The following is an 88,325-nucleotide window of genomic DNA, read 5'->3' as shown; positions in this document are numbered from 1 at the left end:
TTAATTTTATCAGAAGTGGTCCTTATTTTTTATTTAAAATAATCAAAGCCGGTGAAATTTTACTTATCGTAAAATTTCACCGGCTTTTCATTTCAGAGGTGGGTTTTGTCCCAGCCTCTTTCCCCATTGCTATATAGTGAATAAATAATAAATACCTACAATGACAAATAATATACAGACTACGATTAATATTTTTGCTAATTTTTCCATTGATTCGCTCCTACCAAATACTTGCCCCAATAACATAGGAAAGCCCTAACGAAATTGTAAATGAAATAAAACCTACAGAACGATTATCACGGGCAATTTCATCATCTACTTTAAAACTAGGTGTTAAAAATTCAAACAAAATATACGCAAAAATTAAAAGAACAAATCCGAACAATCCCCATCCAACCATTTCGAATAAAGTCGAATGTCGTTCGATGGAATATCTAAAAATATTACATACACCTAATATTTTGCCACCCGTAGCTAATGCAACTGCAATGTTGCCCTTTTTGATTTCTTCCCAATTTTTATACTTAGTAATAATTTCGAATAACACCATGGAAACGATTAAACAAAGGCCAACAACACTGAAGTATCCTGCCGTCTCTACTAAAGGGTGTTGCCAAAAATCTGAACCAAACAAATCGAGTCACCCCTTCTTCTTCTTCTGCACAAATACATACAATGAGATATGCTCACTGCATGTATTTGCCCTATATTATTTTAATTCTACAACGGTTACACCGAATCCACCTTCACCTGCTTCACCATAACGGAACGATTTGACCCGCTTATGACCCTTTAAGTAATTTTGGATTCCTTGTCTTAATGCACCTGTACCTTTCCCATGAATAATCGATACGCGTGGATAGTTTGCTAAAAGGGCATCGTCAATATATTTCTCCGTTTTCAATATTGCTTCTTCATAACGTTCACCGCGCAAATCTAATTCCAACTTCACATGGCTATTGCGATTTTTTACATTCGTCATAACAACCGTTTGTTTTTCTTTCTCAGGTTTTACATATTGTAAATCCGATTCATCTAATTTCATCTTCAAAATACCAATTTGAACGACCCATTCATGGTCCGATACTTTTTCAATGATTGTTCCTTTTTGACCATAGCTTAAAACTTTCACTTCGTCGCCGACTTTTAAATTTTGAGCCCGTTCACGAATTTGTGCTTGCTTTTTCAATACTGGATTTTCTTGCGGAGCGGCATTTTCAAGTTTCTTTTTCGCTTCAATCAGCTCGTGTTCCTTTACAACTTTACTTGCATTCGCTCGCATTTCACGGAGTTCAGCGATAATTTTTTCGGATTCTTTCTTCGCTTCATCCACAATTTTCCGTGCCTTTTCTTTTGCTTTCTTTTCTAAATTCTCTTTTTTCTCATCATACGTTCGTAAGCGTTCTTGCAGTTCTTCCCTTAATCTTTGAGCCTCTTCTAATAAAGCATGGGCTTCTTCTGCTTCCCGTTCTGATTGACGTCTGCTTTGTTCTAATGAAGCAATCATTGATTCCACTTCGTGGCGATCAGAACCGGTAAAGGATTTTGCTTGTTGAATAATCGATTCTTTTAAGCCAAGACGTTTAGAAATTTCAAAGGCATTGGAACGACCTGGTACGCCAATAAGTAATCGATAAGTAGGACTTAATGTTTCCACATCAAATTCCACACTCGCATTGACGACCCCTTTTCGATTATAACCATAAGCTTTTAACTCTGGATAATGGGTTGTCGCCATTACGCGGGCACCGGAACCAACTACTTCGTCTAATATGGAAATCGCAAGCGCAGCCCCTTCTTGTGGATCCGTTCCTGCTCCTAATTCATCGAATAATACAAGGGAACGGGAATCAAACTTCGCTAAAATATCCACTATATTTACCATGTGGGATGAAAAAGTCGACAACGATTGTTCAATAGACTGTTCATCACCAATATCAGCGAACAATTGATCAAATACGGCAAGTTCTGAACCATCTAAGGCAGGAACAGGTAAACCAGCCTGCGCCATTAACGTACAAAGACCAACCGTTTTCAATGTAACCGTTTTACCACCTGTGTTCGGCCCAGTAATAACAATCGCTGTAATATCTCGACCAAATTCAATTGTATTTGGCACAGCATCGTCAATTGAAATAAGCGGGTGTCTTGCCCGTACTAAGCGAATATACCCCTCTTTGTTCATCGTCGGTTTCGTACATTTATTCGCTTGACCGTATTTACCTTTTGCTAATATGACATCGATATCCCCTAAAATTTGAACAAGGACAAATAAATCATGGCTTACTTCTTGTACTTTAGCAGACAGTTCCAATAAAATCCGTTCAATTTCAGCCTTTTCCTTTACTTTTAATCGTTGAATTTCATTGTTTGCCTGTACAACCGATTCCGGTTCAATAAATAACGTCTGCCCAGAGGAAGATTGGTCATGGACAATCCCACCATAATGTCCGCGATACTCCTGTTTAACAGGGATAACGAAACGGTCATTCCGAATTGTGACAATAGCATCTGACAGCATTTTCGCAGCATTGGAGCCCCGCGTTAAACTTTCTAATTTTTGTCTTACCCTTGACTCTTCTGCCCTTAAAGATTGGCGAATGGAACGAAGGGTCGTACTAGCAGAATCTAACACGGCACCATTATCATCGATACAATCATTAATTTCATGTTGAAGTGCCGTTAAAATCGGCATTTGTTCTTTTCTTTCAACAAAATGTGGAATGGTAATCGTTTCTTCTTGTTCAATATCTTCTATGAAGTTTCGTAGTATACGACTTGCACGAATCGTACTAGCGATTTCCATTAATTCCATTGGACTTAACATACCGCCAATTTGCGCCCGCTTTGCATGGGGACGAACATCAAATATACCGCCCATTGGAACGTTTCCTTTTACCCGCAAAATGGATAAACCTTCATCCATTTCATCTAACAGTTCCACCACTTTATCAAAATCAGTTTCGGGAATTAGTTGCTCTATAGCATTTTTTCCTACTGATGAAGTACAAAAGCTCGCCACTTGTTCACGTACTTTATCATATTCTAATGTTTTCAATGCGCGCTCTGCGATCACTCCCGAACACCTCCTGTTTTTGTAACATATCTATATACTTACTTGTTTTTCCTAATAAAAGTTTCAAATTGTTCTAAAGACCACGTATTGACAACTAACTCTTTTTTCAACCAAGCCTTTTGAGCATATTTCGCGCCAATTTCCATCACATCCAGTTGTTCAATGGCGTGGGCATCTGTATTAATGGCAATCGGTACGTTGTATTCCATCGCCATCATTAAATGCTCAATACATAAATCTAATCTATAAGGGCTTGCATTTAATTCTAAAATTTTCCCATACTCCGCTGCCCACTGAATTAATTGCGGCACATCCGGATTATACCCTTCCCGCTGACCAATAATTCGTCCTGTTGGATGGGCAATCATATGGACGTATGGATTTTGTATTGCTGTAAATAGCCGCTCCATAATTTTTTCTTGGGGCTGTGAAAAACTCGAATGGATGGATGCGATAACAAAATCCAATTCTTTTAGTACGTCATCGTCAAAATCTAATGTAGCATTTGGTAAAATGTCCATCTCTGTCCCAGCAAATAAACGAAAATCTGGGTTCGCTTCATTGAAATCATAAATTTCCAATCGTTGTTTTTTAAGTCGTTCTGGCGTCAAACCATTTGCCACTTTTAAATATTGGGAATGGTCTGTAATAACACCGTGGGTATATCCTCGCTCAATTAAAGCTTGTCCCATTTCTTTTACGGTATGGGCACCATCAGACCAAGTCGTGTGCATGTGTAAATCCGATACAATATGTTCAAGGGATACAAGTCCTTCGAGTTCATCTACTCGTTCCAACTCTTTCCCTGATTCCCGAACCATCGGAGGAATAAATGGCAAACCAAAATGGGCGAAGAAATCTTCTTCAGTATCGAAGGTCATAATTGTACCATCCGGCTGTTCTACTCCGTATTCGCTAATTTTCTTTCCTTGTTCCTTAGCTAGTTGACGCATGCGTACATTGTGATCTTTCGAGCCTGTAAAATGATGAAGGGCTGTTGCATATTCTTTCATTGTAACGAGGCGAAAATCAACATTGACAACATCTTCTGCATCTAATACGACCGATACCTTCGTATCACCAGCCGCAACAACCTCTTTAATTGTCAATTGTTTCAGTAATTGATCCTTTACTTGTTCAGGTTTCTCTGTAGCAACGATAAAATCGATATCCTTACTCATTTCACTTACTCGACGGAAGCTTCCCGCTACAGAAAACTTTTGAATTTCTGTAATAGAACGTAACACTTCATTAATTTCATTAACAATTTGTTGTAAATACCAAATCGGTAATCGTTCACTGCGCTCTCCTAATTGGTCAAGTTCCTTTAATATTTTCTCTTCTGATTTCGGTCCAAAACCAGCTAACTGACGAATTTGTTGAGCAACACATGCAGCTCTCAAACTTTCAGCGCTATCAATTCCTAGTTCACTATAAAGTTTTGCTAGTTTTTTCCCACCTAAACCTGGAAGTTTTAATAATGGGATTAACCCTTTTGGTACAACTTCTTCCAGCTCCTTCAGCTGAGTAGATTGCCCTGTTTCTATCAATTCATGAATAACGGTTGCTGTTCCCTTTCCAATTCCTTTTAAAGCCGTAATATCCTCAATTTCATTTAAACTACGCTCATCTAATTCAAGGGCATTAGCTGCCTTTCGAAAGGCAGATACTTTAAAGGGATTTTCCCCTTGTAACTCTAATAAAAGGGCAATTTTTTCTAACGTTTTAATGACCATTTTTTTATTCATTTATGTTGCCTCCTCTTTAAGAAAGAATATAGGGACATACTTTGCCGCAACTCTTTCATATGTGGATAACCGTCTAATTTCTATACTATTCCGCTGAAAAAGGAAATGCCCCAAAAGTCGCTTTGGGACATTTCCTTTAAGTCGATTGTCAAACGACAGACGAATAACAAATATACTTATTGTTTGTAAATATACCACCAATCCCGAACCATATCGGTAAAAATTGGTGTGTGCTCAAGCATAAGATTGGCAATGAATGAACCATCCATCATATTTTGAATCGGTCCCATCGGAATTAATGCTAACACATACATTAATATAAACAAAATGAAATAGAACTCGATAAAGCAAAGGATAGCCCCTAAAATACGGTTAACAGAATTTAATATTGGTAAATATGTAATAAAATCAAATACTGAACCAAGAATTTGTAAGGCAATTTTTACTGCAAAGAAAATGACCGCAAAGGCGATAATTCGATAAAATGTTTCATCTACATTTAAAGAATCTAAAACTAGTACCATGGATGAACTATCTGTCACCCCTGGATAAGGAATCCATAGTACAAATTTTTCTGCTAGCGGTTTGTAATAAATATAAGCGACAATCAGTGCAACAAAGAAGCTGGCAAGATGAATAGCTTGCACGATGAAGCCTCTTTTTAAGCCTACTAGTAGGCTAGCAGCAAATATAATCAGTAATATAATATCTAACATTCAATTCAACCCTTTAATTTTTTCACTTCTTCTTCAAGTTTTTCAACTTGTTCTTTTAATTTTAATAATTCATGAACGGTATTGACAGCTGTTAGAACGGCTATCTTAGAACTATCTAATGATGGATTATGTACATGCATTTCTCGCATTTTATCATCTACTATAGAAGCAACTAATCGCATATGTCCAGTAGATTCGGAGCCAACTATTTTATACGAATGCCCGAAAATTTCTACTGATATTCGATTTTTTTCTTGTTCAGCCAATGCAATACCCCCTAAACCGTAAGCAAAACCCAATGATTCATTTACAATCTTTTTTTCTTTGCAAAGTATGAATAAAACAACCAAACAAATTAACTGTTTGGTCAATTCTACTACGTTTGAATCTATTACGAAATTTATAATACATATCATACCATCTTTAGTTTGCATAGTACAACTACAATAAGGTTACAAAACCAATACTAGCAGGACTTTTAGCTCATTCCATTCGCAAAATTAAATTTAGAATTGGTTATTGTAAATGGTGAGATGAAATATGTCAATGAAGGCAATTTGTAATCATAGCCTCACATTATTTTTCAAACTATCTTTGCTATGTTTTCTGTACTAGATAATTGATGGATTTTTGTTAGGCTATAAATAAACTTAGAAGTATTTTTCCATTCTTATTTAAATATATATAATGTAAGCATCTTATAAAAATCAATTACCTACAGATACACAAAACAATGTACTATTTTTTCATCATGATTTATGTCATCCTTAATATTTATAGTACATGGAACAAAGAAGGGAACGAATTTATGGCAAATATTGTGCTACAACTTTCAACCGATATACAAAATCAGGTGAAAAGTTTTTATGCTTCATCAAGCGTTGAACGAAATGCACCTGGAGTTATTTTTGCTGCAAAACTACCAGATACAGCCATTACGATCTATAAATCTGGTAAAGTGATGTTTCAAGGGGTTGGGGCAAAAAGAGAGGCAAGTCGTTGGGGGGAATTAAAAACGAAAACAGCTACTTCCAAAGAAATTAAAACAAAGGGCGATACCCTTCCCGAACAGTTTTCAACAATGTCGGTCATTGGGTCAGACGAAACAGGTACCGGTGACTATTTTGGTCCGATAACGGTTGCTGCTGTTTATGTTCCGAAAGATAAAATTGAATTAATTACAGAGCTTGGTGTAAAAGATTCAAAAATGTTAAACGATCGCATTATGCGAAAAATAGCACCAGACATTATGTCAGTGTGCACCTATAGCATCTTAACATTGCGCAATGAAAAATATAATATACTTCAAGGGAAAGGCTATTCCCAAGGGAAAATAAAAGCATTGCTTCATAACCAAGCGATTAAACATGTATTGTCTAAAATGGACCCTGCAAAGCCGGATTATATTTTAATTGACCAGTTTGCAGAACGCTCCATTTACTATAACCATATAAAAAATGAAAAAGAAATTGTTCGAGAAAATGTTTTGTTTTCTACAAAGGCCGAACAACTTCATGTCGCAGTTGCTGCTGCTTCTATCTTAGCCCGCTACGCCTTTTTGAAAGAAATGGATCGGCTTGCAGAAATGGTCGGCTTCGAATTACAAAAGGGTGCTAGTGGTAAAGTCGATGAAATGGCTGCTCGCATTTGGTTAGAACAAGGTCAAGATACATTAAAGTCGATTACAAAATGGCATTTTGCTAATACAGAAAAAGCAAAAAAACTCGTGGAGAAAAAGAGATAAATTGGAAAGAGGCGCTAGGTAAAACTATGCGCTTTTTTTATTGAATAACATGTTTAAAAAACACGCCATACTTTTATTTTGCAATAAACCTTTCCACTTTTAAAAGTTGATCCATCTTTATTTTTGGCTTAACACCTTGTTACCAATCATTTTGTATATCGCCAGCCCATTCCATTATTCTTTAACATAATTATCCATTTAATAGACTGTTTATCAGCAATACATCGGATTAGGGAGGATTGTTATTCAACTAAAGTAACTGCTCAAAAATTAACTTTTATTTATAAATTCGTACACTTCTTTAAGCGAATGCCCTTCAATGTATTTTTAAGTAAATTAACAACTCGACCACAAACTAAAAAGCCATACCCCAAAATTGGAGTATGGCTACATATGAACCCTTTTATTTTACAAGTTTACTAATCGCTTTAAATTGGTCTCCTTTAGCGACTTGAAGCATTTCAAAGAGGGCCATTTCTACACTCGTTACCTTCGCACCTAGTTGCATCATTTTTTGAAGCCCAATTTCATTATTTTTAGCCGTTCTTGATGAAACGCAATCAGCTAATACTTCCACTTCATAACCATTTTGAAGTAAATGAACAGCTGTTTGATACACACAAATATGGGTTTCAATACCGGCAAGCAATACTTTTTTACGTCCCGTTTTTTCTAATTGCTCTACAAATTTTGGTGTATCGTAAGCGCTAAATGTAATTTTTTCAATTGGTTTTTGATTTTGTAGTTTTTGGGCAACTTTTTCCGTAGTCGGCCCAAGTCCTTTTGGATATTGTTCTAACCAAAGAACAGGTATATCTAAAATTTGAACACCTTCTGTCATTTTCGCAATATTATGAATCGCAAATTCACTATTATCTACGATTTCAGCTAGCTTTCCTTGTACATCAATTAATACAAGAACTGTTTCTTCTTTTTGTAACATAAACATCCCCCTTAAATTTATATCATTGCGCTATCCCCATTCATTATAATAAAAATTTGAATAGCGAAACAGCTAGAAGGTCTCCCTATTTTAAAAGTAAACAAAACAAGAAGAGCGCCCGAGTATTACGAGCAACTCTTCTCTTATATTAGCGAAGTTCAGCGCCTGCTTCTGTTAATGCTTTTAATACTTTGTTATGGGCATTTACCACTTCGTCATCTGTTAACGTACGTTCTGGATCGAAGTAAGTTAATGAGAAAGCAACTGATTTTTTGCCAGCTTCCATTTTTTCTCCTTCGTAAACGTCGAACACTTTTACTTCTTTTAATAATTTTGTACCAGCTTGACGAATGATTTCTACGATCTCGCCAGCAGGTTTTGAGCGATCTAGCTCCAATGCAATATCTCGTGTCATTGCAGGGAAACGTGGTACTGGAGCATAAACTAAATCTTCCACAGTTGCAGCTAAAATAGCTTTTAAATTTAATTCGGCCACATACGTTTCTTTCAAATCGTATTGTTTACGCTCAGTTGGATGTAAACCACCGATTAAACCGATTTTTTCTCCATCTAAGTAGATGGCAGCAGTTTGACCTGGGTGTAAACCATCCATTGTTGTTCTTGAGAAGGATAAACGATCTGTTAAGCCTAATTTTTCAAATAAGCTTTCGATAATGCCTTTTGCGACGAAGAAATCCACATTTAACTTTTCACCTTGCCATGTATGGTCAACCCATTTACCTGTTAACACAAAGGCAATATGTTCTTCTTCATATGGTAACTGCTCTTCCGTTTGACCAAGGAATACAGAACCAATTTCATATAGGGCAACGGAATCTGCTTTACGAGCCACATTATAGCTTGCCGCTTCCACCAAATGAGGAATCAGACTTTGACGTAAAGTGGAACGTTCTTCACTCATCGGCATTAATAATTTCGTCGTATCTTCTGTTTTTAAAGCAAATTTTTGGGCCAGTTCATCAGAAGTTAACGAATACGTAATCGCTTGGTATAGACCAGCACCTTCTAACACATTTCGTACAATACGGCGTTTAGCTTGGTAAGGTGTTAATCCGCCTACTTGTTCATTTCCTTCTGGTAATGTCATTGGAATTTCATCGTATCCATATAGACGGGCAATTTCTTCAATAATATCTTCTTCAATTTTAATATCTTGGCGTCGTGTCGGAACATCAATAATTAATAAACCGTTTGCCGCTTCCACATCAAATTGTAGACGATTTAAAATAGATAGCATTTCTTCTAAAGAAATTTTCATACCTAGGCGGGAGTTAATGTAGTCAGGTGATACAACTACTCGCGCGGGTGTTTTATCTAAATCATCGACTAATACTGTACCATCTAATACTTCTCCGCCTGCAATGTCAGCTAACATTTGGGCAGCTCGTTCACCAGCTAAAAGCACTCGGTTAGGATCGACGCCTTTTTCAAAACGTGCTGATGAATCAGAACGTAAGCCTAATTCCTTCGAAGTACGACGAACAGATAAGCCTTCAAAATAAGCTGCTTCAATGACAACAGTTGTTGTTTTATTCGTCACTTCAGAATTAGCACCACCCATTACGCCGGCAACAGCTACAGGTTCTACACCATTTGTAATGACAAGATTATGGGCATTTAATGTACGTTCTTGTTCATCTAAAGTGACAATCTTTTCTCCTTCGTGAGCTAAACGAACTACAATCTCTTTCGAATTTAATGAATCATAATCAAAGGCGTGTAACGGTTGACCATATTCCATTAAAATATAATTCGTAATATCGACAACATTGTTATGAGGACGAACACCAGCTGCCATTAAGTAATGTTGCAACCAAAGAGGTGATTCTGCGATTTTTACATTTTTCACTACTTTTGCTGCATATAATGGGTTTTCCTTCGCTTCAACACGTACGTTAATGTAGTCCCCTGCTTTTTCAGAAATCGTTTCATATTGAATTTCTGGTAATTTAACTTCCTTCGATAAAATAGCAGCTACTTCATAAGCAACCCCTAACATAGACAATGCATCTGAACGGTTTGGCGTTAAGCCTAATTCTAAAACAATATCCCGTAGCCCCACTAATTCCAATGCATCACTACCAGGAACAGCATCCTCTGGTAAAACGTAAATTCCATCAGCATAAGCTTTCGGAACAACGCGACCTTCCACACCTAGTTCCTGTAGGGAACAAATCATCCCGTTGGATTCTTGACCGCGCATTTTTGCCTTTTTAATTTTAATACCACCAGGAAGGCGAGCACCAGGTAATGCGACGATTACTTTTTGACCTGCTGCAACGTTTGGTGCACCACAAATAATTTGTCGTACATCCCCTTCTCCTACTTCTACTTGGCAAATATTTAATTTATCTGCGTCCGGATGTTTTTCTTTTGATACAATATAACCTACGACAATGTTTGTCATCCCTTGAGAACGATCAATCACTGCATCTACTTCAATCCCTGAACGGGTAATTTTTTCAGCCAATTCTTCAGGCGCAATTCCTTCTATATCAACATATTGTTTTAACCAATTTAATGAAACTAACATATTCGTACCCCCTTACCCTTCTGTTCGATGGAATTGTGATAAGAAACGACTGTCATTCGTATAGAAATGACGGATATCATCTACTCCATATTTCAACATTGCGATACGTTCCGCGCCGATACCGAAAGCAAAACCTGAAACTTTTTTCGAATCATAGCCTGCCATTTCAAGTACATTTGGATGTACCATACCAGCACCTAAAATTTCAATCCAACCTGTTTGTTTACATACGTTACAACCTGAGCCACCACATTTAAAGCAAGAAATGTCCATTTCTACTGAAGGCTCTGTAAAAGGGAAGAAGCTTGGACGTAAGCGAATTTCCCGATCTTCGCCGAACATTTTTTTCGCTAATTTATCCAGCGTTCCTTTTAAATCACTCATTCGAATATTTTCGCCAACGACTAGCCCTTCAATTTGCATAAATTGGTGGGAGTGTGTCGCATCATCATTATCTCGGCGGAATACTTTACCCGGACTGATAATTCGGATTGGTTCCCCTTTTTTTGCTTCCATCGTACGCGCTTGCACTGGTGACGTATGGGTACGTAATAGCGTTTCCTCTGTAATATAAAATGTATCTTGCATATCACGGGCCGGGTGACCTTTTGGTAAGTTTAAAGCTTCGAAATTGTAGTAGTCTCTTTCTACTTCCGTTCCTTCTGCAATTGTATATCCCATTGAAACGAATAAATCTTCAATTTCTTCCACAACACGAGTTAAAGGATGGCGATTTCCTGATCGTACTTGACGTCCTGGTAACGTAACATCAATCGATTCTTTTTCTAGTTGTTCTTGAATCGCTTGTTCCTCTAACACAGTCGCCCTTTGTTCTAGTTGGGCTGTAACGTTCTCACGCACCGCGTTCACAAGGGCCCCCATTTTCGGACGTTCTTCTGGAGATAATTTCCCCATTCCCTTTAATAGATCCGTAATCGGACCTTTTTTCCCTAAATACGCCACGCGAACGTCATTTAGTTCTTTTAAATTGGCAGCAGCTTGTATTTTCGTTAATGCTTCTTGTTCCAATTGCTTTAACTGTTGTTCCACGTATAAAAACCTCCTTATGAATAGTTCATATTTTGTTTTTTCGTCTGTAAGTGAAAATCCGCCTTTGTATCCGTTCCTTCGTTAAGAAAAAACAAAAAACCCCGCCCCTAAAAAAGGGACGAGGACTAAGTTCGCGGTACCACCCTAGTTATTACAAAAAATTGCAATCACTTCATTGACATAACGACTCATCGGCCGGCTTTCCTTTCTCATTTAACATGATCCCGGAAGCTGCTTACGGGGTGAACTTCAATATGTATGACATTACATAAGCTTCCAGTCTTCGGCTTACGCTCCCTAAAATGTCTTATCCATATTTACTCTTCCCGCTCCAAGCGCATTTTCTTTTATTCATATATGTTCTAAATCTTAAATTATTTTACGTTAAATCGGAAAAGGTTTCAAGTATTGTCTCTATGTTGCAATTTAAATTATTCTTCTATTGTATTAAAGTACATTTCAAGCGCTTGTTGTATTTAACCAAGTTCTATAAAAAATACTTCCTCCCCTATTAAATAACAAAAAAGACAAAGTTTTAAACTGACTTTGTCTTTTCATTTGAAGCAATTTATTTTACAAATTGATACAATAAAATGCCTGTAGCCACTGCTACATTTAATGATTCAGCTTGTCCGAAAATCGGGATGATGACATTTTGATCAGTTTTATCTAAAAGTTGCGGATGTATGCCACTTCCTTCATTCCCTACGATAAGGGCAAAGCTTCCTGAATGTTCTACTTCTGTATATTCAATAGCATCTTGTAATGCTGTTCCATACACTTTCACACCGCTATCTTGTAAATCTTCAATCCATTCTGCTAGCTCGCCGCGAATGACAGGAATATGAAAATGGGAACCTTGGGCTGATCGTAATGTTTTTGGATTATAAGCATCCGCACACCCTTTTCCTAATACGACCCCATCGATGCCAGCAGCATCCGCTGTACGAATCATCGTTCCGATATTCCCCGGATCTTGCACCGCATCAACGAGCAATACTTTTCTCCAATTTTGTTTTGCTTCTAACTTGACTTCTAGCTGTTTACAATGGGCAAATACCCCTTGAGAAGTTTCCGTTTCAGCCAGTTCTTTTGCAATAGTTTCTGTCACTTCTACGATCATGACATTATCCGTTTCCCAAAGTAAAGGAAGGTCTACCCCTTCACGGACAATCATTTGTACAATTTGGTCTTTATTTTTTAACGCTTCCTCTACTAGATGGAAACCTTCTACGATAAACTCCCCTGTTTTTTCTCGCTCTTTTCGGGTCGTGACAAGTTTTTTCCAATGTTTTACGAGGGCATTTTGTGTTGATTCAATACGTTTCATAATTTGACAGTTACCGCCTTTTTCTTCTGTTTCTAATGCCTAATTTTACATGAAAAGTAGGACTGTGTAAAAAATGTTTTCATCGTGAATTAAGTTCTTGCTATCTATTATAGAGGATACTTGGTTAAAGCAACTTCTTTAAACATATTTACAATTTTAAATTGTTCACCTGTTGGTCTCGTAATAAGCTCTTCATTTAAAATTTGATACCCTATGGATTCATAAAGTTGAATGTTTCTTCGTACACTCATCCGAACTTTACATTGAATTTTATTATAACCATGTTGAACTGTAATTTCTTCTATCTTATGTAACAATTTTTTTGCGTAACCCTTTCCTTGACACATAGGGCTTACGGATAGACGATAAAAATAAACATAATCCTCTACATATTGAAAGCGAACGGCTGCAACTGGTACATTGTTTTCATATCCAACTAACGCAAAGGCGCCGTTTTGCAACTCTTCTGAAATAGATTGCTCCGTTTCCTTTAACGCACTAGAAGGTGCTGGGTCATTACGATACTCCTCAAAGGCTTGGAGCATCACTTCACGTATTTCTTGAACATTTGTTGAAAATTTAATTTCCATAAAAATTACTCCTTTTATTTATTTTTGTTTAATTTAAGCAATTCTAAATGAATTTACTATGTATAGTTTCAGCGAGACGAAGCAGACTAGTCATTGAGGAGGCGAATGCAATGAATTTTCAAATTAGAGATGCCATTACATCGAATGTAAAAGGTGATAGTGCAAATGAATTCCGTGATACAGTAGAAGATGCAATTTCACGTGGTGATGAGCATTTATTACCTGGTCTTGGTGTATTTTTAGAAAAATGGTGGAAATCATCTAGCGCAGCAGAGCAAGAAGCATTTACAGAAAAACTTTCAAAAGCTTTTCAGAACTAAAACAATAAGGCTGACAAAGCATTTCTTTGATACTTTGTCAGCCCTCTATTAATTTCCCCACTCACTTTGCAAAATTTCTTTTATAATCGTAAATTTCTCATTACCAATTTTTTCTCGAATGTTCATTTCTAAATCTTTTTTTAATACGATATATTTCTCTACACATAATTCCCCAATATTTGTTAATTGAATACATTTATCCCGATTATTATTTCCCGGCAGCGTTTCAACTAACCCTTTTGACTCTAGCTTTTTAATAAATTTATGGGTTGCTTGTCGCGAAATGCGAACATTTTTTGTAACAGAAGAAATCGTCGGCTGCTTTTTATATATTTTCATCATAATATACCATTCAGAATTTGAAATGGTAATATCGCTTATCTCACTCCATCTTTCTTCTATTTTTTTTCGAATCGAATTATAACATTCACTAATTAACTCCAATAAATCCAATTGTTCATGATCCACTATTCTCACCCCGTACATCTATTCGAAAATAAATATACTGAATGGCTACTCAATTGTCAACTAAGTTGACATTTCTCTTGAAATAGCGTACAATAAAATTAGTCAACCAAGTTGACGATGAAAAGGGGGCAAAACATATGTTTAAGGTTGGAGATACCATCATCTACTCTGCTCACGGATTATGCCATATTGATGACATCAGTGAAAAAACGTTTTCCGGTGTTACGAAAACTTACTACGTCCTACATCCACTCAATAACAATAAGTTAGAAATTTGCACTCCCGTAGATAATAAATCCATTTCCATGCTTGAAATTATGAATAAAGAAGAAGCAAATGCAATTTTAAATGTATTTACACAACCTGGTATTGAATGGATTGAAAAAACGAACCATCGTACTCAAACGTATTCAAATCTTTCAAGAAAAGGGAATCGTGAAGATATTGCAAAAATCATTAAAACTTTAATGATAAAAAAATATGAACTTGAATGTAACGACAAGAAATTCCCTGAATACGATCGAAAGCTATTAATGTCTATTCAAAATATTTTATTTGCAGAATTGGCCCTCTCTTTAGAGATGTCAATTGAACAAATCCATACAAAAATCCTAGAAATATTAAATATTCCGATTGATGAATTAGAAATGATTGTCAATCAATAATTGTGCATTCCAGTGATAAGAAAATTGCCTAATTTTCTTTTCGCTGTTTTTTTTGGAAAAAAATAAAGGCAACTCAGCGTCTCCCAAGTTGCCATTCCTATGTAGCGATACTTTTTTCCACCTTGAAATCAGCATCGTAATTGTAGTAAGTGGGGACAATTCCCACCTACTACAATGTAAAAAAATAAATGTTACTCGTTTAAGTCCATAAAATGGGGAAGCTCCCCATTTTTAAGCTAAAATGGATGCTAATACGGCTTTTTGTGCATGTAATCGATTTTCCGCTTGCTCATAAATATAAGAATTTGGACCATCAATAACGGATGCGGTCACTTCTTCGTCACGATGGGCTGGCAAACAATGTAAAAACATATAATTTGGTTTTGCATTGGCAACTAACTCGTCGTTAATTTGATAACCTTTAAAATCTATTAAACGTTTAGCAGATTCCTCTTCTTGCCCCATACTAGTCCACACATCCGCATAAACTACATCAGCATTTTTTACAGCTGCTACTGGATCATTCGTTACGGTAATAAGACTGCCATTTTCTTTTGCAATGCGTTTTGCCTTTTTGATAATTTCTTCATTAGGTTCGTAACCGACAGGAGTTGCAACAACGATATCCATGCCAACATGGGCTGCAGCAACGACTAAAGAATGGGCAACGTTATTACCATCCCCGACATAGGCAATTTTCAATCCTTTAAAATGACCTTTATTCTCAATAATTGTTTCTAAGTCTGCTAACGCTTGGCAAGGATGATATAAATCTGTTAAACCATTAATGATTGGAATAGAGGCATGGTCTGCTAATTCCTTCACCATTTCGTGAGAATTCGCGCGAATCATCACCCCATCAAGATAACCGGATAATACATGCCCTGTATCAGAAATCGGTTCCCCACGTCCGATTTGTAAATCTCGGGAATGCATAAACATCGCTTTTCCTCCAAGTTGATTCATCCCGACTTCAAAGGAAATACGCGTACGCGTGGAATGCTTCTCGAAGATCATGCCTAATGTTTTACCTTCTAATAACTTTGGACATTTGCCCGCCTTTGTAATCTTTTTAAGTTGGCTTGCTAATGTAATTAGATCATGGACTTCCTCGCTCGTATAATCTAACAACGTTAATAAATCTTTCCCTTTTAAACTGGAAACTAATTTCAATTGAACCTCTTCTAATAATTTCATTGTTTTCTCCGCCCCTTATACAATGGATGATGTAATTCATTATACATATGCATATTTATTAAATCAAGTGTATTTTTATAATAAATTTCATCTATACCAACAATAATAAATATACATTTTGATAGTATAAAAATAATATATTGTTAATAATTTTTATTTATCACGCCATATTTTCTATAAATATTCATTTATACGATGAATCAAAAAATAGTATACTCCACCATATATATGCATGATTTTTATTTATAGACATGAAAAAAGGAAGAGCATTTTCGCCCTTCCCTTTCATTATTTATTAATCAAATATAATTTTATTAACTGTATCACGATCTAATTTTCGAATGATTTCTACAAGTAATTTAACTGTATTATGATAATCATCACGATGGATGACCGCTGCATGGGAGTGGATATAACGGGAAGCTATTCCGATTGCCATAGCTGGAACGCCATTTGCTGTTAAATGGATAGAACCAGCATCAGTACCACCACCTGGCGTGGAATCAAATTGATAAGGAATGTTGTTTTCCTCTGCCACATCAACTACAAAATCACGAAGTCCTTTATGTCCTACCATTGATGCATCGAAAATAATGATTTGAGGACCATCACCTAATTTCGATGTAGATTCCTTCGGTGTAATACCTGGCGTATCTCCAGCTACACCGACATCAACAGCAAACCCAATATCCGGTTTAATTTTAAAGGTAGAAGTTTTTGCTCCGCGAAGCCCAACTTCCTCTTGAACATTTCCTACACCGTAAACAACATTAGGATGTTTAATATCTTTTAGTTGTTTTAACACATCGATGGCAATGGCACAACCGATACGATTATCCCATGCTTTTGCCAATAACATTTTTTCGTTTTTCATTACGTTGAATTCAAAGTAAGGCGTAATCATATCGCCAGGTCGAATTCCCCATCCTTGGGCCTCTTCCTTAGAAGTTGCACCGATATCGATAAATAACTCTTTCATATCCACTACTTTTTTACGTTGGTCAGCAGGTAAAATATGAGGCGGCTTTGAACCGATAACCCCAATAATTTCTTCCCCTTTTCGAGTTGTAATTGTTACTCGTTGAGAAAGCATCACATGGCTCCACCAGCCACCAACTGTTTGAAATTTCACAAAGCCCTTGTCATCGATTTGAGTAACCATGAAACCTATTTCATCTAAATGGCCGGCAACCATAATTTTTGGTCCATTGGCATCCCCAACTTTTTTTGCAATTAAACTTCCAAGATTGTCTGTTTCAATCTCATCTGCATATGGTTCAATATATTTTCGCATTACTTCGCGAGGGGCACGTTCATTCCCTGGTATTCCATTTGCATCTGTTAATTCTTTCAACATAGTTAATGTTTGATCTAATTCGGACATGTTGCAGCCTCCTAAATAGGTGTTTTTCCTTATTATACCTCTAATATTTCGAATGTTGAAATATTAATTCCCAAACAATTATAAGTTTTTCAAAAATAACGGTCATTAATACCCGTTTTTCTGACGTTCATAATTTTTTTCGTTTTTTGCTATATAGGCTTGAATAATATCATCAAGGGTAAAACCTAAATTATATGCTAAGACACCATAACATTGCCATACACTTCGATAATGATCAATGTTTGGTTGGTGAATAAAGGTTAATATTTGATCTTGTGTGCGTAAAAACCAATCTGTTAAATCTTGTTTCATTGAAATTTCCGGCCAAGCATCTAATGATAATTCCTTTTCAATTCCTAAAGATAGTAAAAAGTGAATAGAATCGACAAATTCCTCTAATATAACATCTCTTTCAGAAGGACCTTTTGTACTCCAAAATTTAAAACATCTTGTTTCATTCGCTAATTCCGCTAATTCAATCATTAAAGCGAGCCCTTTTTCCTTAAAAACATCTCGATCAATCTTTTGCGTTTTTTCGATGAATGCATCTAACTCTCGTTGCATTTCAAATAGTTCTTTAAATTCCATAAAAAAATCCCTCTTTTTCTTTAAAAAATGAAACTTATTGTTCTCTTTAATCGTAAAGGAAGTAACTATGTCTTTACAAGGGGGACTTTTACGTGGCTCTTCTATTATTCCGTCTGCTCATTATCATTCTAATCATTTACATATTTTATAAAGCCGTACGTTTCTTAACCGATCCAAAACGTAAATTAGATGAAGCCTATGAAAAAGGGCAATATTACTTCTATGATGATGTTAAAAATGTCCGAAAAAACTTTTTCATTTCCTATAAAGGTGCCCTTTTTGAGGGAGAGAAATATTTAGGAACGACTGAAGATGCCTTTGAGGTTGTGTCCATATTTGTTTGGGTACATGATATAACGAAGCTTCAAGGTTTAACTAAGGACGACTTTCACTTTTTAGAAAAAGAAATTTTAATGAGCTACCCGAAAGCCAAAATAAACTGGAAAAATCCTATTGAACAGTTAATGAAAGATCAAAATGTTTAACAACAGTAAAATAAGGATTGTCTAACATGGGATGAACTATGTATGAAAGGCAATCCTATATTTTCTGTTAAAAGTGTTTGGAACGAGCATATAGTTTTTCTAATTCCTCATCAATTCGTTTTTTATCGATTCGTTCAAAAAGAGGTTGCACATCCGTTATTTTTATTGATAACTTCTTATAAAATAAAAACAGGTAGAGTTAAACAAAATTTGTTTTCCACCTGCTCATTCTATAATGTGATTAAATAACCCCATCATACCTATATCTACTGATTAATAAATCGTAAAAATCCTTACAACAATATAAATATGTATAGCTGCTATTAACGGAAATCCAAAGGCAAAGGAATTATGTTTTGTTTTATGGCGGAATAAATACATTCCTAATACGCCCCCACACGCTCCCCCTAGAATAGCTAACGTAAATAATGATTTTTCAGAAATGCGCCATTCATGTTTTTTTGCCTTGGACTTATCGACATACATGAAAATACATAGGATGATTGACATTACGGCAATATATGATATTAATGCTAATTCCATAGGATTAACCCACCTTCCTTTTACATATATAAAAAGGCTGATAGGATGTCCTACCAGCCATTTATTGAATAATTATTTCGCAACTGCTTTTTTAGCTTCTTCAGCTAATTGAGCGAATGCTTGAGCGTCAGTTACTGCTAAGTCAGCTAACATTTTACGGTTAACTTCGATACCAGCTACTTTTAAACCGTGCATTAAACGGCTATAAGAAAGACCGTTTAAACGAGCAGCAGCGTTAATACGAGTAATCCATAATTTACGGAAATCACGTTTCTTTTGACGACGGTCACGATATGCATATTGACCTGATTTCATTACTGCTTGGTTAGCTACTTTGTATAATGTATGTTTTGAACCAAAATAACCTTTGGCTAATTTTAAAACTTTTTTACGACGCTTGCGCGTTACTGTTCCGCCTTTTACGCGTGGCATACTAATTACCTCCTGCTAATTCTTCCGAATATTTAATTTAAATACGTACATTTATTACATAAACGAAATTATTTCATGTAAGTTAATAAAGATTTAATACGTTTGAAATCACCAGATGACGCAACTTTTGCTTTACGTAGGTGACGTTTTTGTTTTGTAGATTTGTTAGCGAATAAGTGGCTACCATAAGCACGGTCAAATTTTAATTTTCCTTTGCCCGTTTTTTTGAAACGCTTCGCAGCGCCACGGTGAGTTTTCATTTTTGGCATTTCGAATTTCCTCCTAAACTATTCGTCAATATTACTTTTTCTCGTTCTTTGGTTGAAGAACTAAGAACATGCTTCGGCCTTCCATCTTCGGTTTTTGTTCAACCGTCGATACTTCGGCACAAGCTTCAGCAAAACGATCTAAAACACGTTGCCCAATTTCCTTATGAGTAATAGCACGACCTTTAAAACGTAAAGAACATTTTACTTTGTCGCCCTTTTCTAGGAATTTAATTGCATTACGTAATTTCGTTTGGAAATCATGCTCATCAATTGTTGGACTTAAACGAACTTCCTTCATATTGATGACTTTTTGATTTTTACGAATTTCACGATCTTTCTTTTGCTGTTCAAACTTAAACTTACCATAGTCCATGATACGTGCGACTGGTGGCTTAGCTTGAGGGGCCACAAGGACAAGATCCAAGTTTGCACGAGCGGCAATTTCTAACGCTTCATTACGAGTTTTAACTCCAAGCTGATCACCATTATGGTCGATTACACGAAGTTCACGTGAGCGAATGCCTTCGTTTACATACATGTCTTTGCTAATACGAATCCACCTCCAAGGTTGTGTCGCGAATACATGAGATTAAGAGCAAAAACGCCCGGTTGAACGGTACACTTCCTAAGTATGTCCATAAAAAAAGGACGGACATTTCAGAAGATGTCCGCCCGCTATATATACATACGCTCTAAGACAGCGTAATTAATTCAACGTGTTAATACCTGTTAACTGCAATTGCGTCATTCAGGTGAGAAGCGGGCAGCCTCTACTTCAACCACAAACTGTATTCATAACCTAAATAATCATATCATTGTTGATTTACGATGTCAACAAAATTTCATCTATGATTTATTTGCCTTTATGATTTTACAACACGATGAACTTTTTGTCGATAATCTTTTTGCATTTCCCGATCGAAAGATGATAAAAAAGAATGGTCCAAAAAGTTGAACCATTCTCGTACAAGATATTTATTTTACTGCTTCTGCTTTAATGCTTTCTAAGAAACTTTCGAAGGAAACAGTTTCCGAATCTTTTGAGCCGTAACGGCGAATGTTAACGTCTCCTGCTTCCATTTCTTTGTCCCCTAATACGAGCATGTAAGGGATTTTCTTCATTTGAGCTTCGCGGATTTTATACCCTAGTTTTTCTTCACGGTAATCCATTTCTACTCGAATGCCAGCTTGCATTAGTTTTTCTTCGATTTGTTTTGCATAGTCAAAGTGAACTTCATTGGATACTGGAATAATTTCCACTTGAACAGGTGCTAACCAAGTTGGGAAAGCTCCCTTATATTCTTCGATTAAGAAGGCAACGAAACGTTCCATTGTTGATACAACACCACGGTGAATAACGACTGGACGATGTTGTTTTCCATCTTCTCCTACATAAGTTAAATCAAAGCGTTCTGGTTGTAAGAAATCCAGTTGAACAGTTGATAATGTTTCATCTTTACCGATTGCAGTTTTCACTTGAACGTCTAATTTTGGACCATAGAAAGCCGCTTCGCCTTCAGCTTCATAATATTCCAGCCCCATATCATCCATCGCTTCTCTTAACATACTTTGCGCTTTTTCCCACATCTCATCGTCATCATAATATTTTTCAGTATCAGCAGGATCACGGTAGGATAAACGGAATTTATAATTTGTTAAATTGAAATCTTTATAGACATCTAAAATTAATTCCACAACTTTTTTAAACTCTTCTTTAATTTGGTCTGGACGAACGAAAATATGAGAATCGTTTAAAGTCATTCCACGCACACGTTGCAGCCCAGATAATCCACCTGATGATTCATAACGATGCATTGTACCAAGCTCCGCAATACGGATTGGCAACTCACGGTATGAATGCATAGAAGATTTGTATACCATCATATGATGCGGACAGTTCATTGGACGTAAAACTAATGTTTCGTTATCCATTTCCATCGGTGGGAACATATCTTCTTGATAATGACCCCAGTGGCCAGAAGTTTCATATAGTTTTTTAGACCCTAATACTGGTGTATAAACATGTTTGTAACCCAGTTTTACTTCTTTATCAACAATATAGCGTTCCACAATTCGACGAATCGTTGCCCCATTTGGTAACCATAAAGGTAAACCTTGACCTACTGTTTGAGATAGTGTAAATAATTCTAATTCTTTCCCAATTTTACGGTGATCACGCTCTTTCGCTTCTTCTAACATTTGAAGATGTTGTTTTAAATCTTCTTTGTTGAAGAAAGCAGTACCGTAAATTCGTTGAAGCATTTTGTTATCAGAGTTTCCTCTCCAATAAGCACCTGCTATCGATAATAATTTGAATTCTTTTAGTTTTCCTGTAGACGGTACATGAATTCCTCGGCAAAGGTCAAAAAAGTCACCTTGGTAGTAAATAGACACTTGTTCATCCGCTGGAATAGCTTCTAACAATTCTAATTTATATTCGTCGCCAACTTCTTCATAAATTTTTTGCGCTTCATCACGAGAAACATTTTTTCGTTCAATTTCGATGTTTTCAGAAATGATTTTTTTCATTTCCTTTTCAATTTTAGGGAAATCCTCTGTAGAAATTGGCTCTGGCGAATCTACATCATAGTAAAAACCACCTTCAATGACTGGACCAATTCCTAATTTAATACCAGGATATAAACGTTTCAATGCTTGTGCTGTTAAGTGAGCAGTGGAGTGACGCAAAATTTCCAATGCTTCCTCGGATTTTGGTGTAATAATTTCAATTGCACCATCTTCTTCAATTGGTGTTTTTAAATCAATCAGTGTGCCGTTTAATTTACCAGCTAAAGCTTGTTTTTTAAGTCCTGGACTAATCGAACCAGCTACATCCGCTGTCGAAGTACCGCGCGAAAATTCCTTTACGGCGCCATCAGGGAAAGTTAATTGAATTACTTCTGACATGTTGTTTCTCTCCTTTAAGATTTATATGGTAAATTTGCAGCTTTTTGAAAGGGAAACAATTAGAACTTACAAAGCCTTTTTCAATAAAAAAAGCGCCATCCCTCGTAAAGGGACGACGCGTATGCTCGTGGTTCCACCCTTCTTCCTTCCGAAACAAACGTTTCAGACGAAGCTCTAGGTCGGTTAACGTACCGATTGACGTTAGCAGATTATCCCTGCTAAAGCTCCAAGGTAGTAAAGAATGTGTCGTACTAGGAAGCTCCCAGCCAAGGCTTCCCTCTCTAAAAGTCGTCTCACAAACTTGTTGTCCTTTTCAAAGCTTGCATATTTAGATTAATTATTAAGAAAGTATACGCCCGAAGTCGCAAAAATGCAACTACGAAAGATGAATATTTTAATTTTCGTGGCGACGATTTTTTCCGCCCATTTCAATAGGTACTGTAATAGCACGAATACGTTCCATTATGCGGGCAGCTTTAATCACTTCAACGTCACCACGGGAATTTTGTGCTAAATGGTGTTCTAAGCCTTTATAGTCAAAGTTAGAAGTAATGAAAGTTGGGAGCTGTTCACTCATACGATAATGTAAAATGGTACCGAGTATTTCATCTCTAGCCCAACTGGATAATGTTTCTGCACCTATATCATCCAGCATGAGCACTTGGGCCCGTTTCACATAATCCACTTTTTCATTTAACGATTGATCATGAATGGAATTTTTCATTTCCCGTAAAAATTCAGGAACGAAAACGACGACGGATTGAATTTTTAAAGTTGCTAATTCGTTAGCAATCGCACCTAGTACAAAGGATTTTCCAACACCAAACTGACCATATAAGTAAAAACCTTTTGTAGGCAGTTCATTCGTGCTTTTATATTGAGCAATAAAATCTGCCGCTTTATTGGCAATATTGACACGGGACGTATGATCAATTTGTAAATCTTTCAATGTTGCACTTAATACATCCTTTGGCATATGCATACTAGAAATCATCTGTTCAACTTCCCGGCGTTCATCTTCAAGTATTTTTTGCTGACATCTTTCATAACGAACATCTATCGTATTTTGCGAAATATATAATTTTGGTACAAAGCCTTTTAAATAGTTTGTACAATTTTCCGTATTGCCACAATGACAACAATCAATCGATTGACTAATATATTCCTGTAATTTAGGTAAACTTCTATCGACCATATCTGTCGTTACGATTTGATCATTTTCTGCTAGAAATTGTTGAATCTCACGGTTTTCCAATATTTCACGACGAATTTGGTTGTATCGTTCTTCAAAGGACGGTACTTTAATTGTTCTTTTTAATGATTGATTAATCGGTTCGATGTTAGTTCACCTGCCCATCTTGTACACCAAGTTTTTTTAATATTTTCAAACGCTCTTGCTCAAAATCAATAGCTTTCTGTTCTTGTTGCTCGTTTTCACTATTTTCTTCATTCCTTTTGTAAAACCATTCCGGAATGATTTCTTTACTTGCCCTCGCTTGCTTTTTATAGCCGGAAGTAGCCACTTGAGTTTTATTGTCGTTTTCATTTTTCCACTTCGTATATTTATCCCGTTCCGTACGAGCTAATTCCATCGCTTCTTTTGCAGTCTTTAAATTTTTCCTCATCCAATGATCTGCAATTCTTTCAACATATTTTCGAGGAAGCTTCATATCCGTTGTTAGCATAACATACTCCAACAATACATTGACTACACCAACGGGCATCCCATGTTTCACAATTAAATCTTCCGCCAATTGAACCGAAGATGGTAAAGGTTCCTTCCCATTATTAATATCCTTTAACACTTGAAGGGGTGGAGTCGTTTCCAAATACAATTGTAACTCTTGTTCCTTTGATATTTTTTCGGGCATTGGATGTTCCCTTTGAACAAAGGTTTTCTCTAGCTTTGGCGCTTCCTTCGATAAAGTTAATTTATAATAATCTGCTGCCGCCTTTTTTAATCGGTCATGAGAAACTTGCATATTATCATCCAATGCTAAAATCACAACCTTTTGCATATCCAACGGGGATAAATGATATAAAAATGCCAGTTTTGCTATCACTTCCTTCACATCCGTAGTAATACTACTGGAAGGAATCAGATTTTCTGAAAGACCAGACATTAACAAATTAAAATCAAATTGCTCATAGTAAAAAGGATAATTTTGATTTGGATTATTACTATTTGCCTCTATTACATCCTTTGGTATATTCGTATGGACAGGCTTGTACACATCCATAAACGAACGGGATACTTCCTTAAAGGATTGTTTATTCATCGGTTTAATAAAACGTCTTCGCAATTTCCGATATGCCTGTTCCCCAATTTTTGAAAATAAAAACATCGATAACAATGGGTCTTGGAAAAAGGAATGGGCATCAAGGGGTCGGATTAATTCGTATATAAAATGGCGACTATCTTCCTCATCCTTTCGCCATGTACGAAGTAATCCGATCGCCTCTAAAGCAATACGTGCTTCAAACACTTTTCCAATAGACATATTTAAAACGTTCATTAAATAATAATGGGTCATAGGCGTAGTATGTAAATCTTCCCCTTCTGCCCATAAAGTTAAATAGAGACTAATTGGTTCAGGACCTGTCAACGGTTGATAAAATAATGTTAACAGTTGGCGTTCATTTGTTGAAAGAAATTGAGGGAGACTAATTTCAAAATGATCTGTAGGCTGCACTTCTTTATACAAATGAACCATTTAATTCCCTCCACACATTCATTTTTTTATATCCGTTTGGCGATGTAGCAATTCTTTCAACTCAGAAATAAAGACGTTGATATCTTTAAATTGACGATAAACAGAGGCAAATCGAACATAAGCGACTTCATCCTCATGTGCCAATAAATCCATGACCTTTTCTCCTACATCTTCCGAACGGACTTCCGAATTGCCTATTCTTCTTAAATCCTTTTCAATAGTTAGGACAATCCCCTCTAACGTTTCTAAAGCGACCGGCCGTTTTTCACATGCTCGAATTAAACCACGCAATACTTTTTCCCGACTAAATTCTTCCCTGGAACCATCCTTTTTAACGACAATTAAAGGTGTTTCCTCGATTTTTTCAAAGGTTGTAAAACGAAAGCCACAAGACTCACACTCACGTCTTCGGCGAATTTCTTTATTGTCATCTACTGGCCTTGAATCCACTACCCTTGTTCCATTATATTGACAATCTGGACATCTCATAAAAATTTTTCTCCCGTCTCACTTTTAATTAGTAATCTTATTATAACAAATCTAGTTGTTCTAGAAAAATAGCTCTTCTTTGTGTATGCAAAACTACATTTTAATATATTTTGACAAATAAAAAAAGGGATAGGAGCATTTACTCCTATCCTATCTCAACTAATTGGTTTAATTAAGCTACTACTACTTCTAAAGCTTTTGCAATTTTCTTTGTTAAATCAACAACACGTGCTGAGTAACCCCACTCATTATCGTACCAAGCAAGTACTTTCACTTTGCGACTACCCATTACCATTGTTAATGGACCATCAACTGTTGAAGAATAAGTCGTTGTATTATAATCAGTTGAAACTAAAGGTTCCATCGTGAAATTTAAAATTCCTTTTAATGGGCCTTCAGCTGCAGCTTTGAATGCGTTGTTTACATCTTCAATTGTGACATCCTTTTTCAAATCAACAACAAGGTCTACAAGAGAAACGTTTGATGTCGGTACACGTAACGCCATACCATGTAATTTCCCTTTTAACTCTGGTAACACTAAAGATAGAGCTTTTGCAGCACCTGTTGAAGTTGGAATGATCGATTCAGCACATGCGCGGGCACGGCGTAAATCTTTATGTGGATTGTCGATATTTTTTTGATCATTTGTATAAGCGTGAACAGTCGTCATTAACCCGCTTTCAATACCAAATGTATCGTTTAACACTTTCGCTACAGGAGCTAAACAGTTTGTTGTACAAGATGCGTTAGAAATAACATCATGTTGATCCATATCTAACAAGTCATCATTTACACCCATTACAACTGTAATATCTTCATTTTTACCTGGAGCAGTTAAAATGACTTTTTTTGCACCTGCTTCTAAATGCATCGCAGCTTTATCACGGTCGTTAAACTTCCCTGTCGCTTCAATAACGATATCAACACCGAGTTGTTTCCAAGGTAATTTAATAGGATCGCGCTCACTAATAAGTTGAACTCGTTTGCCATTAACAATTAAAGCGTTTTCTTCAGTTTCAACAGTACCTTCAAATTTGCCATGATTTGTGTCATACTTAATTAAATGTGCTAACGTTTCAGATGGGTAGCTCGCATTGATCGCTACAACATTAAATTCATCTTGTACAATTGCTTGGCGGAAAACCATGCGTCCAATACGGCCAAAGCCATTAATAGCAATAGAAACTGTCATTATATATATATCCCCCTGTATTTACGTTTTAATAAGGTTATCTTTTTCTCATAATTAGTATAGCACATTTAATAAAAAGGTGAACATATTTCTTGTAGATTTAAAAAATTTCTATTTTCTGAAAATAATAAATAAAAAAGACTTGGGTATAAAACCAAGTCTTTTAAAGTTCTTTTATTCAATGACTTCCCAATTGCGTAAAATACGTTGTAATTGTTCCGCCGTTTCTTCGATTGTGCCATTATTATTAATCACCGCATCAGCACCTTGTTCTTTTACCGATAAAGGTAATTGGCTCGAAATGCGTGCGGTTGCTTCCTGTTCACTTAACTGATTTCGCTCCATTAATCGTTTTAGCTGTGTGTCTTCCGTAACTGAGACAACTAAAATTTTATCTACAAAATGTTGAAGTTTACTTTCGAATAACAATGGAATATCCATAATAACCGTTTGGGCACCCTTTGCGATATGTTCATCTCTCTGACGCAACATTTCTTGACGTATTGCAGGATGAATTATACGATTCAATCGTTTACGTTGTTCTTCATCATTGAAAATCATTTCTCCGATTTTTTGACGATTCATCGCCCCATCTTCCGTTAACGCGACCTCACCAAAGGCTTCCACTATTTTTTGTAATGTCGGTGTTCCCGGTTCAACAACTACTCTTGCTACTAAATCGGCATCGACAATTGGAAGACCATAATCTTTCAACATCTTTGCAACCGTACTTTTTCCACTAGCAATACTTCCAGTTAATCCAATAATCATTTCTCAACACACCTTTTAATGTTGGCATTTTGGACAAAAGACCGAAGTACGACCCCCAATGACCAACGATTTTGTTAACGTGCCACAGGTAGGACAATTTTTCTTCCCATACATTTTTAAGCGATGTTGCATACTACCTGCTTCCCCATTTATATTACGATAATCTGAAATCGTTGAACCGCCCCTTTCGATACTTTCTAGTAAAATGGCGCGGATCACTTCAAATAATTCTATTTTTCTTTTTCTACTAATGCGATTCGTCTTCCTAGCCGGATGGATCCCCATTTTAAATAATGATTCCGTTGCATAAATATTGCCACACCCTGAAATCACTTGGCCATCCATGATTACTTCTTTGATCGGCTTATTTTGATACTTTGGAAGCTCACATTTATTTAGAAAGTAATCACAAGCATCATCTTCAAATGGTTCCGGTGCCATTTGAAGAAGGGGGGGATGCTCCTCAATTTTTGTCATAAATCGCATTTCACCAAATCGGCGTATATCTGAATAGACAAGAAGTTCTCCTGTCGTCAAATAAAAAATGGCATGCACATGTTTACGAAATTTTTCCTCCCCAATTTCGGCCAACGATTTGACTACAAACCAAGCACCCGTCATTCCTAGATGATTGACGAAAAGATATCGTTCTTCCCCTTTTTCAATATGAAAATAAATATATTTCGATCTTCTAGTAATTGTATTAATTTTCATTCCTTGCATTACTTCTTCAAATAGATGGGGATCCATGTTTTTAACAATACATTGCTTCCCTGCTCCCCAAGAAGTGAAGATCGTATCGGATAGTTTGACGCGTTCGATTGTTTTTCCTTCTACTGTAGGCACTAGTTCTCGAACAACACCTTCTACCTCTGGTAATTCAGGCATAATCCCACTTCCTTATTTCGCGTCGTACCATGTATGCCCGTATGAGAAATCAACTTTTAATGGGACAGCTAGCTCGATGGCATGTTCCATTACTTCTGGTACAATTCGCTCTAAAATTTCAATTTCCTCTTTCGGTGCTTCAAAAATTAATTCATCGTGCACTTGTAATAACATTTTTGTTTGTAAACCTTCTTGTTTTAAACGGGCATCCATATCAATCATTGCTTTTTTAATAATATCAGCTGCACTACCTTGGATCGGTGTATTCATAGCTGTTCGTTCAGCAAAACTGCGCAAGTTAAAGTTTCTAGATGTTATATCTGGTAAATATCGGCGACGATTTAAAATCGTTGTAACAAAGCCATTTAATTTCGCTTCTTGCACAATTCTGTCCATATATTCTTTTACACCAGGGAAACTTTGCAAATATTTATCTATAAATTCGCCAGCTTCTTTTCGTGTTATATCAAGGTTTTGAGATAAACCGTAATCACTAATTCCGTACACAATACCGAAGTTAACCGCTTTAGCTGCACGACGCATATTAGCTGTTACATCTTCCTCTGACACATGGAATACATCCATCGCTGTACGCGTATGGATATCCATACCTTGAATAAAGGCATCTACTAAATTTTCATCCTTTGACATATGGGCTAACACACGCAATTCGATTTGAGAATAGTCGGCTGCAAATAAAACCCAGCCTTCCTTTGATGGCACAAAGGCTTGTCTAATTTTTCTCCCTTCTTCTAAACGAATCGGGATATTTTGAAGGTTTGGATCCGTTGAACTTAGCCTTCCAGTAGCTGTTAGGGCTTGTTGGAATCTTGTATGAACTTTACTATCATCGCTGTGTACTTCTTTTATTAACCCTTCAATATAAGTGGATTGTAATTTAGCTAATTGACGATAATCTAATATATATTTAACGATTTTGTGTTCCGATTGGAGCTTTTCTAATACATCGGCAGCAGTGGAATAGCCTGTTTTTGTTTTCTTCACAACAGGAAGGCCTAATTTTTCAAATAAAATAACGCCTAATTGCTTCGGTGAATTAATGTTAAACTTCTCTCCTGCAAGTTCATATATTTCCTTCTCTAAAGCAGAAATTTTTTGTTCTAATTCTCCGCCCATTTTTTCCAATGTAGAAATATTCACTTTAACCCCTTCGCTTTCCATAATTCCAAGGATGGAAGCTAAAGGAAGCTCTAAATTATGATATAAGTCAAACTGTTCATTTTCTTTTAGCTTTTCTTCTACGACCGGTTGTAATGACCAAATGGCAAAGGCTTTACGACAAACATGTTCCGCCAACACTTCCATTGCTGGTACAGTCCATTTTGCTCCTTTCCCATAAATCGTTTCATTCGCTTGTACATCCGAATAGCCATATTCTTTTGCTAATGTAGCAAGATCATCGCCCGATACTGCTGGATTTACAATGTATGTCGCTAAAACTAAATCGAAGTCGACACCGCGCAATTCAATATTAATACGGTTTAAAATCGCTTGGGCCGCTTTACTATCAGACATATATTTAATCTTTGATTCATCTTCGAGCCAATTTTTAATCGTTTCATTATTTTTCATATCTTCAAAGGAGATATAAAAGTTTTTCGTTCCATCAGTGAAACCTAATCCTAAAATACGGCATGTATGATAATGTTCATTTTCCAACTCAACATGAACAGCCATAACATCCTTTAACATGTCTGGTGTCACGTCTGTTACGATGTCAAAGACTAATTCAGCCGTTTCCTTTTCTTCCATTTGGAAATCACTTTTCTCAATTAACGATTTAAAGGATAGTTCTTGCCAAACATTTAAAACTTCTTCTTCATTTGGTCCCGGATAATTTAAATCTTCCAATGAAATATCGATCGGTGCCTCAGTAAAAATAGTCGCCAGTTTCTTTGACATTTTCGCTTGTTCTTCGTTTTCCACAAGCTTTTCTTTCATTTTCGATTTTTTCATGTCATCAATTTGTTCATATAGCGCTTCTACTGAGCCATATTCCTTTAATAATTTTATGGCTGTCTTTTCGCCGACACCGGGAACACCTGGAATATTATCTGATGTATCCCCCATTAACCCTTTCATATCGATAATTTGAAGGGGAGAAAGTCCATATTTTTCTTCAATATGGCTTGGCGTATATTTTTCGATATCTGTCATCCCTTTACGGGTAATGTAGACAGTTACTTTATCTGTAGCTAATTGAGTTAAGTCTTTATCTCCGGAGACGATTATTACGTCCATATTTTCAGATTCTGCTTGTTTCGCAAGGGTGCCGATAATATCGTCTGCCTCATAAAGTTCCTTTTCGTATCGTTTAATTTGATACGCATCGATTAATTTTCGTAAATACGGGAATTGCTCAGAAAGTTCTGGTGGCGTTTTTTGACGTCCACCTTTGTATTCTCCGTACGATTCGTGACGGAAAGTCGTTTTCCCAGCATCAAAGGCAACGAGCATTTTCGTCGGTTTTTCTTCTTCCAAAATTTTTTGAAGCATCGTTGTAAAACCATAAACAGCATTCGTATGAACCCCGCTATCATTCGTTAATAACGGCAAGGCGAAAAATGCTCGATAGGCCAAACTATTTCCATCTAATAATAATAACTTTTCTTTTGTCATGTATGGGTCTCCTTCACACTTATCTCAAGAATCTCTTTATATTCATAACTTCTCTATTTTACTTTATCCTTAATAGAGCCTTTTTTCCATTATAAAACACGTATTGATACGATGACGATCAATACGTGTTATTTATGAAAAATATTAACCTTGTATTTTCGATTGTTTTGGATAAAAGAGTTCTTCGTAAATAACCGTTAGTAAAAAGGCATTCATGAAGGCAAAAACGAAGTAAAGCGGCATTCCACCTAATTCATACCCCATTAAATGGCGTCCAAACACTTCAACAAATCCAACTTGGGAAAAGAAAAAGATCATCCCTACCCCTACTTCCCATATCGGACGTTTATCTTTCCTCTTTTCAAATTTAAACACTTTTTTAAAGCTGTTTCGAACATCCTCCGCAATTCCAATCGTTAAACAAAAAACCACGATAAATACAATCGGTATATGAAAAATATTTAGTTTCATCCAAAAGTATGGAGTTGAACTAAATAAAGCGGTCATCGAACAAGACATTATAAAGGCCAGCAATACATTTTGAATCCATTTATTCATACTACTCAACGTCCATACCTCACTTTCTAGTAATTATAACTTTATTATAACAACAATAATATTATTATAAAGTAGTAAAATATGACACTATAAAAGAAAAACATCTATAAATATGGTTTCCCATACTTATAGATGTCAGTAGTTTACTCTAAATATCCCGATAACAATTTCGCATAAGGAGAATCCGATGGTAAAATAATCATTGTATCTTCACCAATCGTCTGTTTATACGACTCTAGCGTTCTATATAAAGAATAGAACTCAGGATCGACCGAAAAGGCTTTATTATAAATTTGAGCAGCTTGAGACTCCCCTTCCGCTCTAATTAAAGCGGCTTCCTTTTCAGCAGCTGCAAGTAATTCTTTCACTTGTCGGTCCGTTTGAGCTTCGATACGATTTTTATCAGCATCCCCTTCTGACAAGTATTTTTGTGCAATCGATTCCCGTTCAGAAATCATCCGTGTATAAACAGACTGTTCGTTTTCCTCAGGTAAATCGGTACGACGAATCCGTACGTCTACTACTTCAATTCCGAAATTCCCACTTACTAAAAGTTCATTTACTTTTTTCGTTACTTGTTCATTAATACTACCTCGAGATGAATTTTCATCATTAATAATTTCGTCATAATTTAATTGACCAAGCTCATTTCGAAGGACCGAATAAATGAACTCCTCCATACGAGATTCCGCATTAATTAACGTACCAGAATTGGAAATAAGCGCTTTCGGATCTGTCACTCTCCACACCGCATAGTTATCAATAATAATTCGCTTTTTGTCTAGCGTGTTAATTTCTTCTTCCGTCATATCATACGTCATTAAATTTTTCGGTAAAGTTGTAACACTTTGAATAAATGGTATTTTAAAGTTTAAACCAGGATCTTCTTCATATTTCACCACTTCACCAAATTGGCGAACGACGCGGTATTCATTTTCCTTTACAACATAAATATTGGCAATGAGTATAATGAATACAGCAAAAATGGCTGTGAATAAAATGGCTGATTTGGCAAATTGACGACCATTAATAGGTTGTTTGTTGTTTTTTTCCTTTATCACCTTTGCCGCTTCTATATCAACGACATTTTTTTTCTTTTTATTGCCAAATAAAGCTTTAATAAACTTTTCTAAATCCCCATCATATTTGTTGTTGCTCATTGTTTATCACTCCCTTCAGACGCTTCTGCTGTCGGTTCCGGTGTTTCTTCCGTTTCCTTTACAGGAGAAGTTGTTGTCGGTTGTAACGGTAAATATTTCAACGTTTCACCATCATCATTCATAATGTAAAGTTGAGTATTTGGCAGCACATTTTCCAACGTCTCGATAATTAATCGTTGACGTGTTATTTCTTGATTCCCTTTATATTCGGCATATAACTTCTTGAAAATTTCTACTTCCCCTTCAGCTTCCTGGATTCGGGCAACTTTTTCCCCCTCTGCACGGGAAATAATCGCATCCTTTTCCCCTTCTGCTTCACTTAACTTTTGGTTTTTATATTTTTCCGCTTCATTCGTTTTCGTATTTTTCGTTTCTCGGGCATCCGTTACCGCTGTAAATGCAGCACGAACTTCATCATTTGGTAATTCCACGTCTTGTAATTTAACACCTAAAATACTTACGCCTATATCATATTTTTCAATGAGGCTAACTAGCAAATTTCGCGTATCGGCTTCAACATCTGCCTTCCCATCTGTTAAAGCATCATCAATTGTAGAACTACCTATAATAGAACGAATAGCACTGGACGTTGCATTATGTAATATTTGTTTTGGATTTTCTGCATTAAATAAATATTTTTCTGGATCTGTAATTTTCCACTGAACGACTAAGTCTGTTAAGACGATGTTTTCATCACCTGTTATCATTTTCGTTTCATCATCGTATGCCTCAATTTCGCCATCTTCATTTTGTTCATAGCCGAATTGTAAACTGTATGTTTCCTTTGATAGAACTTCAACCTTTTGTATTGGCCACGGCATTTTAAAATGAAGACCTGAATCTGTTATTGTTTCATCTGCATTACCAAATGTAATAACAACCGCTTGTTCCGATTCGTCCACTGTATACCAAGAAGTGAACACAACGACTAAAGCGACTGCGGATAGCAGAATTAGACCTGTTAATAATAACGTTCGCTTTACACTCATTTATAATCCCCCTTATTTTCTAAAGGTGTATCATGAACCTTTAGTTAATTTACGGACGATTATGTAAAAAGTTTCAATAAAAGTACTTGTTTTCCCCTTTAAAACAACGTATGAAAACAAAAAAATGCCCCAACAAATTGGGACACTTCCTTCAGGGACTTCTTATGAACTTAAGCTAATTACTAAATTTGAAATAGGGGGGTTTCTGTTAATCATCATATCGTTCGAATATGAATTTACAATAACAGTTTTGTAAATAAATTGTTAATTACTCTTTTTAAGAGGAATATACACTTTCATACACGTACCTTTCCCTACTTCACTTTCCACATTTATTTTCCCGAAATGGGCTTCAATTAAATGCTTAACGATGGCAAGGCCTAACCCAGTGCCGCCCGAATTACGACTACGAGCTTTATCCACTCGGTAAAACCGTTCAAAAATACGGGCTATTTCATTTTTTTCAATACCCATTCCTTGGTCTTCTACTTCCACAATACCATACTCTTCATTTTCCTTTATTCGAAGGGTAACGGTAGTATTTTCAGGAGAATAAGTGATGGAATTAGCAATTAGATTTGTAAATATTTGAATTAGGCGATTGAAATCACCCATAACTGTAACATCTCGAACAATATCTACGTCAAATTGCATATTTTTTTCATCTAAACGCGGACTAGTCAATTCAACAGAACGTATTAAAACCTCTTGTAAACTCGTCGGCATAAGATTAACAGAAAATCCATGCTGTTCAATTTTCGATAACTCTAATAAGTCTTGAATTAACATTTGTAGACGATTACTTTCTTGATGAATAATGTCTAAAAAGGAAAGAAGCATTTTTTCATCTTTAAAAGCACCATCTAAAAGGGTTTCAGAAAAGCCTTTAATCGATGTAATTGGTGTTCTTAATTCGTGGGAAACGTTCGCAACAAAGTCTTTTCGAATTTGTTCCAGTCGAATTAGCTCCGATATATCATGCATTACGATGACAACACCTAACCATCGGCCATGTTCACCTACTACCGGTGCACCGTAAACTTGTTTATATTGGATCTCTTGATGAACGACTACTTCCACTTGTTTTCTGTAAGGCAACTCAGTTAAAAAAACATGGTCTATAAACTTTTCTAATTCTTCCGGCAAACCTAACGTTAAAAAGTTTCGACCTTTTACTTCTTCAATGTTTAAATCAAAACCATTTAAAAATTGACGGTTAACAATTGATACGGTCGCCTCCCGATCAATCATAATGAGAGCACTACCCATATTTTCAATCAATGTGTTTAACCGCTCTTCTTCAATTTCCCGAGTTTTTTCAATTTCTTGAAGGTTCCTTGCTAAACTATTGATAGAATTTCTTAGTTCTACAATGCTCTTTGGACCTACTGCATAAGCGCGCGCACGGTAATTTCCTTTTGTTAACTCACGAGCAGTTTGCGTAATATTTTCAACTGGATCTAACAAATTTCGAATTAAATAACTAGCAACGCAGCCTATTAATACTAATGAAACGAGCAATAAGAAAGTAATAATATAATTAAAATGCCTACTAATGTAGGCTATTTCCTCTTTATTTAAATCGATATTCGTTTCCGTTGAAAAGTTTTGAATAAAAAAAGGGAATAGCTGACCTAAAACGAAGCCAAGGACAGCTAAAATTGAACCGGTTAATATAATAAAAATCACAAATAATCGGTTACGATAGGAATTCATAGATTTTTTGGCTCCTCGAATTTATATCCAATCCCTCTAATCGTTTTAATAAACTTCGGTTTTCGGCTATTTTCCTCGATTTTGTCTCGTAAATGACTAATATGTACGTCGACAATTCGAGTATCTCCAGCAAAATCATAGTTCCAAACAGCACTCAACAGCTGATCTCTCGTTAACACACGGTTTTTGTTTTCTAATAAATATACGAGTAATTCGAATTCTTTTGGTGTGAATTCTAAAGGCTCGTCGTCTAAAAGTGCTTCAAAACGGTTTGGATAAACTTGTAATTTACCATATTGATAAACGGTATTTTCAGGTTCATCTTGATCTTGATGTTGCATAGGTGTAAAACGACGTAAAACCGCCTTTACTCGTGCAACAACTTCACGTGGACTAAATGGCTTCGTCATATAATCGTCAGCACCTAGCTCCAATCCTAACACTTTATCGAATTCATCATCACGAGCAGTTAACATAATGATCGGAATATTTCGCTTTTGACTGCGTAATTCTTTACATACTTCCATACCATCCATCGTCGGTAACATTAAATCTAATAATATTAAATCTGGTGAATGTTCGATTGCCATATCTAGTCCTACTTTTCCATCATGGGCAAGTAGCACTTCATATCCTACCCGTTCTAAATTGTACTTTAATAAAGTTGCAATTGATACTTCATCTTCTACCACTAAAATTGTTTTTGACATAAAGAACCTCCAACGTCGATTTGAAACCCCCATTTCAAATCAGTAAGCCACACTTCACTAATGGGGAGGCAATACTTTTATAACTCCTTCTAATACCTGTACATTTTTATCTTTAGAAGCATTTACATAAATATCTACTACATTTTGGGTAATATCAATATGATGAACTTCTAATAAGATTTCTATCGTTTCGTTATGATAGACCGGTTCCAAATAAATTAAATTTTGTTCACGAACATGGGAACCAGGACCAGGCATATGTTTCGATATAGCAGAAGTAATGATTCCATTTAACATGATTGTCGGTACAATCGGCTTTTTAAATGGTGTTTCAAGAGCATAATCATGTTGAATATAGAGTGGATTACTGTCATTTGTTAAGCCTAAATATAAAAGTAAATCTTTATCCTCGATTTTTTCAGTTATTTGTAACTTTTCGCCAACAGTAATTTCATCAATTTTCTTTCCAAGTTTTATACCCTTCCGTAGCAGCAATTAAGCAACCCCTTTATAGTGAGATTAATTTCATAGTATCAATTATTTCAGAAAATAACAATATTATATGGAAAGTTGAAGTTGATCAGAACATTTCAAAAATATGCCTTTTCGACAAACATGCTACTTTAGAATGAGAAGAGAAAATGTAATAAATCGGATGTGATAAAATAGGAGACTTATTAAATCCTTATTATATAGGAGTTTACCCCCTTATTGACAAAATTCTGAACTAAAATAAATAAGGGTAGCTATTCGTGCATAAAGTAAATGAATACTACTTTATACACAAAAGCTACCCAATTATTCATATTGTTAGAAATCGCTTATGGAGAATTAAAGGTTTTTAATTAATTCATTAGCGAATTCAGAACATTTCACTTCTGTTGCACCGTCCATTAAACGAGCAAAGTCATAAGTTACAACTTTAGAAGCGATTGTTTTTTCAACAGATGCAGTCACTAAGTCTGCAGCTTCTTGCCATCCTAAGTGTTCAAGCATTAGTACACCTGAAAGTAATACTGAAGATGGGTTTACTTTATCTAATCCAGCATATTTAGGAGCTGTACCGTGTGTTGCTTCGAAGATTGCATGTCCAGTTACATAGTTAATGTTAGCTCCTGGTGCAATACCGATACCACCAACTTGCGCAGCTAATGCATCAGAAATATAGTCACCATTTAAGTTCATTGTAGCAACTACGTCGAACTCTTTTGGACGAGTTAAAATTTGTTGTAAGAAGATATCAGCGATAGAATCTTTAATGATTACTTTACCAGCAGCTACAGCTTCGTCTTGAGCTTTGTTAGCAGCTTCTACACCTTCAGCTTCTTTAATTCTGTCATATTGATCCCAAGTGAATACTTTATCGCCATATTCACGTTCAGCTAAAGCGTAACCCCATTGTTTGAATCCACCTTCAGTGAATTTCATGATGTTACCTTTGTGAACTAATGTTACAGATGGACGGTTATGTTTAATAGCGTACTCAATTGCAGCACGTACTAAACGTTCAGTACCTTCAACTGAAACTGGTTTAATACCGATACCAGAAGTTTCTGGGAAGCGGATTTTGTTAACACCCATTTCTTCTTTTAAGAAGTTAATTACTTTTTTCACTTCTTCTGAACCTTGAGCATATTCAATACCAGCGTAAATATCTTCTGTATTTTCACGGAAGATAACCATATCTACATCTTCTGGATGTTTTACTGGAGAAGGAACACCTTCGAAGTGACGTACAGGACGTAAACATACATATAAATCAAGTTGTTGACGTAATGCTACGTTTAGAGAACGAATACCGCCACCAATTGGAGTTGTAAGAGGTCCTTTAATAGCGATTAAGTATTCATTGATTTTATCTAAAGTTTCTTGTGGTAACCATTCACCAGTTTGGTTGAATGCTTTTTCACCAGCAAGTACTTCTAACCATTCAATTTTCTTTTCACCGTTGTATGCTTTTTCAACAGCTGCATCGATTACACGAGATGCTGCAGCCCAAATATCAGGACCAATTCCGTCACCTTCGATGAAAGGGATTGTTGGGTTATTTGGTACTTTAAGTACACCGTTTTCTACTACAATTTTACCGTTAGTCATGAATGTTGCCTCCTAAATTCATAAGTCTAGAACCGTATTTGATCAATTACACCTTAGGTAACTAATTCAGATTTCATATCTTAAATCGATAAAAAATCTGTAACACCCACAGGAGCCAATTGCCATAAATTAGTCGGTAACATACCGACTAATTTATGAAAAATACAGTCCTAGACAATTTTAGCATATTTTTATAAAATTATCGCTCATCAATTGGGACATATTTTTGCATTCCAGGTCCAATATATTCTGCACGAGGACGAATTAAACGATTGTTCGCATATTGTTCTAAAATATGTGCAATCCATCCAGATGTACGAGAAACTGCAAAAATTGGTGTGAATAAATCATGTTCAATTCCTAATGAATCATATACAGATGCAGAGAAGAAGTCTACGTTTGCAGGAAGACCTTTTTGTCCAACAATCATGTCATGAATTTTCACGGACATTTCATATAATTCTGGTTTACCAGTTAATTTTGTTAATTTTTCGCTCATTACACGTAAATGTTTCGCACGTGGATCACCTTTACGATATACGCGGTGACCGAAGCCCATAATTTTTTCTTTGTTATCTAATTTATTTTGAATATAAGATTCAACGTTTTCGATAGAACCGATTTCAGATAACATTTTCATTACTTGCTCGTTAGCACCACCGTGTAAAGGACCTTTTAATGCGCCGATTGCAGATGTAATACCAGAATAAATATCTGATAAAGTAGCTACACAAACACGAGCAGTGAATGTTGAAGCGTTTAATTCATGGTCAGCATGTAAAACTAACGCTTTGTTGAATGCTTCTACTTCAATCGGTGCTGGTTCTTTACCGTGTAACATATATAAGAAGTTAGCAGCATATCCTAATTCAGGTTTTGGTGCAATTGGTTCTAATCCTTTACGGATACGAGAGAAACCAGTTACTACAGTTGCAATTTTAGCTTGTAGGCGAATTGCTTTACGGTAGTTCGCTTCTGGAGACATGTCGTCCGCTTCTTCGTCATATACACCTAATAAAGATACGGCTGAACGAAGAGCTGCCATTGGGTGTACTGTTTGTAATGGATAAGATTTGAATTGATCGAAGATTGCTTGAGGTACTTCAGCATTTTCAGCTAGAGCCTTTGTTAACTCGGCAAGTTCATCTGCTTTTGGTAGACGAGTGTGCCAAAGTAAGTAAACAACCTCTTCAAATGTAGCATTTTCAGTTAAATCATCAATGTCGTATCCAACATATGTAAGTGTGTCGTCGATAATTGAACTGATTTTTGACTCTGCAGCTACAATACCTTCTAAACCACGTGTTGCTGTCATAAAAAATCGCTCCTTCTTAATATTATTAGTTTGTAAGTGCTTTCTTTCTTTTCTATATAGCACCTAAATGTTCTGCTCATATGAACCTATAAGTAAATCGCTTACACGACTATTATAATAAATTTTGACGGCTTTGTGAATGAAATTAGATGAAATTAAGAAAAAATTGATTAGGGAAAGGAAAAAAGGATTAAAAGAGAAAAAATTGAGTTGAACGAGATTAGATATTACATAAATTGAGGTGGATTACTTTGCAAACGAACAAAATCAATACTTTTCCGTTTAAAAATAACATAAAATATTTAGTTTTAATTGTTTATTTTATCCTTTTATGGTTAATATTACCTGTTTCTTTAGCAATCTTTTTCGGATATTTTTTATATCCCGTCATCAACTTTTGTCATAAGCGATTAAAAATACCATACATATTAAGTGCTATCCTTATATCTATATTAATCTTCATGGCAACATATTCATTTTTTTATATTACCGTTCAAAGCATCATCTCTATTTATCCTGAATTAAAGGTACAAGTCGAAAACTTAGATATTTTAAATTCGGGAAATCATATTATGTTAGAGACGATTTTTAATAAGTCCCTATCCTATATTGACACTGCTATAATGGGACTAGCTAATATTTTACAAGATATTTTATCTTATATTATTGAGTTATTTATTTTCTTAGTAGCCTTTTTCTTTTCTATATTTGAATCGAAGAAAAATCGATTATGGTTTTTTATATATGTTCCGAAACAATACCGGGAAGAATGGAAGAATTATTTTAAAAAAGCAACAAGTCTTTTTGGCTATTTCATTTACGTAGAATTTCAGTTATTTGTTATTACATTCATTTTATTAAGTTGTGGACTGGCTTTGTTACAATTTGAAAATCCGATTAATAAATCCTTTTTAATTTCATTAGCTGATGCTCTACCATTCTTTGGGATAGGACTATTTCTTATTCCGATCGCTATTTATTTCTTTTCAATCGGCGAAAAATATTTATGCTTTGCTCTGATCATTTTATATATTTTCATTCAAATAACACGACAAATTGCAGAATCTTTATTGTGGGCATCTACCTTCCACTTGCGAACGGTCCACACTTTCTTTATAAGCGCAGCCTCCATTCTCCTATTTGGCTTTTACGGAATATTACTTAGCCCGTTTCTACTATTAATTGCTGTTAAATATAAGCAAAAATCTATCTACGAATAATGAAGACTTGTCCATTTCTCATTCTTTTCCGCAACCATAAATAAATAGCCGGTTTAAACCACTTTCTTGTAAATGGAATGACCAATAAAAAGCCTAAAAGGTCTGTTAGAAATCCTGGTAATACTAATAAAATTCCACCTATAAAGATTAAAAAGGTATCAATCATCGCATGTCCAGGTGGTTCACCTACAGATAAACTATTTTGTATATTTTGCACGGACTGAAGACCTTGTTTTTTTGCAACAGTAATACCGATGATACTTGTTAAAATGATCAACAATAATGTGTTAAAGACACCTATTCCTTTTCCAACTAATATAAAAATAGCAATTTCCAATAAACCGATTGCTATAATAAAACCTAATATCTTTCTCAAAATAATAACCCTCCATTTTAAAGAGTATTCTTCTTTCTTATACGATTCATTCTATTAAAAGTTTCATCTCCCCCCATTCTTTATCATTTTAAAAAGGAGAACATCTCTCCGTTTGAGATGCTCTCCTTTCATTTAATCGATTCATTAATCTTTAAAGAACACTAGCATGCCCTTTATAAATAACACCTGTTTCTGCATCCATTGTAATCTCTTGACCGTGTTTAATAATCGTTGTTGCCTCTTTAACCCCTACGATAACAGGAATGCCTAGACTTAAACCGACAACTGCTGCATGGCTTGTTAGGCCACCTTCCTCCGTAATAATTCCTGCACATTTTTCAATATTTGGCATCATTTCGCGATCCGTACCAACAGTGACTAATATTTTCCCTTCCGTATTGTAGCTTTTTGCCTCATCTGCGTTTTTCACAACAACCGCATTTCCTACAACGGATAATTTACCAACACCTTGGCCTCTCGCTAACAAGTCACCAATTACATGGACTTTCATTAAGTTCGTTGTACCTGCTTCACCCACTGGAACACCAGCTGTAATAATTACTACATCCCCATGATCAACAAACTGATGCTTCAATGATGCGTCAACAGCTAACTCTAACACTTCATCTGTTGTGGACACTTTTGGTGTCACAATTGGTGTTACACCCCAAACTAGAGTTAATTTTTGAGCTGTTGATTTAATATTTGTAATGGCAATAATCGAAACACCAGGACGGTATTTTGCAATCATTCTAGCAGTAGTTCCGCTAGCTGTTGGTGCAAGAACCGCTTTTACTCCTAAATTAATGGACGTATAAGCAACCGCTTGTGAAAGGGCTTCTGTCATTGTAGAGCCTTTTTCTTTGCTACGAGTTGTAACAATGTTGCGATAATCTAATGAGTTTTCTGTATACTCGGCAATGTTATTCATAGTACGGACAGATTCTACAGGATATAGACCTGCTGCTGTCTCGCCAGAAAGCATTATCGCATCTGTACCATCAATAATCGCGTTGGCAACATCGCTTGCCTCTGCCCGTGTTGGACGTGGATTACGTTGCATAGAATCTAACATTTGTGTTGCAGTAATAACCGGTTTACCAACTAAGTTACATTTTTTAATTAACGATTTTTGTACTAGTGGTACGACTTCTGCAGGAATTTCTACACCTAAGTCACCGCGGGCAACCATTAAACCATCGGATACTTCGATAATTTCATCAATATTATCGACCCCTTCTTGGTTTTCAATTTTAGGGATAATTTGAATATGGCTACCACCGTTTTGTTCAAGTAATTCTCGAATTTCAAGAACATCTTTTGGCGTACGAACGAAGGAAGCAGCAATAAAGTCGACTCCTTGTTCAATACCAAATAAAATATCTTGCGCATCCTTTTCTGTAATACCAGGTAGTTTTACAGAAACACCAGGAACGTTTACACCTTTTTTATTTTTTAGCACACCCGCATTTTCAACAATCGTATGGATTAATCCCTCTTCCATATCCTTCGCTAAAACACGAAGTTCAATTAAACCGTCATCTAAAAGAATTTTGTCATTTTGGTTTACATCTTCAATTAACTGATCATAAGTAACCGAAAAACGTTTTTCATTTCCTACTACTTCCGTCATGGAAATATCGATGACTTGTCCTTGTGTTAAATGTAATTCACCATTTTCCATTGTATGGGTACGGATCTCAGGACCTTTCGTATCAAGTAAAATCCCTACTGTTTTCCCTAACTTTTCAGCAACATCACGAATCGTTGCAATTCTTACAGCATGCTCTTCATGACTACCATGGGAAAAATTCAACCTTGCAACGTTCATACCAGCATTCATTAATTCTGCAAGGATTTCTGGTGATTCACTTGCTGGACCGATTGTACATACAATTTTTGTTTTTCTCATATTATTCTCTCCGTTTTTTATTATATTGACAGTTCTTTTGATAATGAATATAACGAAAGATCTGCTTTATGTTTTTTTGTAAATGCATCTTCTAAATCATAATCATATACTTGATGATTTTTTATACCTACTGCTCGTCCACCTTTGCCCTCCAGTAATACTTCCACTGCCTTTGCACCAAGGCGGCCAGCTAAAACCCGATCTCGAGCAGAAGGCGAACCTCCCCGTTGGATATGTCCTAATACAGAAACTCTCGTTGTAATATTTCCCTTTTCTTTCAAAAGTTTTGCTAGTTCATTTCCTGACATTACACCTTCAGCAACAATAATAATACTATGTTTTTTGCCTCGGGAAACACCGTGCTGTATTCTACTAATGATATCATCGATGTCATACTCTTCTTCAGGTATTAATATTGATTCAGCACCTGCAGCTAGCCCTGCCCATAAGGCAATATCCCCAGCATCCCTTCCCATTACTTCCACAACAAAGGAATTTTCATGACTCGTTGCAGTATCTCGAATTTTATCTATCGATTCGATAACGGTATTTAATGCTGTATCAAAACCAATTGTATATTCGGTACCAGGTATGTCATTATCAATTGTTCCTGGTACGCCAACACAAGGAAATCCTTTTTTAGTTAGAGCCAATGCACCGCGATAAGAACCATCTCCCCCTATTACAACAAGACCTTCTACGCCCGCTTCCCTCATTTTTTCAATACCTTGTAGTTGATATCGTTCTTCTTTAAATTGTGGACAACGAGAAGAAAACAACTTCGTCCCTCCTCGTTGGATGATGCCTCCAACAGAACCTAAATCTAACAGTTCCATTCTACCTTCAATAAAGCCTTCATATCCATGATAAATCCCCATGACATCAACACCATGGAAGTTTGCTTTACGAACGACCGCACGGATAGCTGCATTCATTCCAGGTGAATCTCCCCCACTTGTTAAAACGGCTATTCTCCTCATCGTTCTTAAACCTCCTAATATTTCCTCATATTAAACACATTAGCATAAAATGAAGACATTGTAATTATTCAAAGCTACTTATAACGATACTTTTACAAAATAGCAAATTATTACGAAACAAGATGGAATTTTTATCAAAATTTAAGAAAAATAACGATTCATACTTTTATTTTACCCTTATTACAAAAAAACGACAAAACCCATTTTGGATTTTGTCATTTTTATTTCAGACGAGCTCTTTCCAACCATATAAAGTATGGAAATGAAAATGAAATTTATTCATGAAAAGCGCAAACGCTTTTTGATTATACTTCGTCTTCTTCTTTAAACTGACCGATTTTTCGAAACTTTTTATAACGATCTTCGATTAATTCTTCTTCCGATAATACATTTAATTCTGCTAATGCCTTTTCTAGACATTCTTTTAATGATGTTGCTTGAACGTGAATATCCCGATGCGCTCCCCCTGCGACTTCCGGAACAATATCATCAATAATGTCCATATTTTTCAAATCATATGCAGTGATTTTCATCGCTTCTGCTGCTTGTTTTGCTAAAGCTGCATCTTTCCATAAAATCGATGCTGCCCCTTCTGGAGAAATAACAGAGTACGTAGAGTTTTCAAGCATATAAATTTTATTAGCTACCCCTAAAGCTAATGCTCCTCCACTTCCCCCTTCACCAATAACGATACTAATAACGGGTACTTTAAGTCCTGCCATTTCAACTAGATTTTTTGCTATAGCTTCACTTTGTCCGCGCTCTTCTGCTGCTTTCCCAGGATAAGCACCTTTCGTATCGATGAAACAAATAATTGGTCGTTTAAATTTTTCCGCTTGCTTCATTAAACGTAAAGCTTTTCGGTATCCTTCTGGGTGGGGCATCCCGAAATTTCTTCGAATATTTTCTTTTGTAGTTTTCCCCCGTTGGTGACCGATAACTGTTATCGGTTGTCCATTAAAACTTGCTATTCCCCCAACGATTGCTTCATCATCCCCATAGAAACGATCGCCATGTAACTCGATAAAATCTTCAAAAATTTCTTCTATATAATCCATTGTCGTTGGACGTTGGGCATGTCTTGCAACTTGTACCCGATCCCAAGGCTCCATATTAGAATAAATTTGCGTTTCTAATTGTTTTAGTCTTGTTTCTAACGTTACAATTTCATCAGACATATCCACATCTGCATTTTTAGCGATTTCTTTTAATTCATCAATCTTTTCTCGAAGTTTTACAATAGGTTCTTCAAACGCCATTGATTTAGACATGAGATATGCCTCCTTTACGATGTAATCTCACAACTGTTGCAAGTTTATCGCGCATTTCTTTTCTATGGAAAATCGCGTCCAATTGTCCATGGGCAAGTAAAAATTCTGCCGTTTGGAAATCATCCGGTAATTTTTCGCGAACAGTTTGTTCAATAACCCTTCTACCTGCAAATCCTATTAATGCTTGGGGTTCTGCAATATTTAAATCACCTACAGAAGCAAAACTTGCAGAAACTCCACCAGTTGTAGGATGGGTCATAACGGATATGAATAACAATCCTTGATCACTATGTCGTTTTAAAGCAACACTCGTTTTCGCCATTTGCATAAGGGAAAGAACCCCTTCTTGCATACGCGCACCGCCACTAGCTGTGAAAATAATGAATGGTACTTGCAATTCTGTTGCTTTCTCAATTGCGCGAGTAATTTTTTCACCAACGACTGAACCCATTGAACCCATACGGAAATGGGAGTCCATTATAGCGACAACAACTTGTTCCCCTTTAACACTTCCTTTTCCCGTTAAAACAGCTTCATTCAATCCTGTTTTTTGAGAATCGATTTCGATTTTCTCTAAATAGGATGGAAACTTTAATGGATTGGAAGTTCGAATGTTGTCATCAAAGGCTTCAAATGTCCCTTCGTCAATAAATATAGATACGCGTTCCCAAGCGGTCATTTTATAATGATAATCACAATTTGGACAAACCTTTAAATTCTGTTCTAATTCCTTTGTTAAATAAATTTTTTTACATTCAGGACATTTTGTCATTAAATCTGCGGGAAAGGAGTTCTCTTTGTTACGATCTACAATGACACCTTTTTGTTTCTTTTTGTTAATCGATAATAAACTTTTAATTGCCACTGCTTTTCCCCCTTAATTTTTTTAAGTAACGAATCCAATCATCGTATGCTTCCAATGCTTCCTTTTCATAGCCTAGTTGCAATGATTTTAAAAGAATTTGTAGCATCGTTTTTTCTTCTTCTGTTGTCGTTTTCTTTAATGGTGTTGCACTATATGCCGCGAGTTGTATCCAAATTTTTAAAGCTAATCGATTACCAGAAGCGATTATGAGTTCCCTCAATAAATGATCTCGTACTACTTCATGTTCCACTTCTAGTTTCATGAACAAACTTTCCCAAACAGGTAAACTTCTTAAAGATTGATTCGAACAAATAATGCGAATTGCTTCCTTTTCATGCATCCTTCTTGTCGTGTGGACATCTTCCACCGCTTTATTTTCTTGTAATATAAAGGACGCTAATATTTCGACCAATTGATTCGAATGGATGGAAGCTAAAAATGTACCTCCTCCATGTCTCGTTTCAATAAGTCCAAGCAATTCTAAACTTCGCAATGCTTCTCTTACAGATGAACGACCAACATTCAACCTTTCAGATAACACACGTTCTGATGGAAGTTTTTCTCCTGGCTGAATCCCCTCGTGTTTAATTAACTCTCTCAGCTGTTTGACAATCTCTAAAAATACTTTTTTGTTTTCCTGTTTTTTATCCATAAGCACCTCGCAAGACAATAGGAACTAAAAAAAGACACTATCGTTCAATATTATCAATTACGCCTTACGTAATTGCGTCCAGATTTTGGACTTATGCTTGTCACATAAGTCTACCCCTTGACAAAATCTGTAAACTCCCGTTTATACGTTTAACATGGGACCAATTAATGAATGGGCATTGTTAAACTAAATCACATAACAAACATAAAGTGGTCTGACCACTTTTAACCTATCCTACATGATGTTTCTTTATTTGTAAAGAAAAAAACTGTGCAACCTTGCACAGTTTTTACAATGACTTCTTAAAATTTATATCATTATTGGCTATTAGTCATCGTCTTCACTTTTATTTGTGTATTACCATTACGATAATCTATTACCCCTTCAACATAAACAATTCGGTCTTCTTTAACCCAGCCAATTACTTCATTGTACGTTTGGGGGAACAATGTAGTCGAAACCGTTCCAAATTCATCTTGGAGCTGGATGAATGCCATTAACTCACCCTTTTTTGTACGAATTTGACGGATTGATTCAATCATGCCTACTATTTTGACAAATGAATTTGGTCTTAATTGAACTATAGCTGCCGTTGTTGCATTGATATCCTGCCATTTAGCTCGCTCCAATGCAACAGGATGTTCGGATAAATAAAATCCGAATGTTTCTTTTTCGAATTGAAGTTTTAATTTATCCGGTATTGGACTAGCTTCCACATACTTTGGTTTCCCGAAAAGTAAAACTTCCGAAGAAAACAAATCATTTTCCTCTTCATTTGGCCGAACTAAAGAGGCATGTTTTTCTGCCGCTTCCACCGTTGCTAAAAGGGTTGCCCGATCTTTTCCGAAATCATCTAAAGCACCGGATTTAATAAGCGGTTCAATTGCTTTTCGATTAAAATGACTGCCGCTTAAACTAACAGCTAAATCAAATAAATCTTCAAAAGGTTGTTCTTTCAACTTTCGAAGGGCAACAATTTTTTGTAAAAAGGGTTGGGGAACTCCTTTAATAGCTGATAAACTAAATCGAATGTTCCCACCTTCAACCGTAAAAATTCGCTGACTTCTATGAATGGACGGTCTTAATATACTAATGCCTTTCTGCTTTGCTTCTAAAATAAGCTGGAACAGTTTTTCTGGATTACCCGTTGCATTAGTCATTAATGCTGCATAGAAGTTTGCTGGGAAGTTCGCCTTTAAATAAGCCATTTGATAAGAAATAAAACTATATGCTACCGCATGGCTTTTAGGGAATCCGTAATCGGCAAATCGAACGATTAACGCATATACTTCCTTCGCCACCTGTTCTGGATATCCTTGACGTACAGCACCTTTTACAAAGGCCGATTGCTGTTGTTCTAATACTTCCCTTTTCTTTTTACTTACAGCTCTTCTCAGTAAGTCTGCCTGTCCAATTGTAAAACCAGCAAACAAATGGGCAATTTGCATAATTTGTTCCTGATAGACAATTACGCCATAAGTTTCCTTTAATATAGGCTCTAACACCGGATGGGGCATGACAACTGGTTCTTTTTTTGCCTTTCTTCTAGCGTAAACAGGTATAAACTCCATTGGTCCCGGACGATAAAGGGCATTGACAGCCACAATATCTAAAAATTCTGTAGGGGCAATTTCCTTTAACGCATTTTTCATGCCGTCTGATTCCAACTGAAAAATACCCGTTGTATCCCCTTCCCTTAACAATTGGAACGTTTTCGCATCATCCAGTGGAATTCGATTAAAATCGATCCACTTTTTATGTGTGTAATAAATCGATTGACGAATCGTTTCTAAAATCGTTAAGTTCCGTAACCCTAAAAAGTCCATTTTTAACAAACCAACTTGTTCCACTTCCTGCATCGGCCATTGGGTTAAATAAATACCATCATGACCTTCTTCAATCGGTACTACTTCCACTAAAGGCATCGGACTAAGAACTACCCCAGCCGCATGGGTAGATGCATTTCTCGGTAAGCCTTCCAACTTTTTCGCTGTTTGGAACCACGTTTTCCGAATATCGTCTGCTTCGATCCATGTTCTAAATGGTTGTGAGCTTGTATAAGCCTCTTGCAATGAAATACCTAATTTATTTGGGATTAGCTTGGAAATCATCGCTAATGTATCACTTTCGAAATTAAACATTCTCGCTACATCACGGGCTACAGCCTTCGCCGATAAAGTACCGAATGTAATAATTTGAGCCACATGTTGTTGTCCATATTTTTGAGCAACATATTGAATAACATCTTGCCGTTTTGTATCAACAAAATCGATATCAATATCCGGAAGGGTTACCCTTTCAGGATTTAAAAACCGTTCAAATAATAAGCCAAATTGTAATGGATCTACTTGAGTAATATGAAGACAATAGGCTACAAGGGAACTGGCAGAGGAACCCCTTCCAGGACCTGTTAAAATGTTTTTACTTTTTGCAAAATGCATAAAATCAGACACTATTAAAAAGTAATCAGCGTAACCCATTGAATTGATAACTTGTAATTCATATTGCAATCGTTTTCGGTATATTTCATTAGGCGTATCCGTTTGTAAACGTTCCTTTAACCCTTCAAAAGCCTTTTCAGTCAGCACATCTTCCGCCCTTTGCCCTTGTTGTAAAGGAAACTTCGGCATAAAATATTGATCCTTTGTTAGTTCCACTTGGCAATTTAATAAAAATTGTCTGCTTTCTTCTAACCATTGGGGGGTATCCTTAAACCATTCCCGCCACTCCATTGCAGTAGGCATATATTGATTTTCTTGCTCTATTTGAGTGCTCTCATTTAATTTCACGCCAGTTTCAATAGCCCGGGCTACTTTATAAGCAAAATAATCTTCCCGATTCATATATAAACATTCATGAATCGCCATACATTTTATTTGCAATTGATGACTTAGTTGTACAATTTGCCCTTCGAAGGAAGAAACCATCCCTCCACTACGAGAGATCCCCATATAAAGATTCGAATGGAACGTTTCCACCATTTGTTGAATAAAAGAGATGTATTGTTCCTTTAGTAAACTTTCTGATGTTGGGATGACGACGGCACATCCTTTTGAATAAGCTGCTAACCAACGCCACGGTAACAGTTCATCTTCCCGAATGGATATGGCACTACTAATTTTTAATAAATTTTTATAGCCACCATCCGTTTGAGCGTAAATTAAGAGAGGTAATGAATGATCCTTCGAAAATTGTACTTGGACAGACAATCCAACTACTGGATGGATTCCTGCTTGTTTTAATGAACGCCAAAAAGGCAAAAGCCCGTACAATTTCGTATTTACCATTGCACACGCTTCTGCCTTTTGGGATTGTAAAAAAGGGATGAGCTCTTCCATACGAATTGTACTTTTTAATAGATCTGCACTTGTTCGTATTTGCGGATATACGACTGTCAAACTTCATCCCTCCTATATTAGTTATAATTTTGACAAAGCACTTTTAAATCTTCAATTAATCGTTCCGCTTCTTCCCATGAGTACACGGTTGCACCAGATGCTAACGGATGGCCACCGCCATTATACTTCTTCGCCAACTCATTAATAATAGGACCCTTTGAACGTAATCTTACTCGAATTTGATTCTCTTCTTCTACGAATATAACCCATGCACAAACACCTTTAATATTGCTTAAAGAACCGACTAACAAGGAAGTATCAGAAGCAGTGACGTTGAATTTATGTAAAAGATCCTTCGATAATTTAATCGAACAAGCCCCGTTTTCATCCATTACAAAGTTTTCATACATATAGCCTTGAAGATGTAATAGATTAGGTTCTTTTTCGTACATTCCATTAAACACTTCATTGCGATCAAAATTATACTTGATTAACTGACCTGCAATTTCAAAAGTACGGACGGATGCACTCGGATATAAAAAGCGACCAGTATCACCTACGATACCTGCAAAAATTAGTCGAGCAGCATTATCTGACATTTCCCAACCTTTAGATGCTTGTCCTTCAACGAATAATTCATAAATCATTTCACTGCAAGAGCTGGCATTGGTATCAACCCATAATAAATCACCGTAAGCATCGTCGTTTGGATGGTGATCGATTTTAATTAAAAAATCGCCCTTTGTATAGCGGGCATCATCAATACGATCTGTATTAGCTGTATCTGTTACAATCACTAATGCATTTTCAAATACATCGTCACTAATGCTATCTGGTGTATCTAAAAAAGTTAAGGATCGGTCATGCTCACCAATTGCATAAACCGTTTTATTTGGATAGTTCTTTTCTAGCAATCTTTTTAAACCTATTTGAGACCCGTATGCATCTGGGTCTGGACGAACATGTCTATGAATGATAATTGTATCATATTGTTCAATTTTGTCGATGATTTGTAATTTCAAGCGGATTTCCCCCTATAGCTACTATTTTTTGTTGGTTGTGTTAGCTTTTTTAATAAAAAATCGTTACAATAATGAAGGCACTACATACATATAGCAATTGTTGCACCTTAATGGGAGGTTAAAAATGTTAAACTATATTTTTGTATTTTTTATCGTTGTATCCTTTGTAGCTTATTTTTATTATAAAACGAGACAATTTCGTTCCACATTACCGATTCGTAAAAAATGGTACAAAGCAAAAGCTGGCGTTGCCCTAGGACTCTTTATCATGGTATTCGGCTTAAATACTTGTATCATTTATCCTACCCTCGTTGGATTTATGATTGCAGCCGTATTCATCCTAGTTGGATTTATGGAAGCATTTGCAAGCTACAAACGAGTTCGCCACGAAGGACAATTCGTAAAAGAAGAATACGAATTAAACAAATAAGTAAAAGGAAGCAATATACAAATCGGTGTATATTGCTTTTTTATTGAATGATTAACGCTCTAATAGTTGGAACATCATCATCGCTTTTCCAACTAAAGTCGTTTCATGAAAAACATCGAAGTCCATTTTTACGAATTTACGACTCATATCTAAAATATGAGGAATAACCGTTAATACGCTTTCCATTTGAACCGGTTTAATAAAGTAAATGGTCATATTTTCTGCCACTGCATCTCCACGTTTTCTCCGTTTCAACGCAAAGGCTCCAACTTCTGAAAGTAATGTCGTAAAGGCACCGTAAGAAATCGCACCAAATTGGTTCGTCATTTGTGGGGTTACTGTAAATTCTACGACCACATCTTCTTCGCCCATTACTTTCATTTCACTTTTAACTAAATCATCAATTGTTTCACCATGTTGTGGTTGTCTTTGGGCATGCTGTAACGCCTTTAATACATCTTGACGACTAATGACTCCTTGCAAAATACCGTCTTCATTTACAATAGGTAATAAGTCAATACCTTCCCAAATCATTCGATGTCCTGCCGAAGCAACACTCGTTTTCATTGAACCGGAAATTGGATTTTTCGTCATCACTTTATCGACCGTTTCATATTCCGATTTTCCAATAACATCCTTCACTGTAATCATACCGACTAATTTGTTAGCATTCGTAACGACAGGGAATGCACCGTGGGTTGTTTGTAAATTCAATTTGTGGAAATCTGCTATTGTATCGGTAATTTTTAACGAAGCAGTTTCTTCAATCGGCACATAAATGTCTTCAATTAATAAAATATCCTTTTTAATTAATTGGTCATAAATAGCCCGATTGATCATCGTTGCTACAGTAAACGTATCATAACTGGACGAAATAATTGGCAGTTCTAATTCATCTGCCAATCGCTTATTATTTTCCGTTGTATCAAAGCCACCTGTTATTAATACTGCTGCTCCAGCCTTAAGGGCATTTTCATGGGCTTTGAATCGGTTCCCTACAATTAAAAGATTTCCTGCATCTGTGTATCTCATCATATCTTCTAATTGCATAGCGCCAATGACAAATTTATTAAGGGTTTTATGCAATCCTGCTCTACCACCTAATACTTGTCCGTCTACGATGTTTACGATTTCAGCGAAGGTTAGACGTTCGATATTTTCCTTTTTCTTCTTTTCAATTCGAATCGTCCCAACCCGTTCAATGGAACTAACTAATCGACGATTTTCCGCCTCTTTTATTGCGCGATAAGCTGTACCTTCACTTACTTGCATTTCCTTCGCGATTTGGCGTACAGAAATTTTGTCACCAACGGGTAACGATTCGATATATTGTAATATTTTCTCATGTTTTGTAGACACTACGATCACCTATTCCCATCTATCTTTCCTTGCCAATAGTGTATCATATTTCAATTATGTATAGAAAAAAAGAAAGTAGCCTATTCCAGTTTGATTTACATACAAACTTTCCATTACCTTTCGCTACTTTCTTTTATAACTTCCATTTCTATTCGATTTATATCGGAAAATTATAATTCTACTTTTTCACCTGGATTTAAAATTTGAACTTTACTATTTTTTACTAAATCAGCAAAGTGCTTTGGATCCTGTTGAATGACCGGGAACGTATTGTAATGAATTGGGACTACTGATTTTGGATTTAGCAACGATACAGCATAAGCAGCATCTTCAGGCCCCATTGTAAAGTTATCACCAATCGGTAAAAAGGCTACATCAATCTCGTTACGATCTCCAATTAACTTCATATCACCAAAAAGGGCTGTATCGCCAGCATGGTAAATTGTGAATCCTTCAGCATAAAATAAAATTCCTGATGGCATACCTGTATAAATAATTTCATTATTTTCCGTTACATACGATGAACCATGGAAAGCTTGTGTAAATTTCACTTTCCCAAACTCAAATTGATAAGAACCACCAATATGCATTGCATGCGTATTGACCCCTTGCCAAGATAAATAATCGGCAAGCTCATTCGGTGCTACAACTAGGGCATTATTTGCCTTCGCCAGCTCAACTGTATCACCTACATGATCGTTATGACCGTGGGTTAATAAAATAACATCCGGTTTTTCTTCCTCTACTTTTAAATCTGTCGAACCGTTTCCACGAATAAAAGGATCAATTAAAATATTCGTATCATTTGTTTTAATTTTAACTACTGAATGTCCATGATAAAATAATTCCATTATTTATCCTCCTAAAATATGATGTTCAATTTTACTTATTCCGCTTTTATAAGCTTTTTTCCTTCTTTTTGCTATACTATATAAAAGTGTTAAAATATGAATTATTCGTATTTATTGTACCCCGTTCAAGCTAACGGTGCAAAACAATGGATATATCTTTTTGAAATCTTGAGGAGGGTTTTTATGAATAAATTAAATCAACTACAAAATTATTTAAAAGAAAATGAATACGATGCAGCTTTTATTACAACACCAGATAACGTTTTTTACTTTTCCCATTTTAAAAGCAATCCCCACGAACGTTTATTAGGGGTGATGGTTTTTAAAGATGCTGAACCTTTCTTAATCTGTCCTAAAATGGAAGCACCTGATGCGAAAGCTTCTGGTTGGAATGGAGAAATAATTGGCCATCTGGATACAGACAACCCTTGGGAGTTACTTGCACAGGCAGTACAATCCCGCGGAGTCCAAATGACAACGATGGCAATCGAAAAATCCCATTTAACAGTTGAGCGTTTAGAAGCCCTTCAACAAATATATCCACAAGCAAACTTTGTTCGTCTTGACGATCAAATTAACCAATATCGTGTTATTAAAGATGAAGTGGAAATTGAAAAATTACGAAAAGCGGCAAGTTTAGCTGACTATGCCATTGAAGTAGGCTGTAAAGAAATTGCTGAAGGTAAAACGGAAATGGAAATTTTAACGGCTATTGAAAATGCGATTAAAGAAAAGGGTTGTTCGATGTCCTTTGAAACGATGGTACTTTCCGGTCCTAAAACAGCATCTCCCCACGGTACACCAGGAGATCGAAAAATTCAAAAAGGCGATATGATTTTATTTGACTTAGGTGTGATTTATGATGGCTATTGCTCAGATATTACGCGTACTGTTGCCTTTGGAGAACCGTCAGAAGCACAAAAGGAAATATACAATGCAGTACGCCAAGCAAATGAAGGAGCTATTGCAGCAGTAAAACCTGGTGTTCGAGCTATGGATTTAGATAAAATCGCCCGCGATACAATTAGCGATGCCGGTTACGGTGAATATTTCACCCACCGTTTAGGACATGGTCTTGGGATTTCTGTTCACGAATTCCCATCTGTGACAGGAACGAATGAAATGGAACTTTCTCCTGGTATGGTCTTTACAATTGAACCAGGCATTTATAAAGCCGATGTGACAGGTGTACGTATTGAAGATGATGTCGTTGTGACTGAAAACGGCGTTGAAGTTTTAACGAAATTCACAAAAGAATTAGTTGTTTTATCATAACTAATTGTTAAAAAGTTAAAAGGTGATGCGAAAATTTTTTCGCATCACCTTTTCCTGTAAAAAATCTATATCCCCTGATCTTGCAATTGTTCTTGATCTTTTATTGATTTTCTTCCTAAATAGGCCTCTACAATTCGAGAATCAGCTAATAAATCTGATGATTTCCATTCAATGATGATTTTCCCCGTTTCCATAACGTAGCCAAAATCAGCAATTTTTAAAGCCTGTTTTGCATTTTGTTCCACAAGAAGCACCGTCGTTCCCGCTTCTTTTATTTCTTTAATAATCGTGAAAATTTCCGACACGATTAGTGGCGCTAATCCCATGGACGGTTCATCGAGTAAAAGTAATTTAGGTTTAGATAATAATGCTCGAGCGATGGCTAACATTTGTTGTTGTCCACCAGAAAGGGTACCGGCTAGTTGAGTTTGTCTTTCAAACAAAATAGGGAAACGTTTCATAACGTTATCAATGTCTTCTTTTACCCCTTTGTCCTTTCGATGATAAGCCCCCATCTCTAAATTTTCTAATACTGTCATTGAAGATAAAATGGCACGTCCTTCAGGCACAAGGGCGATTCCTTTACGGAGTAACTGATCTGGCCTTAATCCCGTTACATTTTCTCCTAAAAATTCGATCGTCCCTTTTTTTGGCTTTAGAATTCCGGCTATCGTTTTCATCGTCGTCGATTTTCCCGCACCGTTTGCTCCAAGCAACGTAATAATTTGACCTTCAGGTACTTCTAAATCAATACCTTTTAGAGCTTGAATCTGTCCATAATAGGTTTGGACGTTCGTTAATTTAAGCAATATCTACATCCTCCTCTCGACCGAGGTAGGCTTCAATAACTGCTTCGTTGTTTTGAATTTCATATGGAGTACCTTCAGCTAGTTTCTCTCCAAAATTTAACACCGTTATCCGATCACAAAGCTTCATAACAAGTGGCATATCATGTTCAATTATTAATACGGTGATTCCTTTAGATTGTATAAGTTTGATTAAATCATACAAACTATCCGTTTCCTTTTCATTCATCCCAGCTGCCGGTTCATCTAATAATAATAATTTCGGATTACTCGCCATCGCCCTAGCAATTTCAAGTCTTCTTTGCTGACCGTAGGCAAGATTCTCCGCCAATGCATCTTTATGCTCCAATAATCCAACTAAATCTAAAAGCTCCTCCGCTTTTTCAGTAAGTGCTTTCTCCTCCCTCTTTTGCTTTTTTGTTCGGAAAACACTACTAAATACGCCAGATGTGCTCCTACAATGACCACCGACCATCACATTTTTCAAAGCGGACATTTGGGAAAAGAGGCGAATATTTTGGTACGTCCGGCATATTCCTTGTTCCGTAATCTTATAAGATTTTAAACCGGTAATATTGGAGTCATTAAAAACAATTTGACCTGAAGTTGGTTCAAAAATATTCGTAATTAAATTAAACATCGTCGTTTTCCCAGCACCGTTCGGGCCTATTAAACCATAAATTTCCCCTTCTTGAATTTGAAAGGAAACATCTTTTAAAGCGTGAATACCACCAAAGTTTTTTGATACGTTCCGTATTTCAAGAACCATTAACGGACCCCTCCTTTAGAACGTTTCAACCTTTTGAACTTACTTAATAATTGAATATCTAAAATTCCTTGAGGGCGAACGGCCATTAATATAACTAACATAATTCCGTAAATAATATATCGATATTCGCTTACAAAGCGTAATACTTCTGGTATTAACGTTAAAAAGATTGCACCGAATATCGAACCAATAATTACTTCACTACCTCCGAAGACAGTGAAAATTAAAATTTCAACAGCCCGATGGTAGGAAAAATCGGAAGGAGAAATATATCCCATTACATGGGCAAACAATGCACCCGCTAACCCAGCTAAAAAGGCACCTTGGGAAAAGGAAAGAACTTTAAAGTAAGTAATATTTATCCCCATAGATTCCGCTGCCTTTTCATCCATTTGGATTGATGAGAAGGATCGACCTACACGGGAATTTTGTTGGCGAAAAACAAACCAGATCGTTGCAGTGACTAAAATAAACAAGATGACAAACACCATTAAATAAACAAATTGATTATTCCTTAACCCGAACATAGCAGGCTGAATACCGAAATCCCGTGCCAAGTTTAATAATTCCCTTCCCATTTGGGGAATACCGGTTAATCCAATCGATCCTTTCGTAAGGGATTCCCAGTTAACAAAAATGACTCGAATAACCTCTCCAAGACCTAAAGTAGCTATCGCTAAATAAACACCTGATAATCTTAAAGATGGAATTCCGATAATAATGCCAAGACATCCCGCAACACTAGCACCTATTAAAATACCAACAAAAATAGGTAAATCGAAATGAATCGTTAACAATGCCGACGTATAAGCACCGACACCCATAAATCCTGCGCTACCTAATGATAATTGCCCCGAAGATAATGGGACGTACACACTAATGGCAAGAAGAATATTGATTAATATAAATGAAGCAATTTGTAAATGATATGGATTAATAAAATCAGCTAACATACACTCACCTGCCCTCTACTATCTTTGATCCGAATATACCTTGTGGTCTTAATAAAAGAATGACGATGATCATGATAAATGCGATGGCATCCCGGTAACCCGAATCACCATATGCTACGAGGAATGTTTCCGATAATCCTAAAATTAATCCTCCCACCATGGCACCTTTGACATTCCCCATTCCACCTAAAATGATGATGGCAAGACCTTTCAAACCGATAGCTAATCCCATTTGTGGGCTGACAGAGTTAAACGCCATTCCAACTAATATTCCTGCTATGCCTCCCATTGCAGAGGCGATGATGACCGTTAACGTAATGATTTTCTTTGTATCTACACCTAGAATACTAGCTGTTTCTAAATTTTCAGCTGTTGCCCGTAACGCTTTACCTGCTTTTGTTTTGGATAACCATATCGATAAGCCGATCATTAAAATAATCGAAATAACGAAAATGACAATTTGAACGATATAAATCGTTATAGAACCAATTTCAATACTCATTTCCGCAAACTCTGTACGAAAAGGTTTATTACCTGCCCCAAATAGATGATGGGATAAGTTTTCAAGCAATATGGAAACACCAATCGTACTTATTAAAGGAGCCAAATGGGATACCCCTCTTTTTCCCCTTAAAGGTCGTAAAGTAAAAGTTTCTAATAAGTAACCTAAAATTGCTGTTACGACAATCGATGCAACAAAGGCTAACCATAATGGCCAACCTAAAACACCTGTCGTCATCACTCCTACAAAGGCACCGACCATAAAAATTTCCCCATGGGCCATATTAATAATACCTAAAACGCCAAAAACAAGCGTAAACCCTAGGGCAACGATTGCATAGATGCTGCCCAAAGTTATTCCGTTAATAAATTGTTCTAAAAGCAAAATCATCATCCTTTAAAGTCATTTTTTTATTTCGATTGGCAAAAATGAAATTTATTTTTTTACATAAAGATGAATCATTTTCATTTCCACTTATTTAAAGGTGCAATTATTGGAATTCAACAAATTTTCCGTCTTTTATTTCAACAACTTTAACGTCCATAACAACGTCACCTATTTCATCGAATGAAAAATTTCCTAACAATCCTTCAAAATTTTTCGTTTCTGCTAAAGCTTCATGGAACAGTTCTCGATCTGCTTCACCAGCTCTTTTTAAAGCATCTGCATAAATATATAATGCGTCATAAGATTGAGCAGCAAATTGGTCAGGCAGCTTTCCATAGGCTTCTTCATATTTTTTGTTGAATTCAACTACTTTTGGATCTTCAGACTCTCCAAACCACGGCGTAGCAACGATTAAACCGTTTGCTGCATCTCCAGCAATTTCAAGTACTTGAGGGGAGTTAAAGCCATTGCCACCAACAAACGGTACATCGATCCCCATTTTACGTGCTTGGTCCATAATGACAGCCCCTTCGTTATATAATGCAGAGGCTAAAATTAAATCTGGATCTGCATTTTTAATTTTTGTTAGTTGTGCATTATAATCGCTTTGTCCTTTTTGGAACGTTTCAATCGTTAATATTTCCAATCCCATTTCTTCAGCTGTCTTTTTCATTGTATCGAAGCCCGATTTAGTCAAAACATCGTCATTACCATAAATAAGTGCCACTTTTTTCGCACCTGTTCTTTCAACGGCTTTTTCCATCGCCGTTGGAATAGCTAATGCTTCTGGGATAGAGTTTCGGAACACATAATCACCAATTTCCGGTATACCTTCCGCCGTAGTGGAAGTACCCATTATCGATATGCCGTTCAAATCTGCTTCAGGAGCTACTGCAAAAAATTCTGTACTTAATGTAGGACCTATAATGGCAAGAATCTCTTCATCATTCATTAATTTTTGAGCAGCAGAAAGGGCTTGCTCCGCTTCCCCAGCAGAATCTTCAATTACTAAATCTATGTTAACTTCCCCTTGTTCATTAATTTCACTTTGGGCTAATTTTAAACCTTCTGTAATGGCTTCTCCATAAGCTGCACCAGCACCAGTTAAATAGGAGACTACCCCAATTTTTGCTTGAATTGTGCCACCATTACTATTCGTTGAGCCTTCTTCACCTGCGCTTGACCCACCACATGCCGTAAGTAAACATAACATCAATACGAGCATAAGAGTAAACGACTTTTGAAATATCCCCTTCATTTGAATTCCCCCAATATTTTATTTTTAGTAGAGCAATTCTATTAAATTACATTTTTATGGAAAAGTAAATGATAAATTTCGAAATAGTTAATATTTTCTGATAAATATACCATTCCATAAAAAAAGCCACTTGTTAGTTTTTTCTAACAAGTAGCTTGTTATTTATTTTATAAGCTTCCCTTAAATAAGTAAAGAATCGACAGGTACATAATCACGACCTTGGTCTTCAGCAACTGCTTTATAAACAACGTGACCTTCTAATGTATTTAACCCTTTTTTCAACGCTTCATTTTCAATACATGCTTGTTTATAGCCTTTGTTCGCAATTTGTAACGCGTAAGGTACTGTATTATTTGTAAGGGCAATGGTTGATGTACGTGGTACAGCACCAGGCATATTCGCAACTGCATAATGAACAACATCATGTTTAATGTAAGTTGGATTATCATGAGTCGTTACTCGATCTGTTGTTTCAAAGCTACCCCCTTGGTCAATTGCAATATCTACAATGACAGATCCTGGACGCATGCTTTTTACCATTTGCTCAGTAACTAGTTTTGGTGCTTTTGCCCCTGGGATTAAAACTGAACCAATAACTAAATCTGAATCTTTAACTGATTCTGCAATGTTGTACGGATTAGACATTAACGTTTGAACAGAAGAACCAAAAATATCTTCCAGTTGACGTAATCTCTCTGGGTTTAAATCTAAAATTGTTACATCGGCACCCATACCAACTGCGATACGAGCAGCATTTGTACCGGCCATACCTCCGCCTACAATTGTAACTTTACCGCGCGGAACACCAGATACTCCTCCTAAAAGAATACCTTTTCCACCATTCATTTTTTCTAAAAATTGCGCCCCAATTTGTACAGACATTTTACCTGCCACTTCACTCATTGGTGTAAGAAGTGGTAAAGATCTATTTGGTAATTGAACCGTTTCATAAGCTATTCCAACTACTTTATTGTCTAATAAAGCTTGTGTTAACTCAAGTTCCGGTGCTAAATGTAAATACGTAAATAAAATTAACCCCTCATGGAAATATGAATACTCGCTTGGAATTGGTTCTTTTACTTTCATCACCATTTCTTGAGCCCATGCTTCTTGAGCTGAACTAACAATTGTTGCACCAGCAGCAACATAATCTTCATCTGTAAAGGATGAACCTAAACCAGCACCCGTTTCAATAAAAACTTCATGTCCAGCACTGATTAATGTAACAACTCCAGCAGGTGTCATTGCAACACGGTTTTCATTGTTTTTTATTTCCTTTGGTACTCCAATTTTCATAGCTGATTCCTCTCCCCGTTGTGAACTTATGTATTCAAATAATTGAATTTATATACATAATAACAATTTTCCAGCTAATATGTAAGATACTATTTTGAAGTTAACTAAAAAATATTTTTCTAATAATAAAAAATTAGGAAAAAGTAGTTTTTTTCTTAAAAAATTAAGATTTTTTATCTCTAAAAACTTTTTTTCATTTCCTTTTGAATCTAACGGAACACGTTAACAACTAAAATTCTTCTGTAAAGGATTTATTAAAACTTTACTATTTTTACTACAGAATCTTAAATTTTTCATACATCATTTCCTGTTGAAGCCGCAAAAAGTTGAAAATAAAAAATTGCATTTTGTTCATATAAATATAGGATAGATGTTTTCCAATCATTTTATGTATCATAAGCCTATAAATTTAGACAATAATCCTTTCGTGGCAGTAAAATATAAAAAGCCATTACCTTTACAGTATTGTGGACTTACCCCTGTCAAGTAGACAACTTTAAAAAGACTAAGCAGCCATCTGGTGTCGATATTCTATCGGTCCAGGTGGTTGAGTCTTTTTTGGAATCGTTGGAAGTTATAAAAGTAAATATATTATTCAACAGCTTGTCTAATTTCTCCTTCTACATTTTTAAAATGGACACGTTTGCCTTTTAACGGATTCTTCACACCCTTTGCCCCTGAACCTGTAGATGAAAGACGGTTAAATGCTTCAATCGATTCTACTTCTTTAAATTTCTTCACCCAAGCCTTTACCTGCGAAACATTGCGAATCTCGTATCTGTCCGCAATTTTTTGCATACTCTCTTCCCCGTTTAGATAGGCCTGTACGATTTCCAATTTCAGTTCATTTGAATACGTATTATTTTTTCTCGACATAGAAAAATCCCCTTTAAGTAAAATGTTATCTACAGCGTACTGTAGTTTTTTTAACATTATCTACTTAAAGGGGATAATATTATAATGACTTTTCAATTTTTTTTATTTATTTTCTTTCCACATTTGAACTTTTTCAAAAAACATCGATAACGCTTCTTTATTGGACATAGCTGGCACTTTTGCTAGCAACACTTCACGGGGAGCTCTTAATTCTTTACTTTGTTTTTGTAAAATAAGAATGCTTTTTTCATGGGCTTTTGAAGCAAATAAATTTTCTGGTAGTTGAATGACCGCCTGAATCCAAGCATGTTTTTTCAAATATTTTTGTAATTGCTTCGCTTGATTTGATTCGAATAAATTAGCAGGGATTAAGAAAAATAAATAACCACCATCTTTTGTATAGTTAATCGACTGTTCTATAAATAAATGATGGGCATAGCTCATCTCATCATGGGCACATAACTCATAATCTAATGCCACTTCCTCATTCGGATAATATCCTACTGGAAGGTCACATATAACCGCATCAACTGGATCGACTAACATCTTTTGTAATGCATCTTGATGATAAAGTAAAACCGGTTGTTCGAGTAACTCAGCTGTATCCGCTGCTAAACGGATTAATAATTCATCTACCTCGATTCCTGTTGCTGATACTTTATCATTTAACAAATTCATCACAGTAAAAAGTAAGTTACCTGTACCGACGGCCGGATCCAACATAGAAATCGGGTTATTTTTTAGTTGGTCTTCGAAAAACTGCTCTACAAAATAACCAACTAGAAGCCCTAATGTGTCAGGTGTCATTTGATGATTTGGTTGAGAAGTTTTTCGCATCCCTTTTAAAATAGCGATTTGAACGGCTTTTCGTACTTCTTCTTTCGTTGCCTCTTTGCCAATCCAAGATTCTTTTTCATCAAGTACATCTTCAAGGGCTTGCAAAACACCATCTAAAAAGGACATACCTTCATCTTTTTCATACTTCTCTGCTTTATCATTAATGAATGAAAATATTTGCTCAAACTTTTCCATAATAAACTCCTTTTGAAATGAACAACCCACTCAAAGTTTGAGTGGGTATACATTAACCATACTTAATTATAGACAATAGCCTATTAATCATTCTATCTTACCTTATGAAAGCAAGAAACGAAACCATTAAATTAATGCTTTAACAGCTTCAATCGCTGCCTCATAATTCGGATGGCTTGTACCTTCTGGAACATACTCAACATATGTTACAGTACCTTCTTTGTCGATTACAAATACAGCACGAGCTAATAAACGAAGTTCCTTCATATAAACACCGTATGCTTCACCAAAAGATAAATCTTTATGGTCAGAAACCGTATGCACTGCATCGATTCCAGCTCCTGCACACCAACGTTTTTGAGCAAATGGTAAGTCTACAGAAACTGTGTAAAATGCCACATCTCCACCTAAACTTGCTACTTCTTCATTAAAACGACGAGTTTCAGCATCACAAACTCCTGTGTCTAAAGATGGTACAGACGCGATTAATCGTACTTTCCCTTCAGAGTCTTTAAGAGTCACTGGTGATAAATCATTTGCTAATACTGTAAAATCAGGTGCTTTATCACCTACTTTTACCTCATTTCCTACTAATGTTACTGGGTTGTTTTTAAATGTTACTTGTGCCATTTTTAAGTCCCCTCCTTTATATTACGTAAATAATCTTACTAAACCTATTTCCCTCTTTGCAAATAACTTACCTTACAAATTTTTACGGAAAAAACCATCCGAACTTTTTTGTTCAGATGGTTTTTCTTTAGCCTATTGGTGAAATGGAATTTTCTCCATCGAATTCATCCTTTGGGGCGATTTCTTGAATGATTTCTTTTTTGCGTTTAATAAATACCTTTTCCTGTACAACAACCGTATCCGCAATAATATCATTTAGTCCTTTATTGCTAGGCATAAAGGCAACCATAATGTAAATGATAGGCAGTTTATTACTAATAAAGCGACCGACTACTTCTCTAAATAAAACGGTTAACCATCCTAATTTTTCCTCATGTAAAGACTTCACCTTTAAGCCAAATAACATTTTTCCAATGGTTTGCTGCCAATATTTTGTCGTCAACACAAAATACGCATAATAAAACAGCCCCGAAATGATTGTCATAGGTGAATACCATCTTTCTTCTGAAAAACTCCAGTCAAAAAAATGGAATATTGGATTTACAACAATTCCTACAATAGCACTGACAATTAAAAAATCTACAGTAAAAGCCCAAAGACGCATCCAAAATCCTGCCGTCTTCTCTTCAATTTGTTCGATTACTTTCGTTTGTTTAATCATAGTAGGTACGGCTTCGTTTTTAGGAAGAGAGACATTTGAGTCGTTCTTTTCAAATTCTGACATCTATAAACTCCTCCTTAATATTCACCGTATAAATACATCATTCTTGGACCGCCATTGGAAGTCATAAACTTAGTTAAAAATTGTTCTTCAGGTGAAGGGCCGAATAATGAACTAATTTTTACGCCAAGTAACGAAGTAAGGTCACCAAAACTGGATTCATACTCAAAAAGTTCCGCATTTTCTAGACCATAGTCTGCACGGATAGCCGCAATTGTATCTTCAAGTCCTCCAATTTCATCAACTAGACCTGCTTCAATCGCTTGAGATCCTCCTAAAATACGTCCATCAGCTACTTTTTTAACATCCGCTTCGGACATACCTCTTCCTTGTTCAATAACATCTACAAAAGCTTCATAGGATTCGTTAATCATTTCTTGTACCATCGCCTTTTCTTCTTCTGTAGTTGGCCGTGTTCCACCAAACATATCTTTATGTTCGCCAGATTTAATTGTTTCAAACTCAATTCCTAATTTGTTCGCTAGCTCTGAAAAATTATAACTTTGCATAATAACACCGATTGATCCTGTAATAGTCTCACTATGGGCAAAGATTTTATCAGCAGGTGCAGAAATATAGTAGCCTCCAGAAGCTGCGTAAGATCCCATCGAAACATAAATAGGGATATTTCGTTGTTCTTTAATTTCTACTAACTTTTCATGGATATCAGCTGATTCGATTACGCCTCCACCAGGTGAATTAACGTACAATACAACCGCTTTTACACTTTCGTCATACAAAATATTTTCTAATTGGGATAAGAAATTTTGATGATCATATTCAAGTGTTGTCCATGGGGAACTTGTACCAACATCTTGAATTGTTCCATCAACAGATAAAAGTGCAATTCGTTCACCATAATCGCCTGGCTCGATAACAGTTTCAACCACCGTTTGTTCTGTGCTCATTACATCATTAAAACTCGAAAAGAAATCTGTTTTGAATATGGAAATAACCGTATTCAACCCTATGGAACCGACTAATAAAACGACTGCGGCTCCTAAAGCAAGCCATCTTTTTGTATTCATTTTGCTACTCCTCCTCCATCCATACATACGTATTTACAATCCAATTGTTTCAAAAAATTTTAATTTTATCAAATTAAATAAAAAGACTTTAAAGTCATTTTACACGACTTTAAAGTCTTCCCTCATTTCGACATTATTCCCTAGGAAATAAGAACATTAATTCGTAATTTCTTTTTGCATTTCTCTTTGACGTAACTCAATACGTCTAATTTTTCCTGATGACGTCTTCGGTAATTCATCGATAAATTCAATTGCCCTTGGATACTTATAAGGTGCCGTAATCGTCTTTACATGATCCTGTAATTCTTTTACAATTGTTGGGCTATTTTTCAAATTATGATCCCGTAAAACAACAAATGCCTTTACAATATTGCCACGCACTTCATCTGGACTGGCAACAACCGCACATTCTTTCACTGCAGGATGTTTTACGAGGGCGTCCTCCACTTCAAAAGGTCCAATTGTGTAACCAGAAGAAATGATAATATCATCCCCTCGACCTTCGAACCAGAAATAGCCATCCTCATCTTTGTATGCTCGATCCCCAGTTAAGAACCATTCTCCTCGGTATTGCCTTTTTGTTCGTTCTTCTTCATTTAAATAACCTTTAAACAAAGCTGGTGTCGATGAATGAACAGCGATGTCTCCTACCTCTCCTGGTTTTGTAGGTTCACCTAATTCATTAATGATTTCAACAATATTACCTGGAGTCGGTTTGCCCATGGATCCTGGTTTTGGCGTCATACCAAGTAAGGTACCCACTAATAATGTATTTTCTGTTTGACCATATCCATCCCGCACTTGAAGGGAAAAGACTTCTAAAAACTTCTTAATTACTTCACTATTTAACGGTTCTCCAGCGGATACAGCACTTTTAATACTGGATAAATTATATTGTTCAAGATGATCAACTTTCGCCATTAAACGATATTCTGTAGGTGTACAACATAAAACGTTTATTTGATAATTTTCAAGTATTTGAAGGTATTCCTTCGGATCGAATTTTCCTAAGTGAACAAAAGCGGTTGCACCGCTTCCTAAAGTCGCTAAAAACGGACTCCAAATCCACTTTTGCCATCCAGGTGCTGCCGTTGCCCAAACAATATCATCTTCTTGAACACCTAACCATTGGGCAGCCGTTGTTCGTAAGTGAGCATAACCCCAAGCATGGGAATGAACAACCCCTTTAGGATTTCCGGTCGTTCCACTTGTATAGGATAAAAATGCAATATCCGTATCTTCTGTTTGAACACCTTCAAAAACGTCAGATAGACTATCTAACTGTTCATTTACCGAAATCCACGGTTCTTTCGATTCACCGTAAACAAATAATTTTAGTCCATCCAAGTGTTCAACTTCATTAAATTGCTCAATCTCTTTCTCAAAGGCGATAATTGCCTTCGCTTTAGAATGAACAATACGGTAATCAATATCTTTTGCTCGAAGCATTTCAGAACTAGGGATGATCGTTAGTCCAGCTTTTAGCGCTCCGATGTATGTAACATATGCGTCTTCTGAGCGAGGTACCATTACAAGAGCTACGTCACCTTTTTTCAGTCCATTGCTTTTAAACAAATTTGCAACCTTGTTTGCTTTTTTAATTAACTCTTGATAGGAAACTTTCTCAATTTCTCCGTTTTCATGATGAATCATTAATGCCGTTTTTGTACTTGAAGTTGCATATTTCTCAATTTCATCAACGATGTTGTATTTTCTAGGAGCTAATAAATCTTCTCTTTTCATATACATCCCCCTTTGATGTATCTCCCTGATACATTATGCTAATTATAATAATATTCAACTTAAATATCAAAATATTCCTCGAAAGATAGAAATATCCGTATTAATTTCATATAAATAATTATAATTGAAGTTTTTTAAAAAATATTTTTCCCCATAATAAAAGCTAGTAGCATTTCTGCTACTAGCCCTTTTAAATTGTTTAAATATTATTGGCCAGAAGTACCACGTAATTGTGATTCAGCCATTTGTACAAGACGTTTAGTAATTTCTCCTCCGACTGACCCGTTTGCACGAGAAGACGCTTCAGGTCCGAGTTGAACACCAAACTCTTGCGCGATTTCGTATTTCATTTGATCTAATGCTTGTTCTGCACCAGGTACAGCAAGCTTGTTTCTGTTTCCGCTGTTGTTTGAAGCCATGTCTCTCACCTCCTTGTGCATATAGAATGTGCGATATTGTTTTTTTAATACACAAAAGATGAGAGGTAAATTGTTCTTTTTTTTCCGATTGACTGGTTTTTATAATAACCCTTCAAATTTATCTGTTGTTTTCTTTGTTTCAGGGAATTTATAAACTTCACGATTACGTACTGCCCGTTCAATTAATTCATCAAATTCCGTAAAACTTTCATAATAATTTACTTTATCGACTTTCGGTTTTGTTTTAGGATTTGCTGGTGTAAAGATCGTACAGCAATCCTCATAAGGTTGAATCGATGTTTCATATGTTCCGATTTGTTGTGCGATATCGATAATTTCAAGTTTATCAAAGGCAATTAACGGACGTAAAATCGGAGTATTTGTTACATCATTAATTGCTGTTAAACTTTCTAACGTTTGACTCGCTACTTGTCCTAAACTTTCCCCTGTCACAATACCAAGGGCACCAATCTCTTCTCGTACTTTATCGGCAATTCGCATCATTAAACGACGAGTAGATGTCATAATTGTATTACTTGGAACTCTTTCTTTTATTAATACTTGAATTTCTGTAAAAGGAATGACATGTAATCGAATATTTGCGCCAAACTTCGTTAATTCATTTGCTAATACTTTTACTTTTTCTAAAGAATTATCACTTGTATATGGTGGACTAAAGAAGTGAATCGCTTCTAGACGAACACCGCGTTTCATTAATAAGTAGCCAGCAACTGGACTATCAATCCCTCCAGATAGCATGAGTAATGATTTTCCGTTGGAACCGACAGGCATTCCACCTGCACCTTGAATGATTTGTGCCATCATATAAATGGCATCTTTTCGCACTTCAATCCGAAGCTCTACATCTGGATTTTTTACTTGTACTGAAATATTCGGATTGTTTCTTAATACGTGTGCGCCAATTTCTCGTTGAAGTTCATGGGATTCCATTGGGAATGTTTTATCAGAGCGACGAACTTCTACTTTAAATGTAATTTCTTTCTCTTTATATTGCTCCATAATAATAAGGGACAATTTTTTCATTTCATCTAAATCTTTTTCGCATACAGCTACAGGGCTGAAGGATTGAATACCAAATACGGTTGGCAATTTTTTCATCAATACTTCATATTGCTCTTCACTTTCAATTTTTATATGCATACGGTCTCGTTCCGTTACAATATCTAGAGGTGCTATATCGTGAAAGCTATGGCGAATATTTGTACGAAGACGACTAATGAAGTCTTTTTTGTTACGCCCTTTCGTGGATAATTCCCCATAACGGATTAAAATTTCTTTCCAAATCATTAATTATTATCTCCTTTTAATTCATTCATTACCTCTGTAAATGCTTTTTTGAACGCTTCCATATCATCATCTGTATTAAGTAGTCCAAAACTTAATCGGATTACGCCTTTCTTATAATTCGCATTTACTTTTAACGATTCAACGACATGACTAGTTTTCTTTTGTCTTGAGGAACAAGCACTTGAAGTAGATACGATAATTCCTCTACTTTGCAATGCATTGATTAAAATTTCCCCTTTTAAATCTTTCACACTAAATGACAAGATATGAGCTGCTCCGGATTTCGTCGATAGGATATGAATATTTTCACCGAATCCTGTTAAAAATTCATATAAGTCATTAAACCATTTTCGATATTTATTCATGGATTGTTCCATATTTTCCGTCACCATTCGAGCAGCTTTCGCTAAAGCAACCGCTTGAGGAACAGCGACCGTACCACTTCGCAATCCTCTTTCCTGTCCACCACCTAAAAGAAGTGGAATGATATTCATTTTTTTGCGGAAGGCTATGACGCCAGTTCCTTTTAAACCATGAATTTTATGACCGGAGATTGAAACAATATCTGGTCCAGCTTCTCCGTTGAAACGAATTGGTAATTTACCAAAACTTTGGACAGCATCTACATGGAATACCGCTCTACTGTTTTCATGAATGAGTTTAGCCGCTTCTTCAATCGGTTGAATAGCCCCCATTTCATTATTCACATGCATGATACTAACGAATACGGTATCTTTACGCAGCTTTTCTTGTAATTCAGATAAGGAAATGACACCTTTTTCATCCACGGATAAATAGTCCACCTCATAGCCTTCTTTTTGTAAAGACTTTACAGCTTCCAAAATGGACGGATGTTCAATTTCCGTTGTAATAATATGTTTTCCTATATGAGTATTTGCCTTTGTAACACCAAATATCGCAAAATTATTTGATTCCGTTCCGCCTGCAGTAAATAAAACGAGCGGCTCTTCCGTATGAAGAATATCGGCCATTTGACTTCTTGCCCGATCAAGCAATGTGTTTGCCTCCACACCTGCTGCATGGATGGAAGACGGGTTGGCATAAAAGGATTCATTTACTTGAATAAATGTATTTAAAACCTCTTTTAACGGTTTTGTCGTTGCACTATTATCTAGATAGACAATATTTTCTTTCATATATAATCACACTCTCTTCAAAGCTTGATTTAACGCTATTTATCATAACGCAAACTTTCATAAATGACCACCAACTAATTTTATTTACTAATTAAATCCATCTTTTAATGGAAAATGGGAATCCTTTTTAACAGTTTTCTTTAATAGTAAAGCCACCTTCACAATTGTGAGGTGGCCATTTTTCTTTTAGTTTTGAACTTTTGCGTATAGCTCATCTTGAACTAATTCTTCAATTTTTTTAATCGCACCTGGCTCTGCTAATTCTACCGCTGTCACCGCATCTTCTAATGCTTTTATATAGCGGTATTGATGAAAGGCATCTTCAGCTTGTAATAAAAGCTCATTTACCTTTGAATTGGACGTACGATAACGGTTACCATATTGAATAATTCGTTCAATTAAAATGACATTTTCAATCATTTCTTTCGCATGTTTATTTACTTCTTGAATGCACTTTTCAGCATTTTGTAAATTGCTATGAACATGACTCATATTTAAAGGAATCTCTTGTAAACTTTGCATTACAATGAACAGCTGTTCTTCAGCTTCCTCTAAACGTTTATCCATCTCTTCTGGAATACCTGGTATGTTCGCTTTATTAAGCTGTCGATCCGTCTCTTGTAGTAATCGTTTTAACGAATCTAATTGAGCTCTTGCTTTATTTTCATCAATACGTAAATTTTTCAAGCGATTCGAGAATTGCTCTTGCTCGTCTTGAATTCGTTCGATTTCCTCGCTAATTTCAACTAATTCCTCTTGTAGACTTGAATAAGCTGATTTTTCTTCCTTTACTCGCGAAACAAGTAATTCAAAACGTTTTTGAATGACTTCTAATTGTTTCAAGCCAAGCTTTGGAATTTCAGCTTCTTTTTCTGGAAGATGATAACTACTTTGAACGTAGACCGCTTCATTGCTTATTTCTTTCGTTGCACGTAATACTTCATTTAACGTATTAAAGGTTTCATCACAATTTTGATCAACATATTTTCTTGCGATAACTTCCTTTTCGAGCAAATCATAATAGTTTTCAATTTCATTATTAATTTCATCAAGTCTAGGACCTACTGACGACACGTCTAAAGCTGCTAACTTTTCTTTTAAAGTATCTAGCTCTTTTTCAACATTATCTAAGAAAACATTTAATTCTAAATGGTTTAAATAATACGATTGCTGTTCCATTTCCCGTTGACCACTTCTCAACTCATGGATTGCTGCCGGTATTTTTGTTTGTATTTCCGATAATAATGTAGGTACTTCCGTTAATAAATCAAAAATTATTTGTGATTCGCTATGTAATGCAAGCACGATTTCCCTTGCTTGAAGATAGTTTCCTTCTACCGTTAACCGATCAAATTCTTCAAATTTCGGAACAAAATTTTCTACTCTCGTTTCCAAAGTGCTTAATGCAGGACCAAAAGAATATTGATGGGCAAGTAACGTTTTCCGTGCAGAACGATAATGTTCTTTTAATTGCTCAATTTCAATCCGATTTTTTTCTTCGCTTCCGATCAGTTCATTTAATTCATTTATGATTTGATTTTGTTTCTCGGTACATGTTGCGATATATTCTTCAATTTCCCGTTCAACAACCGAAGCCTTTTTAAATTTGAAACGATCTATGTATTCTTCAGCATCAAAAAGCATCGAATCAATTTTAATTATGTGAACATCGATCACTTCCGTCCACATATTTCGCCATTGTTCAAATTTCTCTTCCGTTTGACCATTCATATTTAAAGCTTTTACTTTTGTAAGCTCCTCAAATATAGGATAATGCTGGATTTGCATTTTTTCTTGTTCAAGTCGCTGTATAACAACACTATGTTTTCGACGGATGATAAGTCCACCGATAAATAATGCTAATAGTACGATGACGACAATGATGATATACTGCATCATAAGCCCCCTATTCCAAAAATCACTGTACCTACTATTTTGTAACTATAATATACCATGTTTTTAGGCATTTGTTTAAAAAAATAAAGGTTTTTGTTAAAGTTAACTAGATTTAATTAAATTATGTAGAATTCGTTCCGGTTTTTCACCATATATATAGCTTAATGAAGAAGACTTTTTACTCGTTCCAAACCTTTAGCTTGTAAACGATATTGATGAAAAATAAATGTAATGGAGGTTGCAAAAATGAAAAAAGATGGCCATATCCATTCCCCTTTCTGTCCTCATGGTACGAAAGATCCATTCGAGCATTATATTGAAAAAGCAATTGAACATGGATTTACCGAAATCACTTTTACAGAACACGCACCATTGCCAACAAATTTCGTTGATCCAACACCTGATAAGGACAGTGGAATGGATCCAAAGGACTTAACAGCTTATATCGAAACGGTTCAACAATTAAAAGAACAATATAAACAACAGATTAAAATAAATGTAGGTTTAGAGATTGATTATATTATCGGCTACGAAACGGAAACGAGAGCTTTTCTCGACATTGTCGGTCCATTTCTAGATGATGCCATTTTGTCGGTACACTTTTTAAAACATAACGATACATATGCCTGCATTGATTTTTCAGATGAAGTTTATTTAGACTTTGCAAAACAAGTTGGTGGAATCGATTCCCTTTATCACTTATACTATGATACAGTTTTAAAATCTTTAGAGGCAAACCTTGGGCGATTTAAACCTCGGAGAATTGGACACCCAACTTTAATTCATAAATTCCAACTTGCCCATGGTGAGAAAATTAACGATCATTCTCGCATTACCGATATGTTAACGAAAATGAAAGAACTCGGTTATGAACTGGATGTCAATAGTGCTGGACTAAGTAAAACCTTCTGTAAAGAACCATACCCTCCAATGCCATACATTGACTTTGCCCGTTCTATATCCTTGCCCCTAGTTTTCGGATCGGATGCCCATAGTGTGAAAGATTTGCATCAACATTATGAAACGATTTATAAAAACGTATGATGGAGGTTAATAGTATGTTTACTAAAATTAATTATGAAGGTCCGGTTTTACAACAATACACAACATTATCAAAACAATTAAATGCGTTATTAGAAGGAGAAAAGGATGTTATTGCGAATTTAAGCAATGCCTCTGCTTTACTAAATCAATTTTTAGATCGGATCAATTGGGTTGGGTTTTATTTAATGAAGGATGGTGAACTTGTACTAGGACCATTTCAAGGATTACCAGCATGTGTACGAATTGCAGTAGGTCGTGGTGTATGTGGTACAGCTGTTTCGAAACGTGAAACGATGTTAATTGATGATGTTCACGCATTTCCTGGTCACATTGCTTGTGATGCTGCTTCTAATTCTGAAATCGTCATTCCTCTTATTAAAAATGATGAAGTGATTGGCGTTTTAGATATCGATAGTCCGTTAAAAGGACGCTTTACTTCAGAAGACAAAGAAGGCCTTGAACTATTTGTTCAAACATTAATGAAATTTTTATAATATCGAATAAAAACTTACTACGTCCCATGGGCTGTAGTAAGTTTTTTATTGATGCGAAGGAAACGATCCATTAAAAACACAAACTTGATTTTTCCCATTTTCCTTTGCATTGTATAGTGCTGTGTCTGCCTGTAAAAAGATTGAATGAAAATCCGGTCGTTGTTCATGATTCCAAAATACTAAACCAGCAGAAATCGTAACCGTTGGGTTCGTTGCTTGCGGAATCGTTCGTAAAAGTTCAGTTGCTATGTTCTCTGCCTCATCCTCTGAAATATTCGGAATGTAAATAGCTAACTCTTCCCCACCCCATCTTGCACAAATTCCACTTGTTCCAATGATTTTATTTAACTGGTTACCAATTTGAACTAATATGTCATCTCCGACTTGGTGACCGTAAGTATCATTAATTAGTTTAAAATTATCTATATCAATTAATAAAAACATTCCGGAACGGTCGTTTTCTAAAGATCTTTCAATAAAACGGTCTAAATATCTACGTGCATATAGCTTCGTTAAATAATCTTGGTTCACCATTTCTTGTAATTGATTACGTAAAACTAAATTCGCAATGGCCAATGATGAATGGTGAATTAACGATTGCAATAATTTAAAACTATCAAAGGAGAAGAAATACGGTTCATGATGCAACACTATACAAAATCCATTTATCCGTTGCTCAACAATCATTGGAATGACCATAATAGATTTAAATAAAATTTCCTTGCCAACAATTCGACTAAAATCCGCGATAAACAATGAATCTTGGCTACTTTCAAAATGTTTTACAACATGTTGGATATATACGGTACTTTCCTCCGTTTTGAAAAAATCCGTTGTAGCTTCAGTAATTTTATATTCATTTCCTTCCTTCAACACAAAACAAAGTTCCATCGGTTGAAAATGTTGCATCACCTGCTTCTGCAAAAATAGAAACATTTCGTTTAAAGTTAACAGCTTATTCAAATGATGAGAGGTTTCATTGATTAATTGAAGGTCCCGAATTAAACGGTGTGATTGTCGATAAAGTTTAGCATTTTCCAATGCATTTCCTGATGTATGGGCAAGTAATCGAATAAAGTCCTTTTGGGCATTGGAAAAAACATAAGAAATCGGTGCACTTACTTGTAAAATTCCATAAATTGCTTGTCTACCGTTAATAGGAGCATTTAATAAGCAACGGTTTAAATCAAAGGCTTGTTCTATCGTGATCTCTCCTGAAACAAAAGCTTGTATTGTAGTAGGTCGTTCTGATAAATAATCAAATGGTTTTATTTGTAGTTTCGTTTGTCGATCTTGATCATTAGATAAGATCAACTCTACATCAAGATTTGGAAAATTCTCTTGAATTGTAATGAGCATATTTTCCAAAATAAAATCGATATCCATTGTCGAATGGAACAAATCGGTCATGTTATACAATTTTCGATATTGATTTTCATTTTGCCGAATTTCCATCTGTTCATTAATTAAATAAAAGACTTTCGAAACGCAATTGATGAAATCTTCAAAAAAATCAGATTGTAAAAAAGTGAGCCATTCAGGGGAAGATTGAATAAATACAACACCATATTTATCGAAGTGACTCTCTTTTATGAAAACCATATGGTTAAACGGAAAACCTTGTTCTACATCTGTTATATCGACTACCTTTTGTTGTGAAAGAAAGGAATTAAAATAAATCTTTTTCATTTGTTGATAGTCTACTTGTACAGATGAATGAACGTAAAAAGGTTTTAGTGCTGCTTCCCCATCATAAAACAGGAAACAACAATGATGAATATGGAAATGTTGCTCTAAGTAATTTTGTAATAGTAAAGCAAATTCATGGAAACGATTTTGTGAATTGACAGAACTGGTGCATAAGTCTAATAACTCCGATTTCATATAAGTTAATCTCTTCGAATATTCGAACATAACATCACCTTTTCTATATCAATAGAAATAAATTACAAATATATTTGATGAAGAAAGTATACACTTTTTATGTAAAATTAACTATATTTATCCATCAATTTAGGATTTATTATCTATTTTTTATAATACTATAGTATAGCAATTTCAAAAATTTAACAAATATCATTTTACTAAAAATTACCCTCGGTATTTATGGTATACTTATAAAGTTATTCCTTGACTCGAGGCTTAAAAAAATATACAATAATCCTCGTGTAAAATGAATGCAGCAGTTGTATAAGCTGTGCATGTATTTTATTCCTCTAATTTCGAACAAGAATCAAATTAGAAGGTGTATTGTGTAACCCTTTCGGCTGCAAGGGCGAAGATACATGAAAATAAAATGCTGCAAGTGTCGGGTACAACTGGTTTTTGTTTTACAAATACTGATTGGAAACTAAGTTTCAATCAGTGCAAAAAACCAAATTTAAAGGAGGAGACAAACTATGTCTCGTTATACAGGTCCATCTTGGAAAGTGTCTCGTCGCCTTGGTATTTCATTAAGCGGCACAGGTAAAGAATTAGAAAAACGCCCTTATGCACCAGGTCAACACGGTCCAAACCAACGTAAAAAATTATCTGAATACGGTTTACAATTACAAGAAAAACAAAAACTTCGTCATATGTACGGTATGACTGAACGTCAATTCAAAACTCTATTCAACAAAGCAAGTAAATTACAAGGTCTACACGGTGAAAACTTCATGATCCTTCTTGAAACTCGCCTTGACAACCTTGTTTACCGTTTAGGTTTAGCTCGCACTCGTCGTGGAGCTCGTCAATTAGTTAACCACGGTCACATTTTAGTTGACGGTAAACGCGTTGACATCCCTTCTTACAGCGTTAAACCAGGTCAAGTGATTTCTCTTCGTGAAAAATCTCAAAACCTTGCTGTTGTAAATGAAGCAATCGAAGTAAATAACTTCGTACCAGATTACTTATCATTTGATGCAGACAAAAAAGAAGGTACATTTGTACGTCTTCCAGAACGTTCTGAATTATCAGCTGAAATTCAAGAACAATTAATCGTTGAGTTCTACTCTCGTTAATCTTTTTGCTCAAATTAGAAGCAATTTTTCTAAACCTCGAACATTGGTTAATCCTTTGTTTTCGGGGTTTTTTAATTGAATTTAATATTAATGGAAATCTTATTATAAAAAATTGCTTGTTACACAAATAAAGTAACAAATGTTGTAACAAACTTCATGAGTGAAAATTTTAAAATTTTAATATGACTACTCAAGAACTAAAATTCTTGTATCAATTGGTTTGAAAAGTTAAATTAAGATTATGCTTAAATCTATCAGACTCTTTATTACTTTTAATAGACTAATAAAAAACACGGTGATTTAAGTTTAAACGTAAATCACCGTGTTTTCGTCTATAAGAACATATCTAAAATTAATACGCCAATCAATCCAATGATTGAAACTATAGAAGTTAACACTGTCCATGTTTTAAAAGTTTTACCTATTGATAAATTGAAGTATTCTTTGTAAATCCAGAAACCTGCATCGTTTACATGGGAGAAACCAACACTACCTGCTCCGGCTGCTAAAGTCATCAGTTCTGGGCTAACACCTGTCGTTGCTACAAGAGGTGCTGCAATACCAGCAGCTGTCATCCCTGCCACGGTTGCTGAACCTAAAGCTACACGTAAAACGGCTCCAATGACCCAAACTAATAAGATTGGAGATAATGAAGAACCTTCCATTAATGACGCAATATATTGATCAATACCGCTGTCGATTAACACTTGTTTAAATGCTCCACCACCAGCGATGATTAATAAAATTAATGCAATCCCTGCTACAGCTTCAGCGAAAGAATTCATAATTTCTTTCATTGATTTACCACGACTAATCCCAAATGTAAACATCGCCACAATAACAGAAATTAATAATGCTGTACTTGCTGTACCAACGAAATCTGTAAAGGGACGAATTGCTGAATTCGGTGCTGCTAGTTCAATGATTGATTTAATCGCGATTAAAAGAACCGGTAAAATAGCCGTTAGAAGACTCGCTGTAAATCCAGGCATTTCATGCTCTTCAAACTTCTTCGGATTGAATAACCCTTTTGGTATTTCCACTTCTAAATCTTCTTTTTTAAACAACTTTGTAAATAACGGTCCGGCAATAATAATCGCTGGAATGGCAATAATGACACCCCAAATTACCGTTTGACCAATACTGGCTTCAAACACTTCCGCAATGGCCGTCGGTCCCGGATGCGGAGGTACAAAGCCGTGCATTGTAATTAAGGCAGTTGTAACGGGGATACCAATATAAAGGATTGGCACACCTGCTGCAACAGCAATTGTAAATACTAATGGTACTAAAACAACGACACCTGTTTCGAAGAATAAAGCAATACCAACAACAGATGCTGTCACAACAGCTGCTAATTGAACACGTTTTTGTCCAAAGGCATTTAACATAGATGTTGCAATACGTTGGGCACCACCTGAGTCAGTCATTAATTTCCCTAATACTGCCCCAAAAATGATAACCATTGTTAAACTTCCAAGGGAAGAACCTAAACCATTTTGTACAGATGTCATCGCTTCTGCTGGTGACATTCCTTCAAAAATACCGACAACTAAAGACGCAATTATCAGAGAAATGAAAGCGTTTAGCTTTAATCCCATCATAAGTATTAATAGAAGCACAACTCCTATTACGATCGAAACTATTGGCATTGATGATATACCTCTTTCCTTTTTATTAGAATGCCGTGTTTCCACGGCATTCCACCATTTTATTTATTCATGAAAAGTCGGACAAACTTCGTCATTACACTTTCCATTGCTTGTTGCATATCCGCCATGATTGTGGATAAATGGGCATTTTTACGCTCTTCTTGTGCAAAACTTTCAGCAAGATGACGGGTAGCAGCAAGGGAAACTTCCGTATTGACGTTAACTTTACAAATACCACGAACGACAGCTTCTCGTAGAATTTCATCAGGTGTACCTGATGCCCCATGTAACACAAGAGGTATATCTACTAAATTACGTATTTCATCTAATAAATCTAAACGAATGTTTGGTTCACCTTTATACATACCATGAACTGTACCAATAGCTGCTGCTAAAAAATCAACACCCGTTTCTTCAACGAATTTTTTTGCTTCTATCGGATCTGTTAATGTACCCGCACCCTCTTCTTCATCTGAAAAGGCACCTAATGCAACTGAACCGATTTCAGCTTCCACACTTACACCAGCCATATGGGCAATCTCAACGATTTCCTTTGTTCGACGCGTATTTTCTTCAATTTCATATTTTGAACCGTCATACATGACAGAGGTGAAACCGGCACGAATAGCTCGTACAATCGATTCTTTTTCATAGGCATGATCAAGATGAAGGGCTACTGGAATGGAAGCCTTCATTGCTAACTCCCTAACAAGACTAGCAAACCCTTCCACGTCCACTGTTCCAAAATAACGTTCACCAAGAGCAATAATAACAGGGTGTTGTTGTTGCTCTGCTACGCGAATCGCTGCTTGAACAGTTTCTAAATTAAACACATTGAACGCAGCAACTGCATATTGTTCTTCCTTTGCTTTCAGAAGAATTTCTTTCGTATTCACTAGCATCCCAATTCATCCTCCCTATTTTCGTTGAAGTAGTTCTGCTACTTCTTTCAATGTTGTTTTAGACCCAACATTACCTGGGAAGATGACATATGGTAATCCAGGGAATTTTGAATCATCGCCTGTATACCAAACAGGGATACCCGGTTTCACTTGTCCAGCAACCGTTGCATGTTTTACACCAAGTCCGTTTGTGCCAATATCGCTCGATGTAATACCACCCTTTGCAATAATATAGCTTGGACGAACTTCTAGACGTTGCACAATACTTGTTACTGCATTGGAAATTTTCACAGAAAGTATAAGCTCTTCTTCTTTTTTATTTTCCCCAAGGTCTAAACGTTCTCTTCTTGTATAAACAGACACCGTTTGACCTTTTGCAATCAATTCATTTGTTAATTGGACAATGCGATCTACTTCTGCTTTAAAGGCAGCATCATTTAACACAAGGTGAACATCAAATTCAATAAAGTGGATAAAATCACATTTTTTTAGTTCTTCCAATTGTTCAGTCGTTTTCTTTACATGGGAGCCGACCATAATAAGTCCACCATTTGTAGAATCATCCTTTACTAACTCCTGTCGTGTAAGTAAAGGTCTATCACTCACTCCACCAATAATCTTCGTTAAAGCGGCAGCACTTCTAAACATAAACATTTTGCCTGCGCGCATTGCTCTTATTAATGCAATAACAAACACCTTAACGTCCATATAATCAACAGCATTTACGACAACTTTATTGAAGTTCTCTACTTCCATTAACTGATCTACTAAACGATCAATTTGAAGGGAACGAATATCTTCTAAAGAGAGATAAGTTGCATCGCTTGTTTTATACTTCCCATTTGATTTCTCTTCTGCCCATTCTGCAAGATTCGATGACGTATAGCCAAAAGTACGATCTTTTGCAAACTCTGTTTCACCTGCTGGTACAAGCACATCATCATATTGTACATAATGGACATTGTTAATTGTAAAGCGTCCTCCTTCTTGGAAAAATGGAATGATCACTTCCCCATCAAAACGAGTAGTTGATAAATCTTCAATTGTTTCTTTTAACACTTCTGTTTCTAGTGGATAATGGCCGCGTAACGTTGAGTCACCACGACTAATAAGTATAAATTCTTTATCGAATTTTTTCGCCGTTTGCTCTACTATCGTTGCAATTTCTTTATGAGCTTTTCTAGTTTCATCTGCAGTAAAACCGCGAGAATTCGTTAAAATAAAGAACATCGGATTTTCTTCTGCAAAACCTGCCTCAATACTTTCTTTTGTCCAGTCGGTATAAACGGAAATATGATGAACAGTTTGTATACCTGTTGGATCATCGTCAAGTACGATAATTTTTTTATTTAATTGTGCTAATTCTTTTTCTAATAATTCATTCACCAATTCCGCCTTTGGAAGAGGTAGAAGATTAGATAATGTTTCTTTTGTATTTAAATTTGCCATTACTTTTCCACTCTCTTTACTTCAACATTGGCCAATTTTTCATAGTATTGAACGATGCCGCCATGGTCATCCATTAGTTTCCCATCAGCTTTTAAAGCGTGGAATATTTCAAGTAAATGACTAGATAACGGAAGTGGAACGTCCATATTATGAGCAGTATCCATTACGTTCGTTAAATCTTTCATATTAATAGCAATTGTGCCGCCAGGTTTAAAGTTTCGGTCTAAAATTAATGGTACTTTTGCGTCTAATACAGCACTACCTGCTAAACCACCACGGATTGCTTGGTACATTTTGTCTATATCAATTCCTGCCTTCGCTGCTAATACTAACGCTTCAGACATAGCAGCGATATTTAAGTTAACGATAATTTGATTAGCAAGCTTTGCTGTAACACCACTACCGTTGTCTCCAACTAAAACAATATCTTTCCCTACTGCTTGTAAAACATCTTTAATTGATTCAAAGACATCTTCTTTCCCACCGGCCATAATAGATAATGTACCGTCAATTGCTTTCGGCTCACCACCACTTACAGGGGCATCAATCATATGCACTCCATATTTTGATGCTTCGTTTGCTATTTCCACTGAATCTACTGGAGAAATAGAACTCATATCTATAATAACTAAACCTTTGTTAGCATTTTTTAAAATACCATTTTCACCAAGAATGGTTGATTTCACATGGGGGGCAGCTGGCAACATTGTAATAATACAATCACAAGTTTCACCCATCTCCGCAACTGAACCTGCTGTTGCTCCTGCTTCTACAAGAACATTTACTGCGTCTTGATTAATATCAAATACCATTACATCAAAACTAGCTTTCAACAAATTAAGGGACATCGGTTTACCCATAATTCCTAATCCTACAAATCCAACCTTTTTAGCCAACTTCATTCTCTCCTTCATCTATGTAAGGGAAAAATTCCCTTATTTATATTTCTAAAATATTTTAGTTTCACTTAAAAAAAGCGCTTTCATACTTTCATATAGAATTGTACACATTATTTTGTATTTTGTACACATTTTTATATTAAATGTACACAAAATAAAATAATCTTTATAAAAGTAATAGAAAAACCTATAATAACAATAGGAAATAATTAGGATTATTATTTAACATCAGGAGTCGATTGTTTTGAAGAAAAAAGATGTACATTCTTATACTTACGCATATGAATATTTACGCGATCAAATATTAACAGGTAAAATTGAGCCGAATACAAAACTGACAGAGGAAAAACTTGCCGAGGAACTTAGTATAAGCAGAACACCAATTCGTTCAGCCATTGCAAAACTTGAACAAGAAGGGCTGATAAAAAATAAACGAATTTTTAGTCCAACACCGATCGATATTCGCAATATTTTCCAAGTACGTATTTTATTAGAAAGTTTCGCCGCTCGTTATTGCGCTGATTATATTTCAAAAGATGCGCTAGGAAGACTAAAAGAATGTGTTGAAATTGGGCAAAAAGGGACAATGGAAGAAGTAATGGAAGCCAATTTCTTATTCCATCAAATTATTGTAGAGGAAACCCACAACCCAGAGATCGTAAAAATTATCGATCGAATGCAATCCATCATTTATTTACTTCGAAAAACTGTTGTTCAACAAAAGAGACCACATTTAATCGAAGAACATGCCGCAATCTATAACGCTATCGCTACCCATGATGCCCATCTAGCAGAACAATTAATGATTGATCATTTACAGAAGGATCTTGAATTTAGTATTCATCGCCTCACAAAATAATAAGAAGTAAACCTTTCTTTTCGGAAATCTCTAGTTAAATAGGAAGAAAAACGGGTTATTTCCCCACACTTTCTTAAATAATCAGTAAATATGTTACAAGGCAGATAACACTTTGTAAGATGAAAAAAGGCAATCCAAACAAAATTTGGATCGCCTTTTTTATTAATTAAATTTCACCATATGATATTTTTTCTTCCCACGACGAATGATGGCAAAGACATCTTCTAAACGATCTTTTGCATCTACCACATAGTGTAGGTCTGTTACCTTTTCACCATTTACTAAAATGGCACCATTTGTTACGTCTTCACGTGCTTGACGTTTTGAAGAAGAAATACTTGCTTCCACAAGTAAATCAACAATATTTTTATCCTCTTTTGAAAGTTCCACGGAAGGAACTCCTGCAAAGGCAACTTTCATTTCATCTACCGATAAACTTTTTAAGTCTCCTGAGAATAAAGCAGCCGTAATACGTTCTGCTTGGTCTAATCCCTCTTCCCCATGAATCAGCTTTGTCATTTCTGCAGCTAATGTTTTTTGTGCTTTACGTAAATGAGGCTCTTCTTGTACTGAAACTTCTAAAGCTTCAATTTCTTCACGGGATAGGAATGTAAAGATTTTTAAATATTTTACTACATCTGCATCGGCAGCATTTACCCAAAATTGGTAAAACTCATAAGGAGATGTTTTTTCTGGATCTAACCATACAGCACCACCCGCTGTTTTACCAAATTTCGTTCCATCTGCTTTTGTCACTAATGGAATCGTAATCCCAAATGCTTTCGTTTCTTCTTCATGGGTTTTACGGATTACTTCAAGACCTGTAGTAATGTTCCCCCATTGGTCAGAACCACCTACTTGAATGCGTACATCATAGTTATCATACAAGTAATTAAAATCGATTCCTTGAATGAGGGTATACGAAAATTCTGTAAAGGAAATTCCAGTTTCAAGTCGAGACGCAATAGTATCTTTTGCAAGTAAATAATTAACATTCACTAATTTCCCATAATCACGTAGGAAGTCAATGACACTTAATTTCCCAATCCAGTCATAGTTATTTACAAGCTTTGCCCCATTTTCTGATTTACTAAAATCAAAAATTCGCTCCATTTGAGCTTTTAAGCCAGCAACATTTTTCGCAATTTGCTCTTCTGTTAATAAATTTCGCTCTGTTGAACGTCCTGATGGATCCCCTATCATTCCTGTAGCTCCACCAACAAGTAAAATCGGTCGGTGTCCCGCTTGTTGGAATCTACGTAACGTTAATAATGGAACGATATGTCCAATATGCATGGAATCTGCAGTTGGGTCTACACCAACATACAAAGAAACCTTTTCTTCATTTAATAATTTTTCCATACCTTCTGCGTCCGTTTGTTGATATAACAAGCCACGCCATTGTAAATCTTCAATTAAAGGGTTTGTCATGTTTTTTCCTCCATTTACATATTTGATTTTATAAAATAATTGATAAACAAAATAAAAAGTCCCCACATGTAACATAAATTACATGCAGGGACGTTCATTACAAAAACGCGGTACCACCCAGCTTGAAGAAATCTATCAATAAGATTTTCTTCCTCTCATTATCGTTTTAACGCAACGGGGTCGTTCAAGCTCCAAGAACGTAATTCATGTTTTACATTATGTCTAGCTTTCACCAGCCGCTAGCTCTCTATAACAGGGAATGTAAACATTACTTCAGACTCATCTACACTTGAAAAACTATTATAGTATATTGTACTCTTCCTAAATTGATTGTCAATAAATATATTAACACATGTGGGAAATATGCTATAATAAACAGGATTTTAAGGGGGTCGAGAAAGTGAAAGAATGGTTAAGTCATTTAAAAAATAAATTGAAACATATCAATGAAAAAATAGATACCTTGGCTTCATCCAAAAAAATGAGTCGATTAAGAATTACTGGTAGTGTGATATGGAACTTAGCTCTCATATTTTTAATCTTCCTAACTACTGCGATCGTATTCGTTGGCGGTATAGGACTTGGCTATTTTGCATCCCTCGTAAAAGACGATCCACTCCTTTCTAAAGAAGAAATGAGGGAACAGATTTATAGCTATGAAGAAACGAGTGAAATGTATTTTGCAAATGAAGTTTACATAGGGAAAATTCGTACTGATATCGAACGAAGAGAAACTTCTATTAATAAAGTATCTCCTACTTTGATTAATGCAGTACTTGCGACAGAAGATGAATATTTCCGGGAGCACGATGGAATTGTCCCTAAAGCCGTCCTTCGTGGAGTATTCCAAGACTTTACGAACTCCTCTACCCAAACAGGAGGGTCCACTTTAACACAACAATTAATTAAAAACCAAATTTTAACGAATGAAGTTTCCTACGAACGAAAAGCTAGAGAAATTTTACTTGCGTTAAGATTGGAAAAATTTATGTCGAAGGAAGAAATATTAGAAGCTTATTTAAATATTATTCCTTACGGTCGTAATGCTTCAGGAGTTAACATTGCCGGTGTCGAAACTGCTGCCCAAGGTATTTTCGGTGTCTCCGCAGCTGATTTAACATTACCACAAGCTGCCTATATTGCTGGAATTCCACAAGCACCCTTTGCCCATACACCTTTCACCAATACAGGTGAACTAAAGGATGCTGAAGGTTTAAAACCGGGAATTGACCGAATGAAAACTGTTTTAAATCGAATGCTTACAGCTGGCTACATAGATCAAACTGCATATGAACAAGCGGTGAATTACGATATTACAAAAGATTTCCGTAAACCGGAACCAGAAGCAATTGATAAATATCCATACCTTACTTATGAACTGGAAGATCGAGCAAAGAAAATTTTAGCTGAAAAGCTTGCAGAAAAAGATGGCATTGATCCACAACGTTTAGAGGAAGAAGAAAACTTAAAGGAAAAATATATGATTTTAGCCGATCGGGATTTACGTTCTGGTGGTTATAAAATTTACTCTACTATCAATAAAGAAATGTATGACGCGATGCAGGAAGCTGCTAAAAACTTCAAAAGCTACGGTTATACGTATACTTCCACAAAGGTAAATGAAGAAACAGGCAAAGAAGAAGTGGTAGAAGAACCTGTTCAACTTGGTGGAATGATGATTGAAAATGGCACAGGAAGAATTTTAAGTTTTGTCGGTGGTCGGGATTTCAAACTTGAACAATTGAACCACGCAACACAAGCACAACGCCAAAACGGTTCGACGATGAAACCATTATTAGTTTATGCACCTGCCGTTGAATATGGAGTAATTGGTGCAGGAAGTCCTGTAGTAGACGTGAAGTTTTCTTATAGAGGCTGGTCACCTTCCAACTATTCTGCAACGCAAGAAATGGGTATTATTCCTGCCCGAGAAGCTTTAGCAAAATCACAAAACTTAGCTGCTATACGTTTATATGATTCAATTAGAGATAGACAACCTACATCCTATTTAGAAAAAATGGACTTCTCTACTTTGAGAGAAGGTGAAGGTGATAACTTATCGCTAGCTATCGGTGCAATGCATACAGGACCAACAGTAGAAGAAAATACAAATGCCTTTGCTACCTTTGCTAATGGAGGTCAATTCATTGATGCCTATATGATTGAGCGAATTGAAGATTTAGATGGTAATGTCGTTTACGAGCACAAAGCAGAACCTGTTCCTGTATTCTCGCCTGAGACATCTTATATCGTTACCGATATGTTAAGAGATACTTTAGAATATGGTACAGCGACAAAAGCAAGACGTAATTTAAAATTCTCTGCTGATTTTGCTGCTAAAACAGGTACGACACAAGAGTATAAAGACGTATGGTTAGTCGGTTATAATCCGAATGTAACATTAGGTGTTTGGATGGGTTATGACAAACCGAAAACCCTTAGTCGTTTTAATAATACGTACGGACAGCCAAGTGAACGAGTAAACTTACTTTGGGCGAAATTGATGAATTCCCAATACGATGCAAACCCTGAATTAGTGGATACGGATAAACAATTTGCACGACCGAAAAATGTAATTTCCGCTTCCTTCTGTGGAATTTCCGGGGATGCTCCATCGAAGGCGTGTTCTCAAGCTGGTCTTGTTCGATCCGATTTATTTAATCGAAATGCCTTTGTTCCAAGTCGTACTGATGATAGTTTAATTTCGGCATCATCGGTTATGATTAATGGAAAAGCATATCGCGCTCTAGAATCTACTCCTAGTGAATTTGTTATTAAAGGAGGGGCCGGTATAAACCCTGATTTTGCAGATAAAATGCTCGGTAGATTAGGAGGAGATCCTTCTAAACTATGGCCAAAGAGTGAAAATAGTAAAGTCGTTTCTTCAGCTAAATTTAATGCCGATGACAAGGCACCTAATGGTGTCAAAGCATCATTAAAAGGGGCAACAATGACTTGGTCAAAATCGTCTTCGAATGATGTCGTCGGTTACAGAGTGTATGAAATTACTGATGGCAAACGTTCATTAGTTGCTACATTAAAAGACGGTCAAAGTCTGAAATTCACAGTGGCAAAAGATCGCTCTTACATGGTAGTAGCTGTCGATATAACAGGTAAAGAGTCTTCCCAATCTAATACGATAGCTACAAAAGAAGTCGAACCTAAAGAACCGACTAAAGAAGAAAATAAAGATGCAGACAAAGATGCTAACAAAGATAATCAAAATAATGATGCTAACGCAGGAACTGATAAAGATACGGATGGCAAAACAAACGATAAAGATTCCAATACGGATACCGGAAAAAATCCTGATAAAGAAACAGGTTCTGGTACAGATAAACCTGCAGCTGGAGTCAACAGTGGTTCTACCGATACCAATCAATAGATTCATAAATAAAGAGGCTGGGACAAAACCCACCTCTGAAATGAAAAGCCGGTGAAATTTTACGATAAGTAAAATTTCACCGGCTTTGATTATTTTAAATAAAAAATAAGGACCACTTCTGATAAAATTAAGTCACCACTACAAAATTATACAGAAAGAAGGATCCTTATGTTTAAAGATTATAACATGAATCAACTCGTTTTGCCTTTAGATTTAGAAGTAAAATTACAAAATAATGATATTGCTTTCCATATCCATCATCTAGTTGAAAGTATCCCTCATGAAGCGTTCGAACCATTTCTACGAAATGAGGGGTGTCCTGCCTATCATCCACGTATGATGCTTAAAATTATCTTATGTGCCTATACACAATCTATCTTCTCAGGACGGAAAATTGAAGCCCTATTAAAAGACAGTATCCGAATGATGTGGCTAGCCCAAGGATATGAACCAAGCTACCGTACAATCAACCGATTCCGTATTCAACCAGAAGTGAAAGATTTAATCCGTCAATGTTTCGTTCAATTCCGTTGCCAATTGATTGAAGAAAAGCTTATTGATCAAGAAGCGATTTTTATCGATGGTACAAAAATTGAAGCAAATGCGAATAAATTTACGTTTGTTTGGA

Annotated in this window: 79 protein-coding genes and 3 other annotated features; of the genes, 13 read left to right on the top strand and 66 right to left on the bottom strand. The window is 35.9% G+C overall.

The annotated features are described in order from the left end of the window. Positions 1 to 220: 220 nt before the first annotated feature. The 5 genes from EC501_RS04755 to zapA all read right to left on the bottom strand — a co-directional run bounded on the left by EC501_RS04755 (position 221) and on the right by zapA (position 5,806). Positions 221 to 634, bottom strand: a complete 414-nt coding sequence (locus EC501_RS04755; protein ID WP_122971155.1) for a DUF350 domain-containing protein — start codon at positions 632 to 634, stop codon at positions 221 to 223. Between the two features lie 75 nt (positions 635 to 709). Continuing rightward, complete coding sequence (locus tag EC501_RS04750) at positions 710 to 3,076, bottom strand: endonuclease MutS2 (RefSeq protein ID WP_122971154.1); 2,367 nt, start codon at positions 3,074 to 3,076, stop codon at positions 710 to 712. A gap of 38 nt (positions 3,077 to 3,114) precedes the next feature. Further along, positions 3,115 to 4,824 carry a DNA polymerase/3'-5' exonuclease PolX gene (gene polX / locus EC501_RS04745; RefSeq protein ID WP_122971153.1) on the bottom strand — a complete coding sequence of 570 codons (1,710 nt, stop codon included), beginning with the start codon at positions 4,822 to 4,824 and terminating at the stop codon, positions 3,115 to 3,117. 176 nt (positions 4,825 to 5,000) lie between these two features. Further along, positions 5,001 to 5,540: a CvpA family protein gene (locus tag EC501_RS04740; RefSeq protein WP_122971152.1), complete on the bottom strand. Its 540-nt coding sequence runs from the start codon at positions 5,538 to 5,540 to the stop codon at positions 5,001 to 5,003. Positions 5,541 to 5,545: 5 nt separating this feature from the next. Next, positions 5,546 to 5,806, bottom strand: a complete 261-nt coding sequence (zapA, locus tag EC501_RS04735) for a cell division protein ZapA (RefSeq protein WP_122971157.1) — start codon at positions 5,804 to 5,806, stop codon at positions 5,546 to 5,548. A 542-nt stretch (positions 5,807 to 6,348) separates the two neighbouring features. Here zapA and rnhC point away from each other — a divergent pair. Continuing rightward, positions 6,349 to 7,284: a ribonuclease HIII gene (gene rnhC, locus EC501_RS04730; RefSeq protein ID WP_122971151.1), complete on the top strand. Its 936-nt coding sequence runs from the start codon at positions 6,349 to 6,351 to the stop codon at positions 7,282 to 7,284. 403 nt (positions 7,285 to 7,687) lie between these two features. Here rnhC and EC501_RS04725 read toward each other — a convergent pair whose 3' ends face one another. The 5 genes from EC501_RS04725 to EC501_RS04705 form a co-directional block, all read right to left on the bottom strand. Then, on the bottom strand, positions 7,688 to 8,227 hold the full coding sequence (locus EC501_RS04725; protein WP_122971150.1) for a hydrolase: 540 nt from the start codon (positions 8,225 to 8,227) through the stop codon (positions 7,688 to 7,690). Positions 8,228 to 8,375: 148 nt separating this feature from the next. Further along, entirely contained in the window at positions 8,376 to 10,781 is a 2,406-nt protein-coding gene (gene pheT / locus EC501_RS04720; protein ID WP_122971149.1) for a phenylalanine--tRNA ligase subunit beta, read from the bottom strand. A gap of 12 nt (positions 10,782 to 10,793) precedes the next feature. Then, a complete protein-coding gene (gene pheS, locus EC501_RS04715) occupies positions 10,794 to 11,831 on the bottom strand; it encodes a phenylalanine--tRNA ligase subunit alpha (RefSeq protein WP_122971148.1) in 1,038 nt (345 codons plus the stop codon). A 111-nt stretch (positions 11,832 to 11,942) separates the two neighbouring features. Next, positions 11,943 to 12,174: a binding site (T-box leader), on the bottom strand. 225 nt (positions 12,175 to 12,399) lie between these two features. Then, the gene (locus tag EC501_RS04710) at positions 12,400 to 13,161 is read right to left on the bottom strand and encodes a TrmH family RNA methyltransferase (protein ID WP_122971147.1); all 762 of its coding nucleotides are present in this window, start codon (positions 13,159 to 13,161) and stop codon (positions 12,400 to 12,402) included. Between the two features lie 107 nt (positions 13,162 to 13,268). Further along, a complete protein-coding gene (locus EC501_RS04705; RefSeq protein WP_122971146.1) occupies positions 13,269 to 13,751 on the bottom strand; it encodes a GNAT family N-acetyltransferase in 483 nt (160 codons plus the stop codon). Positions 13,752 to 13,861: 110 nt separating this feature from the next. On the opposite strand from EC501_RS04705, the gene sspI reads away from it, so the two are divergent. Continuing rightward, positions 13,862 to 14,071: a small acid-soluble spore protein SspI gene (gene sspI, locus EC501_RS04700; RefSeq protein ID WP_122971145.1), complete on the top strand. Its 210-nt coding sequence runs from the start codon at positions 13,862 to 13,864 to the stop codon at positions 14,069 to 14,071. A gap of 48 nt (positions 14,072 to 14,119) precedes the next feature. Here sspI and EC501_RS04695 read toward each other — a convergent pair whose 3' ends face one another. Beyond that, positions 14,120 to 14,539, bottom strand: coding sequence for a MarR family winged helix-turn-helix transcriptional regulator (locus EC501_RS04695; protein ID WP_338322886.1), 420 nt, complete (start codon positions 14,537 to 14,539; stop codon positions 14,120 to 14,122). Between the two features lie 137 nt (positions 14,540 to 14,676). On the opposite strand from EC501_RS04695, the gene EC501_RS04690 reads away from it, so the two are divergent. Further along, positions 14,677 to 15,204, top strand: a complete 528-nt coding sequence (locus EC501_RS04690; RefSeq protein WP_122971143.1) for a CarD family transcriptional regulator — start codon at positions 14,677 to 14,679, stop codon at positions 15,202 to 15,204. A 231-nt stretch (positions 15,205 to 15,435) separates the two neighbouring features. On the opposite strand, the gene argF is transcribed toward EC501_RS04690, so the two are convergent. From argF to EC501_RS04675, 3 genes are all read right to left on the bottom strand, one after another. Further along, the gene (gene argF, locus EC501_RS04685) at positions 15,436 to 16,401 is read right to left on the bottom strand and encodes an ornithine carbamoyltransferase (RefSeq protein ID WP_122971142.1); all 966 of its coding nucleotides are present in this window, start codon (positions 16,399 to 16,401) and stop codon (positions 15,436 to 15,438) included. A 295-nt stretch (positions 16,402 to 16,696) separates the two neighbouring features. Further along, positions 16,697 to 17,785: a M42 family metallopeptidase gene (locus EC501_RS04680; protein WP_122971141.1), complete on the bottom strand. Its 1,089-nt coding sequence runs from the start codon at positions 17,783 to 17,785 to the stop codon at positions 16,697 to 16,699. A 105-nt stretch (positions 17,786 to 17,890) separates the two neighbouring features. Beyond that, positions 17,891 to 18,373, bottom strand: a complete 483-nt coding sequence (locus EC501_RS04675; protein ID WP_122971140.1) for a dUTP diphosphatase — start codon at positions 18,371 to 18,373, stop codon at positions 17,891 to 17,893. Positions 18,374 to 18,465: 92 nt separating this feature from the next. Between EC501_RS04675 and EC501_RS04670 the strand changes: the two genes are divergently transcribed. Next, the gene (locus EC501_RS04670; protein ID WP_122971139.1) at positions 18,466 to 18,858 is read left to right on the top strand and encodes a sigma-w pathway protein ysdB; all 393 of its coding nucleotides are present in this window, start codon (positions 18,466 to 18,468) and stop codon (positions 18,856 to 18,858) included. A 273-nt stretch (positions 18,859 to 19,131) separates the two neighbouring features. Here the strand turns inward: EC501_RS04670 and EC501_RS04660 are convergent, their stop codons facing one another. The 20 genes from EC501_RS04660 to citZ all read right to left on the bottom strand — a co-directional run bounded on the left by EC501_RS04660 (position 19,132) and on the right by citZ (position 40,248). Further along, positions 19,132 to 19,401, bottom strand: a complete 270-nt coding sequence (locus EC501_RS04660) for a DUF1294 domain-containing protein (RefSeq protein ID WP_122971137.1) — start codon at positions 19,399 to 19,401, stop codon at positions 19,132 to 19,134. A 72-nt stretch (positions 19,402 to 19,473) separates the two neighbouring features. Further along, complete coding sequence (gene rplT / locus EC501_RS04655; protein WP_122971136.1) at positions 19,474 to 19,833, bottom strand: 50S ribosomal protein L20; 360 nt, start codon at positions 19,831 to 19,833, stop codon at positions 19,474 to 19,476. Between the two features lie 68 nt (positions 19,834 to 19,901). Continuing rightward, positions 19,902 to 20,102: a 50S ribosomal protein L35 gene (gene rpmI / locus EC501_RS04650; RefSeq protein WP_122971135.1), complete on the bottom strand. Its 201-nt coding sequence runs from the start codon at positions 20,100 to 20,102 to the stop codon at positions 19,902 to 19,904. A gap of 31 nt (positions 20,103 to 20,133) precedes the next feature. Further along, a complete protein-coding gene (gene infC / locus EC501_RS04645) occupies positions 20,134 to 20,640 on the bottom strand; it encodes a translation initiation factor IF-3 (RefSeq protein WP_122971134.1) in 507 nt (168 codons plus the stop codon). 96 nt (positions 20,641 to 20,736) lie between these two features. Then, positions 20,737 to 20,884 (bottom strand) — a sequence feature (ribosomal protein L20 leader region). 193 nt (positions 20,885 to 21,077) lie between these two features. After that, the gene (gene thrS, locus EC501_RS04640) at positions 21,078 to 23,009 is read right to left on the bottom strand and encodes a threonine--tRNA ligase (protein ID WP_122971133.1); all 1,932 of its coding nucleotides are present in this window, start codon (positions 23,007 to 23,009) and stop codon (positions 21,078 to 21,080) included. A 394-nt stretch (positions 23,010 to 23,403) separates the two neighbouring features. Beyond that, a complete protein-coding gene (gene dnaI / locus EC501_RS04635) occupies positions 23,404 to 24,348 on the bottom strand; it encodes a primosomal protein DnaI (protein WP_122971132.1) in 945 nt (314 codons plus the stop codon). A 1-nt stretch (position 24,349) separates the two neighbouring features. Further along, positions 24,350 to 25,723 carry a replication initiation and membrane attachment family protein gene (locus EC501_RS04630; protein WP_122971131.1) on the bottom strand — a complete coding sequence of 458 codons (1,374 nt, stop codon included), beginning with the start codon at positions 25,721 to 25,723 and terminating at the stop codon, positions 24,350 to 24,352. Between the two features lie 18 nt (positions 25,724 to 25,741). Then, positions 25,742 to 26,212, bottom strand: coding sequence for a transcriptional regulator NrdR (nrdR, locus tag EC501_RS04625; protein ID WP_122971130.1), 471 nt, complete (start codon positions 26,210 to 26,212; stop codon positions 25,742 to 25,744). 172 nt (positions 26,213 to 26,384) lie between these two features. Beyond that, positions 26,385 to 27,404, bottom strand: a complete 1,020-nt coding sequence (locus tag EC501_RS04620; RefSeq protein ID WP_122971129.1) for a glyceraldehyde-3-phosphate dehydrogenase — start codon at positions 27,402 to 27,404, stop codon at positions 26,385 to 26,387. A 174-nt stretch (positions 27,405 to 27,578) separates the two neighbouring features. Beyond that, positions 27,579 to 28,175 carry a dephospho-CoA kinase gene (gene coaE / locus EC501_RS04615; RefSeq protein WP_122971128.1) on the bottom strand — a complete coding sequence of 199 codons (597 nt, stop codon included), beginning with the start codon at positions 28,173 to 28,175 and terminating at the stop codon, positions 27,579 to 27,581. 15 nt (positions 28,176 to 28,190) lie between these two features. Then, positions 28,191 to 29,063 (bottom strand): bifunctional DNA-formamidopyrimidine glycosylase/DNA-(apurinic or apyrimidinic site) lyase, encoded by an 873-nt coding sequence (mutM, locus tag EC501_RS04610; RefSeq protein ID WP_122971127.1) that lies wholly within the window; start codon positions 29,061 to 29,063, stop codon positions 28,191 to 28,193. A gap of 12 nt (positions 29,064 to 29,075) precedes the next feature. Next, positions 29,076 to 31,703, bottom strand: coding sequence for a DNA polymerase I (polA, locus tag EC501_RS04605; RefSeq protein ID WP_122971126.1), 2,628 nt, complete (start codon positions 31,701 to 31,703; stop codon positions 29,076 to 29,078). Between the two features lie 144 nt (positions 31,704 to 31,847). Then, on the bottom strand, positions 31,848 to 32,261 hold the full coding sequence (locus tag EC501_RS04600) for a DNA polymerase I (protein ID WP_122971125.1): 414 nt from the start codon (positions 32,259 to 32,261) through the stop codon (positions 31,848 to 31,850). A 143-nt stretch (positions 32,262 to 32,404) separates the two neighbouring features. Beyond that, positions 32,405 to 33,421, bottom strand: a complete 1,017-nt coding sequence (gene hflC / locus EC501_RS04595) for a protease modulator HflC (RefSeq protein WP_122971124.1) — start codon at positions 33,419 to 33,421, stop codon at positions 32,405 to 32,407. Beyond that, positions 33,418 to 34,410: an FtsH protease activity modulator HflK gene (gene hflK / locus EC501_RS04590; protein WP_122971123.1), complete on the bottom strand. Its 993-nt coding sequence runs from the start codon at positions 34,408 to 34,410 to the stop codon at positions 33,418 to 33,420. The genes hflC and hflK overlap by 4 nt, the downstream gene beginning before the upstream one ends. A 264-nt stretch (positions 34,411 to 34,674) precedes the next feature. Then, complete coding sequence (pnpS, locus tag EC501_RS04585) at positions 34,675 to 36,126, bottom strand: two-component system histidine kinase PnpS (RefSeq protein WP_122971122.1); 1,452 nt, start codon at positions 36,124 to 36,126, stop codon at positions 34,675 to 34,677. Further along, positions 36,123 to 36,836: a response regulator transcription factor gene (locus EC501_RS04580; RefSeq protein WP_122971121.1), complete on the bottom strand. Its 714-nt coding sequence runs from the start codon at positions 36,834 to 36,836 to the stop codon at positions 36,123 to 36,125. The genes pnpS and EC501_RS04580 overlap by 4 nt, the downstream gene beginning before the upstream one ends. 57 nt (positions 36,837 to 36,893) lie before the next feature. Further along, complete coding sequence (locus tag EC501_RS04575) at positions 36,894 to 37,328, bottom strand: MaoC/PaaZ C-terminal domain-containing protein (RefSeq protein ID WP_406927982.1); 435 nt, start codon at positions 37,326 to 37,328, stop codon at positions 36,894 to 36,896. A 339-nt stretch (positions 37,329 to 37,667) separates the two neighbouring features. Further along, the gene (icd, locus tag EC501_RS04570; protein WP_122971119.1) at positions 37,668 to 38,933 is read right to left on the bottom strand and encodes an NADP-dependent isocitrate dehydrogenase; all 1,266 of its coding nucleotides are present in this window, start codon (positions 38,931 to 38,933) and stop codon (positions 37,668 to 37,670) included. 199 nt (positions 38,934 to 39,132) lie between these two features. Continuing rightward, positions 39,133 to 40,248 (bottom strand): citrate synthase, encoded by a 1,116-nt coding sequence (gene citZ / locus EC501_RS04565; RefSeq protein ID WP_122971118.1) that lies wholly within the window; start codon positions 40,246 to 40,248, stop codon positions 39,133 to 39,135. A gap of 251 nt (positions 40,249 to 40,499) precedes the next feature. Here citZ and EC501_RS04560 point away from each other — a divergent pair, with 251 nt between their 5' ends. Further along, entirely contained in the window at positions 40,500 to 41,468 is a 969-nt protein-coding gene (locus EC501_RS04560; RefSeq protein WP_122971117.1) for an AI-2E family transporter, read from the top strand. Here the strand turns inward: EC501_RS04560 and EC501_RS04555 are convergent. The 8 genes from EC501_RS04555 to EC501_RS04520 all read right to left on the bottom strand — a co-directional run bounded on the left by EC501_RS04555 (position 41,455) and on the right by EC501_RS04520 (position 51,884). Next, on the bottom strand, positions 41,455 to 41,844 hold the full coding sequence (locus tag EC501_RS04555) for an FxsA family protein (RefSeq protein WP_122971116.1): 390 nt from the start codon (positions 41,842 to 41,844) through the stop codon (positions 41,455 to 41,457). The genes EC501_RS04560 and EC501_RS04555 overlap by 14 nt on opposite strands. 151 nt (positions 41,845 to 41,995) lie before the next feature. Beyond that, the gene (gene pyk, locus EC501_RS04550) at positions 41,996 to 43,756 is read right to left on the bottom strand and encodes a pyruvate kinase (protein ID WP_122971115.1); all 1,761 of its coding nucleotides are present in this window, start codon (positions 43,754 to 43,756) and stop codon (positions 41,996 to 41,998) included. Between the two features lie 20 nt (positions 43,757 to 43,776). After that, on the bottom strand, positions 43,777 to 44,736 hold the full coding sequence (pfkA, locus tag EC501_RS04545; RefSeq protein WP_122971114.1) for a 6-phosphofructokinase: 960 nt from the start codon (positions 44,734 to 44,736) through the stop codon (positions 43,777 to 43,779). Positions 44,737 to 45,041: 305 nt separating this feature from the next. Continuing rightward, positions 45,042 to 46,007, bottom strand: a complete 966-nt coding sequence (gene accA, locus EC501_RS04540; RefSeq protein WP_122971113.1) for an acetyl-CoA carboxylase carboxyl transferase subunit alpha — start codon at positions 46,005 to 46,007, stop codon at positions 45,042 to 45,044. After that, positions 46,000 to 46,872 carry an acetyl-CoA carboxylase, carboxyltransferase subunit beta gene (accD, locus tag EC501_RS04535; protein WP_122971112.1) on the bottom strand — a complete coding sequence of 291 codons (873 nt, stop codon included), beginning with the start codon at positions 46,870 to 46,872 and terminating at the stop codon, positions 46,000 to 46,002. Before accD ends, accA begins: the two co-directional genes overlap by 8 nt. Beyond that, the gene (locus EC501_RS04530) at positions 46,862 to 47,524 is read right to left on the bottom strand and encodes a FadR/GntR family transcriptional regulator (RefSeq protein WP_122971111.1); all 663 of its coding nucleotides are present in this window, start codon (positions 47,522 to 47,524) and stop codon (positions 46,862 to 46,864) included. The genes accD and EC501_RS04530 overlap by 11 nt, the downstream gene beginning before the upstream one ends. A 317-nt stretch (positions 47,525 to 47,841) precedes the next feature. Beyond that, on the bottom strand, positions 47,842 to 50,922 hold the full coding sequence (dnaE, locus tag EC501_RS04525) for a DNA polymerase III subunit alpha (protein ID WP_122971110.1): 3,081 nt from the start codon (positions 50,920 to 50,922) through the stop codon (positions 47,842 to 47,844). 17 nt (positions 50,923 to 50,939) lie between these two features. Then, the gene (locus EC501_RS04520) at positions 50,940 to 51,884 is read right to left on the bottom strand and encodes a DHH family phosphoesterase (RefSeq protein WP_122971109.1); all 945 of its coding nucleotides are present in this window, start codon (positions 51,882 to 51,884) and stop codon (positions 50,940 to 50,942) included. 124 nt (positions 51,885 to 52,008) lie between these two features. Between EC501_RS04520 and EC501_RS04515 the strand changes: the two genes are divergently transcribed. After that, on the top strand, positions 52,009 to 52,314 hold the full coding sequence (locus EC501_RS04515; protein ID WP_122971108.1) for a YtpI family protein: 306 nt from the start codon (positions 52,009 to 52,011) through the stop codon (positions 52,312 to 52,314). A 51-nt stretch (positions 52,315 to 52,365) separates the two neighbouring features. On the opposite strand, the gene EC501_RS04510 is transcribed toward EC501_RS04515, so the two are convergent. Then, positions 52,366 to 53,673 (bottom strand): DRTGG domain-containing protein, encoded by a 1,308-nt coding sequence (locus tag EC501_RS04510; protein WP_122971107.1) that lies wholly within the window; start codon positions 53,671 to 53,673, stop codon positions 52,366 to 52,368. Between the two features lie 170 nt (positions 53,674 to 53,843). Next, positions 53,844 to 54,524 (bottom strand): metal-dependent hydrolase, encoded by a 681-nt coding sequence (locus EC501_RS04505; RefSeq protein WP_122971106.1) that lies wholly within the window; start codon positions 54,522 to 54,524, stop codon positions 53,844 to 53,846. A gap of 183 nt (positions 54,525 to 54,707) precedes the next feature. Here EC501_RS04505 and EC501_RS04500 point away from each other — a divergent pair, with 183 nt between their 5' ends. Continuing rightward, positions 54,708 to 55,799, top strand: coding sequence for a M24 family metallopeptidase (locus EC501_RS04500; RefSeq protein WP_122971105.1), 1,092 nt, complete (start codon positions 54,708 to 54,710; stop codon positions 55,797 to 55,799). 65 nt (positions 55,800 to 55,864) lie between these two features. Here EC501_RS04500 and EC501_RS04495 read toward each other — a convergent pair whose 3' ends face one another. The 16 genes from EC501_RS04495 to ezrA all read right to left on the bottom strand — a co-directional run bounded on the left by EC501_RS04495 (position 55,865) and on the right by ezrA (position 72,580). Further along, the gene (locus EC501_RS04495) at positions 55,865 to 56,608 is read right to left on the bottom strand and encodes an ABC transporter ATP-binding protein (protein ID WP_122971104.1); all 744 of its coding nucleotides are present in this window, start codon (positions 56,606 to 56,608) and stop codon (positions 55,865 to 55,867) included. Further along, entirely contained in the window at positions 56,601 to 57,374 is a 774-nt protein-coding gene (locus tag EC501_RS04490) for an ABC transporter ATP-binding protein (protein WP_122971103.1), read from the bottom strand. Before EC501_RS04490 ends, EC501_RS04495 begins: the two co-directional genes overlap by 8 nt. After that, positions 57,374 to 58,327, bottom strand: a complete 954-nt coding sequence (locus EC501_RS04485) for a branched-chain amino acid ABC transporter permease (protein WP_122971102.1) — start codon at positions 58,325 to 58,327, stop codon at positions 57,374 to 57,376. The genes EC501_RS04490 and EC501_RS04485 overlap by 1 nt, the downstream gene beginning before the upstream one ends. A gap of 4 nt (positions 58,328 to 58,331) precedes the next feature. Then, entirely contained in the window at positions 58,332 to 59,213 is an 882-nt protein-coding gene (locus EC501_RS04480; protein WP_122971101.1) for a branched-chain amino acid ABC transporter permease, read from the bottom strand. 106 nt (positions 59,214 to 59,319) lie between these two features. Further along, positions 59,320 to 60,474, bottom strand: a complete 1,155-nt coding sequence (locus EC501_RS04475; RefSeq protein WP_122971100.1) for an ABC transporter substrate-binding protein — start codon at positions 60,472 to 60,474, stop codon at positions 59,320 to 59,322. A gap of 180 nt (positions 60,475 to 60,654) precedes the next feature. Continuing rightward, positions 60,655 to 61,770, bottom strand: a complete 1,116-nt coding sequence (gene ald / locus EC501_RS04470; RefSeq protein ID WP_122971099.1) for an alanine dehydrogenase — start codon at positions 61,768 to 61,770, stop codon at positions 60,655 to 60,657. Positions 61,771 to 62,361: 591 nt separating this feature from the next. Beyond that, complete coding sequence (locus EC501_RS04465) at positions 62,362 to 62,646, bottom strand: helix-turn-helix domain-containing protein (protein WP_158599666.1); 285 nt, start codon at positions 62,644 to 62,646, stop codon at positions 62,362 to 62,364. A gap of 102 nt (positions 62,647 to 62,748) precedes the next feature. Beyond that, positions 62,749 to 63,678 carry a class I SAM-dependent methyltransferase gene (locus tag EC501_RS04460; RefSeq protein ID WP_122971097.1) on the bottom strand — a complete coding sequence of 310 codons (930 nt, stop codon included), beginning with the start codon at positions 63,676 to 63,678 and terminating at the stop codon, positions 62,749 to 62,751. 126 nt (positions 63,679 to 63,804) lie between these two features. Next, a complete protein-coding gene (gene tpx, locus EC501_RS04455) occupies positions 63,805 to 64,308 on the bottom strand; it encodes a thiol peroxidase (RefSeq protein WP_122971096.1) in 504 nt (167 codons plus the stop codon). A 127-nt stretch (positions 64,309 to 64,435) separates the two neighbouring features. Further along, positions 64,436 to 65,032 carry an RDD family protein gene (locus EC501_RS04450; protein WP_122971095.1) on the bottom strand — a complete coding sequence of 199 codons (597 nt, stop codon included), beginning with the start codon at positions 65,030 to 65,032 and terminating at the stop codon, positions 64,436 to 64,438. Positions 65,033 to 65,046: 14 nt separating this feature from the next. Beyond that, the gene (gene sppA / locus EC501_RS04445) at positions 65,047 to 66,057 is read right to left on the bottom strand and encodes a signal peptide peptidase SppA (protein WP_122971094.1); all 1,011 of its coding nucleotides are present in this window, start codon (positions 66,055 to 66,057) and stop codon (positions 65,047 to 65,049) included. Positions 66,058 to 66,213: 156 nt separating this feature from the next. Continuing rightward, a complete protein-coding gene (gene mbcS, locus EC501_RS04440; protein ID WP_122971093.1) occupies positions 66,214 to 67,800 on the bottom strand; it encodes an acyl-CoA synthetase MbcS in 1,587 nt (528 codons plus the stop codon). A gap of 206 nt (positions 67,801 to 68,006) precedes the next feature. Next, a complete protein-coding gene (locus tag EC501_RS04435; RefSeq protein ID WP_122971092.1) occupies positions 68,007 to 68,219 on the bottom strand; it encodes an alpha/beta-type small acid-soluble spore protein in 213 nt (70 codons plus the stop codon). 99 nt (positions 68,220 to 68,318) lie between these two features. Next, positions 68,319 to 69,527 (bottom strand): tRNA uracil 4-sulfurtransferase ThiI, encoded by a 1,209-nt coding sequence (gene thiI / locus EC501_RS04430; protein ID WP_122971091.1) that lies wholly within the window; start codon positions 69,525 to 69,527, stop codon positions 68,319 to 68,321. Next, positions 69,527 to 70,684, bottom strand: coding sequence for a cysteine desulfurase family protein (locus EC501_RS04425; protein ID WP_174232649.1), 1,158 nt, complete (start codon positions 70,682 to 70,684; stop codon positions 69,527 to 69,529). The genes thiI and EC501_RS04425 overlap by 1 nt, the downstream gene beginning before the upstream one ends. Positions 70,685 to 70,870: 186 nt before the next feature. Then, entirely contained in the window at positions 70,871 to 72,580 is a 1,710-nt protein-coding gene (gene ezrA, locus EC501_RS04420) for a septation ring formation regulator EzrA (protein WP_174232648.1), read from the bottom strand. Between the two features lie 246 nt (positions 72,581 to 72,826). Here ezrA and hisJ point away from each other — a divergent pair, with 246 nt between their 5' ends. Further along, complete coding sequence (gene hisJ, locus EC501_RS04415) at positions 72,827 to 73,624, top strand: histidinol-phosphatase HisJ (RefSeq protein ID WP_122971089.1); 798 nt, start codon at positions 72,827 to 72,829, stop codon at positions 73,622 to 73,624. Positions 73,625 to 73,638: 14 nt separating this feature from the next. After that, positions 73,639 to 74,118: a GAF domain-containing protein gene (locus EC501_RS04410; protein WP_122971088.1), complete on the top strand. Its 480-nt coding sequence runs from the start codon at positions 73,639 to 73,641 to the stop codon at positions 74,116 to 74,118. A 45-nt stretch (positions 74,119 to 74,163) separates the two neighbouring features. On the opposite strand, the gene EC501_RS04405 is transcribed toward EC501_RS04410, so the two are convergent. Then, on the bottom strand, positions 74,164 to 76,002 hold the full coding sequence (locus EC501_RS04405; RefSeq protein WP_241559272.1) for a sensor domain-containing diguanylate cyclase: 1,839 nt from the start codon (positions 76,000 to 76,002) through the stop codon (positions 74,164 to 74,166). A 515-nt stretch (positions 76,003 to 76,517) separates the two neighbouring features. On the opposite strand from EC501_RS04405, the gene rpsD reads away from it, so the two are divergent. Further along, a complete protein-coding gene (rpsD, locus tag EC501_RS04400) occupies positions 76,518 to 77,120 on the top strand; it encodes a 30S ribosomal protein S4 (RefSeq protein WP_122971086.1) in 603 nt (200 codons plus the stop codon). A 332-nt stretch (positions 77,121 to 77,452) separates the two neighbouring features. On the opposite strand, the gene EC501_RS04395 is transcribed toward rpsD, so the two are convergent. Genes EC501_RS04395 through garR form a run of 4 tightly spaced genes read right to left on the bottom strand, consistent with a single transcriptional unit; the run spans position 77,453 to position 82,019 of the window. Next, positions 77,453 to 78,772, bottom strand: coding sequence for a gluconate:H+ symporter (locus EC501_RS04395; protein WP_122971085.1), 1,320 nt, complete (start codon positions 78,770 to 78,772; stop codon positions 77,453 to 77,455). 59 nt (positions 78,773 to 78,831) lie between these two features. Next, positions 78,832 to 79,674, bottom strand: a complete 843-nt coding sequence (locus tag EC501_RS04390; RefSeq protein ID WP_122971084.1) for a class II fructose-bisphosphate aldolase — start codon at positions 79,672 to 79,674, stop codon at positions 78,832 to 78,834. 15 nt (positions 79,675 to 79,689) lie between these two features. Beyond that, positions 79,690 to 81,123, bottom strand: coding sequence for a four-carbon acid sugar kinase family protein (locus tag EC501_RS04385; protein ID WP_122971083.1), 1,434 nt, complete (start codon positions 81,121 to 81,123; stop codon positions 79,690 to 79,692). Next, positions 81,123 to 82,019 carry a 2-hydroxy-3-oxopropionate reductase gene (garR, locus tag EC501_RS04380; protein ID WP_122971082.1) on the bottom strand — a complete coding sequence of 299 codons (897 nt, stop codon included), beginning with the start codon at positions 82,017 to 82,019 and terminating at the stop codon, positions 81,123 to 81,125. The genes EC501_RS04385 and garR overlap by 1 nt, the downstream gene beginning before the upstream one ends. Positions 82,020 to 82,266: 247 nt before the next feature. Here garR and EC501_RS04375 point away from each other — a divergent pair, with 247 nt between their 5' ends. Continuing rightward, positions 82,267 to 82,881 (top strand): GntR family transcriptional regulator, encoded by a 615-nt coding sequence (locus EC501_RS04375; protein WP_122971081.1) that lies wholly within the window; start codon positions 82,267 to 82,269, stop codon positions 82,879 to 82,881. 162 nt (positions 82,882 to 83,043) lie between these two features. On the opposite strand, the gene tyrS is transcribed toward EC501_RS04375, so the two are convergent. Then, the gene (tyrS, locus tag EC501_RS04370; protein ID WP_122971080.1) at positions 83,044 to 84,312 is read right to left on the bottom strand and encodes a tyrosine--tRNA ligase; all 1,269 of its coding nucleotides are present in this window, start codon (positions 84,310 to 84,312) and stop codon (positions 83,044 to 83,046) included. Positions 84,313 to 84,395: 83 nt separating this feature from the next. Further along, positions 84,396 to 84,607 (bottom strand) — a binding site (T-box leader). A gap of 186 nt (positions 84,608 to 84,793) precedes the next feature. On the opposite strand from tyrS, the gene EC501_RS04365 reads away from it, so the two are divergent. Together EC501_RS04365 and EC501_RS04360 are read left to right on the top strand one after the other, a co-directional pair. Further along, entirely contained in the window at positions 84,794 to 87,697 is a 2,904-nt protein-coding gene (locus EC501_RS04365) for a transglycosylase domain-containing protein (RefSeq protein ID WP_241559273.1), read from the top strand. Positions 87,698 to 87,865: 168 nt separating this feature from the next. Next, a partial coding sequence (locus EC501_RS04360) for a transposase (RefSeq protein ID WP_148037795.1) occupies positions 87,866 to 88,325 on the top strand: 460 nt, incomplete at its 3' end.

This window comes from Lysinibacillus halotolerans (genome assembly GCF_003711845.1).
GTDB lineage: Bacteria > Bacillota > Bacilli > Bacillales_A > Planococcaceae > Ureibacillus > Ureibacillus halotolerans.
The sequence above is the reverse complement of the archived record's forward strand: the minus strand, read 5'-3'. Positions and strand labels throughout refer to the sequence as shown.

Coding starts and splice junctions, on each gene's coding strand:
- pnpS (WP_122971122.1), bottom strand. CDS start 36,126: ATGAATTCCTATCGTAACCGATTATTTGTGATTTTTATTATATTAACC.
- rnhC (WP_122971151.1), top strand. CDS start 6,349: ATGGCAAATATTGTGCTACAACTTTCAACCGATATACAAAATCAGGTG.
- polX (WP_122971153.1), bottom strand. CDS start 4,824: ATGAATAAAAAAATGGTCATTAAAACGTTAGAAAAAATTGCCCTTTTA.
- EC501_RS04515 (WP_122971108.1), top strand. CDS start 52,009: ATGTTAAACTATATTTTTGTATTTTTTATCGTTGTATCCTTTGTAGCT.
- sppA (WP_122971094.1), bottom strand. CDS start 66,057: ATGAATACAAAAAGATGGCTTGCTTTAGGAGCCGCAGTCGTTTTATTA.
- EC501_RS04365 (WP_241559273.1), top strand. CDS start 84,794: ATGAGTCGATTAAGAATTACTGGTAGTGTGATATGGAACTTAGCTCTC.
- EC501_RS04740 (WP_122971152.1), bottom strand. CDS start 5,540: ATGTTAGATATTATATTACTGATTATATTTGCTGCTAGCCTACTAGTA.
- thiI (WP_122971091.1), bottom strand. CDS start 69,527: ATGATTTGGAAAGAAATTTTAATCCGTTATGGGGAATTATCCACGAAA.
- EC501_RS04660 (WP_122971137.1), bottom strand. CDS start 19,401: ATGGAATTAGCATTAATATCATATATTGCCGTAATGTCAATCATCCTA.
- rpmI (WP_122971135.1), bottom strand. CDS start 20,102: ATGCCAAAAATGAAAACTCACCGTGGCGCTGCGAAGCGTTTCAAAAAA.
- EC501_RS04405 (WP_241559272.1), bottom strand. CDS start 76,002: ATGAAATCGGAGTTATTAGACTTATGCACCAGTTCTGTCAATTCACAA.
- coaE (WP_122971128.1), bottom strand. CDS start 28,175: ATGATTATTGGATTAACTGGAAGTATTGCTAGTGGAAAAAGTACGGTT.
- tyrS (WP_122971080.1), bottom strand. CDS start 84,312: ATGACAAACCCTTTAATTGAAGATTTACAATGGCGTGGCTTGTTATAT.
- icd (WP_122971119.1), bottom strand. CDS start 38,933: ATGACTAACGGTAAAATTGTAGTAGAAAACGGTGTACTTAAAGTACCA.
- EC501_RS04490 (WP_122971103.1), bottom strand. CDS start 57,374: ATGGTTCTTGAAATACGGAACGTATCAAAAAACTTTGGTGGTATTCAC.
- EC501_RS04465 (WP_158599666.1), bottom strand. CDS start 62,646: ATGTCGAGAAAAAATAATACGTATTCAAATGAACTGAAATTGGAAATC.
- ald (WP_122971099.1), bottom strand. CDS start 61,770: ATGAAAATTGGAGTACCAAAGGAAATAAAAAACAATGAAAACCGTGTT.
- EC501_RS04475 (WP_122971100.1), bottom strand. CDS start 60,474: ATGAAGGGGATATTTCAAAAGTCGTTTACTCTTATGCTCGTATTGATG.
- citZ (WP_122971118.1), bottom strand. CDS start 40,248: ATGACAGCAACACGTGGTTTAGAAGGTATTGTAGCTGCAGAGTCAAAA.
- EC501_RS04630 (WP_122971131.1), bottom strand. CDS start 25,723: ATGGTTCATTTGTATAAAGAAGTGCAGCCTACAGATCATTTTGAAATT.
- nrdR (WP_122971130.1), bottom strand. CDS start 26,212: ATGAGATGTCCAGATTGTCAATATAATGGAACAAGGGTAGTGGATTCA.
- rpsD (WP_122971086.1), top strand. CDS start 76,518: ATGTCTCGTTATACAGGTCCATCTTGGAAAGTGTCTCGTCGCCTTGGT.
- ezrA (WP_174232648.1), bottom strand. CDS start 72,580: ATGCAGTATATCATCATTGTCGTCATCGTACTATTAGCATTATTTATC.
- EC501_RS04620 (WP_122971129.1), bottom strand. CDS start 27,404: ATGACAGTTTCTATTGCTATTAATGGCTTTGGCCGTATTGGACGCATG.
- tpx (WP_122971096.1), bottom strand. CDS start 64,308: ATGGCACAAGTAACATTTAAAAACAACCCAGTAACATTAGTAGGAAAT.
- EC501_RS04710 (WP_122971147.1), bottom strand. CDS start 13,161: ATGAAACGTATTGAATCAACACAAAATGCCCTCGTAAAACATTGGAAA.
- EC501_RS04410 (WP_122971088.1), top strand. CDS start 73,639: ATGTTTACTAAAATTAATTATGAAGGTCCGGTTTTACAACAATACACA.
- EC501_RS04600 (WP_122971125.1), bottom strand. CDS start 32,261: ATGAATAAATGGATTCAAAATGTATTGCTGGCCTTTATAATGTCTTGT.
- hisJ (WP_122971089.1), top strand. CDS start 72,827: ATGAAAAAAGATGGCCATATCCATTCCCCTTTCTGTCCTCATGGTACG.
- EC501_RS04530 (WP_122971111.1), bottom strand. CDS start 47,524: ATGGATAAAAAACAGGAAAACAAAAAAGTATTTTTAGAGATTGTCAAA.
- pheT (WP_122971149.1), bottom strand. CDS start 10,781: ATGTTAGTTTCATTAAATTGGTTAAAACAATATGTTGATATAGAAGGA.
- infC (WP_122971134.1), bottom strand. CDS start 20,640: ATGTATGTAAACGAAGGCATTCGCTCACGTGAACTTCGTGTAATCGAC.
- EC501_RS04390 (WP_122971084.1), bottom strand. CDS start 79,674: ATGCTAGTGAATACGAAAGAAATTCTTCTGAAAGCAAAGGAAGAACAA.
- EC501_RS04675 (WP_122971140.1), bottom strand. CDS start 18,373: ATGGAATTTAAAGAACTATTTGAAATGCAACGAGAGTTAGATGCATTC.
- EC501_RS04385 (WP_122971083.1), bottom strand. CDS start 81,123: ATGGCAAATTTAAATACAAAAGAAACATTATCTAATCTTCTACCTCTT.
- accA (WP_122971113.1), bottom strand. CDS start 46,007: ATGTCTAAATCAATGGCGTTTGAAGAACCTATTGTAAAACTTCGAGAA.
- EC501_RS04705 (WP_122971146.1), bottom strand. CDS start 13,751: ATGGAAATTAAATTTTCAACAAATGTTCAAGAAATACGTGAAGTGATG.
- argF (WP_122971142.1), bottom strand. CDS start 16,401: ATGAAATTATTAGAAGAGGTTCAATTGAAATTAGTTTCCAGTTTAAAA.
- EC501_RS04680 (WP_122971141.1), bottom strand. CDS start 17,785: ATGTCCGAATTAGATCAAACATTAACTATGTTGAAAGAATTAACAGAT.
- hflK (WP_122971123.1), bottom strand. CDS start 34,410: ATGAGTGTAAAGCGAACGTTATTATTAACAGGTCTAATTCTGCTATCC.
- EC501_RS04450 (WP_122971095.1), bottom strand. CDS start 65,032: ATGTCAGAATTTGAAAAGAACGACTCAAATGTCTCTCTTCCTAAAAAC.
- EC501_RS04425 (WP_174232649.1), bottom strand. CDS start 70,684: ATGAAAGAAAATATTGTCTATCTAGATAATAGTGCAACGACAAAACCG.
- EC501_RS04580 (WP_122971121.1), bottom strand. CDS start 36,836: ATGTCAAAAACAATTTTAGTGGTAGAAGATGAAGTATCAATTGCAACT.
- EC501_RS04690 (WP_122971143.1), top strand. CDS start 14,677: ATGTTTAAGGTTGGAGATACCATCATCTACTCTGCTCACGGATTATGC.
- mbcS (WP_122971093.1), bottom strand. CDS start 67,800: ATGAAAAGAGAAGATTTATTAGCTCCTAGAAAATACAACATCGTTGAT.
- EC501_RS04500 (WP_122971105.1), top strand. CDS start 54,708: ATGAATAAATTAAATCAACTACAAAATTATTTAAAAGAAAATGAATAC.
- EC501_RS04725 (WP_122971150.1), bottom strand. CDS start 8,227: ATGTTACAAAAAGAAGAAACAGTTCTTGTATTAATTGATGTACAAGGA.
- sspI (WP_122971145.1), top strand. CDS start 13,862: ATGAATTTTCAAATTAGAGATGCCATTACATCGAATGTAAAAGGTGAT.
- thrS (WP_122971133.1), bottom strand. CDS start 23,009: ATGTCAGAAGTAATTCAATTAACTTTCCCTGATGGCGCCGTAAAGGAA.
- EC501_RS04460 (WP_122971097.1), bottom strand. CDS start 63,678: ATGGAAAAGTTTGAGCAAATATTTTCATTCATTAATGATAAAGCAGAG.
- mutM (WP_122971127.1), bottom strand. CDS start 29,063: ATGCCTGAATTACCAGAGGTAGAAGGTGTTGTTCGAGAACTAGTGCCT.
- EC501_RS04395 (WP_122971085.1), bottom strand. CDS start 78,772: ATGCCAATAGTTTCGATCGTAATAGGAGTTGTGCTTCTATTAATACTT.
- hflC (WP_122971124.1), bottom strand. CDS start 33,421: ATGAGCAACAACAAATATGATGGGGATTTAGAAAAGTTTATTAAAGCT.
- EC501_RS04485 (WP_122971102.1), bottom strand. CDS start 58,327: ATGTTAGCTGATTTTATTAATCCATATCATTTACAAATTGCTTCATTT.
- pyk (WP_122971115.1), bottom strand. CDS start 43,756: ATGAGAAAAACAAAAATTGTATGTACAATCGGTCCAGCAAGTGAATCA.
- rplT (WP_122971136.1), bottom strand. CDS start 19,833: ATGCCACGCGTAAAAGGCGGAACAGTAACGCGCAAGCGTCGTAAAAAA.
- EC501_RS04505 (WP_122971106.1), bottom strand. CDS start 54,524: ATGGAATTATTTTATCATGGACATTCAGTAGTTAAAATTAAAACAAAT.
- polA (WP_122971126.1), bottom strand. CDS start 31,703: ATGACAAAAGAAAAGTTATTATTATTAGATGGAAATAGTTTGGCCTAT.
- pfkA (WP_122971114.1), bottom strand. CDS start 44,736: ATGAGGAGAATAGCCGTTTTAACAAGTGGGGGAGATTCACCTGGAATG.
- EC501_RS04435 (WP_122971092.1), bottom strand. CDS start 68,219: ATGGCTTCAAACAACAGCGGAAACAGAAACAAGCTTGCTGTACCTGGT.